This window comes from Bradyrhizobium lablabi (assembly GCF_001440475.1).
Lineage (GTDB): Bacteria > Pseudomonadota > Alphaproteobacteria > Rhizobiales > Xanthobacteraceae > Bradyrhizobium > Bradyrhizobium lablabi.
Genome location: NZ_LLYB01000134.1, coordinates 57,672 through 173,014 on the forward strand (window position 1 = coordinate 57,672; position 115,343 = coordinate 173,014).

104 protein-coding genes and 2 pseudogenes (2 of these 106 cut by a window edge) are annotated in these 115,343 nt (G+C 63.4%); 56 read left to right on the top strand and 50 right to left on the bottom strand.

Translation table 11 applies throughout. The annotated features are described in order from the left end of the window. The 3 genes from CQ14_RS39930 to CQ14_RS39940 form a co-directional block, all read right to left on the bottom strand. Positions 1-522, bottom strand: the 5' portion of a protein-coding gene (locus CQ14_RS39930; RefSeq protein ID WP_057863221.1) for a GMC family oxidoreductase. Its footprint begins 1,236 nt before the window's first position; 522 of the gene's 1,758 nt are visible here — the first part of the coding sequence; it begins with the start codon at positions 520-522; its stop codon lies off the left edge, out of view. Positions 523-532: 10 nt separating this feature from the next. Next, a complete protein-coding gene (locus CQ14_RS39935) occupies positions 533-1,303 on the bottom strand; it encodes a gluconate 2-dehydrogenase subunit 3 family protein (protein ID WP_082650252.1) in 771 nt (256 codons plus the stop codon). A gap of 282 nt (positions 1,304-1,585) precedes the next feature. Further along, on the bottom strand, positions 1,586-2,413 hold the full coding sequence (locus CQ14_RS39940; protein ID WP_057863223.1) for an MBL fold metallo-hydrolase: 828 nt from the start codon (positions 2,411-2,413) through the stop codon (positions 1,586-1,588). Between the two features lie 92 nt (positions 2,414-2,505). On the opposite strand from CQ14_RS39940, the gene CQ14_RS39945 reads away from it, so the two are divergent. Both CQ14_RS39945 and CQ14_RS39950 read left to right on the top strand, forming a co-directional pair. Beyond that, positions 2,506-3,357 (top strand): LysR family transcriptional regulator, encoded by an 852-nt coding sequence (locus CQ14_RS39945; protein ID WP_057863224.1) that lies wholly within the window; start codon positions 2,506-2,508, stop codon positions 3,355-3,357. A 315-nt stretch (positions 3,358-3,672) separates the two neighbouring features. Continuing rightward, positions 3,673-5,181, top strand: coding sequence for an amidohydrolase family protein (locus CQ14_RS39950; protein WP_057863225.1), 1,509 nt, complete (start codon positions 3,673-3,675; stop codon positions 5,179-5,181). A 140-nt stretch (positions 5,182-5,321) separates the two neighbouring features. On the opposite strand, the gene CQ14_RS39955 is transcribed toward CQ14_RS39950, so the two are convergent. Beyond that, a complete protein-coding gene (locus CQ14_RS39955; RefSeq protein ID WP_245320897.1) occupies positions 5,322-6,038 on the bottom strand; it encodes a hypothetical protein in 717 nt (238 codons plus the stop codon). Positions 6,039-6,111: 73 nt separating this feature from the next. Continuing rightward, complete coding sequence (locus CQ14_RS47415; RefSeq protein ID WP_082650253.1) at positions 6,112-6,312, bottom strand: hypothetical protein; 201 nt, start codon at positions 6,310-6,312, stop codon at positions 6,112-6,114. A gap of 247 nt (positions 6,313-6,559) precedes the next feature. On the opposite strand from CQ14_RS47415, the gene CQ14_RS39960 reads away from it, so the two are divergent. Continuing rightward, on the top strand, positions 6,560-7,537 hold the full coding sequence (locus CQ14_RS39960; protein WP_057863227.1) for a DUF2336 domain-containing protein: 978 nt from the start codon (positions 6,560-6,562) through the stop codon (positions 7,535-7,537). 152 nt (positions 7,538-7,689) lie between these two features. On the opposite strand, the gene CQ14_RS39965 is transcribed toward CQ14_RS39960, so the two are convergent. From CQ14_RS39965 to CQ14_RS39975, 3 genes are read right to left on the bottom strand one after another with little or no spacing between them, the layout of a single operon-like run. Further along, positions 7,690-8,034, bottom strand: coding sequence for a DUF1491 family protein (locus tag CQ14_RS39965; protein WP_057863228.1), 345 nt, complete (start codon positions 8,032-8,034; stop codon positions 7,690-7,692). Between the two features lie 33 nt (positions 8,035-8,067). Further along, entirely contained in the window at positions 8,068-8,805 is a 738-nt protein-coding gene (locus CQ14_RS39970; RefSeq protein WP_245320900.1) for a peptidoglycan-binding domain-containing protein, read from the bottom strand. Beyond that, complete coding sequence (locus tag CQ14_RS39975) at positions 8,798-10,600, bottom strand: ATP-binding protein (RefSeq protein WP_199805743.1); 1,803 nt, start codon at positions 10,598-10,600, stop codon at positions 8,798-8,800. The genes CQ14_RS39970 and CQ14_RS39975 overlap by 8 nt, the downstream gene beginning before the upstream one ends. A 431-nt stretch (positions 10,601-11,031) precedes the next feature. Between CQ14_RS39975 and CQ14_RS39980 the strand changes: the two genes are divergently transcribed. Both CQ14_RS39980 and CQ14_RS39985 read left to right on the top strand, forming a co-directional pair. Beyond that, positions 11,032-11,457 (top strand): DUF5330 domain-containing protein, encoded by a 426-nt coding sequence (locus CQ14_RS39980; RefSeq protein WP_057863230.1) that lies wholly within the window; start codon positions 11,032-11,034, stop codon positions 11,455-11,457. An 82-nt stretch (positions 11,458-11,539) separates the two neighbouring features. Then, on the top strand, positions 11,540-11,968 hold the full coding sequence (locus CQ14_RS39985; protein ID WP_057863231.1) for a SufE family protein: 429 nt from the start codon (positions 11,540-11,542) through the stop codon (positions 11,966-11,968). A 151-nt stretch (positions 11,969-12,119) separates the two neighbouring features. Here the strand turns inward: CQ14_RS39985 and CQ14_RS39990 are convergent, their stop codons facing one another. Together CQ14_RS39990 and CQ14_RS39995 are read right to left on the bottom strand one after the other, a co-directional pair. After that, on the bottom strand, positions 12,120-12,533 hold the full coding sequence (locus CQ14_RS39990; RefSeq protein ID WP_057863232.1) for a Ros/MucR family transcriptional regulator: 414 nt from the start codon (positions 12,531-12,533) through the stop codon (positions 12,120-12,122). A 180-nt stretch (positions 12,534-12,713) separates the two neighbouring features. Then, positions 12,714-13,592 (bottom strand): hypothetical protein, encoded by an 879-nt coding sequence (locus tag CQ14_RS39995; RefSeq protein ID WP_057863233.1) that lies wholly within the window; start codon positions 13,590-13,592, stop codon positions 12,714-12,716. A gap of 345 nt (positions 13,593-13,937) precedes the next feature. On the opposite strand from CQ14_RS39995, the gene CQ14_RS40000 reads away from it, so the two are divergent. From CQ14_RS40000 to CQ14_RS40010, 3 genes are all read left to right on the top strand, one after another. Continuing rightward, entirely contained in the window at positions 13,938-15,587 is a 1,650-nt protein-coding gene (locus CQ14_RS40000; protein ID WP_057863234.1) for a glycosyltransferase family 39 protein, read from the top strand. 108 nt (positions 15,588-15,695) lie between these two features. Beyond that, positions 15,696-16,475, top strand: coding sequence for a class II aldolase/adducin family protein (locus tag CQ14_RS40005; RefSeq protein ID WP_057863235.1), 780 nt, complete (start codon positions 15,696-15,698; stop codon positions 16,473-16,475). A gap of 129 nt (positions 16,476-16,604) precedes the next feature. Next, the gene (locus CQ14_RS40010) at positions 16,605-17,588 is read left to right on the top strand and encodes an NAD-dependent epimerase/dehydratase family protein (protein ID WP_057863236.1); all 984 of its coding nucleotides are present in this window, start codon (positions 16,605-16,607) and stop codon (positions 17,586-17,588) included. Positions 17,589-17,728: 140 nt separating this feature from the next. On the opposite strand, the gene CQ14_RS40015 is transcribed toward CQ14_RS40010, so the two are convergent. The 4 genes and pseudogenes from CQ14_RS40015 to CQ14_RS40025 all read right to left on the bottom strand — a co-directional run bounded on the left by CQ14_RS40015 (position 17,729) and on the right by CQ14_RS40025 (position 22,798). Further along, on the bottom strand, positions 17,729-18,934 hold the full coding sequence (locus CQ14_RS40015; RefSeq protein ID WP_283807335.1) for a PAS domain-containing sensor histidine kinase: 1,206 nt from the start codon (positions 18,932-18,934) through the stop codon (positions 17,729-17,731). Continuing rightward, a pseudogene (locus CQ14_RS47420) lies at positions 18,914-19,345 on the bottom strand (PAS domain-containing protein); the annotation flags it as partial. The pseudogene CQ14_RS47420 and the gene CQ14_RS40015, both read right to left, overlap by 21 nt. Positions 19,346-19,711: 366 nt before the next feature. Further along, positions 19,712-21,112 carry a M20/M25/M40 family metallo-hydrolase gene (locus CQ14_RS40020; RefSeq protein WP_057863238.1) on the bottom strand — a complete coding sequence of 467 codons (1,401 nt, stop codon included), beginning with the start codon at positions 21,110-21,112 and terminating at the stop codon, positions 19,712-19,714. 60 nt (positions 21,113-21,172) lie between these two features. Continuing rightward, positions 21,173-22,798 (bottom strand): helicase HerA-like domain-containing protein, encoded by a 1,626-nt coding sequence (locus CQ14_RS40025; RefSeq protein WP_057863239.1) that lies wholly within the window; start codon positions 22,796-22,798, stop codon positions 21,173-21,175. Positions 22,799-23,129: 331 nt separating this feature from the next. On the opposite strand from CQ14_RS40025, the gene CQ14_RS40030 reads away from it, so the two are divergent. From CQ14_RS40030 to CQ14_RS40070, 9 genes are all read left to right on the top strand, one after another. Continuing rightward, a complete protein-coding gene (locus tag CQ14_RS40030) occupies positions 23,130-23,495 on the top strand; it encodes a hypothetical protein (protein WP_057863240.1) in 366 nt (121 codons plus the stop codon). A gap of 55 nt (positions 23,496-23,550) precedes the next feature. Further along, the gene (locus CQ14_RS40035) at positions 23,551-23,958 is read left to right on the top strand and encodes a DUF4332 domain-containing protein (RefSeq protein ID WP_057863241.1); all 408 of its coding nucleotides are present in this window, start codon (positions 23,551-23,553) and stop codon (positions 23,956-23,958) included. 73 nt (positions 23,959-24,031) lie between these two features. Beyond that, positions 24,032-24,889, top strand: a complete 858-nt coding sequence (folP, locus tag CQ14_RS40040; protein ID WP_057863242.1) for a dihydropteroate synthase — start codon at positions 24,032-24,034, stop codon at positions 24,887-24,889. Next, entirely contained in the window at positions 24,886-25,257 is a 372-nt protein-coding gene (folB, locus tag CQ14_RS40045) for a dihydroneopterin aldolase (RefSeq protein WP_057863243.1), read from the top strand. The genes folP and folB overlap by 4 nt, the downstream gene beginning before the upstream one ends. Position 25,258: 1 nt before the next feature. Continuing rightward, on the top strand, positions 25,259-25,750 hold the full coding sequence (folK, locus tag CQ14_RS40050; RefSeq protein ID WP_057863244.1) for a 2-amino-4-hydroxy-6-hydroxymethyldihydropteridine diphosphokinase: 492 nt from the start codon (positions 25,259-25,261) through the stop codon (positions 25,748-25,750). 82 nt (positions 25,751-25,832) lie between these two features. Beyond that, the gene (locus CQ14_RS40055) at positions 25,833-27,698 is read left to right on the top strand and encodes a methylmalonyl-CoA mutase subunit beta (protein WP_057863245.1); all 1,866 of its coding nucleotides are present in this window, start codon (positions 25,833-25,835) and stop codon (positions 27,696-27,698) included. A 2-nt stretch (positions 27,699-27,700) separates the two neighbouring features. Then, complete coding sequence (locus CQ14_RS40060) at positions 27,701-28,168, top strand: GFA family protein (RefSeq protein ID WP_057863246.1); 468 nt, start codon at positions 27,701-27,703, stop codon at positions 28,166-28,168. 42 nt (positions 28,169-28,210) lie between these two features. Further along, on the top strand, positions 28,211-30,370 hold the full coding sequence (gene scpA, locus CQ14_RS40065; RefSeq protein ID WP_057863438.1) for a methylmalonyl-CoA mutase: 2,160 nt from the start codon (positions 28,211-28,213) through the stop codon (positions 30,368-30,370). Between the two features lie 37 nt (positions 30,371-30,407). Beyond that, complete coding sequence (locus CQ14_RS40070) at positions 30,408-31,199, top strand: DUF3298 and DUF4163 domain-containing protein (RefSeq protein ID WP_430650256.1); 792 nt, start codon at positions 30,408-30,410, stop codon at positions 31,197-31,199. A gap of 8 nt (positions 31,200-31,207) precedes the next feature. Here the strand turns inward: CQ14_RS40070 and CQ14_RS40075 are convergent, their stop codons facing one another. Then, complete coding sequence (locus tag CQ14_RS40075) at positions 31,208-31,678, bottom strand: SRPBCC family protein (RefSeq protein ID WP_057863247.1); 471 nt, start codon at positions 31,676-31,678, stop codon at positions 31,208-31,210. Positions 31,679-31,898: 220 nt separating this feature from the next. Here CQ14_RS40075 and CQ14_RS40080 point away from each other — a divergent pair, with 220 nt between their 5' ends. From CQ14_RS40080 to CQ14_RS40105, 6 genes are all read left to right on the top strand, one after another. Then, entirely contained in the window at positions 31,899-32,894 is a 996-nt protein-coding gene (locus CQ14_RS40080) for a tripartite tricarboxylate transporter substrate binding protein (protein ID WP_057863248.1), read from the top strand. 46 nt (positions 32,895-32,940) lie between these two features. After that, positions 32,941-33,426 (top strand): tripartite tricarboxylate transporter TctB family protein, encoded by a 486-nt coding sequence (locus CQ14_RS40085; protein WP_057863249.1) that lies wholly within the window; start codon positions 32,941-32,943, stop codon positions 33,424-33,426. A 3-nt stretch (positions 33,427-33,429) separates the two neighbouring features. Then, positions 33,430-34,941, top strand: coding sequence for a tripartite tricarboxylate transporter permease (locus tag CQ14_RS40090; RefSeq protein WP_057863250.1), 1,512 nt, complete (start codon positions 33,430-33,432; stop codon positions 34,939-34,941). A 48-nt stretch (positions 34,942-34,989) separates the two neighbouring features. Further along, positions 34,990-35,982, top strand: coding sequence for a methylmalonyl Co-A mutase-associated GTPase MeaB (meaB, locus tag CQ14_RS40095; protein ID WP_057863251.1), 993 nt, complete (start codon positions 34,990-34,992; stop codon positions 35,980-35,982). Next, positions 35,979-36,623 (top strand): pyroglutamyl-peptidase I, encoded by a 645-nt coding sequence (locus tag CQ14_RS40100; protein ID WP_057863252.1) that lies wholly within the window; start codon positions 35,979-35,981, stop codon positions 36,621-36,623. Before meaB ends, CQ14_RS40100 begins: the two co-directional genes overlap by 4 nt. A gap of 295 nt (positions 36,624-36,918) precedes the next feature. Next, complete coding sequence (locus tag CQ14_RS40105; RefSeq protein ID WP_057863440.1) at positions 36,919-38,289, top strand: TIGR03808 family TAT-translocated repetitive protein; 1,371 nt, start codon at positions 36,919-36,921, stop codon at positions 38,287-38,289. Positions 38,290-38,307: 18 nt separating this feature from the next. On the opposite strand, the gene CQ14_RS40110 is transcribed toward CQ14_RS40105, so the two are convergent. The 4 genes from CQ14_RS40110 to CQ14_RS40125 form a co-directional block, all read right to left on the bottom strand. Then, positions 38,308-38,868: a TIGR03809 family protein gene (locus tag CQ14_RS40110; RefSeq protein ID WP_057863253.1), complete on the bottom strand. Its 561-nt coding sequence runs from the start codon at positions 38,866-38,868 to the stop codon at positions 38,308-38,310. Positions 38,869-39,416: 548 nt separating this feature from the next. Beyond that, a complete protein-coding gene (locus tag CQ14_RS40115) occupies positions 39,417-41,159 on the bottom strand; it encodes a S8 family serine peptidase (protein WP_057863254.1) in 1,743 nt (580 codons plus the stop codon). A gap of 34 nt (positions 41,160-41,193) precedes the next feature. Next, the gene (locus tag CQ14_RS40120) at positions 41,194-41,904 is read right to left on the bottom strand and encodes a hypothetical protein (protein WP_057863255.1); all 711 of its coding nucleotides are present in this window, start codon (positions 41,902-41,904) and stop codon (positions 41,194-41,196) included. Beyond that, a complete protein-coding gene (locus tag CQ14_RS40125) occupies positions 41,901-42,470 on the bottom strand; it encodes a sigma-70 family RNA polymerase sigma factor (protein ID WP_057863256.1) in 570 nt (189 codons plus the stop codon). The genes CQ14_RS40120 and CQ14_RS40125 overlap by 4 nt, the downstream gene beginning before the upstream one ends. A 420-nt stretch (positions 42,471-42,890) precedes the next feature. Here CQ14_RS40125 and CQ14_RS40130 point away from each other — a divergent pair, with 420 nt between their 5' ends. Both CQ14_RS40130 and CQ14_RS40135 read left to right on the top strand, forming a co-directional pair. Next, positions 42,891-44,039, top strand: a complete 1,149-nt coding sequence (locus CQ14_RS40130) for a GGDEF domain-containing protein (RefSeq protein ID WP_057863257.1) — start codon at positions 42,891-42,893, stop codon at positions 44,037-44,039. Between the two features lie 66 nt (positions 44,040-44,105). Beyond that, positions 44,106-45,215 carry a DUF2336 domain-containing protein gene (locus CQ14_RS40135; RefSeq protein ID WP_057863258.1) on the top strand — a complete coding sequence of 370 codons (1,110 nt, stop codon included), beginning with the start codon at positions 44,106-44,108 and terminating at the stop codon, positions 45,213-45,215. A gap of 316 nt (positions 45,216-45,531) precedes the next feature. Here the strand turns inward: CQ14_RS40135 and CQ14_RS44320 are convergent, their stop codons facing one another. Next, a complete protein-coding gene (locus tag CQ14_RS44320; protein WP_156435863.1) occupies positions 45,532-45,858 on the bottom strand; it encodes a hypothetical protein in 327 nt (108 codons plus the stop codon). Positions 45,859-46,105: 247 nt separating this feature from the next. On the opposite strand from CQ14_RS44320, the gene CQ14_RS40140 reads away from it, so the two are divergent. Then, positions 46,106-46,318: a PRC-barrel domain-containing protein gene (locus tag CQ14_RS40140; protein WP_057863259.1), complete on the top strand. Its 213-nt coding sequence runs from the start codon at positions 46,106-46,108 to the stop codon at positions 46,316-46,318. 965 nt (positions 46,319-47,283) lie between these two features. On the opposite strand, the gene CQ14_RS40145 is transcribed toward CQ14_RS40140, so the two are convergent. Both CQ14_RS40145 and CQ14_RS40150 read right to left on the bottom strand, forming a co-directional pair. After that, entirely contained in the window at positions 47,284-47,922 is a 639-nt protein-coding gene (locus CQ14_RS40145) for an NrsF family protein (protein ID WP_057863260.1), read from the bottom strand. A gap of 2 nt (positions 47,923-47,924) precedes the next feature. Then, positions 47,925-48,470: a sigma-70 family RNA polymerase sigma factor gene (locus CQ14_RS40150; protein WP_057863261.1), complete on the bottom strand. Its 546-nt coding sequence runs from the start codon at positions 48,468-48,470 to the stop codon at positions 47,925-47,927. Between the two features lie 202 nt (positions 48,471-48,672). Here CQ14_RS40150 and CQ14_RS40155 point away from each other — a divergent pair, with 202 nt between their 5' ends. Continuing rightward, positions 48,673-49,506: a hypothetical protein gene (locus CQ14_RS40155; RefSeq protein ID WP_156435864.1), complete on the top strand. Its 834-nt coding sequence runs from the start codon at positions 48,673-48,675 to the stop codon at positions 49,504-49,506. A 115-nt stretch (positions 49,507-49,621) separates the two neighbouring features. Next, positions 49,622-50,401 carry an enoyl-CoA hydratase gene (locus tag CQ14_RS40160; protein ID WP_057863263.1) on the top strand — a complete coding sequence of 260 codons (780 nt, stop codon included), beginning with the start codon at positions 49,622-49,624 and terminating at the stop codon, positions 50,399-50,401. Between the two features lie 253 nt (positions 50,402-50,654). Here the strand turns inward: CQ14_RS40160 and CQ14_RS40165 are convergent, their stop codons facing one another. Further along, positions 50,655-52,502, bottom strand: coding sequence for an acetyl-CoA hydrolase/transferase C-terminal domain-containing protein (locus tag CQ14_RS40165; RefSeq protein ID WP_057863264.1), 1,848 nt, complete (start codon positions 52,500-52,502; stop codon positions 50,655-50,657). Positions 52,503-52,838: 336 nt separating this feature from the next. Between CQ14_RS40165 and CQ14_RS40170 the strand changes: the two genes are divergently transcribed. The 6 genes from CQ14_RS40170 (at position 52,839) to CQ14_RS40195 (ending at position 57,524) form a co-directional block, all read left to right on the top strand. Continuing rightward, on the top strand, positions 52,839-54,254 hold the full coding sequence (locus CQ14_RS40170; protein ID WP_156435865.1) for a TolC family outer membrane protein: 1,416 nt from the start codon (positions 52,839-52,841) through the stop codon (positions 54,252-54,254). Positions 54,255-54,383: 129 nt separating this feature from the next. Continuing rightward, positions 54,384-55,355, top strand: a complete 972-nt coding sequence (locus CQ14_RS40175) for an alpha/beta fold hydrolase (protein ID WP_057863265.1) — start codon at positions 54,384-54,386, stop codon at positions 55,353-55,355. A 34-nt stretch (positions 55,356-55,389) separates the two neighbouring features. After that, positions 55,390-55,812, top strand: a complete 423-nt coding sequence (locus CQ14_RS40180) for a hypothetical protein (protein ID WP_057863266.1) — start codon at positions 55,390-55,392, stop codon at positions 55,810-55,812. Further along, positions 55,805-56,905, top strand: a complete 1,101-nt coding sequence (locus CQ14_RS40185) for a hypothetical protein (RefSeq protein ID WP_057863267.1) — start codon at positions 55,805-55,807, stop codon at positions 56,903-56,905. Before CQ14_RS40180 ends, CQ14_RS40185 begins: the two co-directional genes overlap by 8 nt. Next, complete coding sequence (locus CQ14_RS40190; RefSeq protein WP_057863268.1) at positions 56,895-57,236, top strand: hypothetical protein; 342 nt, start codon at positions 56,895-56,897, stop codon at positions 57,234-57,236. Before CQ14_RS40185 ends, CQ14_RS40190 begins: the two co-directional genes overlap by 11 nt. 18 nt (positions 57,237-57,254) lie before the next feature. Next, positions 57,255-57,524, top strand: a complete 270-nt coding sequence (locus CQ14_RS40195; protein ID WP_057863269.1) for a hypothetical protein — start codon at positions 57,255-57,257, stop codon at positions 57,522-57,524. Positions 57,525-57,559: 35 nt separating this feature from the next. Here CQ14_RS40195 and CQ14_RS40200 read toward each other — a convergent pair whose 3' ends face one another. After that, complete coding sequence (locus CQ14_RS40200; protein ID WP_057863270.1) at positions 57,560-59,161, bottom strand: FAD-binding oxidoreductase; 1,602 nt, start codon at positions 59,159-59,161, stop codon at positions 57,560-57,562. Between the two features lie 272 nt (positions 59,162-59,433). Here CQ14_RS40200 and CQ14_RS40205 point away from each other — a divergent pair, with 272 nt between their 5' ends. Further along, the gene (locus CQ14_RS40205; protein ID WP_057863271.1) at positions 59,434-60,399 is read left to right on the top strand and encodes an amidohydrolase family protein; all 966 of its coding nucleotides are present in this window, start codon (positions 59,434-59,436) and stop codon (positions 60,397-60,399) included. Here CQ14_RS40205 and CQ14_RS40210 read toward each other — a convergent pair. The 5 genes from CQ14_RS40210 to CQ14_RS40230 all read right to left on the bottom strand — a co-directional run bounded on the left by CQ14_RS40210 (position 60,387) and on the right by CQ14_RS40230 (position 68,809). Further along, positions 60,387-61,298 (bottom strand): methylenetetrahydrofolate reductase, encoded by a 912-nt coding sequence (locus tag CQ14_RS40210; RefSeq protein ID WP_057863272.1) that lies wholly within the window; start codon positions 61,296-61,298, stop codon positions 60,387-60,389. The two genes, CQ14_RS40205 and CQ14_RS40210, sit on opposite strands and share 13 nt — an antisense overlap. A 15-nt stretch (positions 61,299-61,313) precedes the next feature. After that, positions 61,314-62,777 carry a hypothetical protein gene (locus CQ14_RS40215; protein ID WP_245320902.1) on the bottom strand — a complete coding sequence of 488 codons (1,464 nt, stop codon included), beginning with the start codon at positions 62,775-62,777 and terminating at the stop codon, positions 61,314-61,316. Positions 62,778-62,882: 105 nt separating this feature from the next. Continuing rightward, positions 62,883-66,002 (bottom strand): efflux RND transporter permease subunit, encoded by a 3,120-nt coding sequence (locus CQ14_RS40220; protein WP_057863273.1) that lies wholly within the window; start codon positions 66,000-66,002, stop codon positions 62,883-62,885. Positions 66,003-66,025: 23 nt separating this feature from the next. Further along, on the bottom strand, positions 66,026-67,270 hold the full coding sequence (locus tag CQ14_RS40225) for an efflux RND transporter periplasmic adaptor subunit (RefSeq protein ID WP_057863274.1): 1,245 nt from the start codon (positions 67,268-67,270) through the stop codon (positions 66,026-66,028). A gap of 144 nt (positions 67,271-67,414) precedes the next feature. Continuing rightward, a complete protein-coding gene (locus CQ14_RS40230) occupies positions 67,415-68,809 on the bottom strand; it encodes a CoA transferase (RefSeq protein WP_057863275.1) in 1,395 nt (464 codons plus the stop codon). A 162-nt stretch (positions 68,810-68,971) separates the two neighbouring features. Here CQ14_RS40230 and CQ14_RS40235 point away from each other — a divergent pair, with 162 nt between their 5' ends. Together CQ14_RS40235 and CQ14_RS40240 are read left to right on the top strand one after the other, a co-directional pair. Further along, the gene (locus CQ14_RS40235) at positions 68,972-69,259 is read left to right on the top strand and encodes a hypothetical protein (RefSeq protein WP_057863276.1); all 288 of its coding nucleotides are present in this window, start codon (positions 68,972-68,974) and stop codon (positions 69,257-69,259) included. Between the two features lie 185 nt (positions 69,260-69,444). Next, the gene (locus tag CQ14_RS40240) at positions 69,445-70,215 is read left to right on the top strand and encodes an SDR family NAD(P)-dependent oxidoreductase (RefSeq protein ID WP_057863277.1); all 771 of its coding nucleotides are present in this window, start codon (positions 69,445-69,447) and stop codon (positions 70,213-70,215) included. 119 nt (positions 70,216-70,334) lie between these two features. On the opposite strand, the gene CQ14_RS40245 is transcribed toward CQ14_RS40240, so the two are convergent. Then, a complete protein-coding gene (locus CQ14_RS40245) occupies positions 70,335-70,901 on the bottom strand; it encodes a GlcG/HbpS family heme-binding protein (RefSeq protein WP_063800491.1) in 567 nt (188 codons plus the stop codon). A 304-nt stretch (positions 70,902-71,205) separates the two neighbouring features. Between CQ14_RS40245 and CQ14_RS40250 the strand changes: the two genes are divergently transcribed. The 3 genes from CQ14_RS40250 to CQ14_RS40260 all read left to right on the top strand — a co-directional run bounded on the left by CQ14_RS40250 (position 71,206) and on the right by CQ14_RS40260 (position 73,282). After that, entirely contained in the window at positions 71,206-71,478 is a 273-nt protein-coding gene (locus tag CQ14_RS40250) for a PilZ domain-containing protein (RefSeq protein WP_063800499.1), read from the top strand. A 329-nt stretch (positions 71,479-71,807) separates the two neighbouring features. Beyond that, positions 71,808-72,725 carry a hypothetical protein gene (locus tag CQ14_RS40255; protein WP_057863279.1) on the top strand — a complete coding sequence of 306 codons (918 nt, stop codon included), beginning with the start codon at positions 71,808-71,810 and terminating at the stop codon, positions 72,723-72,725. Between the two features lie 89 nt (positions 72,726-72,814). Further along, positions 72,815-73,282, top strand: coding sequence for an MgtC/SapB family protein (locus CQ14_RS40260; RefSeq protein WP_057863280.1), 468 nt, complete (start codon positions 72,815-72,817; stop codon positions 73,280-73,282). A gap of 666 nt (positions 73,283-73,948) precedes the next feature. Here CQ14_RS40260 and CQ14_RS40270 read toward each other — a convergent pair. Continuing rightward, positions 73,949-75,001 carry an AraC family transcriptional regulator gene (locus tag CQ14_RS40270; RefSeq protein ID WP_347337187.1) on the bottom strand — a complete coding sequence of 351 codons (1,053 nt, stop codon included), beginning with the start codon at positions 74,999-75,001 and terminating at the stop codon, positions 73,949-73,951. Between the two features lie 160 nt (positions 75,002-75,161). On the opposite strand from CQ14_RS40270, the gene CQ14_RS40275 reads away from it, so the two are divergent. Continuing rightward, positions 75,162-75,866, top strand: a complete 705-nt coding sequence (locus CQ14_RS40275; protein WP_057863283.1) for an NAD(P)/FAD-dependent oxidoreductase — start codon at positions 75,162-75,164, stop codon at positions 75,864-75,866. A 421-nt stretch (positions 75,867-76,287) separates the two neighbouring features. Here CQ14_RS40275 and CQ14_RS40280 read toward each other — a convergent pair whose 3' ends face one another. From CQ14_RS40280 to CQ14_RS40290, 3 genes are read right to left on the bottom strand one after another with little or no spacing between them, the layout of a single operon-like run. Continuing rightward, complete coding sequence (locus CQ14_RS40280; RefSeq protein WP_057863284.1) at positions 76,288-79,779, bottom strand: error-prone DNA polymerase; 3,492 nt, start codon at positions 79,777-79,779, stop codon at positions 76,288-76,290. Beyond that, on the bottom strand, positions 79,776-81,572 hold the full coding sequence (locus tag CQ14_RS40285; protein WP_430650257.1) for a Y-family DNA polymerase: 1,797 nt from the start codon (positions 81,570-81,572) through the stop codon (positions 79,776-79,778). Before CQ14_RS40285 ends, CQ14_RS40280 begins: the two co-directional genes overlap by 4 nt. Continuing rightward, the gene (locus tag CQ14_RS40290) at positions 81,463-82,257 is read right to left on the bottom strand and encodes an ImuA family protein (RefSeq protein ID WP_057863285.1); all 795 of its coding nucleotides are present in this window, start codon (positions 82,255-82,257) and stop codon (positions 81,463-81,465) included. Before CQ14_RS40290 ends, CQ14_RS40285 begins: the two co-directional genes overlap by 110 nt. A 164-nt stretch (positions 82,258-82,421) precedes the next feature. Between CQ14_RS40290 and CQ14_RS40295 the strand changes: the two genes are divergently transcribed. Continuing rightward, positions 82,422-83,660 (top strand): putative DNA modification/repair radical SAM protein, encoded by a 1,239-nt coding sequence (locus CQ14_RS40295; RefSeq protein WP_057863286.1) that lies wholly within the window; start codon positions 82,422-82,424, stop codon positions 83,658-83,660. 141 nt (positions 83,661-83,801) lie between these two features. After that, entirely contained in the window at positions 83,802-85,247 is a 1,446-nt protein-coding gene (locus CQ14_RS40300) for a UdgX family uracil-DNA binding protein (protein WP_057863287.1), read from the top strand. 277 nt (positions 85,248-85,524) lie between these two features. Here the strand turns inward: CQ14_RS40300 and CQ14_RS40305 are convergent, their stop codons facing one another. Continuing rightward, a complete protein-coding gene (locus CQ14_RS40305; RefSeq protein WP_057863288.1) occupies positions 85,525-85,995 on the bottom strand; it encodes a VOC family protein in 471 nt (156 codons plus the stop codon). A gap of 331 nt (positions 85,996-86,326) precedes the next feature. Between CQ14_RS40305 and CQ14_RS40310 the strand changes: the two genes are divergently transcribed. The 4 genes from CQ14_RS40310 (at position 86,327) to CQ14_RS40325 (ending at position 91,691) form a co-directional block, all read left to right on the top strand. After that, complete coding sequence (locus CQ14_RS40310; protein WP_057863289.1) at positions 86,327-87,955, top strand: inorganic phosphate transporter; 1,629 nt, start codon at positions 86,327-86,329, stop codon at positions 87,953-87,955. A 177-nt stretch (positions 87,956-88,132) separates the two neighbouring features. Next, a complete protein-coding gene (gene ppk2 / locus CQ14_RS40315; protein WP_057863444.1) occupies positions 88,133-89,053 on the top strand; it encodes a polyphosphate kinase 2 in 921 nt (306 codons plus the stop codon). A 184-nt stretch (positions 89,054-89,237) separates the two neighbouring features. Then, entirely contained in the window at positions 89,238-90,281 is a 1,044-nt protein-coding gene (locus CQ14_RS40320) for a transporter (protein WP_057863290.1), read from the top strand. 69 nt (positions 90,282-90,350) lie between these two features. Further along, entirely contained in the window at positions 90,351-91,691 is a 1,341-nt protein-coding gene (locus CQ14_RS40325; protein ID WP_245320904.1) for a carbohydrate porin, read from the top strand. Positions 91,692-91,812: 121 nt separating this feature from the next. On the opposite strand, the gene CQ14_RS40330 is transcribed toward CQ14_RS40325, so the two are convergent. Next, positions 91,813-92,985 carry a M20 aminoacylase family protein gene (locus CQ14_RS40330; RefSeq protein ID WP_057863292.1) on the bottom strand — a complete coding sequence of 391 codons (1,173 nt, stop codon included), beginning with the start codon at positions 92,983-92,985 and terminating at the stop codon, positions 91,813-91,815. A 103-nt stretch (positions 92,986-93,088) separates the two neighbouring features. Beyond that, positions 93,089-94,258 (bottom strand): M20 aminoacylase family protein, encoded by a 1,170-nt coding sequence (locus tag CQ14_RS40335; RefSeq protein ID WP_057863293.1) that lies wholly within the window; start codon positions 94,256-94,258, stop codon positions 93,089-93,091. A gap of 200 nt (positions 94,259-94,458) precedes the next feature. Between CQ14_RS40335 and CQ14_RS40340 the strand changes: the two genes are divergently transcribed. The 5 genes from CQ14_RS40340 (at position 94,459) to CQ14_RS40360 (ending at position 98,957) form a co-directional block, all read left to right on the top strand. Continuing rightward, a complete protein-coding gene (locus CQ14_RS40340; RefSeq protein ID WP_057863294.1) occupies positions 94,459-96,078 on the top strand; it encodes a GMC family oxidoreductase in 1,620 nt (539 codons plus the stop codon). Between the two features lie 196 nt (positions 96,079-96,274). Continuing rightward, positions 96,275-97,213 carry a metallophosphoesterase family protein gene (locus CQ14_RS40345; protein WP_057863295.1) on the top strand — a complete coding sequence of 313 codons (939 nt, stop codon included), beginning with the start codon at positions 96,275-96,277 and terminating at the stop codon, positions 97,211-97,213. Positions 97,214-97,226: 13 nt separating this feature from the next. Continuing rightward, positions 97,227-97,550 carry a cupredoxin domain-containing protein gene (locus CQ14_RS40350; RefSeq protein WP_057863296.1) on the top strand — a complete coding sequence of 108 codons (324 nt, stop codon included), beginning with the start codon at positions 97,227-97,229 and terminating at the stop codon, positions 97,548-97,550. A gap of 91 nt (positions 97,551-97,641) precedes the next feature. Then, on the top strand, positions 97,642-98,202 hold the full coding sequence (locus tag CQ14_RS40355) for a sigma-70 family RNA polymerase sigma factor (protein ID WP_057863297.1): 561 nt from the start codon (positions 97,642-97,644) through the stop codon (positions 98,200-98,202). Continuing rightward, positions 98,199-98,957, top strand: coding sequence for an anti-sigma factor family protein (locus CQ14_RS40360; RefSeq protein ID WP_057863298.1), 759 nt, complete (start codon positions 98,199-98,201; stop codon positions 98,955-98,957). The genes CQ14_RS40355 and CQ14_RS40360 overlap by 4 nt, the downstream gene beginning before the upstream one ends. 106 nt (positions 98,958-99,063) lie before the next feature. Here CQ14_RS40360 and CQ14_RS40365 read toward each other — a convergent pair whose 3' ends face one another. The 4 genes from CQ14_RS40365 to hpnO all read right to left on the bottom strand — a co-directional run bounded on the left by CQ14_RS40365 (position 99,064) and on the right by hpnO (position 102,303). Then, positions 99,064-99,336 carry a hypothetical protein gene (locus CQ14_RS40365; RefSeq protein WP_057863299.1) on the bottom strand — a complete coding sequence of 91 codons (273 nt, stop codon included), beginning with the start codon at positions 99,334-99,336 and terminating at the stop codon, positions 99,064-99,066. 285 nt (positions 99,337-99,621) lie between these two features. Then, positions 99,622-100,029 (bottom strand): GFA family protein, encoded by a 408-nt coding sequence (locus tag CQ14_RS40370; protein WP_057863300.1) that lies wholly within the window; start codon positions 100,027-100,029, stop codon positions 99,622-99,624. 98 nt (positions 100,030-100,127) lie between these two features. After that, on the bottom strand, positions 100,128-100,796 hold the full coding sequence (locus tag CQ14_RS40375) for a DUF1444 domain-containing protein (protein ID WP_156435867.1): 669 nt from the start codon (positions 100,794-100,796) through the stop codon (positions 100,128-100,130). 115 nt (positions 100,797-100,911) lie between these two features. Continuing rightward, a complete protein-coding gene (hpnO, locus tag CQ14_RS40380; protein WP_057863302.1) occupies positions 100,912-102,303 on the bottom strand; it encodes an aminobacteriohopanetriol synthase HpnO in 1,392 nt (463 codons plus the stop codon). Between the two features lie 106 nt (positions 102,304-102,409). On the opposite strand from hpnO, the gene CQ14_RS40385 reads away from it, so the two are divergent. Continuing rightward, positions 102,410-103,105, top strand: a complete 696-nt coding sequence (locus tag CQ14_RS40385) for a DUF2147 domain-containing protein (protein ID WP_057863303.1) — start codon at positions 102,410-102,412, stop codon at positions 103,103-103,105. Here the strand turns inward: CQ14_RS40385 and CQ14_RS47425 are convergent. After that, a partial coding sequence (locus CQ14_RS47425; RefSeq protein ID WP_245320907.1) for an MMPL family transporter occupies positions 103,073-104,064 on the bottom strand: 992 nt, incomplete at its 5' end. The genes CQ14_RS40385 and CQ14_RS47425 overlap by 33 nt on opposite strands. A 1-nt stretch (position 104,065) precedes the next feature. Further along, positions 104,066-105,662 (bottom strand): annotated as a pseudogene (locus CQ14_RS47430) (MMPL family transporter); the annotation flags it as partial. A 444-nt stretch (positions 105,663-106,106) separates the two neighbouring features. On the opposite strand from CQ14_RS47430, the gene ispH reads away from it, so the two are divergent. Both ispH and hpnH read left to right on the top strand, forming a co-directional pair. Further along, positions 106,107-107,033, top strand: a complete 927-nt coding sequence (gene ispH, locus CQ14_RS40395; RefSeq protein WP_057863304.1) for a 4-hydroxy-3-methylbut-2-enyl diphosphate reductase — start codon at positions 106,107-106,109, stop codon at positions 107,031-107,033. 67 nt (positions 107,034-107,100) lie between these two features. Next, positions 107,101-108,261, top strand: coding sequence for an adenosyl-hopene transferase HpnH (gene hpnH, locus CQ14_RS40400; protein ID WP_057863305.1), 1,161 nt, complete (start codon positions 107,101-107,103; stop codon positions 108,259-108,261). A 108-nt stretch (positions 108,262-108,369) separates the two neighbouring features. Here the strand turns inward: hpnH and CQ14_RS40405 are convergent, their stop codons facing one another. The 7 genes from CQ14_RS40405 to CQ14_RS44325 all read right to left on the bottom strand — a co-directional run bounded on the left by CQ14_RS40405 (position 108,370) and on the right by CQ14_RS44325 (position 114,851). Then, positions 108,370-109,116, bottom strand: a complete 747-nt coding sequence (locus CQ14_RS40405; RefSeq protein WP_430650261.1) for a phosphorylase — start codon at positions 109,114-109,116, stop codon at positions 108,370-108,372. Beyond that, complete coding sequence (gene shc, locus CQ14_RS40410) at positions 109,113-111,092, bottom strand: squalene--hopene cyclase (protein WP_057863446.1); 1,980 nt, start codon at positions 111,090-111,092, stop codon at positions 109,113-109,115. The genes CQ14_RS40405 and shc overlap by 4 nt, the downstream gene beginning before the upstream one ends. Positions 111,093-111,156: 64 nt before the next feature. Continuing rightward, positions 111,157-112,410, bottom strand: coding sequence for a hydroxysqualene dehydroxylase HpnE (gene hpnE, locus CQ14_RS40415; RefSeq protein WP_057863306.1), 1,254 nt, complete (start codon positions 112,408-112,410; stop codon positions 111,157-111,159). Next, the gene (gene hpnD, locus CQ14_RS40420; protein WP_057863307.1) at positions 112,410-113,249 is read right to left on the bottom strand and encodes a presqualene diphosphate synthase HpnD; all 840 of its coding nucleotides are present in this window, start codon (positions 113,247-113,249) and stop codon (positions 112,410-112,412) included. The genes hpnE and hpnD overlap by 1 nt, the downstream gene beginning before the upstream one ends. Then, on the bottom strand, positions 113,246-114,124 hold the full coding sequence (gene hpnC, locus CQ14_RS40425) for a squalene synthase HpnC (RefSeq protein ID WP_057863308.1): 879 nt from the start codon (positions 114,122-114,124) through the stop codon (positions 113,246-113,248). Before hpnC ends, hpnD begins: the two co-directional genes overlap by 4 nt. 193 nt (positions 114,125-114,317) lie before the next feature. Further along, entirely contained in the window at positions 114,318-114,557 is a 240-nt protein-coding gene (locus CQ14_RS40430; protein WP_057863309.1) for a hypothetical protein, read from the bottom strand. Positions 114,558-114,707: 150 nt separating this feature from the next. Then, a complete protein-coding gene (locus CQ14_RS44325) occupies positions 114,708-114,851 on the bottom strand; it encodes a hypothetical protein (RefSeq protein WP_156435868.1) in 144 nt (47 codons plus the stop codon). Between the two features lie 143 nt (positions 114,852-114,994). On the opposite strand from CQ14_RS44325, the gene CQ14_RS40435 reads away from it, so the two are divergent. Further along, positions 114,995-115,343 carry the 5' portion of a hypothetical protein gene (locus tag CQ14_RS40435; RefSeq protein WP_057863447.1) on the top strand. The gene runs 155 nt beyond the window's last position, so 349 of the gene's 504 nt are visible here — the first part of the coding sequence; its start codon is at positions 114,995-114,997; its stop codon lies beyond the right edge, outside the window.

Here is a 115,343-nt window from a genome sequence, read left to right on the forward strand (position 1 = left end):
TTCCTGCTTTACCCCCTTGATGTTGCCGGCCTTGCCCGAGATGCCGAACAGTTTCTCAAACAGAGTGTAGTAGGGCTCGAGGTCTTCGTAGCGGATGCCCCAATCCTGCACAGTCATGTCGCTCGGAATCGCAGCCTTTCCGTACCGTTGTTCGAGATGTGAGCGCAGAATGTAGTCCGTCGTCTGAAAACGCCAAGTCTGGCCGTTCCAGTGCGAGGCCCCTCCGCCGACGCCGAAGCCTGGAAGGAACGATAGCAGGCGCCGCATCGGGAGAGCGGTCTCCTCTGGCGTGTGGCGCAGTGTGTAGGTCTCGACGTTCTCACGTTGCACGAGGCCGCGCTGGATTCCCCAGCGCAGCTCGTCGCGCTGCGAAGGGAGTTGGCTTTCTGATCCACTTCGCGGCGCACCACGCTCCAGAACAAGTACATCCCGACCGAGCGGCACCAACTTGCGCGCGATCAGACCGGCCGAGAGACCGCCGCCAACGATTACGACTTCGCGCTCTTTGAGGGTCGTTGCCATGACGCGCCCCCTAGCTAAAATCCTGGATCGATTGCGGGTTGGCAGAGCGCGGGTGCGCCTTGCCTCGAAACCGCACCACGTCTTGGTTGTAGACCGCCGGCAGACCGGGATAGCCGATCATCTTCCACGCCGCTTTGTCGCGATTTCCTCCATAAACTGGATCGGCGAATGCCCCCTGCACGAACAGAGGATATGCAAGCCCATTAAACCATGCTGCTAGATCCAGCGGTCCCTCTTTGACCTTTCCGCTGGCGAGCTCTTGCAGGAATTGCTCACGGTCGGCTGCCGCAAGCCGTTCGAAGCTCCGGCCAAATCGCTTTTGGCATGCCGTGGCGATCGCAGATGCGCCAGCTCGGTAATATTGTGCCGGCGTCAGCGGAAGCTGGTAGCCATGCTGCGGCTTGCCCATTCGGAACGGGCCCTGCGCGTACAGCCGATCACCCTGCCCGAAAGCGCCTGCGAGCTGGCGATCGATAAAGGTGGCGATTCCGAGTTCCGTACCTGACGGCGACAGCTGATCCTTCGGCCACATGTGGTCAACGAGCGCTTCCGTGAAGGCAACTTCGTCCAGGCTGAGGAACTGGTGTCCCGTTGCTGCGCCGGGTGCAGCCGCAGACGAGGGTGCGGCGGCCGCAGGCGGTTGCGCCTGTGCAATCTGAGGCTTGGGTTCTGCGGCCTCGGCGCGGCTGGCTGCGCCAATCGTCGGCAGGACCACAGTTGCGATCCCTGCACTTTTGAGAATTGCTCGCCGGTCAATCGGCGGTAATGACTGCTCGGACATGAGTATTCGCCCTCCGCGTTTCCAACGTTAGGCGACGTATCCCGTCGTTCTTGCCTAGAGTAATGGTCGTAACGGCAGATGGCCACATCAGCCATGGATGCCTCGAAAGGTTCAAGGTAACGCGCGGGAAGCGCGTCCGCAATGATCCCAATTTGCTGCGCTGGCAGGTCCGTTCGTGGCCCATCGCGCCATACTGCGCTGCCGCACGAATTTGGTCGCTATAGGAGCAAAGCGGACGTAGTTACCAGTCACATGACGTCGCCGGGTTTATAGGTACAAGGCCTAATGCTGACCGCAACGGCAGTTGTCATAGTCCACTGGATCATGGCTGTTGAAGATCGTCACGGCGTCACCGTGATTGGCCTTGAGCGCCCGCAAGCGTTCCTGGTTTTCGATCCGCATGGCGCGGTCCATGTCGCCGCGGCGCTGAAACAGGCCGAGCACCAATGGCACCCGCGGCGAAGCCTGCATCTGACCATGGAAGAAATAGGCATCACCGGCGTGCAGCAGCCATTTGTCACCGCTCCGCACGGCGATGCCGCAATGACCGAGCGTATGGCCGTGTAGCGGGATCATCAGGACATCGGGCTCGCGGTCGCCAAGCGCGCGCACGCCCTTGAAGCCGAACCAGTCCTCACCGCCCTCCCCATAGAATGCCCATTGCGGACCATGCTTCCACTGGTCGGTGATGTAACGCCCCTTCGGCGCAGGCACGGTGCGCGCCACGGCCATGTCGTGCTCGCGGCGGTGGACGTGCACCTTGGCGTTCGGGAAATCCGGAATGCCGCCGGCATGATCGCGGTCGAGATGGGTCAGTAACAGATGCCGCACGTCGTCGCGCGAATAGCCGAGCGCCTCCACTTGCCGCACGGCGGTCTCGGCCGGGTCGAGCCGCGGCGTGGTCTGCCGGACCCATTTCGGTCCGAGCCGCGGCGGGTTGGCGATATCGTCGAGGCCGATACCGGTATCGACCAGCGCCAGTCCGTCATTGGTCTCAATCAGCAGGCAGTGACAGACCATGCGGGCGTGCTGAAAAATGCTGCCGGTGCCGTTCACCAGACGCCGGCCGATCGGGCACATCGTGCCGGTGTTGAGATGATGGACGCGCATGACGATGTCTCCTCCGGATCAGGCGTCTTGCTTGCCATGCGCTATACCATAGGTAAAATATTGATATCCGATAGTATCAATAGGACTGGACTATGGATATCCGCGAGCTCCGCTATTTCGCCGCCGTGTTCAGGGAGCGCAACCTCACGGCCGCGGCCAGGCGCTGCTTCATCTCGCAGCCCTCGATCTCGGCGGCGATCACCAATCTGGAGGCCGAACTCGGCACGGCCCTGTTCATCCGGCACAAGAAGGGCGTGGCGCCAACGGAAGCAGCCGAACAATTCCATGCCATCGCCCGCCGCATCATCGACGAAGCGGACGCCGCGAAAAACCTGTTCCGAAAACCGGCGAAACGGAATTCGCTGACGCTCGGCCTGATGCGCACGCTCGACCGTCCCCGAACCATCGCGCTGCTGAAGCCGCTGACCGGGACTTCCGACATCGCGCTCCGCCTCGTCGGCGTCGACGATAACGCGGACGCGCGGATCGTCTCCAAAAACCTGCTGCGCAAAGACGAACATTTCGTTCCGCTCTGGGTTGAGCGCTACGTTGCGGCACTGCCGCCCTCGCATCCGCTGACGCTGAAGGAACGGCTGCGCACCTCCGACCTTGCAGGCGTCGCCATGGTCGATCGCTGCCATTGCGAACAGAGCGAATTCTTCGGCCGTGCCGCATCTTCATCACGCCAGCCGGCGGCGATCGCGGAATCGGAAGATTGGGCGATGGCGCTGGTTGCCGCCGGTGTCGGGATTGCCATCGTCCCCGAAGGCGTGGCGCGCGCCAATCCCGATGTCGCCGTGCGCGAGATCGATGTCGACGTGAAGCGCGAAGTCGGCCTCGCCTACAGCGCGGCGCGGCCGCCGTCGGAGGTGCTGCAGAATTTCATCGCGAAGCTGCAGGGCCAGCGTCGCAAAGCGGGCCGCGCCAAATCGAAGGCTCGGTAAACCGCCTGGCCGCAATGAGCGCGTTGGGACAGGGTGACTGCCGGATAACTTGCTTGCGCCAATGGAAGTTTGAGCATTGAATTCGCCTTCGATGCCGCCACTACCGCAAGTAACTTTGCAAGTGTCCGTACTCTCGCAGCACGAAATGATGAAGAAACTCGCCTGGGCATGAGGCGCGTGTGATGGCCTCATGCGCAGTTGAACGGGAGAATACGGCTATTTCGTCCATCTAACTGACCGGCAGTGGCCAAGCGCGCGGGCCTCATGCGCGCACCGACCAGCATCGTCGGTGGCGCCCAAGGATGGAGAAGAACAATGAGCACCTGGCTTAGTGAGCGAGAGCAGCGTCTTGTCGCGGGCGCGGAGGCGGCATCGGCGGCAACGCCTATTCCCACCCAGATTGTTTCCAACGGCGAGTACCTGCCGCCCCCGCAGAGCGCCGTGCAAAAGAAGGTCGAGGCACGGATCAACGAGCTCGCCGACGTTAACGGCAAGCACCTCGGCTTAAGCCGCAGGCAGTTCCTGCACACGAGTTGCGGCATGGCGGCGGCATTCCTCGCCATGAACGACGTCTACGGCAATGTTTTCCAGGTCGCGCCCGCAGAGGCTCGAGAGCCTGAATTGATGCTGGCGCGCGCGCAGGGACTCTCCAGCCAGTTCATCTTCGACGTTCAGACCCATTTCGTGCGCGACGACTTCGATCACAAGGAGCTTTTGGGGCTGGCCGACTTTGCAAGCCAGCACTGGAATCCGAAGATGAAGGAAGAAGGCGTCTCCTCGCTCGGCCGCTACAAGTTCCAGAATTATGTAAAAGAGATCTACTACGACAGCGACACCAACGTGGCGCTCCTGAGCGGAGCGCCGTTCGACGATCCGAGCTGGTGGCTCCTGTCCAACGAGCAGATCGTCAAGGCCCGCGAACTCATCAACGACTTCGCCGGTTCGCGCCGCCTGCTGGCGCACAGTGTCATCACCCCAAAGCAGCCCGGCTGGATGGAGGAGGTCGACAAGGCGATCGAGGTCTACAAGCCGGATTCCTGGAAGTCCTACACGATCGGCGATCCGCTGGCGCCCTCCAAGTTTCCCTGGCGGCTCGACGACGAGCAGGTGATGTATCCGTTCTACGAGAAGGCCGTGAAGGCCGGCATCAACACGCTGTGCATCCACAAGGGGCTGCTGCCGCCCGATTACGAGAAGTCGTTCGCCGGCGTGTGGGAATACGCAACCGCGTGGGACATCGGAAAGGCGGCGAAGGACTGGCCGCAGATGAACTTCGTGATCTATCACTCGGCGCTGCGGGCATTCCTCGAGCTGCCGGACAAGGCGTGGGCGGAGTTCGAGCAGACCGGCCGCATCCAATGGGCCACGGATCTCGCGGAAATCCCGCAGAAGTTCGGCGTCACCAATGTCTATGCCGAGCTCGGCACGTCCTTTGCCAACTCGGCGGTGGCTCATCCCAAGTTCTGCGCCGCGCTGGTCGGCACCCTGATCAAGGGCATGGGCGTAGACCACGTGATGTGGGGTACTGACTCGGTCTGGTACGGCTCACCGCAGTGGCAGATCGAGGCGCTGCGCCGCCTCGAAATTCCGGAGGACATGCAGAAGAAGTACGGCTTTGCACCGCTCGGCGACGCCAATAGCGCCACCAAGCAGCAGATCTTCTCGGGCAACGCGCTCAGGTTTTACAAGATCAAGCTCAAGGCGGCCGAAAACACCAGGATGCCCACCTTTTCCGAGGACCGCCTTGCGGCGCTCAAGAACGAGTACGCTCAAGCTGCGATGCAGCCCTCGAACCTCCGCTACGGTTACGTTCGCGCCGCCTGAGCGCCAGCGGCGGCGTCGGCTCGCCAGAGCATGATCCGGAAAAGTGGGCACCGGTTTTCCGAAAAGATCATGCTCAAATCAAAGAGACGGAGCGGGATGACGATTCGAAGAAAAGTCATCACGCTCTAGTGAACCGCGCCCTAGCCTTTTACGGTCACGGCACGCCCGATCACGGGCTGGGCCGCGACCGGCGGATTGGCGGTCTGCGCCGCGAGTTCGCCGATCAGGCGGTCGGCGTCGGCGGCGATGCCGTCTGGCGCGTGGATCACCAGCCGCTCCAGCGCCCAGCGGTATGAAGAGATGCGCCGCTCCAGGCATTGCTGGACCCATTGCACGATCAGCGTGTTCTCTTCCATGCGGGCGATCGCATCGGCCTGCTCGGCCGGCGACAGTTCCGATACCATCTTCAGACTGGCGCTGCGCTTGCGGTCGAGTTCGATGACGCGCAAGGCGGAGGCAAAGAACGGTTCGAACCGCGTGATGTCGTTGCGGACGTCCTCGATGATCTGCTGATAGCGCGAGGTATGCGAACGGTGCGGCTCGTCGATCAAGGCGCGCCCGTAGGTGGTGCGGTCGAACACGACCTTCTGCCGCCACGGCGAGGGCAGCGGCTGGTAGTCGCCGAACACGCTCTTCCATGCGGGCCGCGAATGCGGCGGCTCGATCAGGGGATAGGCGAGATCGCGAAGCTGGCGCTCGTTTTCGGTGAGCTGGAAGTGCGAAGGCTTGAGGCCGATGCTTGCAGTCGCCTCGGCGCCCAGCCAGCGGTGCATGTCGTCGTTGCGCATGTCGGCGCGGGTGCGGCCGAAATCGCCGCCGCTGCAGCCGCCAAGCACCGCGCCTGCCACGAGCAGCATGAGAGCCGGGAGTGACCGAAGCCCGGTGTTCCGGATCGGGAGGCACTGCTCCGGCATTTCAAAATTCCGTCGTTCAGGGGCGCCGACGGCGACGGCGACCGGGCGCAGTGCCCTCTTCCGGTCCGCGCCCATCGCCGGTCTCGCCGGCTTTACGCTCGATACGGACAACAGGAAGAATCAGCACGGTTCCCAGACCATCGCGTGGAGCGCCATCCATGGTTGAGCCCGGCCGTCGCGAAGCCGCATCCGCCGGAAATTCAATGATGGTGCCCATGTTCCGTTCTCTCTGGTTGCCGCGCGGACACGATTTGACCGGCGACATGCCATTATTCAGAACAGAACGTGGTTAACGGCATCTTAATTTGTGGAGACGGTACAGTTACGGGCCTCGCCGCTCAATCAGCGCACCGAAAGCTCAAATTTTATCGGATTTCTTCAGGGGCTGTTTTCCTTAACCAACTCTTAAAGCGCCCTGCGTAGGCTGCCGCGAAGGGAATTACCGAAGTCGCGTACAACCTCACATGACGGCAGCTCCATTGTTTCCGGGATTCGACGGGCTGATGACGCTCTCGCGCCGCGAGGGCGTCGATATCCGCCCGACCCTGCTGCGCGTGCTGACCGACCTTTATGTCCAGGCCAGCGCCCACTCTGCCGACGAGGAACGGCAGTTCGTCGAACTGACGTCCCGCCTGATCGACCAGGTCGACGACGCCACCCGCGCCGCGGTGCGGGCGCGGCTTGCGATCTATCCGGCAACACCGGCCGCGATCATGGTCAAGCTCGGCCTGCGGCGTTCGCAGCCCAGCGAAGCCCTGCCGGTTGCGGCTGCGATTGCCGCGGCTCCAGCCGATGCGCCGATGGTGAAGCCACTGAGCGACGCGCAGTTGCGGATGGCAGCCAGCCTGTCGATGCGGCCCAATGATGCCGCCGAAATTACCGACATGTTCTTCACGGCCGGCCCGAGCGAGCGCGCGCAGATTCTGCACAATCTCTACGACACGCCGCTGAAGGCCGCGCCGCGAATTTCCGCCGCGCGCGCCGCCCGCGCGCTTCATATCCTGGAGATGGCCGCCTTCGCCGAGGACGTCGAAAACTTCACACTCGAACTTGGCGACGCGCTGATCCTGCCGTCGCGGATCGCGGCGCAGGTCGTCAATGACCCCGGCGGCGAGCCGCTGGCCTGTGCGGCGCGCGCGCTTGACATGCCGAGCGCGGCCTTCCAGCGCGTGCTGTTGTTTCTCAATCCCGAGTTCGGCTCATCCGTGCACAACGTCTATCGCTTGTCGCGGCTCTATGATCGGCTGAGCGAACGATCCGCGCTGGTCATGCTGGCCGCGTGGCGCGGTTCGACCATGGCGGTCAGCCGCGCCAAATATCGCGCCGCGCTCTACGACGACGAACGCCATCGCGCCCGCATGCCGAATTCGCAAACGCGGCCGGCCGTGCAGCCGGGAACCGCGCCGGCGATTCGCACCGGCACCGACGGTTCGAAGCGGTAGGCGTGAGCTTCTGAACTAACAATGGCGCTTATCTCAAGTCGTCATCCTGAGGTGCGAGCGCAGCGAGCCTCGAAGGATGAGCGGCCCGGCTGTTGGCCGTCGTCCTTCGAGACGCGCGTTCCGCGCTCCTCAGGATGACGGATTTGGCACCTTTACGCTTTCGCCAGTTCCAGAAAATGCCGCCCTGCCCGGTCCTCGGTCTCGACGATCCAGGCGTCGGGATCGAAGCGGAGTTCCTTGGCAAGGCGTTCCTCCACCGATTGCTCCGGCACCGGCTGCGGCGAAGCCGGCGCAAACAGCCGCTCGGCGGGCCGGCTCTCGTCATAGACGGTCTGCGGCGCGGGCGCATACAGCATGGCGTTGCCGTCAAGCAACGCCACCTTGATAAACACCGCCCCCGCCTCCTCCGCGCCGCGCTTGCGCACGGCGCCAAAGATTCCCTCATTCTGGCAGCGGCGCAGGTAAGCGGCCACCCAGATGCTTGATTTCAATCGCATGGAATCGACGATAGGCCAGCGACCGGACGGACGCTAGTCGATCGGGTGCCCGATCATGGTGGTGAGCTCCTTCACCAGCCGATCGGACATCTGCCCGGTCACCGGGAGCTTGCGGTCGCGCTCGAATTTCGAGATCGCGGTCTGGGTGTCCGCACCGACCGCCCCGGTCGGCTTCAACTGGCCATAGCCATATTGGGTGAGCGCGCGCTGCACCGCCGCCACGCGGCGCGCACCGGCGCTTTGCGTAGTCGCCGGAATCGGCGCCGGCGGACGCGCCACATTGGCAGACGCTGCTGCAGGCGCGCCGGTCGACTTGACCACCAGATTGGCCATGGGATCGGCATTCCTGGGGTCAGCGTTCCTGGAATCGGAACTCTTGGGATCAGAACTTTTCTCAGAACTCTTGGGCTCAGCGCTCCTCACCTCGACCGGCCGGATTTCCGGCGGATCTGAATCGCCTTGCCTTCCGGTCAATTCGACCGGGCGCGGGCGCGGCAACGGGCTTACGACAGCGGCTTGCAGCGCCGGCAACGTCACGACCGAGCCGAACATCGGCGAGGGATGACGGCCGGCCTGCAGGAACAATGCATTGGCGACGATGGCGCAGATCGCAGCGGCCGCGAGCAGGCCCGCGATCATGTCCTTCGGGCTGTGCAGGAAGATGCGCATCACGAGGCCGCGCTGTTCCTCCGCTTCGATCGCAACCGCTTTCGCACCACGGCGGCGGCGGCGCGGTATCTCCTCTTCGTCGTCATCAATACGCCTAGGCACGCTTCTTCACCTGATGGGCTTCGTCCTGAGATTCGGGTCGCTGCGCCGGTATCAGCGTCGCGATGTTGCTTGAAGGCGCCAGCGACGGCGCAAAGTCAAGTGGCAAGGTAACGGTCACCGTGGTTCCCTCGCCGACGCTGCTCTGCACGTTCATCTCGCCACTATGCAATGCGACCAGTCCCTTCACGATCGACAGGCCGAGGCCGGTGCCTTCGTGCTTGCGCTGATAGGTCTTGCCGGCCTGGAAGAACGGATCGCCGATCCGCGCGAGGTCCTCGGCCGCGATACCGACCCCGGTGTCGGTGACACTGAGCATCAGTCGCGATCCCTCGACCGCGGCGGAAACCGTCACGCTGCCGCCGCGCTCGGTGAACTTGATGGCATTGGTGATGAGGTTCAGCGCGATCTGCTTGAATGCTCGGGGATCGCCGTTCATGACCGGCAGATCCTCCGCTGCGCGGGTGATCAGGTCGACGCCGTTGTCGCGCGCCTTCAGCGCCAGCAGATTACAGCAATGCAACAGCGCCGCGCGCGGCGCGAACGGCTCCGGCGAAATTTCGAAATTGCCGGTTTCCATCTTGGACATGTCGAGGATGCCGTTGACGACCGACAACAGATGCTGACCGGAATCGTTGATCAGTTGCGCATATTCCCTGCGGCGCGCGGTATCGAGCATCATCGCTTCTTCATGCACGATCATCTCGGAGAAGCCGATGATGGCGTTCAACGGCGTGCGCAGTTCGTGGCTCATGGTGGCGAGGAAGCGCGTCTTGGAGGCATCGGCCTGTTCGGCGGCGGCGCGCGCCGTTTCGAGGGCCTGCTCCTGGAGCTTGCGGTCGGTGATGTCGCGCATCACCGCGACGACCTCGGCCTCGGGCGAAGCCTGCTCGAGCGGCCGGCAGCGCATTTCGACCCAGATGAAATCGGCGGACGCGTTCTGGCCGCGCACCGCATCGCGGCGCAGGCGGAACTCGACGCTGCGCTGCTCGCTGCCGCCCGCGGCATCCGACAGCGCCGTGAGATAGGCCGGCCGATCGGCGACATGGACGCGATCGAACAGGCCATGGCCGGTGAGCCGGGCGCCGGGTGCGCCGAGCATGGCTTCCGCCGCCGGTGAAATGAACCCCACAGCGCCATTGCGGCTGTGACGCGAAATCACGTCGCTCATGTTCCGCGCCAGCAGGCGGTAACGATCCTCTTCGAGATAGAGCAGCGACACTGACGTGCGCGCCAGCGATTCGGCGCTGACGGCCAGTCCCGCCGCATAGAGGGTCGCCGAAGCAAGGCCCGCCCCCATCAGGACGGCGTGCAGCGTCGCGTTCGGCTCCGCCGCCGGCAGGAGGTGAAAATGTCCGAGTGTGATCAGCAAGGCGACGCATGACAGCGCCAGCGCGGAAGCGAACGCGACGACGCGGCGCGAGGCCGATAGCGCAGCTTCCAGCGGAACGACGATGAGCCAGACCGCGGCGAAGGATTCGATGCCGCCGGTGGTCACGGCGACCATCATGACGAGGCCCGCCAGCGCCAGCGCGGAAAGGATATGCGCGCCTTCGTAGCGGCCGGTGCGCGACAGGAACCAGGACAACAGAATCGGAGCGATCAGCCAGGCGAAGGCCGCAACCTCGAGCGCCGTGGGCGCCCCGCGCATCGCCAGATAGACCGGAAAAGCCGCAAGCGCCACCAGGCTGCCGAGCAGCCGCGGCGCCATGAACGCGCGATGACGCGCACGCGTCAGCGCATCATATCGTGCCGAGGGATGCAGCAACGCATCGAGACAATCGCGGATGATACTCAAAACAATCACGGCTCTCGCGCTTCGGCTTGTTCGTCAGACAGACGCGCCGGAACGCCCCCATTATCCTTGACGCCACCGTGTCAGAGCGAGCTTAAGCGAACGCTAAGGCGATGCGGATTGGCGCCGAGCACCGCGTCTTCGCAGGGATTTCGCGCCTTGCGCGAGCTCCATTCGACGCGGATGGTGAACGATAGGTTTCCGGCACTGAGGTTCTATGGTTTCGAAATGGTGGACGCGCTGCCGACGGCAGCCTTGCCGCGTACTCATCGCCATCAATCGAAAATTTACACCGAATCGCATCTTTCAAATTTTCTGCGAGTTTTCGCCGAATTTACTTCAATGCAAACACTTAGGATTTATCGACGACTGTTAATCAGAAACGAAGCTGCGGGTTAACCGCGGCACAACCAAAAGACGACCGGGATCGCGAGATGTTTTTTATGCTTCGCATGGCGTTCTGGCTCGGGCTCGTGCTCGTGCTGCTGCCCAGGGAAAAGACGCCTGAATCGGACAAGGTGCCGCAGATCAGCGCGTCCGAGGCTGTATCGGCTGCGACCGCCGCCGCCTCCGACATGGGGCAGTTCTGCAAGCGCCAGCCGGCGGCTTGCGAGGTCGGCGGCCAGGCCGCGACGGCGATCGGCCAGCGCGCCCAGGATGGCGCCCGCCAGTTGTACAAGATCATCACCGACAAGAAGTCCGAGCTTCCCGCCGTCCCCGACAAGAAGCCCGACCATACCAGTTCGGTCGGCACCGACGCCGAAGCCGTGGTCGCGAACACATCGCCCGCCGACGCCCTGACGGACGACGACATGGCGATCGAATGGCGGATGCCGCGGACGCCTCTGGCCGCAAAATAGGCCACGGAACCAGTTCCATTTCCGTCGCTTTCGTCCGATCCGCGTCCTATATAAGACTTTAAGGAAACGGACGCGGACCAAGATGACGATCGACGAAATCAGGGACAATTTCGAGCTGCTGGACGAGTGGGACGACCGCTACCGGTACGTCATCGAACTCGGCCGCACACTTGACCCGATGCCGGAAGCCGAGCATTCCGCCGAGAACAAGGTCAATGGCTGCGTCAGCCAGGTCTGGCTTTCGAGGCAGATCGACCGCAGCGGCAATAGCGAACCGCGGCTGAAATATCTGGGCGACAGCGACGCTCACATCGTGCGCGGCCTGATCGCAATCCTGCTGACGCTGTATTCCGGCCGCACGCCGCAGCAGATCCTTTCGACCGATGCGCTCGCAGTGTTCGACGAGTTTGGATTCCGGGAGCACTTGACGCCGCAGCGTTCCAACGGCCTGCGCTCCATGGTCGAGCGTATCCGCTCTGATGCGCGCGAGTCGCTGGCCGCCGCCTCTTAGACGCCGCCGTTGCGAGCGTAGCGACTTGTCCGCCGAAGCTCGAAGATAGATGGATTGCCTCGTCGCGGAGCCTGTCATCGGGCGCGCATTCGCGCGACCCGTTGGCACCCTTGCGCAAACGCTTTGCGTTTGTCGCAGCAATGACGAAAAACTACTTCCGCTTCCGCGCCTGCTGACCGAGGCCCATCTTCTTGGCGAGCTGCGAACGCGCCACCGCATAGTTCGGCGCCACCATCGGGTAATCCGGCGGCAGGCCCCATTTGTCGCGGTACTGTTCCGGCGTCATGTTGTACTGTGTGCGCAGATGGCGCTTGAGCGACTTGAAGCGCTTGCCGTCCTCCAGACACACCAGATATTCCGGAGTTATCGACTTCTTCATCGACACCGCCGGCTTGGCCGGTTCGAGCGGCGTCTCGGGGCGGCCGCTCGACACCCGCATCAGCGCAGCGTGGACCTGGCTGATCAGGTTCGGGATCTCAGAGGCTTGGGTCGGATTGTTGCTGAGATAGGCCGAAACGATATTGGCGGTCAGTTCGACGGGCGTTTTGCCGGAGGGATCAGTCATGGCTCAACCTTCTGGGTCACCAACGCATCTGTCGGCCACACGATTCGGACAGTATCCGACCGCGCCTATACATCAGCGAAAGCTCGTACAACTTGGCGCATATGACCGAAGTGCCGGGAAACTGACAAGAACGGCGGCGCTTTATTTTCAATCACCGTGTTCCCGGCAAGTATTGCCGGCTCAGAGCCGCTGATCGAGATGCGCGCGCAGTTCGTCGATCGAGGCGAAACGCATCATCCCTTCCGGCATCTGGGCCTCGATCGAACCATCGGAATAGAGCGAATAGGCCATGCCATCGACAATGCCGGACTTCAGCACTGTCACCGCCGGCTGATCCTCCGTGCGCATCGGTCCAGCATTGGCTTCCGCGAGCGTTGGAGACATGCGTCCACCGCGCCGCGGCGGCAGCGGCGGCAGCGGGGCTTCAGCAGCTTTCGCGCGCTCCGCTCTCGGCCAGGCATCATCGAATGACCCCCGCGGCGGTTCGGCCGGCCCGACCGGCGGTACGTCGGGCGGACTGGAGCGAAGGTCCGATGGCAACAGGTCCGGCGGCAGCGGCTCGCCGGCCCGCGATTGCGCGCGCTCGCGTTCCTTTCGCGATGTCGAGGAAAACAGCAAATTGCGCTTCGGTTTCGGAACTGACGGCGGCGGTTCGGGGTGCATCGGCTCCGGGATCGGGTGATCACGCAAGACAGTCTCGTTCTGCCACGGCGGCGGTGCCGTTGGCGAAAATGGTCCGGGACCGCCCGACTGTTCAGCAGTCTGAAAACTGGGGGCAACCGGGGCAACGTCGCGCGCCGCGGCGTCAGGAAGCACCGGCCGCATCGCGGCCTCACCGCGCGCTTCAGGGATGCCAGCGCCAAGCTGCCGCGCGATGTTCTTCAATTCCCGGACCGCCACCCACAGCGCAAACATGATTGCGCCGGTGCAAACGCCGATGACGCCGGCGATAATCAGCGTGTTGCCGGTACTGAATTCCTTGATCGGGATCCCGAAGCCGATCGCCAACAGGCCCGCCAAAACGAGGCCGATCCCGGCGACCAACACGACAAACATCATTGAACCAACCCCTCAGCCGCGCCCGAAACGCTCGCCAGCCGCCCCACGCCACGATACCGTCATCTTGTGTGCACCGCCAACCGCCAATTGCGTTCCCGGTTCCATAACGGCGTCGTCCGTTTGCCGGATTCCGATTTCGGACAAATGTTGCCATTCAGGTACCGTTCAGCCCGCCGGCCGTAGTTATACCGGCTACTAATTACTGCCCTTTTGTTGCATTGCATCAGGGCTTTAGGCCACAATTCCCAATTACTTGGAAATGGAACTAGGCTATATGGGTACCCGGGGAATGCGGCTCAACAATATCCTAGGTGGGCCATAGGGGACTCTGGGTTACCAATCGCCATGTCATCCATCACGACTTCTGCCTTCGATACGCCCATGCGGCGCTCGGTGGAGCGGACCTGTGACGATCTTGCCATCTTTGTGCTGGCCGTGGTCGCGCTGGTCGCGGGCCTGACTTTCCGCGACTACGGGCTGGGCTGGGACGACTACACGCACGCCGAATATGCCGACCTGCTGTTGCGGATGTACGGTTCCGGCTTCAAGGATACCGGCGCGCTGTCGTTTGCCAATCTCTACATGTATGGCGGCGGCTTCGACATGGCGGCCGCCCTGCTGCACAAGATCATCCCGCTCGAACTGTTTGAAACGCGCCGCCTGCTCGGCGCCGTCGTCGGCCTGATAGGCCTTGGCGTAACCTGGCGGCTGGCACGGCGCGTCGGCGGTCCGCTGGCGGGGCTCGCGACGCTGCTGCTGCTCTCGCTGTGCCCGACGTTCTACGGCCACATGTTCATGAACCCGAAGGACGCGCCGTTTGCCGTCTCGATGGTGATCCTGATCCTGGGCCTGGTGCGCCTCGCCGAGGAGTATCCCGCGCCCTCGCCGCGAACCATTTTGATCGTCGGCATCGGCGCCGGCCTCTCCATCGGCTGCCGGATTCTCGGCGGGCTGGCGCTGGTCTATGCGATGGTCGGCTTCATCCCGCTGCTGATCGAGGAAGTTCGCAAGCAGGGCGCACGCGAAGCCACCCGCCGCTTCGCCCATGTCGTCTACGTGCTGCTGCCCGGCCTCGTGCTCGGATACCTGATCATGGGCCTGGTGTGGCCGTGGTCGATCATGGAGGCGGACCATCCCTTCAAGGCGCTGACCTATTTCTCGCACTTCTTCGAGAAGCCCTGGAAGGAAATGTTCGACGGCGCGCTGGTGTCGGTGCCTGACATGCCGTGGTCCTACCTGCCGACGCTGTTCGCGCTGCAGCTTCCCGAAATAATGCTCGCGCTCCTGGTCGCCGGCGTCGTCGGCACCTTCATGTCGCTGTCGCGCAAGGATGTGCCGGCCCGCCGCAAGACCATCTTCCTGATGCTGACGCTGGCAGCCAGCCTGCCGCTGGTGATCGCGATGGTGAAGCGGCCGGCGCTCTACAACGGTATCCGGCATTTCGTTTTCGTCATCCCGCCGATGGCGGTGCTCGCCGGCGCATCGTTCGCCTGGGGCATGAACTGGCTCAAGAATAATCACCGCCGCTGGCAACCCGCCGCGCTGGCGGTGTTCACGTTCGGCCTGCTGTTGCCGCTGAGCGAGATGATCCGCCTGCACCCGTACGAATACACCCATTTCAACCACATCGCCGGCACGGTGCGCACCGCCGACAATTACTTCATGCTGGACTATTGGGGGCTGGCGCTGAAGCAGGCGTCCGACGGCCTGCGCGAAGAGTTGGTCGAGCGCCAGGAAGTGGCTCCGGCGGGTCGCAAGTGGAAGGTCGCGGTATGCGGTCCGCAGCGTCCGGCGCAGGTCGCGCTCGGCCCCGACTTCACGATCGGCTGGGACAGCCAGTCCGCCGACTTCGCGATGACGCTGGGCGAGTTCTACTGCAAGGGCCTCACCGCGCCCGTCATGGTGGAGATCAAGCGCGACGACGTCGTGTTCGCGCGTGTCTATGACATCCGCGGCCGTCCCATTCCGACGCTGCTCGCCATTCCGGCCCCGTAACGGCGCATCACTGCGACGGCATGACTGCCACGCAGGATGGCCGCCTTGCTGGCTGTCCGGCGCAGGACTAGGCTCGCTCCCGAAATCGCAACACGCGGGAGAAGCGCCATGTCGCCAGCCGAAGCACGCCTTAAGCAAGCCCCGTCCGGCATGACGGACGCTGAGTGGAACCAGCGTGTCAATCTCGCCGCCTGCTATCGCCTCGTCGCGCTCTATGGCTGGGACGATCTGGTCGACACCCATATCTCGGCGCGCGTGCCCGGCCCCGACCACCATTTCCTGATCAACCCATACGGATTGATGTTCGAGGAGATCACGGCGTCGAGCCTGGTGAAGGTCGATCTCCACGGCAATCAGCTCAGCGAGAGCGAATACAGCATCAACCCCGCAGGCTTCACCATCCATTCGGCAATCCACGAGGTGCGTGAGGATGCCGGCTGCGTGCTTCATCTGCACACGCCCGACGGAACGGCGGTGGCGAGCTGCATGGAGGGTCTGCTGCCGATGAACCAGACCGCGCAGTTCGTCACCCACGACCTCGCCTATCACGATTACGAAGGTGTGGCGCTGGACCATGACGAACGCCCGCGGCTGCAGAAGGACCTCGGCAACAAGAACCACATGCTGTTGCGCAATCACGGCACGCTGACGGTGGGCCGTTCGGTCGCTTCCGCCTTCGAGCGCATGTACCATCTGGAGCGGGCCTGCACGATGCAGGTGCGCACCCGCATGCTCGGACCGACCGCCTACCCGGTCGAACAGGCCGTGATCGACAAGAACGAACAGCTGTTCAGCAATCCCGATTTCGCGGAACGGCGCTCGACCAATCTGGTGTGGCCGCCGCTGTTGCGAAAACTCGATCGGATCGATCCGAGCTACAAGAGCTGAACCTGGCTAGAGTCCGGTTCTGACTGAATCAGAGCCGGGCTCTAGATTCTTCCTTTGACGCGTTTTCTTGACACGAACCGGTGTCCACTTCGCTCGAAAACGCTATAGCACGCGAAAGGTCGTAGCCTCGTGACGGTACTGGTGACCGGCAGTTCCGGCCATTTGGGCGAGGCGCTGATGCGTACCCTGCGGGCGCAGCCACGCGATGCCATCGGCATCGACATTCTGCCCGGCCCATTCACGCATCATGTCGGCTCGATCGCTGACCGGGCCTTCGTGCGCCGCTGCATGCGAGGCGTCACGACGGTGCTGCACGCCGCGACGCTGCACAAGCCGCATGTGGCAACGCATAGCCGCCAGGACTTCGTCGACGTCAACATCACGGGCACGCTCAACCTGCTCGAAGAGGCCGCCGCAGGCGACGTCTCGGCGTTCGTCTATACCAGCACCACCAGCGTCTTCGGCGATGCGCTGGTGCCGCCGCCGGGCGAGCCGGCGGCCTGGATCACCGAAGACGTCACCGCGGTGCCGAAAAATATCTATGGCGTCACTAAGGCTGCCGCGGAGGATCTGTGCCAGCTGTTCGCGCGCAATCATGCGCTTCGCGCGATCGTGCTGCGCACCTCGCGCTTCTTTCCCGAAGAGGACGACAATCGCGCGACGCGCGAGGCGTTTAGCGACGCCAACGCCAAGGCCAACGAGTTCCTGTATCGCCGCGTCGACATCGAGGACGTGGTCAGCGCGCATCTGTTGGCGGCACAGCACGCGCCATCGGCCGGCTTCGCGAAATACATCATCAGCGCCACCACCCCGTTCGCGTGCCACGACGCGGCGGAATTGCGCAACAACGCGCCGCGCGTGGTCCGCCGCTGCGTGCCGGACCATGAGGCCGAATTTGCACGGCGTGGCTGGACGATGATTCCGGGCATCGATCGTGTCTATGTCAACGACCGCGCACGCGCCGAACTCGGCTGGCAGCCGCGCCATGATTTCCGCGCGCTGATGGCGCGGCTAAAGGCCGACGATGACATCCGCAGCCCCCTCGCGCGCGAAGTGGGAAGCAAGGGCTATCACGACCGCATTTTTGACGAGGGGCCCTACCCGGTGGAGTGAGGGCACGGGAATATCTGGTGGACGAACCGCGCAGATGCGCTAAACTGCCGGCCACATACCTCTACACGACCGGAATCAAAACGCTGCCCAATCCCGGGCGGCGTTTTTATTTGGGGACGGCGGTGTGGCTGGCGTAACGCTCACGTCCTGTCCGGGATCTGTCTTGGGAGTATGATCCTTACGTCAGTCCCCTCCCCGGGTTCGCTACTCAAGCGAAGCTGGCCGCCCAGGCGATCCGTCACCACGCTATAGACGATATGCAGGCCGAGACCAGTGCCGCCCTGGTGGCGGCGGGTGGTAAAGAACGGATCGAACGCCTGCCGCCTGACGTCCGGGCTCATGCCGCAGCCGTCATCACTAAAGATGATCTCGACATCACTGTTGCCGCATGCACTCACCTTGATCGCAATTTTTCCCTGCCGGCCGTCCGGAAACGCATGTGCGATCGAGTTGAGGAAAAGGTTGGTCAGCACCTGCCCGTAGGAGCCGGGATAGCTGCTGATCGAAAGGTCCTGCTCGCACTCGACGTTCAGCGTCACGCCGTGCTTTGGCAGAGCCGGTCGTAAGCCCGTGGCGACCTGCTCGGTGAGATCGCCGAGGTCGAACGACCGAAGCTCCGAATTGTTGCGGTCGGAGGCCACCTGCTTGAACGACTGGATCAATTCGGCCGCACGGTTCAGGCTCTCCTGAAGCTGCGCAGAGCCGTTGCGCACTGCGTCCACAAACTCGTTGAGGCTCGATCGCTTGAGCGTTCCCTGCGCCGTTTCCGCGGCAAACAACCGGCTTTTGCGCTCCAGCGATGACGCGACCGTGAGACTGGTGCCGAGCGGATTGTTGATTTCGTGCGCGACGCCGGCGACCAGCCGGCCGAGCGCTGCAAGCTTTTCCGCCTCGATCAGCCAGTTCTGAGTCTCGCGCAGATTTTGCAACGCGGCTTCGGCCGCATCCCTGGCCCGACGCACTTCCCGCTCGCTGCGCTGGCGTTCGCTGATGTCGATATGGGTGCCGATCCAGCCATAGACCACGCCGTGGGGATCGCGCAGCGGAACGACGCGCGTCAGAAACGGACGATACTCGCCGTCCTTGCCGAGCAGCGACAGCTCCGACTCCAGGGCGGTGCCGGTTGCCAATGCCTCGGTCCAGCGATTGCCAAGCACCGTGTGCCAGGCATGCGGATCGATCTCGCCGGCGGGCCTGCCCGTGTATTCATACCAATGACTGTTGAGCCAGTAGATCGCGCCATCGGCGTGCGTCATCCACACCAGTTGCGGAATCGAATCCGCCAGCGTGTGGAACTGGCGTTCGCTGGCCCTCAGCGCGGCCTCGGCGCGCTTGCGCTCGGTGATCTCCTCGGCGGCGACGTTGACGCCGACGATCTCACCGTCCGCGTTGCGATGCGGATGCCAATAGGTGACCCAGAACCGCTCATCGGTCTGGTCGGCGCGTTGGCCGGCCACCTCGATGCCGGTGACGGGATCGCCGGTGCGCATGATTGACTGCACGATGCCTTCGACCGCGTCCGCCAGCGCCGGTACGCAATCCCGCACATAGCGGCCAAGATGATCCTCAACTGATATGCCGCAGATATCGGTCAGGCGCTGGTTGATCTGTAGGTAGCGGCAGTCAGGCGACAGGAACGCAAGGCCGATTGGCGCAGCGTCGTAGATCGATTGCAGGGTCGGCTGCCGCTGATCGAACACCTCGTCTGAAAAGCGCGGCGGTACGCCGGTCGTGATTGAGGATTGATATGGTGTCATCGGCTGCTATCGGCTTCCATCGCCAATCCTCCCGCGCACGACACAACTAAATCCGGTACGTTTGTAGAGGTATTGATCGCTTCGGCATGTGTGCCGCCGGGGATCCGGATCAAGTCGCCGACCGTCTCGTCTGCCGGCGGTAGATCGAACCGGTCCGTATCGGGCGACGAGACGGTTATCTGCGGGATTGAACGCGTCAAAAAAGTGGCGTGCAATACACAGTAACCCGGACTTGCGTGGAATCGGTCCGGAACCACTACATGTTGGGTGCCGGCAGGCCCGGTGTGGTGCCCACCGCGGTCGCCGCAATGACGGTGTCGAGCGCGGCAGGGAGCGCAAAGCCAGCGGGTCTACCCATCGCGCGCGCTACTTCGCTTCTGCGAGTGCTCCCAAAATCCGCGCCCAGGAGCGGATGCCCTTGTGGAAGCTCTTGAGGTCATACTTCTCGTTCGGCGAATGGATGTTGTCGTCGTCGAGGCCGAAGCCGATCAGCAGGCTGTCGAGGCCGAGCGTGCGCTTGAAATCCGCGACGATCGGGATCGAGGCGCCGGAGCCGACCAAGAGCGCCTCCTTGCCCCATTCCTCGGTCAACGCGCGCTTGGCAGCTGCCAGCGGCTTCATGTTCCAGTCGAGCGCGATGGCCGCCCCACTGGAGTGCTCGGTGAAGACGGCCTTGCAGTCACCCGGAAGCCGCGCGGTGACATAGTCGCGGAACGCTTTCTTGATCTTCTGCGGATCCTGGCCTTCGACCAGACGGAAGGAGATCTTTGCGGAAGCTTCCGCCGGGATCACGGTTTTCGAGCCCTCGCCGGTATAGCCGCCGATGATGCCGTTGATGTCGCAGGTCGGGCGCGAGGACACCTGCTCGATCAGCAGCCGATCCTTTTCGCCGGCAGGGATCGAGAGGCCGATTGGCTTCAGGAACGACTCCGGCGTGAGGTTCAGGTTCTTCCACTGCGCCAGGATATCCGACGGCAGATCCTTCACGCCATCATAGAAGCCGGGAATGGTGATGCGGCCGTTGTCGTCAAACAGGCCGCCGAGGATGTTGGTCAGCACGCGGATCGGATTGCGCGCGCCGCCGCCGAACACTCCGGAATGCAGGTCGCGGTTGGCGGCCTTGATGGTGACCTCGTCATACATCAAGCCGCGCAGCGAGGTTGTGATGGCGGGCGTGTTCGGGTCCCACATGCTGGTGTCGCAGACCAGCGCGAAGTCGGCCTTCAACTCATCCTTGATCGCCTCCATGAACGGCACGAAATTCTTCGAACCGACTTCTTCTTCGCCTTCGATCAGGATCGTGACATCGACCGGCAACGATCCCGTCACCTTCTTCCAGGCCCGGCAAGCCTCGACGAAGGTCATCAACTGGCCCTTGTCGTCCTCCGCGCCGCGCGCCACGATGACCTTGCGGCCGTCGGCGTGATCGGTGACGACAGGCTCGAACGGCGGACGGTGCCACAGATTGAGCGGATCGACCGGCTGCACGTCATAGTGGCCGTAGAACAGGACGTGCGGCCGGCCATCGGTGCTGCCATTGGCCTTAGCTACGATCGCGGGATGCCCCGCCGTCGGCCTCACCTCGGCGTTGAAGCCGAGCGTGGCAATATCCTTCGCAAGATGATCGGCCGCCGCCTTGCAATCGCCGGCGAAGGCCGGATCGGCCGAGATCGACTTGATCCGCAGCAGCGCGAACAACCGCTCGAGGCTGTTGTCGAAATCGGCGTCGATATGATCGAGAACCGGCTGGATCTTGGCGTTGGACATGGCTGATTATCCCTGGCTGTGAGCCTTGTTATTGACGTCAAGTTGTAGCTTGCCGTGGCCTTACCGCCGCAGCAATCCGCCCAGCGCGCCGCGCACCAGCGCGCGTCCGACTGAACTGCCGAGCGATCCGCCCACCGATTTGCCGAGATCGGCGACGATGCCGCCGACCACCTTGTTGGTAACCGAACGCGTGACATCGCGCGCGATGACCTGGCCGGTCGAGAGCCGGCCACGCTTGACATTGGTACCGAAGATCGTGCCGACGATCGAGCCGATCTGTCCGAGAACGCCGCCGCCCTGGCCATCCGCAGGCGCCGCCGTGTCGGCCACGCGCTTTTGCAGCATCTCATAGGCGGATTCGGCGTCGATCGCGGTGTCGTATTTGCCCTTGAACGGGCTCTTGCTCATGATCGCCTTGCGCTCTTCCGGTGTTATCGGCCCGATCCGTGCGGTCGGCGGCCGGATCATCACGCGCTCGACCATGGTCGGCGTGCCGCCGCCTTCGAGGAACGACACCAGCGCCTCGCCCTTGCCGAGTTCCATGATGACGCGGGCGGTATCGAGCTTCGGGTTCGGCCGAAATGTCTCCGCCGCCGCTTTCACCGCTTTCTGATCGCGAGGCGTAAAGGCGCGCAACGCGTGCTGCACGCGGCCGCCCAACTGGGCCAGCACCTTGTCCGGCACGTCGATCGGATTCTGCGTGACGAAGTAGACGCCAACGCCCTTGGAACGGATCAGGCGCACCACCTGCTCGATCTTGTCCATCAGCGCATCCGGCGCATCGTCGAACAACAGATGCGCCTCGTCGAAGAAGAACACCAGTTTCGGCTTCGCCAGATCACCGGCTTCCGGCAATTCCTCGAACAGCTCCGACAGCATCCACAGCAGGAAGGTGGCATATAGCTTCGGGCTCTGCATCAATTTGTCGGCGACCAGGATGTTGACCACGCCGCGGCCGTCGCTGTCGGTCTTCATGAAGTCCTTCAGCGTCAGCGCCGGCTCGCCAAAGAATTTCGTTGCGCCCTGGTTTTCCAGCACCAGGAGCTGACGCTGAATGGTTCCGACCGTTGCCTTGCTGACATTGCCGTAGCTCTGCGCGGCCTTTCGAAGCGCGGCCTTGAGCTCCTCGTTGTCGTCAGGATCGTCGTCCGCAGCGGCTGCCTTCTTGGCGACCGGCGCGATCGCATCCAACAGCGACCGCAGATCCTTCATGTCGATCAGCGTCAGGCCGTTTTCATCCGCCACACGGAATGCGACGTTGAGAACGCCTTCCTGCACGTCGTTCAGGTCGAGCATCCGCGACAGCAATAGCGGCCCCATTTCCGTGACCGTGGCGCGAACCGGATGGCCCTGCTCGCCGAACACGTCCCAGAACACGGTCGAGAACTGATCGGGCTGGAAATTGAGGCCCATCTCTCCGGCGCGCTTGAGGATGAAGTCCTTTGCTTCGCCGACTTCGGCAATTCCGGACAGGTCGCCCTTTATATCGGCGGCGAAAACGGGAACACCGGCGCGGGCAAAACCCTCCGCCATCACCTGCAGCGACACGGTCTTGCCGGTTCCGGTCGCTCCGGTGACAAGGCCGTGCCGATTGGCAAGCGCGAGCGTCAGCCAAGCCGTCTGTTCGCCCTTTCCGATAAAAATTTTCTCGTCGGTATCGGCGGTCTTGTTATCGGAGGTTACCATCGCATCGCCTCTTCGCGCATCGGGAAGGTTTGGTTGGCAATCATATCGCATCCTGCCCGCCGATTGAAACCGTCGGGCGCCGCATACGTTGCGCGTTCGCCTGCCTCGTCGCTCGGATCTCTCATACTTTTTTCCTGTCTCCGGCGGAGAAAACGGGAACGCAGCGCAGCAAGCTCGCGTGAATCCAGCCTTTACTCTTGCATTGCTGCAACACTCAGCGAATCAAAATCATCTCGATGGGCGCGGTTGCTTGTATTTCAGATCGCAGGCGCTCAAGATCAAAAGACGAGCAGCAACCGGCAAAAGCCGGTTGTTGGGGACGGGGCAAATTATGGACGAACTGATTGGGCGGCTGGCCTCGAAGGCCGGCATCGATAGTGTTGTCGCTGAAAAAACCATCGGCATCGTTCTGGGTTTTCTCCGCAATGAGGGGCCCTCCGACAAGGTTCAGGCTCTGATTGACCAAATTCCAGGCGCCGAAGCTGCAATTGCGGCTTCCAGCAGCAATGGCGGATTCGCGCGGCTGTTGGGCGGAGGCTTGATGGCGGTTGGCACCAGGCTGATGGCGCTGGGTCTGGGCATGAACGAGATTCAGAACGTGGCACGTGAACTTTTCAGGTTCGGTCGCGACAAAATCGGAGCGGATCAAATGAGCGAAATCATTTCAGGGACGCCGGGCCTCAGCCAGTTCGCATAGTCAGCAGCTTGGTGAGCATATTCAGCCCGGACATAGTCTTTTTTCATCTGGTATCATGACTTATCCTCTTTCCGAGATCGACGGCCTGACCGCCTACTCTGCCTCGAAACTGAAATCGTTGGGCATTCGCACCACCGATGCGCTGCTGGAAGCCGCCCGCACGATGAAGGGCCGCAAGGCACTGGCGGCGAAGACCGGCATCAGCGAACAGCAACTGCTGGAATGGGCCAATTTTTCCGACTACATGCGCATTCCCGGAATGGGCAAGGCCAAGGTTGGTCTGGTGCGCGCGGCCGGCGTCACCACCGTGCGTGAGCTCGCCCACCGCAATCCGGCGCGGCTGGCCCAGAACATGAAAGACGTCAACACAAAGCGTAAACTCGTCCGGGTTCTGCCTTCCGAACGATCGGTCGAGCAACTGATCGAGCAGGCGCGCAAGCTTGCGCCGAAGATCAGCTACTGAGCCCGCCCCGGCCGGCCCGCGGGCACAGCTCTCACACCTTGACTCCCCGGCGCGGACCGCGCAAAGCGACCGCATGACCGCAGCCAAGCCCAGATCAACCGCCGCAACCGGTCCGGCCGGTCATCCGGTGCTGCCCGCGCTGCTGTCCAGGCCCTATCCGGCGGTGATGGGCGTACTGAACGTAACGCCGGATTCATTCTCGGACGGCGGGCAATTCGCGGCCCCCGAGCAGGCGCTGGCCCAGGCCCGGCAGATGATCGCCGAGGGCGCCGACATCATCGACATCGGCGCGGAATCCACCCGGCCCTATGGATCGGAACCGATCCCGGCGGAAGAAGAATTGAAGCGCCTGCAGCCGGTGCTATCAGACGTCGTGGCGCTCGGCATTCCCGTGTCGATCGACAGCATGAAATCGGCCGTCGTCGCCTGGGCGCTCGATCAGGGCGCCGCCATCGCCAACGATGTCTGGGGCCTGCAGCGCGATTCCGGCATGGCGGGCCTCGTCGCCGAGCGCCGCGTGCCCGTCATCATCATGCACAACCGCGACAGCGCCGATCCCGCCATCGACATCATGCAGGATATCGCTGATTTCTTCGCGCGTTCGCTCGATATCGCCGCCAAACGCCGCATTTCGCCTGACAGAATCGTGCTCGACCCCGGCATCGGCTTCGGCAAGACACCAGAGCAGAGCATGACCGCGCTGGCGCGGCTCGGCGAGTTGCAATCGTTCGGGCTGCCGCTCTTGGTCGGCGCCTCGCGCAAACGTTTCATCAGCACGGTGACGCCGTCGGAGCCGTATCAGCGCCTCGGCGGTTCGATTGCCGCGCATCTGCTGGCGGCGCAGAACGGCGCGCGGATCATCCGGGCGCACGACGTCGCGGAAACGGTACAGGCGCTGCGGGTCGCGGCGGCAATCAGGGAACGGGCATGAGCGATACGATCTTCATCACCGGCCTCGTTACCCATGCCCGCCACGGCGTGATGGAGCACGAGACCAAAGTCGGGCAACGGTTCGTGATCGACCTCGAACTCTCCATCGACTTGTCGGAATCCTCGCACTCCGATCGGCTGTCCGACACCGTGTCCTATGCCAGCGTGGTCGAGACTGCGACCGCTGCATTCACGAATACCCATTACAAGCTTTTGGAGCGTGCGGCCGGTGCCGTTTCGGACGCGATCTTCGCGGCGTTCCCACGCGTCCATGCGGTCAAGGTCACGGTCCACAAGCCGCATGCGCCGATTGCCGAGATCTTCGAGGATGTCGGCGTCGTGCTCGTACGCAAGCGGCCATCGCCCTGACATGGCGGACGTGCTGATCGCGCTCGGCGGCAATGTCGGCGACGTCCGCACGACATTCAAGAAAGCCATCGCCAATATTTGCGGCATGACGCAGGCCGCCCTGCTCGCGCGCTCTTCCGATTACACAACCCCGCCCTGGGGCGAGGAAGACCAGGCGCCCTTCACCAACGCCGTCATCGAGATCGAGACCAGCCTCGATCCCCATGCGCTGCTGTTCACGCTGCACAAGATCGAGAAGAGGTTCGGCCGCGATCGCGCCCACGAGACGCGCTGGGGGCCGCGCACCCTCGACCTCGACCTGATCGCCTATGACGATGTCCGGCTCGACAAGCCGGAACTGACGCTGCCGCATCCGCGGGCTTTGGAGCGCGCTTTCGTGCTGGTGCCGCTCGCCGAAATCGCGCCCGACCGCGTCATCGCGGGACGCCGTGTCGCCGACGCGCTGGCGCGGCTTTCAACCGAGGGTATCCGGCGCCTGCCCGACCTCGATTGACCCAAAACATCGTTTGGCTTGGCGGCCGCCCCGTGGCAATTTCCGGCCAAACAGAAGAGACGACCGAGGAACAATAGTCCGGATGACCACCAAAACTGACGAACTGACCCTGGCCGCGGAATTTGTCCCGGCGACTTATGAGGACTGGCGCAAGCTGGTCGACGGGGTGCTGAAAGGCGCGCCGTTCGAGAAACTGGTCAGCAAGACATCCGATGGGTTGAAGATCGATCCGATCTATCGCCGTGCGCAGGGCGCCGCTCCGGTCGCCGGCCGTGCCGCCGCCGCGCCCTGGCAGATCATGCAGCGGATCGACCATCCCGACGCGAAAGCGGCCAATGCACAGGCGCTGCACGATCTGGAGAACGGTGCGACCGGGCTGACACTGGTGTTCTCGGGCGCCAATGGCGCCCATGGTTTCGGGCTCGATCCCTCGCCGGAGGCCGTCGCGCAGGTTCTCGACGGCATTTTTCTCGATGCCGGCATCGGCATCGAGCTGCAGATCGGCCCGCAGTCGCGCATGGCAGCCATTCACGTGGCCGAATACATCAAGCGCAGGGGTATCGATCCTGCTGCCTCCGACATCCGTTTCGGCCTCGACCCGCTGGGAGCCGGTGCGGTGTGGGGCTCCAGTCCCTATAGCTGGGACGAAATCGTGCCCGCGGTTACCAGCGCCATCAAGGGCCTCGCTGCGATGGGCTTCAAGGGCCCGCTCGCCGCTGCCGATGGACGGGTCATCCATGATGCCGGCGGATCGGAAGTCCAGGAATTGGCATTCGTGCTGGCGTGCGGCGTCGCCTTTCTGCGCGCGATCGAGCAGGCCGGGGTTTCGCTCGAGGACGCCCAACGCATGGTGTATGCGCGGCTCAGTGCCGACGCCGACCAGTTCCTGACACTGTCGAAATTCCGCGCGCTGCGGCTGTTGTGGGCGCGCGTCGAGCAGGCCTGCGGGCTGACACCCAAACCCTTATTCATTGCGGCCGATACCGCCTGGCGCATGCTGACGCAGCGCGATGCCTATGTGAACATGCTGCGCGCGACGATGGCGACCTTTTCGGCCGGTCTCGGCGGCGCCAATGCCATCACCGTCTTGCCGCACACGCTGGCGCTGGGATTGCCCGATCCGTTCGCGCGGCGCGTCGCACGCAACACCCAACTGGTGCTGCTGGAAGAATCCAACCTCGCCAAGGTCAGCGATCCCGCGGCCGGCTCCGGCGGCATCGAAACGCTGACAAAGCAGCTTTGCGAAGCTGCATGGTCGCTGTTTCAGGAAATCGAAAAAGCGGGCGGCATCTTTGCGGCGCTCGGAGAGAACCTGATCCAGAAGAAGGTCGCCGCCACCCGCGCCGCACGGGAAGTCAACATCGCCAAGCGGCGTGACGTGCTGACTGGCGCCAGCGAATTCCCGAACCTGCACGAGGACGAGATCGCCGTTCTCAACGCGACGCCGATCGTGCTGCCGCCCTATGGCGAGGCGAAATACAAATTCGATCCGCTGCCGCCGATGCGGCTCGCAGCGCCGTTCGAGGCGCTGCGGGACAAGTCAGACGAGAGGCTGAAAACATCGGGCGCACGGCCCAAAATCTTTCTCGCCAATCTCGGCACGGCAGCCGCCTTCACCGCGCGTGCCACCTTTGCCAAGAGTTTCTTCGAGACCGGCGGCATCGAGGCGATCGACACGCAAGGATTTGCCGACCCCGCCGCGCTGGCCTCCGCGTTCAAGACGTCCGGAGCGGCCATCGCCTGCCTGTGCTCGTCCGACAAGGTTTACGCGGAACACGCAGGCCCCGCCGCAAAGGCCCTTCAAGCGGCCGGCGCGAAGCATATCTATCTGGCAGGGCGGCCCGGCGAACAGGAGGCCGTGCTGCGCTCGGCCGGCGTCGGCGATTTCATCTTTGCCGGCGGCGACGCGCTGGCCATGCTGCAGGAAGCCTGGCGGCGGATGGAGTGAGCATGACGGAAAACAACCACAAGACGGTCCTGACCGGCGGCTGCCAGTGCGGCGCGGTTCGCTTTGCACTGTCGGTGCCGCCGCCCAAGGTCAGCATCTGCCATTGCCGGATGTGCCAGAAGGCATCGGGCGCGCCCTTCGCCTCCCTCGCCGATATCGAGCACGAGCACTTCACCTGGACCCGCGGCAAGCCGGCGACGTTTCAGTCCTCCTCCATCGCCGAGCGCGATTTCTGCTCGGCCTGCGGCACGCCGCTGACCTACCGGCTGATCGGCGGCCCTCGGATCGAAATCATGACCGGTACGTTCGACCGCCCCGACCGCGTGGTGCCGACCCGGCAATATGGAACCGAATCCCGGCTCGGCTGGGTAGTCGGAATCGCCAACCTGCCGAGCCAGACCACGATGCAGAATTACGGACCGGAGAAGATGGCGACCATCACCAGCCACCAGCATCCGGATCATGATTAGGGGTGACCTGCCCTCGACTTCACATATGCTATGATGGGTACCATGAGCCGCATCCCGAACTTCGCTGATATCGCCTTTGAAGCCTTCGCGCCCGAGGCACCCGCCGGCAGCGCCGAGCCGTGGCTGACGCCCGAGGGCATTCCGGTAAAGCCGGCCTACAGCGAGGCCGATCTCGAAGGCATCGATTTCCTCGACACCTGGCCGGGCGTCGCGCCCTATCTGCGCGGCCCCTACCCGACCATGTATGTCAACCAGCCCTGGACGATCAGGCAGTATGCCGGCTTCTCCACGGCGGAAGATTCCAACGCGTTCTATCGCCGCAATCTTGCAGCGGGGCAAAAGGGTCTCTCGGTCGCGTTCGACCTCGCCACCCACCGCGGCTACGATTCCGATCATCCGCGCGTCTCGGGCGACGTCGGCATGGCGGGCGTCGCGATCGATTCCATCTACGACATGCGCACGCTGTTTGCGGGCATTCCGCTCGACCAGATGAGCGTGTCAATGACCATGAACGGCGCGGTACTGCCGATCCTCGCGCTGTTCGTCGCAGCCGCCGAGGAACAGGGCGTTCCGCCGGAAAAACTCTCGGGCACCATTCAGAACGACATTCTGAAAGAGTTCATGGTGCGCAATACCTACATCTATCCGCCCGCGCCCTCGATGCGGATCATCTCCGACATCTTTGCGTACACCTCGCAACGGATGCCCAAGTACAATTCAATCTCGATCTCCGGCTATCACATGCAGGAAGCCGGCGCGACGCAGGACCTCGAGCTGGCCTATACGCTGGCTGACGGCGTCGAATACCTGCGCGCCGGCCTTGCCGCCGGCCTCGACGTCGACCGTTTTGCACCGCGGCTGTCGTTCTTCTGGGCGATCGGCATGAATTTCTTCATGGAAGTCGCCAAGATGCGCGCGGCGCGGCTACTCTGGGCGAAACTGCTGAAGCAGTTCAACCCGAAGGACCCGCGCTCGCTGTCGCTGCGCACCCATTGCCAGACTTCCGGCTGGTCGCTGACCGCGCAGGACGTCTTCAACAATGTGATGCGCACCACGATCGAAGCGATGGCGGCCACCCAAGGCCACACCCAATCCCTGCACACCAATGCGCTTGACGAGGCGCTGGCGCTGCCGACAGATTTCTCGGCCCGCATCGCCCGCAACACGCAGCTTTTCCTGCAGCAGGAAAGCGGCACCAACCGCATCATCGATCCCTGGGGCGGCTCCTATTACGTCGAGCGGCTGACGCGCGACCTTGCGGAGAAAGCCTGGGGGCACATCCAGGAAGTCGAGGCGCTCGGCGGCATGGCCAAGGCCATCGAGGCCGGCGTGCCCAAGCTGCGCATCGAGGAAGCCTCCGCCAAGACCCAGGCCCGGATCGATGCCGGTCGGCAGGCAGTGATCGGCGTCAACAAGTACAAGCCGGTCAACGAGGCCGCGATCGACGTGCTCAAGGTGGAGAATTCCACCGTGCGGCGGCTGCAGATCGACAAGCTGAAGCGGCTGCGCACCGAGCGCGACCAGAAGGAAGTCGAGCAGGCGCTGGCGGCGCTGACGCGCAGCGCCGGCGAAGGCAACGGCAATCTGCTCGCGCTCGCCATCGACGCGGCGCGCGCAAAGGCGACTGTCGGCGAAATTTCGGACGCGATGGAAAAGGTGTTCGGGCGTCACCGCGCCGAGATCAAGTCCATCACCGGCGTCTACAAGCGGGAGGCGTCGGCCATGTCCAACCGGGTCGAAAAGGTGCAGGAACTGATCGATGCGTTCGAGACTGCCGAGGGCCGCCGGCCCCGCATCCTCGTCGCCAAGATCGGCCAGGACGGTCACGACCGCGGCCAGAAGGTGATCGCATCAGCCTTCGCCGATGTCGGCTTCGACGTCGATATCGGGCCGCTGTTTGCCACCGCCGATGAGGCGGCGCGGCAGGCGGTGGAGAACGACGTGCACATCCTCGGCGTCTCGTCGCTGGCGGCCGCCCATCTCACCGCGGTGCCGGAACTGAAGGCGGCGCTGAAGAAGCACGGCCGCGAGGACATCATGATCATCATCGGCGGCGTCGTGCCGCCGCAGGATTATGACGCACTCTATGCGGCCGGCGCCGAAGCGATCTTCCCGCCGGGCACCGTGATCTCGGACGCCGCCGAAGAGCTGATCCGTAAGCTCAACGCCCGGCTCGGCCACAGCAGCGAGGCGGCGGAGTAATTCTTCGCCCGCGCTCACTTCTTCCAAAGGATCGCCCTTGCGCAGCATTGCATTCGTCACGTTCGCCCGCACAATTGCCTTTGCGGGCGCAATCGCATGCACTGCGACGCTGGCGTTTGCCGCCGACCCCAAGCCGGATTTTTCCATCAAGACCAAATGGGTCGAAGCCAGCATCTTCCTCGACGCCGGGATCAAGGCCGAGCCGGCGCTAGCGGCGAACTGCCTCGCCGAGGGCAAGGCATGGGCGACAAAGAACAAGGCCGATGCCGACAAGGAGCGCAAGCAGGACCCGGACCTGTTCCGCAATGCGTGGTCGTATGAGCGGAAATACGAGACGCGGTCGGTGGTCGACGGCCGCTATATCAGCATCATCAGGGCAGACTACGAATATACTGGAGGCGCGCACCCCAACAGCTCCTCTGATACCATCCTGTGGGACAAGTCAGCCGGCAAGCGCATCAGCATCCGTCCGTTCTTTAACGAGACAGCCGACAACGGCCCGACGATGAAAGCGATGCGGCAAGGCGTCATTGCTTCGCTCGAGGCCGAGAAGAAGAAACGCGGCGCTGATGGCACCGATGCCAGCGCCATCGAAGGCATCGAGCCGAAGCTTCTCAAGATCGGCCCAGTCGCGCTGGCGCCATCGACCGAACAAGGCAAGAGCTCCGGCCTGAACTTCTACTACGCACCTTACGCGGTCGGCTCCTATGCCGAAGGCGAATATATCGCCTTCGTACCCTGGGAAACGTTGAAGCCGTATCTAACGCCGGAAGGCGCCAGAATTTTCGGCGGCGCGCAACCGAAGGAAGACGAAGACCGGCCGCAGTGACGGCCGCCTCAGGCGGCAAGGCGGCCGAGCGACCGTTCGAGCGAATGCGTCCAACCCGGAATCCATGACTGGAACAGCTCATGCCAGCGATCCGCGTCCTGCGGCGCGGTGTCGAGCTTCACGGACCATTCGATGAAGGTCCGGTTGCCCTCGACGATCGGCAGCAGATGCATCGTTCCTAAATAGCGTGTCGGGGCGGTCGCCTCCGGCGAAAGCCCGGCTGGAAACGGAAACGGTTCTATGCCCGCATAGGTCAGCGAGTGCGCTTGGTCGGAATGACCGGCGAGCCGCTGGCGAACCCAGTTGCCGAGATAGCAGAAGCGCCTCACCGCGCCGACCTCATCGCCGCCTCTGTCGTCCTCGATCACGCTTTCGCTGACGCCGTCGATATAGGCCGGGTAGTTGTTGAAATCGCGGATCAGGGCCCACACGGTTTCCAGGGGATGGTCCAGCACGGTGCTGTAATAGGCTGTCGTCATGGTTCTCTCCGCAATTCGATCGCGGCTCGATGACCGGGCCGCACATGGATACCTATTTCGCGTAGCCCTGTTGCCGCCACCCGATTTCCGGATGTGGCGAGATGCCCACCGGCGACGATCCTCCTCGTGAGCCAATGCCTTGCGACCACAACGCAAAGCCGCCTAGAATGTCTCATCACAAGAGCGTCCGGCTTCACGGACGCCGCAGGGAGATCGCCCAATGTCCAAAATGATCACGCGCCGCGCCTTTGCGGCTTCATCCGCTGCTGCCGCGGCCGTCGCGGGCTTTGGTTTCAAGCCGGCCTTGGCGCAGGCCTATCCGGCGCGGCCGGTGACCGTGATCGTGCCCTGGGGCGCCGGCGGCGGCACCGACGCGACCGCGCGCATTGTCGCGGCGCTCCTGGAAAAGGATCTCGGCCAGCCGTTCAACGTGGTCAACCGCACCGGCGGCTCGGGCGTGGTCGGCCATACCGCGATCGCGACCGCACCGGCGGACGGCTACACCATCGGCATGCTGACGGTGGAAATCTCGATGATGCACTGGCAGGGCCTCACCGAACTCGCACCGAAGAGCTACACGCCGCTGGCGCTGATGAACGAGGATCCGCCGGGAATCCAGGTCAGTTCCACCTCGCCCTACAAGACCGTGAAGGAACTCGCCGACGCCATCAAGGCCGCGCCCGCCGGCAAGTTCAAGGCCTCCGGCACTGGCCAAGGCGGCATCTGGCATCTGGCGCTGGTCGGCTGGCTGCAGGCGATGGGACTGGCGCCGAACCATGTCGCCTGGGTGCCGTCGAACGGCGCCGCACCCGCGATGCAGGATCTCGCGGCGGGCGGGCTCGACCTCACCACCTGCTCGGTGCCGGAAGCCCGCGCGATCATCGAGGCCGGCAAGGCGCGCAGCCTTGCCGTCATGGCGACGGCGCGCAACCCTGTATTCGCCGATGTTCCGACGCTGAAGGAGGCCATGGGCATCGACTATTCGACCGGCGCGTGGCGCGGCATTGCCGGCCCCAAGGGCATGCCCGCCGACATCGCCACCAAGCTCACCGCGTCGCTGAAGAAAGTCTATGACTCCAAGGAATTCAAGGAGTTCATGAGCAATCGCGGCTTCGGCACGGTGTGGGGCGATGCGACCGAATTCGCAGCCTTCATGGACAAGGGCGACGCCCAGATGGGCGTGGCGATGAAGGCCGCCGGTCTGTCGAAGGCCTGATCGGTCTTCGCCGGCTGACATCGTCCGAAATCCGCGGAGTTGGTTCATGCGTCTACCCGATCGCGTCACGGGCTTGTTTCTCGTTGGCCTCGGCGCGGCTGCCGCCTATGGCGGCTGGCAGTTGCCGCCGGTGCCCGGCCAGCCGGTCGGGCCGAACGTCTTTCCGCTGGTGATCGGAACGGGCCTTGCACTGTGCGGCCTTGCGATTGCGCTCGGGATCGGCCGCAGTTTTGAAGAGGAAGAAGAACTCATTCCGGTCGAGGGCGGCCAGCCACAGCCCCCGACCGGAAAGCTCTACGGCTTGCGCGCCTTGCTTCCGCCGGCGCTCCTGCTGTTCTATGTGGCGGTTGCCGACCAGCTCGGCTTCATCATCACCGCAGCGCTGATCGTGTTCGTGACGTCGACCGCGCTCGGCGCCCGCTGGAAGCTTTCGCTGCCGCTCGCCGTGCTGGCGCCGATCGGCATTCATCTGATTTTCTCAAAATTGCTGCGCGTGCCGCTGCCGGCCGGGCTGCTGCCGATGCCCTGGTGATCGATGCTCAACACCCTCGCCCAAGCGTTTGCGCTCATCTCCACCTGGGAAGTCATCGTCGCGATGCTCGCGGCATCGGTCTATGGCCTTGTCATCGGATCGCTGCCCGGTCTCTCGGCGACGATGGCGACCGCGCTGCTGGTCCCCGTCACGTTCTATCTGTCGCCGATCGCGGCCATCGCCACCATCGTGGCGGCATCCTCGATGGCAATCTTTTCCGGTGACATTCCAGGCGCCCTGCTGCGCATTCCCGGCACGCCCGCTTCGGCGGCTTACGCGGACGAAGCCTATGCGATGACGCGCAAGGGCGAGGCCGAACTCGCGCTCGGCGCCGGCGTCTGGTTCTCCGCCGTCGGCGGCATCGCGGGCACGCTGTCGCTGATGATCCTGGCGCCGCCGCTTGCCGAAATCGCGCTGTCGTTTTCGACCTTCGAATATTTCTGGCTCGCCTTCCTCGGCCTGATGTGCGCCACGCTGGTCGCGCGCTCCTCCCCGGTAAAGGCGATCGCCAGCATGTTCATCGGCCTGCTGGTCTCCTGCATCGGCATCGAGAACCCCGGCGGCGTCCCCCGCTTTACATTCGGCGTCACCAACCTGCTCGGCGGCATCGAGCCGATCCCGGCGCTGGTCGGCGTCTTTGCGGTGGCGCAGGTGATGCGCGCGATGCTCACCCCGGAGCCGCCGCCGATTCCGCGGCGCAAGTTCGGGAGCATCATGGCGGGCCAGTGGCTGCTCACCAAAAAATATCACTGGCAGATGACGCGCGGGAACATCATCGGCATCATCATCGGCGTGCTGCCGGGCGCCGGCGCCGACATGGCCGCCTGGGTCAGCTACGCCATGTCAAAGCGGTTTTCGAAAGAACCCGAGAAATTCGGTACCGGCCATGTCGAGGGCCTGGTCGAAGCCGGCGCCAGCAACAATGCCAGCATCGCCTCGGGCTGGGTGCCCTCGCTGCTGTTCGGCATTCCCGGCGACACCATCGCGGCGATTGCGATCGGCGTGCTCTACATGAAGGGGCTCAATCCCGGCCCGACGCTGTTCACCGAAAAAGCGTCGAGCATGTATGCGATCTACCTGATGTTCATCATCGCCAACATCATCATGATCCCGTTCGGCATCGTCATGATCCGGCTCGCAAGCCATGTGCTGCGCGCGCCGCGCTCCACCGTGATGCCCGTCATCATGCTATGCTGCGCGGTCGGTTCCTTTGCCATCGGCAACAACATGTTCGGCGTCGTCACCGTCGCGACCTTCGGCATCATCGGCTATGTCATGGAAGAAAACGGCTACCCGGTCGCCGCGATGGTGCTCGGAATCGTCATGGGCACCATGATCGAGCAGAGTTTCGTCACCTCGCTGATCAAGTCCGATGGCAGCGTGCTGCCGTTCTTCGAGCGGCCGATCGCGGCGATCCTCGCCGCCATGGCGATCGGCGCACTGATCTGGCCGGTGCTGGTCTGGGTGTGGCGGAAGCTCAGGCGCGAGCCTGCCCCCGCTACGGCGTCCCGCTGATCCGTGCAGGCCCCTCGCCTGCACGGCGCGGCCGTTGTAAACCATGGCATGACCCTGCCGAAGACCGTTTCCCCCGATTTCAAGAAGCTTGCCAAGGACGTCCGCTCAGGCCAGCGCGCGGCGCTGGCCCGCGCGATTACCCTGATCGAAAGCAGGCGCGCCGATCATCAGGCCGCCGCGCGCGAACTGGTGCAGGCGCTGCTGCCCGACACCGGCAAGGCGGTTCGCGTCGGCATCACCGGTTCGCCCGGGGTCGGCAAATCCACCACCATCGACGCGCTCGGCATGTTCCTGATCGAGCGCGGCCACAAGGTCGCGGTGCTTGCGGTCGATCCCTCCTCGGCCCGCACTGGCGGCTCGATCCTCGGCGACAAGACGCGGATGGCGCGGCTGGCCAATTCGGACGGTGCTTTCGTCCGACCTTCGCCCTCGTCGGGCACGCTTGGCGGCGTCGCCGCAAAGACCCGCGAGGCGATGCTGCTCTGCGAGGCCGCCGGCTTCGACGTGGTGCTGGTGGAGACCGTCGGCATTGGCCAGTCCGAGACCGCCGTCTGCGACATGACGGATTTCTTCCTCGCCCTGATGCTGCCCGGCGCCGGCGATGAGTTGCAGGGCATCAAGAAGGGCCTGGTCGAACTCGCCGACATGATCGCGATCAACAAGGCCGACGGCGACAATATCAAGCGCGCCAATCTGGCGGCGGCCGAATATCGCGGTGCGCTGCATATTCTTACCCCCCGCTCGGAACATTGGCACCCGCCGGTCGTGACCTATTCGGCGCTGACCGGCACGGGGATGGACACGCTGTGGCAGAAGATTCTAGATCACCGCACCGCCATGAACGCCTCGGGCGAGTTCGCCGCGCGGCGGCGCGAGCAGCAGGTGAAATGGATGTGGTCGATGCTGGAGCAGCGCATGATGGCCCGGCTGCGGTCTGACGCCGCGATCCGCGCCAAGGTGAAGAAGACCGAGGCCGAAGTCGCCGACGGCCGCATCACGCCGGCGGTCGCCGCCGAGCAGATCGCGGAGATGCTGCGGTGAGCGAAAAGCTACGCATTCTCGTCACCGGCTTCGGCCCGTTCCCCGGCGCGCCCTATAATCCGACGCAGCCGCTGGTGGCGCGGCTGACGCGGCTGCGCCGGCCGGCCTTCACCGACGTCGAACTCTCCAGCCATATCTTTCCCGTCACCTACACAGCAGTCGACCGCGAATTGCCGCTGGCGCTCGCGAAACACAAGCCGCACGCGCTGCTGATGTTCGGGCTGGCTTCACGAACACCTTATCTGCGGATCGAAACCCGCGCCCGCAATGCCGTCACCATGCTCTGGCCCGACGCTGCGCAAACCCGCGTCCGCAAGGGATCGATCGCTGACGGCGCCGACGCGCAACAGTTCGGTCCGCATACCGCGAAGCTGCTCCGTGCAGCCAGCAACACCGGGCTCGATGCCCGCGCCTCGCGCGACGCCGGTAGCTATCTCTGCAACTACTTAAGCTGGCGCGCGATCGAATCCGTCGATGCGGATAACCGCCTTCGCCTCGCCGCCTTCATCCACATCCCGCCGCTGGCGCGCAGCGGCGCAGTCAGACGCAAGGGTTTTCCGCGCATCACGCTGGAGGAACTGGTCGATGCCGGCGAAGCGATGCTGCTGGAAATGGTGAGGCTGGCGCGGCGGGCTTCGTAGGGTGGGCAAAGCGCAGCGTGCCCCACCAGCAGTGTCAGACCTCATCCTGAGGAGCGCGGAACGCGCGTCTCGAAGGATGAATGGCACGAGCCGGGCCACATGGTTCGAGACGGCGCCAAAGCGCCTCCTCACCATGAGGATTTAGCGTTGGCGGCTCAACGGCCCCACCCAACATTAACCCTACCCTCAACAATCGCCGCCGCTGTTGCCGGTCTTCACCATGCCCGGTCGCATTTTCGCGATACCTATGAAGCTGCGAATGCCGCGACCTGCATTGCGCGAGGGCTATTTCACCATGGACATGAACCGCCGCCATCTCATTGGAGCGTCCGCCGCCGGCGTCGCCGGCGCGCTGGCGATGTCGCCTGATGCTGCGCGTGCCGCTCCGCCCACTTCCACTCTCGGCCGCGATGTCACGCAATTCGGCGTCCGCCCCGGCAGTCCGGACGATCAGACCGCGAAACTGCAGCGCGCGATCGATGAAGCCGCGCGCGCGCAAGTGCCGCTGGCGCTGCCGCCCGGCGTCTACCGCACCGGCATGCTGCGCCTTGCGAACGGCACCCAGCTGGTCGGCGTGCGCGGCGCGACCAAACTCGTGTTCACCGGCGGCGCCTCGGTCCTGCAGAGCGAAGGCGCCAACAATATCGGCCTGACCGGCATCACCCTCGATGGCGGCCGCATTCCGCTGCCGACGCGGCGCGGCCTCGTCCATTGCCTTGGCGGCCGCGACGTTCGGATCGCAGATTGCGAAATCACGGGCAGCGGCGGCAACGGGATCTGGCTCGAGCAGGTCTCGGGCGACATTTCCGGCAACATCTTCTCGAAGATCGAGACCACCGCGGTCGTATCCTTCGATGCCCTCGGCCTGATCGTCTCGCGCAACACCATCACCGATACCAATGACAACGGCATCGAGATCTTGCGCACGGCGATCGGCGATGACGGCACGCTGGTGCTCGACAACCGGATCGAGGACATCAAGGCCGGCCCCGGCGGCTCCGGGCAATATGGCAACGCCATCAACGCCTTCCGCGCCGGCAACGTGATCGTGCGCGGCAACCGCATCCGGAATTGCGACTACTCGGCCGTACGCGGCAATTCGGCGTCGAATATTCACATCACCGACAACAGCGTCAGCAATGTCCGCGAGGTCGCGCTCTATTCGGAATTCGCGTTCGAAGGCGCCGTGATCGCCAACAACACGGTGGATGGCGCCGCCGTGGGCGTCTCCGTGTGCAATTTCAACGAGGGCGGCCGCATCGCGGTCGTGCAGGGCAACGTCATCCGCAACCTGCTGCCGAAGCGGCCGATCGGCACCGCGCCCGATGATGACGCCGGGATCGGCATCTATGTCGAGGCGGACTCGACGGTGACAGGCAACGTTGTCGAGAACGCACCCTCGTTCGGCATCATCGCCGGCTGGGGCAAATATCTTCGCGACGTCGCCATTACCGGCAATGTGATCCGCAAGGCCTTCGTCGGGGTCGGCGTGTCGGTAATGCCTGGCGCCGGGACGGCGCTGGTCAACAACAACATGATCTCGGAAACCCCGCGCGGCGCCGTGGTCGGGCTCGACCACGCCCGCACGATTACGACCGATCTGTCGGCCGAAGGCGCCCAGCGTTATGCGCAGGTAGTCGTGGGAGGCAACGCGGTGCGACGATAGCTCGCCCTGCCCGCCCGCCTACAGCGCGTTGCGCAGCAGCGGGTAGCGCTCCTTCATCGCGTCGAGATCGAGCGCCGGGAACGACATCTCGTCCAGCGCCAGCGGATCGGCCACGGGCGGCGCCTCATCCACAACAGCGAGCTGGCTTTCCAGCGCGAACAGCACCTCGGCGGGAACATCGCGTGGCGGCGCGGCGGCAACCGGCGCGGGCTGCGGCTCCACTACCGGCTGCGGCCGAAGCTGCACCACCGGCTGCGGCTGAAGATGCACGACCGGCTGACGATACCCCTCATCGCGCGGCAGCGGCGTCAGCGGCAGCGGCAACACTCGACGCCGGCCGAGCCAGGCCAAATCGATTTGCGTGTTGTCGAGCGCTGCCTCACGGCTCAGCAGGTCGCGCCAGGTCGCAACCGCAGCCTTGGCTTCCCGGATGTTTTCGAGAAATTCGCGTTCGGTGTGAAAGCGGCGCCAGCGCCCGGTCTCGAACAATTCAGTAAGGTATTCCAGCCGTTGCTCGGCAAGGTTGCACCAGCGCGCAACGATGTTGCGGCCACGTGCCACGTCTGCAGGATGTGCCATAAATCAGCCCGTAAGAGAGAGACGGACGCAGACGCAACCAGAGACGAATCAGTTTGGAGATCACAGGGATATTCTGTGGAAAACTTTTTGGTTGTCCAGTACGTGCAGCTACGGATTGCGCCAGCAATCAAAGAAACCCGCACAAATACGGAGTTGTCACCTCAATCCACCGTCAAGCCGCACAGCAGCATGGGCGCTTTGCGAAGCGCGCGCCGCCATTGCGCGTGAGAACACGCACGGGAAAATTGCACCTCGTGCCGACAAACGAGAAACTTGTACCCGGCAAGCAGGCGCGGCGGCGCATGCGATGCAACTTCTTCGAAAGCCTGGCCTGAAAATGAAAGACCCGTCCGGGGGGACAACCGGACGGGTCAAGCCATATGGGCGCTTGGGGTGGATGGGCGCTCGCGCCGAATATAGCCACTGGGGAGGGATTACCGCTCCCACATCATTTGGTCGCGGCACCCTCGCCAGACGTTCAAAACGCCGGGCGATTTTTTTAACGTTCTCTTTAGGGGGCGATTGCCGAAAATCACCGCGTAGCGGGCTTATTTCGCGGCGTTTGCGGCCGATTTGTCCGCTGCCATCGACGGCGGGGAGTCATTCAGCGCCCGGCTCACGGAAGCGTTATCGGCGGACGGGTCGAGCGCCGGCGCTTTTTCTCCCGTTGGCTTGCCTGAGGCCGAGGCAAGTGGAACCGCCGGCGCGGCGGCTGCGGCGGTAACCGCGGCAAAGGCGTCGGCTTCGCCCGCTCCGAACTGATCGTCGCGGCCGGGGGTGCCGAGATCGCGAGCGGTGTTCGTCAGGATCGCGCGAACGTCGCCAGGCTTCAGTGCCGGGTTGCGCTCCATGATCAGCGCCGCTACGCCGCTGACATAGGCCGCGGAGAACGAGGTACCTGACGTGATCTGATATTTGTCATCGGGCGCCGGCAGGAAGATATCCGCCCCTGGAGCGGCAACCGCGATGTGGTTGCCGCGGTTGGATGCCGCAAACAGTTTTTCCTGCGCGTCGGTGCCGCTCACCGCGATGACGTTCGGATTGGCGGCGGGATAGAGCGGCGGCGATTTCGCACCGGCATTGCCGGCCGCCGCGACCATCAGGATGCCGCGGGCCGCCGTCGCTGCGATGCCGCGCTCGATCAGCGGATCCTGCGGGCCTGCAAAACTCATGTTGATGATCTGCGCACCGTGCTCTGCCGCATAGTCCAGCCCCCGGAGGATCACATAGGACGTGCTCTCCGCGCCCTTCGATCCCGCGCCGAATGCGCGGATCGCAATCAACCTCGCTTCCGGCGCGCTACCCATCAGCCTGGCATGCGCGACGATCGCGCCTGCAATGCCGGTGCCATGGGTATGCGGGCCTTCCTTGCTGCCGAGCGCGTCAAAACTGTCGGCGACCGAGTTGGCGAGTTCGGGATGCCTGACGTCAACGCCTGAATCGATCACCGCAATGGTGACGTTCATGCCGCGGACAAGCTTGTGCGCCTGCGGCAGCCGAAGCTGGGCGACGGCGTATTGCGCGGCGTCGCCCTCGGTCGAAGCCTTCTGATCCTGCAGCAAGTAGCGGAAATTGAGCTGCACCGAACGCACGCTGCCGTCGGCTGCGAGTTCGCGGCGCACGGTATCCGCCGGACGGTTATCGACGATGCGGAACAGGCCGATGGTGCCGCCGAGCAGCGGGAAGCTCTGCGAGGAGATACGCTCCAGGCCGTGACGCCGCGCCAGTTCGTCAGCCTCGGCATTGGATAACGCGCCGTCGATTTCGGCGACGAGTTCATTCTTGACTGCGCGCAGATTGACCGCCGCCTGCGCGTTGTCGTTGCCTGATCCACCCTTGCCCTTCTTGGATGAGGTGCCGTTGCCGCCGCCGGCGGACATGACCGGGCGATCGAAGCATTCGCCGTCGGGACCGCGCATCGCATATTGGCAAGCCGGATAGAGGTTGGGCGAAAACCGCGCATAAGGCAGCGTCGACGGCACGCCGGCGCCCGGGCGCACCCGCAGGGTCGAACTCATGGTGCCGATCCTGGTCGGCGGCGTCCGCGCGGCGGTATCGACGCTCGGCCGGGCAGCGACAGTCGGGCGAGCAGCGATGGTGGGGTTGATGCGCGGCGTTATCGTCGGATTGATGGTCGGCGTCCGCACCCCGACATTGAGGTTGGGCGTGCGCATGATGCTTTGCGCATGAACCGGCGAAGCTGCAGCCGCGATCAAAGGCAAAAGCGCCGCCGGCACAATCAATGCCGCGCGGCGCGTCTTCATCAGCCAATTCGGGCCATCGTGAACCATGGGACCTCGGCTCTCCCGGGGCGCGCCGGAGACTCTACGGCGTTGCGACCGCCAGGCTGACGATCTTCTCGCGCTGCAGCCTGGCGAGCAGGCCGGCAACCTCGTCCTTGCTCATCGCCTTGCCGAACTGAAGGCTGAACATGCCGCCCTTGGCGCCATCGACGATCGAAGCCTGGTAATTGTCGAGCAGCGCGGTGATGTCGGCAATGCGGGCGTCGGGTGTAAACCGCACCAGCGCACGCGTCGGCGTGATGCTGCTGCCGAGATCACGCGTAAGCGGCGCGGCCGACTTCTCGTTCAGGCTCAGCGACGCGGTCTGGAACGAAGCGGTCTGGTTCTTCATCAGCACCGCGCCGATTACACCGGCCTGCAACAATAGCAGTACGGCGCCGAGGCTCGCCGACCAGGCCAACGTACGCGGCGACAGACTTGCAAAGAACCCCGATAACCGCGCAGACAGGCCAATCGAACGCGACGGCTCGCGCGCCGGCTCCGCGTCGATCGCCGCAAACAGCTTTTGCATGGCGCGCACGGACGGCGCACCCAGGCTCTCGTTGAGGCTGATCGTCTCGGCGTATTCTTCACGGATGACGGCGTACTGCCGGGCCAGTTCGGGATCGCCGGCGAGCGCTTCCTCGACACGGCGCGCGTCGCGCGCGTTCAGGGTACCGGCCGCGTGGAAGGGCAACAGCGTCTCGACTTCGCTGGGCTCGTGATCCAGCATTTTTTTGCTCGCTGCCATCATGGCCAACCTCGCTCTATGCCTGCTGCTTTGAGCAACTCGGCCAATTTCTTGCGCGCATAAAACAGGCGCGTCTTGACGGTGTTCTCCGGAATACCGACGATTTCGGCCACCTCTTCCACGGACTTCTCGTGGTAGTAGACGAGATCGACGATCTCCCGATGCTCTGGCGAAAGTGCTGTCAGGCACTTGCGCAACGCTTCACCCGTATCCTTCTTCTGAACCACCACTTCCGGATCGTCGGACGTGTCCTCGATCGCGTTCGCGGTTTCGTCGTCCAGTCCAACGTCCTTGCGGCGCCGAAGTGCCGAAAGGGCCTTGAACCGTGTAATCGCCAGGAGCCAGGTGGTAACGGCGGATCGGCCTTCGAACTTGCCAGCCTGACGCCACACATCGAGAAAAACCTCGCTGATGAGGTCTTCCGCAATCTGTTCGTCCCTTACGAGCCGAAGCCCGAAACGGAACACCCTGACATGGTGCCTTCCGTAAAGCACCTGCATGGCGAGCCGGTCGCCTTGAGCGATCCGAGCGATCAGAACTTCATCTGAAGCCGCCTGTGTCGCGCTCAATGGCCGTCTCGCAAGGTTGGTCGGACGGGAGTGGCCGGCGGTTCGATGGGAAGAGTGAGATTCTTCACATTACGGCAATGCCGGAATTGCATGTGTGACCTACCCCACAGACGGACATGGTCCGGCCATTTTCCCGGCAGAAACGAGCTGAGCCCCATTATTGGTACCATAATACGGAAACACTTTCCTAAAGACGCGCCACCCGCAACCTTATCAAGGCTTCGCCGGCAGAGCAGCATCTGCGTGACGCCGGCCACCCCTTTGGAGGCGGGTTCCACCCTATCGGAATTCGGCAGATTTCTGCTGCGAAAACAGTGCAATGGCAGGGTTTTAACGGACCCGATTCGGCTTCAAAAGATACCAAACCTAAAGGCTTTATTCCCTAAAGTTTCGTCCGACGCACACCAACAGCGACAGGACATGAGCAGCGCGGCTTCATTGCTTCAGGGGCAAGCCTCCCACAGTGCGACCGCATATCCGGTCCGCCTGTCGCCGGAAGTATTGAAGCGCCGGGTCGGCCAGCGCCGCCATATGCTCGCGGTCCAGGGCGTCAGCTATTCGCTGATCACCTCGGTCCTGCTGGTCTACTGCTACGCCGGCACCGTCCCGATCATCATCCCGTCGGCCTATTTCCTTTCCGGCATCGGATTGCTCTCGATCTTCGTCGTGTTGTCGGAAGCCCACTTCAACGACCGGTTCGAGGATCACTATCTCACGATCTTCCAGGTCGCCGGCCATGTCGTGATCCAGCTCGGCTTTCTGCTGGCGGCGCCCGGAATCGGATTTGTCTTCCTGAGCGTCGTATTCCTGATCTTCGGGTTCGGCGCGCTGCGAATGACGTCCAGGCAGGCGATCATCACCTGGACGCTGACCATGATCGGCCTGGCGCCGATCTTCCTCTTCACCAGCACCCCGATCGGCCTGCCGATCACCACCCAGACCGAGCGCGTCGCGGCCATGCTTTCCTTTGTCCTCACGATCGGGCAATGCGCCTTCGTGGGACTGTATGGCTCCACCATGCGCAAGATGCTCTACGACCGCAGCTTCGAACTGAAGGCGGCGTACAAGCGGATCGAGGAGCTTGCCGAGCTCGACGAACTGACCGGCTCGTCAAACCGCCGCAGCATCATGCGGATGCTGGAGGAAGAAATTGACCGCGCAGCCCGCGGCGGATCGCCCTGCTCCATCGCACTGATCGACCTCGACTGGTTCAAGCGCATCAACGACGCCTATGGCCATCCGACGGGCGACGAGGTGCTGCGGACATTCTCGATCACCACCTTCGCCAACATCCGCAGCGTCGACCGGTTCGGCCGATATGGCGGCGAGGAATTCTTGCTGGTGCTGCCCGGCATGGACGCCGGCCAGGCCATGCGGGCGCTCGATCGCCTGCGCGTTATTATCGCCGAGCTCGACTGGAGCGCATTCTCGCCGGGCATGAAGGTGACGATGTCGGCAGGCGTTGCAATGCTTAATCCGAACGAGTCCTCAGACACATTCCTCGCGCGCGCCGACAGCGCGCTTTATGCAGCCAAGGCGCAGGGACGCAACCGTATTACCCGCGCCTGATCCAACATTTTCAGCTCCCTCCGGCGGTGAAGAATCCGCCGCCGGCCTTTGCTCCAGGACAGAGTCATGATTTTGAAGACCGCCACGTCTCCCTCTCCGGCACATCTGCTCGACGAGCTGCAGTCCACGCTCGCGCACGGAACCGTCGCTCGCCGCGTGGAAACCCTGCGCCGGGTGACCGATCTCTTCATCAACGGCGCGGTGGATTATTCGGACGAGCAGATCGGGCTGTTCGACGACGTCTTCCAGTGCCTGATCGATCACATCGAAACCTCGGCCAAGATGCTGCTGGCCAACCGTCTCGCTCCGATCGACACCGCGCCGCCGCTCACCATCCGCGCACTCGCGTTCGATGACATCATCGAGGTCGCGGGTCCGGTGCTGTCGCAGTCGATGCGGCTGGACGACAAGACCCTGATCGAGAACGCGCGCAGCAAGAGCCAGGCGCATTTGATGGCGATCTCGACCCGCAAGACCCTGAGCGGCGCGGTCACCGACGTGCTGGTCCAGCGCGGCAACGATCAGGTAGTTCAGTCGACCGTGAACAATCCCGGCGCGGAATTCACCGAGCGCGGTTTTACCCGCCTCGTCAGCCGCGCCGAAGGCGACGACGATCTCACGGCCTCGATCGGCCTGCGCCCGTCGGTGCCGCGGCATCTCTATCTGAAACTGCTCGCCAAGGCCTCCGACACGGTGCGGCAGCGGCTGGAGGCCGCCAATCCCAAGCAGGCGGCCGAGGTGCCGACCGTGGTCAAGGAGGCAACGCGGCGCGCGCGCTCGGCGACCTCGACGATCACCAGGGACACTGCGATTGCGCACGCGCTGGTCAAGTCGCTGTACGAGGACGGCCGGCTCGACGAATCGGAGGTCGCGTCGTTTGCCAAGGCCGGGAAATTCGACGAAGCCAACGCCTCGATCGCGGCGCTCGCCAACGTATCGGTTGCGATCGCCGAGAACATGATGATCGAAAGCCGGGCCGAAGGCGTGATGATCCTGGCGAAGGTCGCCGGACTGTCATGGCCGACGGTCAGGACCCTCATCAGGATGCGCGACGAGCTGTCCGGCGCGGAGCCGACCGATCTCGTCGTCAGCCAGGACACCTATGAGCGGTTGCGGCCGTCGACGGCGCAGCAGGTGCTGCGTTTCCACCGCATGCAGCAGAACGTGCCAGCGTGAGCTACTTACCCTCCCCTGGAGGGGGAGATGCCGGGATTGACGCCGTAGTCATCGTGGGCAAGATCAGCAAGACTGAACGCGTGCGGGACCGCTCGCTCCAATCGCGTTGACCAGTAGCGGGTCAGCTCGTCGCGCCCTTGATAAAGACCCTCGCACGCACATCGGAACGATGCTTTTGCGTCATAGAGATCCAAGAGATCGTCGAGACAACGCGCTCTGCAAGCGTCAAGCCAATCGAAGGTGCAATTCGGCATCGGCGTTTCACTCCAACACCGCCTTCCGGCGGAGCGAGCAAAATAAGAATAGCTGCGCCAGGTCATCGACGCAGGTCAGGTTCATCAACCTGCTCTAGTACCAGCACTGACTCTGCGCGCAAGGTCTGATGAGCGCGTGCGTTCCAATGATGGAATCGAGATTGCATGAAAAAAGCCTCAAGCCGGCGGCGGCTGGCTGAGGCATTTTCAAAGCGCCCGTTCTTGTTGATTCTTGTTTTTTGCTTCGTAATTGAAGGTGGGGCACAGTGGATTTCCATCTTTTCCCGACAAGATGCAACGCCATAATTTGCAATGCTGGACAACGTTATCGCGATATCTGACATCGCCAGCGTTGCTTGCAGTTTTTTCCCGAGATCTAAACTGTCCACTTTTGTACTTATACAAACTTATGTCCCACTTTCGTCCTTAAAAAGTCGGCCAAGGGGAGTGGAACAGTGGCCGAGAGATCCAAAGAGTTGCCAGAGCCGCAGCATACTCAGTATGAGCAGCGGCGCTGCCCAAAGTGCGCGGCCTTCGCCCGTGTCCCTCGTCGTTTCTGTCCATCTGTATGAGTGCGTTTGCGGTGAACTCATTTGGGACGATTAAGGCACATCGGTAATCGAGACGCCGGATGCAATGCCCCAAGCCAAACATCAGCACGCTTCTGCAATTCTGCGAGAATATCAGAGAGCTGAGGCGGAACTAATCGGCAAGGCCGTTGTGCTCTCCGACGGCAAGGCGGGTACCGTAGAGGCAGTGTTCTTGGACGAGATGCACGGTTTGCGGCTCTCGATCGCGGGCCATCCCGGCAAGTGGCCGGTTTCCACGATCAAGCTGTTGCAGGCGTAACTGTCCAGATTAACGCCGTTTCCTTCACAGAATCTTCGTGGTGCGACGTCAGCATGTGCCCTGCCAAAAGCCGGAGCGTACGTCCGCATCGTCATGCGGGGAGCAGATGCAGTCGGCGCAAGGCGACGTGAATGAGATCAGGACCTTGCGCGATCAATGTAGAAGCCGCGGTGGAGCCGGGTCCAATGAGTCGTCAGCGAAACTCCGAAATCGTCTCCGCCAAGGTCCGTCACGGTAGAGTCGTAGGCCTGGAGTGCCCGAAGTGCAGTGCCACGTCGCGACAAATACTTGAGATACATTCTCACCGTCAGTGTGCTGCGAAATTTGGTAGAGAGCGAGGCCCGGTTCTACTGTGCACGTAGCGACGAGAAATTCGTCGGTAGCGAAGCAGCGGGTGGCTTCATCGTCCACGTCAATGTTTTGGCCGTACTGCCGGAGAAGGTTGTCGGTGAGTCTAATAAGTTCCGTGACGGCTTCCCGGTCGAACGCCGTCCTGCCAGCAGAGCGCGGTCTAACCAGCCTTCTCGACCGCTCGATCACTGCGGACCTAGCGTAGCCCAACAGGGCCGCGACCCGACGCGCGACGTACTTTGTCCCCTGCACTCAAGGCTCCCCGCGAGTGATGACAAGGCGCCCTACAACGTAGAACTGCTTCTTTGGTTCCATCAACCCGCGACGCCCCGCGCCGGCTTCTTGCCATGGTTGTAGACGGAATATTGTCCTGAAAGCTCCAATGAGGGGCGCAGGACCTCAAAGAGCCTCAAGGGGCGCAGGGGGGATGGTCGGAAAAATCCCGGCGGCAGCAATTCCGGGCGCGGCGGCGGTCCTGCCCCCGTGCAAGCCCGAGCACCACCCTGCCGCCGCTGCGTCGGCGGCTTACGCGGCCGCTTCTTCGGCTTCGCTTTTGGCCGGCTTTCTTCGGCATCGCGCCGCTCGTTGATCTTGGTGAGGGTGAAGGGGCTGCTTCAATATTTCAGCAGCTTCGCCCCCGCGAGCGCGCCGATCGCCGTCACCAGCGCGGTCGCGATCGTGTACCATGCCGCCACGAACAGCGGTGAATCATCCGTGCAGTGTGACGCGTAGAGCGTCGCGGCCAATCCCGCCGACAACAGTCCGGCGATGGCGCCGGCAACCGCCGGCCGCGACGGCGCTCCGTGACGCAATCCGACCAGCGCGCCAGCGAGGAGCGGCAGCGACATCAGCGGGATCGCGACCAGGCATGTCGACGAATTCTTGCCGACCATCCGCGTCATCATCGGCAATCGCTGCGGCATCATCATCTCGCCGCCGATCGCCGCGGCCAGGATCCCGACCGGGGCCAGCAGCAACAAGCCAAAGCCGCGCAGCGAGGCCTCGGGCCGCGACAAATGCAGGCTGACGGCGATCGCCGCGATCGCCAGCGCCAGCGTCACCGCGAATTTCAGGTTGAAGAACGGATTGTGCATCGCAACCATCACGTCGGGCCTGACGCCGAGCTCCGTGAAGAACATCAACAGCGAGACCGGCGCGGCAGCCAATAGCGCCAGCATCAGCGCGAAGCCAACGGGGCGCGCCCGGTGCGCGTTGTCGGCAGCCAACGTTCGAATGAGCTGATCGGTATCCATTCTCACCGTTCCCGTAGCTTCGCCGTCAGGCTGGCGAGCCCGCGGTGCAGCGCCACCCGCACCGCGCCCTCGCTCATCGAAAATTTCGCCGCCGTATCCTTGATCGAGGCGGCATCGACCGCGATCGCCTGCAGCACGTCGCGCTGCCGCGCCGGCAGCGTCTGAAGCTGGGCCGCGACCTCGCCTGGCGAGGCGGTCTCGGCCGGCGTTTCACCCGGCAGCGTCTCGGCGAAATCGTCGATGTCGACGAAGATGCGCCGGCCGCGGCGGCGCAGCGCATCGATCAGCTTGTTGCGGGCGATCGCAAACAGCCACGGGGCAAACGGGGCGCTGACGTCCCAGGTGTGCCGCTTCAGATGAACCGCCAACAGAATGTCCTGCACGATGTCCTCGGACTGATCGACCGGCTGCCCTGCCCGCGCCAGACCACGGCGCGCCGCGGCCCGGAGCACCGGCGTGACGGCCTTGAGCAGGCGATGATACGCCGCACTGTCGCCTGCGATGGCCGACCGCATCAGGCCGGTCCATTCGTCATCCCGTTCGCGCACCCGCGCTCCTACCGTGCAATTCGGTCGATCTTTCAATTTGTTACGTCAGGACACCGCAATCACGAAGTCGTGATCAGAGTCCGGTTCGGCGACTCGGCTGACTCCTGTCCGGGAATCGGAACGGCCGGCTGCACGACGGCAGGCTCATAACATCGATTGCGCGGGCCCGCATCCGGTCGGCCGCAACAGGATTGCCCAGCTTTTGCCGGGTGTTGCCCGAAGATTCCCTTTTTCTGCCGCGCTGTGGACATCCGCAGGGTCTCATTTCGCCGCTGGGCGGCGGCCAATGGGGAGATTCTACATGACGATCAAAGCCAGCGCGCGGTCGGCCATGATTATTGCGGCAGGCTTTTTGGTGGGTTTCGCAGCAGCACCGTTACCGGCGATGGCCGTGGGCGCAGATGCAGATACCGCCGCTGCCTCGAAATCGGAGAACGCGACGTCCGGCAAGTCCGTCAGGCAAGATTCCCGTTCCCTGAAGAAGCGCTACGCCCATCGCAATACGACGCACGCGGCTGCGAAATCCGACGACAGCAACTCGGCAGCGAAACCCGAGAGCAAGAAGGCGGAAGAAAAGCAGGTTGCCGACACAAGCGGCGGTACTCCGCCGGGAATCCCCGCATGGCTCGCCAATGCCAACGCCCAGATGACCGCGGCTGATGCGCCGTCCGATACCGCCAAGGGGATGTCGGCGGCGATGTCCGAGAAAGCTAATACCGTCCTGCAGGCGGCGGCGGAAAAGCCTGCAGATGCCGAGGCGTCGGCCGATGCCACCGTGGTTGCCTCCGACCAGCTCAACGAAGTCGATCGTGCGCTGCACGCTAACCCGTCCGAGGCCGCCTCCACGCAGACCGTTGAGGCCGCCTCCACGCAGACGGTCGCGATGGCTTCGGTCAAACCGGCGTCGGATGGCGCCGCGCAGGCCGCTACCAACGACAGTTCCACCTTGGACAAGACCTCGCTGATCGGAAAGATCTTCATCGCCTTCGGCGCCCTGCTGACGATGGCGTCGGCCGCGCGCATGTTCATGGCTTAAGGGGGGTCCGCGGCACCGGACGCAGACGAGCGCGTCCGGCGTCGTGTTTGCACCCACTTGAAGCCCACCCCGGCAGCGGGCACATTGCCCGCAAATCAGCTACCCGGGGTGGATCATGGCGACGTTCGAATACATCATTGTTCAGAGCAAGGGCGCGGTCGGCATCATCACGCTGAACCGGCCGAAAATGCTCAACGCGCTATCGTTCGGCGTGTTTCGCGAAATCGCGGCGGCTGTCGATGACCTCGAGGCCGACGACAAGATCGGGTGCATCCTGCTCACCGGCAGCGAAAAGGCGTTCGCCGCCGGCGCCGACATCAAGGAGATGCAGCCGAAAGGCTTCATCGACATGTTCTCCAGTGATTTCACCGCCATCGGCGGCGATCGCGTCGCCACCTGCCGGAAGCCGACCCTTGCCGCCGTCAGCGGCTATGCGCTCGGCGGCGGCTGCGAACTCGCCATGATGTGCGACATCATCATCGCATCCGACACCGCCAAATTCGGCCAGCCCGAAATCACGCTCGGCACCATCCCAGGGATCGGCGGCACCCAGCGGCTGACGCACGCGATCGGCAAGTCCAAGGCGATGGATCTCTGCCTCACCGGCCGCATGATGGATGCCGCGGAGGCCGAGCGCTCCGGCCTGGTCAGCCGCGTCGTGCCGGCGGACAAGTTGATGGAAGAGGCGCTGTCGGCCGCCGAGAAGATCGCCTCGATGTCGCGTCCCGCGGCCGCGATGGCCAAGGAGGCCATCAACCGCGCATTCGAAACGCCGCTGTCGGAGGGCATGAACGTCGAGCGCAACCTGTTCCACTCGACCTTTGCGCTGGAAGACCGCTCCGAGGGCATGGCGGCGTTCATCGAGAAGCGCAAGCCGGTGAACAAGAACAGGTAGGGCTGCGGTCGAATTTGCGTAGGGTGGGAAGGCGCCTAGTGCCGTGGCCACCTACCAGGTGTGAGACCTCATCCTGAGGAGCCGCGCAGCGGCGTCTCGAAGGATGAATGGCACTAGCGGGGCCGCATGGTTCGAGACGCGCTGCGCGCTCCTCACCATGAGGGTTAAGCAACTCCAATGGTGGGCACGCTTTGCCTTGCCCATCCTACAGCTACTTTGCATGGGGTTGTTTTCGATATTTTCGTTGTCGCCGCTATTTCGTCCGCGCCAACGCCGCATTGACCAGCGCGCGATAGCCGCGCTCGGCAAACGTCGTCGGGCGATCGAGGCCGAGCCGCTTCAGGCATTCGCGCTTGGCCGCATCCGGCGGCTGGGTCATTCCCTGCCATAGCAATCCCGGCAGGCGAAGCGGCGTCCGCTGAGCCTCGCGCAGCAACTGCAAGGCCGGGATCAGCCGTTGCTCGACCTCGGTAAAATCGCTGCCAAATGGAAATGACGGCAACAGCCCGGCCTCGCGCGCGGGCTTTAAGGCCTCCGCGACCCGTTCCGGAAAGTTCTCGCGATGAGCCCGTGGAATTTCATACGCCTTCGGCAGCTTGCCGGCATCCTTGGCAATCCCAGCCAGTTCGTCCTGGAAACGCGAATCCGTGACCGCCAGCATCGCCGCAATCGTCTCGGCATCCGATTTGCCCCTGACATCGGCTGCGCCATATTCGGTGACGAACACGTCGCGCAGATGCCGCGGGATGGTCTGGTGGCCGTAATTCCAGCGGATGTTGGAGAACGTCTTGCGACCAGCCTGCCGTGTCGAATCCAGTGCGAGAATCGATCGCGCGCCGTGCAGCGCGAACGCCTGCGCGACGAAATTGTACTGGCCGCCGACGCCGCTGACGACCTGACCGTCCTCGAGGCCGTCGGAGACCGCAGCTCCCATCAGCGTCGCCATCATCGCGGTGTTGATGAAGCGCGCGTCGATCCGCGCGCGGCGCTTGGCATCCTCGTCGCCATAGAGCTGGTTGGTGAAGGACACCGGCATCATCTGGATGCGCGCGAGTTGGTCGGGAGCCATCTCCCGCAACGCGCGATAGAGCGATTTCGGCCCGACGAAGAACGCGCCGTGCAGCACGACGCCCTCGACCTCGCGCTTGAGAATGCCCGCGTCGATCAGGCCGAGGAAGGCGTCGATCAGCATTTCGCTGACGCCATAAAGCCCCTTCGTGAACGGCCCACTCTCCACGGGCGCCGCGCCCGGCGTCAGCCGCTTCATGATGGCGTGGTACTGCGCGTTGTCGTGGTGGCGAACGATCAACCCCCGCGCCAGCGCATCGCCGACCTGTCCGATGCCGATCTGCAGCGTGCCGCCGTCAGGCACGAGGCCAGCGGCATGCAGCCCGATCGCATATTTGGTGTCGCTGACCGGCTCGGCCGGTGGCGCGAACAGCGGGAAATCCGTCGCGGGGCTGTCGAGCACGGCGGAGAATTCGTCTGCCGGCAGATCGCCGGCGCCCGGCATGAACGGCAGTTCGGAGTTGACCTGGCCGATCAGCTTGAATGACGCGCGCCCCTCGTTGCGGGCGCGCAGGATGTCGAGCGTCGTGTCGGTGTTGCAACTCAAACTGTAGCGCGCCACGCCGTCGACCACACGTTTCGCCACCAGTTGGGTGACGACGTTCAGCCCGCGCGTCAGCAGATAGGACGAGGCATGGGTGTAGTTCGCGGAGATGTAGTGCTGCTGCGCGTACGGCACGTGCAGCCATTTGCCGGCCAGGAAGAAGAACTCGATCACCTGGACGTTGGGCGGCAGTTCGCCGGCATGCAGCGAATCGGCATAGGCGAGGTCCGGGTAACCGCCGAACAGGCGATCGATCACCGGGCCGATGAAGCGCCGTTCGAGCAGGCTTGAGGGCCGCGGCTTTTCCAGCGTCAGCGCCGAAAACAGGGTGAGCTTGATCGAGCGGTCAGCCACGGCGCGCGCATACAGCGCGTTGACGACATGGTTGGCCTTGCCGAGCCCGAGCGGCAAACCGACCACAAGGTCGGTTCCGACATCGCGGATGATATCCTCCGCGATCGCTTGGGGGTCGGAAAACAGCTTTGGCATCGGTTGCGGACCCGGGCATAGCTTGGAAGCCAACCGCCCTGAGTCGGACGCCAGCGATCCGAGCATAGCGCATTTGCCACCGGACTGCGTCTGTGACGAACGGGCAACAGCCAAGCATGTATTTCAGTGAATTAATGTACTGATGTCGCGCGGCAGTTTGCCTGTGGCCACGGCGCCCCCTAAACAGGTAGACGAGCCGGGGTTGTCGGCGGGGGCGGACAAGCACCGGGAATGACGGGGGTAACCGCGATTCCTGAAGATCGTGCTCAAACAGGAAGATTGAGCGCGATGACTCGAAACCGGGTCATCACGCTCTCGTGTTCACTACGGGATCAAATGACAGGGCGTGCCGTCAGCATTGGCCACGTGACAAGGCGGTTGCTTCGATCGGGCATTTGCCTTGTGGCGGCTTGCGTGGCGTTGGCGGCGCCGGCCGCGCATGGCGAAGGCCTCCCCGAGGCGCTGGCCAAGGCCTATCAGACCAATCCCGCGCTCAATGCCGAACGGGCCCGCCAGCGCGCCACGGACGAGAATGTGCCGCAGGCGCTTTCCGGTTATCGGCCGCAGATCGTCGCCACTCTCTCCGCCGGCTTTCAGGCGGTGCGCAACCTGCTGCCCGACAACACCATCCAGTCCGCGAATCTGAAGCCCTGGACCATCGGGGTGACCGTGTCCCAGACGCTGTTCAACGGTTTCAAGACCGCCAACAGCGTCCGCGTGGCGGAATTGCAGGTGCAGTCCGGCCGCGAGGCGCTGCGCAATGTCGGCCAGGGCGTGCTGCTCGATGCGGTCACGGTCTATACCAACGTGCTCGCCAACCAGTCGCTGGTCGAAGCCCAGCGCGCCAACGTAGCCTTCCTGCAGGAAACGCTCGGCATCACCCAGAAACGTCTCAATGCCGGCGACGTGACGCCGACCGATACTGCGCAGGCCGAGGCACGCCTGAGCCGGGGGCGCGCCGATTTGAACGCCGCTGAGGTCAATCTGGCCGTCAGCCAGGCGACATATCTTCAGGTCATCGGCAACGCGCCCAACCTGCTCCGCCCGGCCGATACCGTGGACCGGCTGCTGCCGCGCAGCCGCGACGATGCCACCGGCCTTGCCTTCCGGGAGCATCCGGCTGTGATGGCGGCAAGCTTCGATTTCGATGTCGCCTCCACCTCGATCCGCGTCGCCGAAAGCAGCCTGATGCCGACCATCACGCTGCAAGGCAGCGCCAGCCGCAGCAGGCAGTCCGACCCTACCCTCAGCAGCGCAGGGACCGACCAGGCTTCCATTACCGGCCAGCTCAACCAGCCGATCTATGATGGCGGCATGGCGGCCTCGCAGACCCGACAGGCCAAGGAAGTCGCCGCTCAAAGCCGGCAGGTGCTGGATCAGGTCCGCAACCAGGCCCGCACCGCGGCGGTCGGCGCCTGGGTCGCCAACGAGGGGGCCAAGATTGCGGTCACGGCATCCGAAGCCGAAGTCCGCGCCGCCACCGTCGCGCTGCAGGGCGTGCAGCGGGAAGCCGCCGGTGGGCAGCGTACCACGGTCGACGTGCTGAACGCGCAGCAAGACCTGATCCTGGCCAAGGCGCGGCTAATCGGCGCGCAGCGCGACCGCGTCATCGCCTCCTATACGCTGCTCAGCGCCATCGGCCGGCTCGACGTCAAGAATCTCGGCCTCAACACGCCGGATTATCTGCCGGAAGTGCACTACCATCAGGTGCGCGACGCCTGGCACGGGCTGCGGACACCGTCCGGACAGTAGGTTGTATTTTCTCCCGGCGTTAACCGGACGCTGATTATGTCGTGTATTTTCAGTCGCCCGCAACCCGCGTTGGCCTAAAACGTAGGGGTTCCCGCCCCCGTTTTATTTCGATGGATTTTGCGAGGCCTCGTGGTTTCAAACATCCTGCGCTGGTCGGCCAACGGCCTGTTGGTCCTCGTGCTGTCGATCATCCTTCTGATCACCTCGTTCCGCATGGCGGCGTCGATACGCGAGACCGGCATGCGCGCCCAACTGGCGCCAAGGACCGGCCATCTGGTGCCGACACGTTCGGGCGGCGTCTTCGTGCAGGAGAAGGGCCCCGCGAACGGCATTCCCGTGGTCCTGTTTCACGGCACAGCGGCGTGGAGCGAGTTGTGGCGGCAGACCAGCGATGCGCTGGCATCCGCCGGCTTTCATGTGATCGCCCTTGACCTCCCGCCGTTCGGGTTCTCGGATCGTCCCGGCGGCTATACGCGGCAGGACCAGGCTGCCCGGATCAACGACGTGCTCGATACGCTGGAGGCCCCGCCCGCCATCATCGTCGGACACTCCTTCGGCGCCGGTGCTGCGACCGAACTGGTGATGCGATATCCGGATCGGGCGCGCGCATTGGTGCTGGTCGATGCGGCCCTCGGATTGACGGCCACGCCATCGGCCGCGCCCTGGGTGATCCAGCCGCAATGGATTCGCGAAATCCTAGTGTCGCTGACCATCACCAATCCGATCGCGACGCAAACGCTGCTGCAATCGATGATCGCGAAGAAGGAGCGCGCGCTGCCGGAATATGTCGCGATCCTGCAAAGGCCGCTGGCCCAGCGCGACAGCACGAGCGATATCGCCGACTGGCTCTATTATTTCCTCGGCACCGACACGAATGCGGCAAGCGCGGACCGCACGGCCTATGCGAAGCTGGAAGTCCCGGTCGCGATCCTCTGGGGCGACAAGGACACCATTACGCCGGTCGAGCAGGCCCGCGATCTCCAGACGCTGCTGCCGCCTGAAACGGACCTGACCTTGCTGCCGGGACTCGGCCACATTCCGCAGATCGAGGACCCCGGCATGTTCAACGATGCCCTGCTCAAGACACTCGGAAAACTCTAGACTGGACCGAGATTCGAACCCGGCCGGAGACATCATGGACATCATCAGATTGTGCGCCTGGGGCTATGCCGCCCTGCTCGGCTTCGTGATTCTCACCGGCTACATTCCGGCCTTCATCGACGCCAACGACATGATCTTCGGCCTGTTCCGCCGCACCTGGTACGCCGACGGACTGCATCTGGTCTCGGCGCTGTGGGCGGCAGCCGCGGCGATGACCTCGCGCCGCGCCTCCGAATTGTTCTTTCAACTGTTCGGCGTGTTCTATTTCGCCGACGGCGTACTCGGCCTCCTCACCGGCAGCGGCTATCTCGACTTCGGCATCCTGATTAACGGCGTCCTCAACCTGCCGCTCTCGACGCGGTTCTTCGCCAACGCTCCTCATCTTGGCCTCGGCGGCGTGGCGATCCTGATCGGATACCTTCTAGCGCCGCGGACGCGGACCGCCGTACATGCTTAAATGGCTGCGGCGCATCCTCGCGGTCGTCGCAATCCTGATTGCGCTGACGGTGCTTTTGCCGCTGGCCTATATCGAGGGCACGTGCCGTCCGTCGTCCGACGCAACGGCGGCTAGCGCACCCGTCGTTACCCTGCCCGCGATCGACGAGGCAGGCTACCGGCGCAAGCTGAACAACACGTTCTTCACCTTCCCCGAATGGTACATCGTCTATTCCTTCGAGGATTTCGGCCGCTTCCTCGACCGCTCCAGCGAAAGCCGTTTCGGCTATCTCGGTCACATCTTCGGATTCTGGCGGAGCTTTTGCACCATCAACCGCGTCGTACCCGCGACGGGCGAATCGCTCGCCGAGGTGAAGACGATGATCTACGTCATCGGCATCAGCTATTCCGTCGAATACGCCATCAAGGGATTCTACGAGAATACCGTCGGCCGCGTGTTCGAATGGATCAGGGGCGAGAAGCGCACGCCGCAGGACGAGTTCGGCCGCGCCGTGCTGCAGGACTATGCCGCCTTCCTCTATACCATCCCCTGGTACAAATATCCGTTCCGGGAAAAGCTCGACGGTCTGATGGCGATCTCCGCTCCGACGCCGAGCAACTTGCGCAGCTGGGAGCGCGACTTCGCGCTTGGCGCCGAATATTTCGTCAAGATCGGCTATGCCTCGCTGATCCAGAAGGCGCTCGACGCAGGTGGCGACAACGAGCCGCGCGACATCGTGTTTGCGGTCGCCACATTGCCGCCCGACGTGCTGGCGAAGGAGCCGCGCATCAAGCCGATCCGCGCGCTGACCCCGCAATGGCAATTGGTGCAGACGCCGCGCTACAAGGACTTTACCGACATCCTCATGGGCCTGCTGGATCAGGGTTATGGGGTTGTGGAGATCGCTGGCAATCACGATATCCTCATCACGGTGATTGCCCCCGATGCCGCTAAACTCGACATCAAGGGCACGACGGAGCTGTTTTCGCTGGAACTGGATGCACGGCCCGGCTTCCGCCGGGCGGGTCTGAAGGCGAGGATCGACCGTCTTGTCGATATCAACCGCGAGCTCAAGGCCAGGGGTGCGAGCATTGAGCACTTCTATGATTACTGACGGCCGGCAGCGTGGAGGTCGGCGATGGGGCCGGATTGCCGGCGCGATCGCCCTGGTCATCTGCGGCTGGCTCGCCGTGGTCGTTGCGCTGACCTTCGGATCGGCCCCCGGCAAGTCGATGGCGGTGATTGGCCCGCCGTCCCAGGCGCTGGCTGCGATCGCCAAAGCCAACGGCCGGATTGTTGCGTCGAACAACTACTTCACCATTGCGCGTTCCGACGACGCCAATTTCGTCGGCCGTCTGTACGCGGCAGGTGCGCTGTTTGTGCTGGACGCCGAACAGGCAGGCGGCTGCAGCGGCCTGCCACGGAGGCGGTTCACCGCGCTGTAACTGCGACCGCGATGCCTCATGGAGTATCCTGAAACGGATTTTTACGCGCCCGCTGTTCTGAAAAAATGGCCGTCGAAGAACAACGAGCGCGCCAAAGACGTTGCGTGGCCCATCCCATACTCGGTCTTTGACGGTACCTTGGACGCATGCCTGACGAAGTTATTGACGCAGCCGCTGGGCCAGCGTCATCTCTACCAAATTCATACTGCCCCTCAGGGCGAACTGATCCCTGCAGTAATCTCCGCCGAACTCGCCGTTGAACTTGCCAGGCTGCGAGATTTTCTGTGATGGACACAATGCCCATCCCATTCTGCCGGGCAGTGTCACGACGCGTATTTTTGGTAAAACGTATTGGTGAATAGCCCGCTCGGATCATACTTCCGCTTCGCCGCGAAGAAATCGTTGATCTGCGGATACGAGCGCTGCAGCTGATCCTTCGAATAATAGAGCTGGTAAGGCAGGAAGAACCGGCCCTTGTGGGCGATGGTGAGGTCGATCAGCTCCTCGGTCGCCTTCTTCATCCGCCGGTTGCCCTCGTCATCCGTGGTCTGGTTGATGTAGAGCACCAGCGAGAACGCCGGCTCCGGCGAATAGGTCAGGAAATTGTTCTCCTGATGCACGACGCGCACCGACGCGTTGAGGAGATTGGTCTTGTTGTCGGTCAGCACCTTGCGCATGCCGTCGACAAACGAGACGAACTGGCTGCGCGGGATGAAGTACTCGTGCAGGATGTCGGTATCGTTGGGCAGCGAATTGCGCAAATAAGGCACGGAATCGTGCATCGGGTCGTTGCGGTTGACGAGGCAGGCCTCCGCCGATCCGATCGCCTGCGCGCGCGTCACCGTGCAGCTCTCCATGCGGTGCTCGATGTGCTTTTCCGACAGCCACTTCATTTCCTGAAACAGCGCGCCCTGCTTGGACAGGTTGATGGTGAGCCGCCGCAATTTGGTGCCTGAGACCTCGCCGAGCGGCTGGCGCTTGAAATCGGTGCCGTCGACCTTGGTGTAGGTGTACAGCAGCAACTCCTTCAGGAACGAGCTTGGTGCGGTCGAGAGGTGGCCGTACATCAGGCCGATATTGCCGTCCCTCTCGATCTCGTTGGCGAACAGCGCCGGGAATTCCTTGTAGTCCATCATGCGGCGGCCGGTCTGGTAGACCAGGTTGTCGGCAATATCGAGTTCGGCCTCGACGATGACGCCGAACAGGCCGTAACCGCCGACCACGAGGTTGAACAGGTCCGGATTCTCGGTCGCCGACACCGTGCGCAGCGACCCGTCCGCCAGCATCACCTTCATCGACTTGATCGATTTCGCGAGCGCGCCGGCCTGGTGGTCCATGCCATGGGCATTGACCGAGATCGAACCGCCGACGGTGAAGATGTCGGTCGACTGCATGGCGCGAACCGCGAAGCGCGGGTGCAGCACGTTCTGGATGTCGTGCCAGGTCGCGCCCGGCTGCACCGTGACCGATCGCGAGCTCTCGTTGAGCACGATCTTGTTGAAGCCGCGCATGTCGAGCACGATGCCGCCCTTGCGGAAGGCCTGCCCGCCCATGCTGTGACGGACGCCGGCGGTAGTGACGGAGAGCTTGTTGTCGCGCGCAAAGGCCAGTGTCTTGGCAATATCGTCGACGCTGCGGACGTCGACGACGCCGTAGATCTCGGTTTTGCTGAGGCAGCTTGCGTCGTTGATGCTTCCGCCAAGCTGCGACCATTTCACATCCTTAAGCGGCGCAATCACCTTGATCCGCTCGAGGGGATCCATCTTGGCTTGCTCATCACCGCCGACCGCCGGCCCGCAATCCTTTTCTCCGGTGGGATCGGCGGCCAACGCGGCAAGCTTGCGATAGCTGTAAACGCCGAGCAGCACGACGACCACGGCGGCAACGGACACGCCGGTTTTGAACTTTTGTGAAAATTTTCGCATGAAGTGATTCCAGAGGGTTACAGGATATTCCGGGCGGGCGGATCATTAGTCAAATTTGGCGGCTTCCGGTTCGATACGCCGGCCACGTTACCGGACCGATAACTCTGCGTAGCCAGGCGACGGGCGCCCTTCCCGCGCCTCACTTCTCTCGATAATCTCCTCGCCACACCACGGGCGAAGCAACGCCCGGCGCCGGAGGAACGCTGGAATTGACGGGCATGACGCCCCGTCCGGACACCAACAATCAACAACAATATCCAGGGAGAACACCAATGCTGACGCGACGCAGTATGATGCTTGCCTCCATCGCCGCCGGAGTGATGATGAACGACAGAACCGCCTCTGCCAAAGCGGCACAGCCAGCAACACCGGTGAATTTCGACGTGCCCGCGGGCGCCTGCGACTGCCACACCCATATCCATCCTGATCCCCAGAAATTTCCGTTCTTCTCCGGCCGCGTCTATACGCCCGAACTGGCCTCGCCCGAGGAAATGAGCGCGCTGCACAAGGCGCTGCGCATGGAGCGCGTGGTGATCGTCACGCCCTCGATCTATGGCACCGACAATTCGGCGACGCTGTTCGGCATGGCGGCGCGCGGGCCGACCGCGCGCGGGGTCGCCGTGATCGACGACAAGACGTCCGAGAGCGATCTCGATCTCATGGGCAAGGCCGGCATTCGCGGCGTCCGCCTCAACCTCGCAACCGGCGGCGTCAACGATCCGAACGTCGCGCGGCCGCGATTCACGACGGCCGTCGAACGCATGAAGGCGCGCGGCTGGCACGTGCAGATCTATACCAATCTGCCGATGATATCAGCGGTCAAGGATCTGATCCTGGCTTCGCCGGTACCGGTCGTGTTCGACCATTTCGGCGGCGCCCAGGCGGCGCTTGGCGTCGAGCAGCCCGGGTTTGCTGACCTCGTCGATCTCGTCAAATCGGGCAAGGCCTATGTGAAGATTTCCGGCGCCTATCGCTCCTCGAAACTCGGCCCCGACTACGCCGACTGCACCCCGCTCGCCAAGGCGTTGATCGCGGCCAATCCCGACCGCATCATCTGGGGCACCGACTGGCCGCACCCGGACTCCGTTACCCCGGCCGGCAAGCAGGTCACCGACGTCACGCCACTATTCCAGATCGAGGACGGGAAGCTGTTGAATCAGCTTGCGGTGTGGGCGCCGGATGCGGCAATCCGCAAGAAGATCCTGGTCGACAACCCGGCCCAGCTCTACGGGTTCTGAAGCCCGGCATGTGAGACCACGACCCGCTCCGCTGACCGGAGCGGGTCGTGGTGGTTCTCGCGCAACCACGCACCGGCTTTGCGCAGGCCGCCGAACGGAAACAGGTGGAATCCCGTAATCGATGCGGTCGCGGTTGCCGGCGCCGACCACAATCCCCTGACGACGTCGTCCGGCCCGGTGTCGGTCAGCAGCCGGCCGAACCGGCCGATCTGGGCCCGCAGCGCGCGCATGGAATTGCCGATGCCGCAGCGGAGCGCAAATTTTGTCAGCGTCGCCGGCGTCGCCGGCCCGGCCAGGCCGATAATGACCGGAAGATCGATGCCGGCGCGATCGAGGGCACCGATCCATTGCAGGATCGGCGCGCTCTCGAAGCAGAACTGCGAGACGATATCGATCCGCACTCCCGTCCGCTGCCCCCAGTCCCGCCATGCCTTGAGACCGTTCAGGGCTTCCGGCAGTTCGAGATAGGGATGGCCCTCGGGATGACCGGCGAGGCTGACGTATGCAACGCCGCGTGCCTCGAGCAAACCGCTGCTGCAGACGTCCCACGTCGACTTGAACGGGCCCTTGGCCGCCGCGACATCGCCCGCAATGAGGACGACCCGCGACACACCGGCTTCGCCCCGCGCCCGCGCCAGGAAATCATCGAGCGCTTCCCGCGAGGCCATTTCGCGCGCGGCGACATGGGGCACCGGATTGTAGCCGGCGCGGCGCAGCGCGGCCGCCGTTTCGACGTTATGTCGGTAATTGTCGCCGGGCAGGAATGTGATCGTGACGTCGGTGCCTGCAGCGAAATTGTCGCGCAGTTCTGCGAGCTGATGCCCGCGCGAGGAGATTTCGACGGAGGCCGACGGCAGCAGCGCGGCAAGTCTGGGGGATGGCTGATCGGTGACGGTCACGGACGCCTCCCAAACTCAGGCCGGCGCGCGGCGGCGCGAGATCACATAGGTCTCGTCGTTGAACCACAGGCCGCCATGCTTCTTCAGGACGCGGTCGGTGGCTTCGAGATAGCGGCCGTCGCGAACGACTTCCGACAGCCTGTTATCCTCAATCTGCGCTACGTAGATCGCGGCGTTCCAAGCCGCGAACAGCGTTGAGGTGCCGATCGGCCCGCTGACTTCGTCCGGCAGGGTGTGCATCTGATAGCGGAAGATCGAGCGCGCATCCGAGGAGGCATTGAAATTGTAATGCCGCGCCGCCGCGCCGAGCTCGTGCTTGACCTGGCGCAGGATCGCATAGCGGTCGGTCTTGAACGGATCGTCGCCCGGCCAGACCTGGTCGATGATCTCGATGCCGGGATCCCGCCCGTGCGAATGGATGCCGATCAGCCGCCCTCCCGGCCGCAACGATTTGACCAGCGGAGTCACGACTTTCGATGCCTTGAACTCGACACTCGCCCGCGCCCGGTAGGGCTGCGAGGCAATGACGAGGTCATAATCGGCCATCACCCGGCCGGGCCGTGGCATGATCGGATCGAGCAGGAACGAATGATCCTCGCGCCGCAGCGTCAGGATCACCGGGCGCTGGTAGACCGGATTGCCCGTGGTCGGACTGATGCCGGCACGCCAGTTCTCGGCGAGGAAGCTTTCGAGCTCACCGATCTGTTCGGCGAAGCCGTGCGCGGTGTTGCCGGTCAGCGTGACATCCTTCCAGATCAGGCCTTGCGCTGACGTCACCGAGCGCGGCGTCAGCCACGGCGCCTCGGCATAATAGAGGTTTGTCACGACCAGCACCGTGGCGGGATGCTCGAACAGGCGGTCGGCCATTTTCTCCAGCATCAGGCGGACGTCTTCGTAGCTGATCTCCTTCGCCACGACATAGAGCGGCATGGTGGGGAAGCGCGCATGCACCGCGCGCATCACCCGCGACAGCACGGTGCCGTCGCCGACGCCGGCGTCGAAGATGCGCAGTGCCGGCGGCGCCGGCTGCAGATTGCCGAGTTCGAGCGAGATGCGGTTGCCGACCTCGCTCTTCTCGCTGCAGGTCGAGACGAACAGCAGATACTTTTGCCGGTTGTCGAAGAATCGGAATCCCGGCGGCGCAACCGCCGGGGCTGCGGCCGTGCCGTTCTGCGGCCTGGTCGCCGGGGAACTGGACGATGCGTCGGCTGAAGCTGGCTGGTGCTCGGCGAGATACGCGCGGACCTTGTCAAGCGTGCCGGTCGTGATCCTGGCGCCGTCGCGCAAGCGCGATACCAGCTTGCCGTCGTTGACCACCAGCCGCCCGAAGGTCGATTCGGCCGTGCGTGTCTGGCGGCAATAGTCACGGATTTCGCCGAGAATCTGCTCGGCCGTCGGCGCGGTCTTCGCAAGTGGTACGTGGCCGTTCGTTGGCCCTGCAGATAGCTGGCTAGTGCCCTGGCTTTCCTCGATCCGCATGGCTTGCTCCTGCGGTTGTCCCTGCCGGTATCAAGGGACGGCCGCAGGTTTGCGTCAACCACAAACCGAGTGGGCAGGAAACATGGGCATGTGCCCACACGGCTTCTAGCGTGCCCGGCGCGAGAACACCGAGATCAGGGCAGGCAACGTCACCAGGATCACGATCGGCGCCAGCATCATGCCGGTGACGACCACGACCGCCAGCGGCTTTTGCACCTGCGAACCGATCCCCTCCGAGAGTGCCGCCGGCAACAGTCCGACGCCCGCGACCACGCAGGTCATCAGCACCGGCCGCAACTGCAGTTCGCCAGTGCGGATCACCGCGCGGATCCGCTCATAGCCCTCGTCGATGAGCTGGTTGTACTGCGACAGGATGATGATGCCGTCCATCACGGCGATACCGAACAGCGCGATGAAGCCGATCGCCGCCGAGACGCTGAAGGGAATCCCCGTGATCAGCAATCCGAGCACACCGCCGAAGATCGCCATCGGGATTACGCTCATCGCGAGCAGCGTGTCGACCATCGAACCGAAATTGAAGAACAAGAGTACGCCGATCAGCGCGAGGCTGATCGGCACCACGATCGACAGTCTTCGGATGGCGTCCTTCAGGTTACCGAACTCGCCGACCCATTCGATCCGCGATCCCGGCGGAAGCTGGACCTGCTCGGCGACCTTGTCCTGCGCTTCATGGATCGCGCTGCCGAGGTCGCGGTTACGCACCGAGAACTTGATCGGCAGATAGCGTTCCTGCCCTTCGCGGTAAATATAGGCGGCGCCCGAGACCAGGTTGATCGAGGCGACCTCGCTGAGCGGGATCTGCGTAACGCCGCCCTGCCCGGCCACGCCGATCCGCAAGTTGTGGATCGCCTCCGCGCTCTTGCGGTACTCCGGCGCAAGACGAACGATGATCGGGAAATGCCGGTCGCTGCCGGGCTCGTAGAGATCGCCGGCGCTGTCGCCGCCGACCGCGACCTTGATGGTGGCGTTGATATCGCCGGGCGACAGGCCGTAGCGCGCCGCGCGGGCACGGTCGACGTCGATCTGAATGGTCGGCTGGCCGAGCGAGGTGAACACGGCGAGGTCGGTGACGCCCTGCACGGTGCCGAGCACGGATTTGATCTTGTTGGCGGTATCGGTCAGCGCCTGCAGGTCGTTGCCGAACAGCTTGATCGAGTTCTCGCCCTTGACGCCCGAGACCGCCTCCGAGACGTTGTCCTGCAGGTATTGCGAGAAGTTGAATTCGACGCCCGGGAATTTGTCCTGCAATTGCCCCAAGAGCTGCGCGGTCAACTCATCCTTGTCGCGGGTGCCGGGCCATTCGGTGTTGGGTTTGAGCGGCGCGAAGAATTCGGCGTTGAACAGGCCGGCGGCGTCGGTGCCGTCGTCCGGGCGTCCATGCTGCGACACCACCGATTCCACTTCGGGACGCGCGCGGATCATCCTGCGCATCTCGTTGACGTAGGCATTGCCTTCCTGCAGCGAGATGGTCGGCGGCAACGTGGCGCGGATCCAAAGATTTCCTTCTTCCAGCTTGGGCAGGAATTCCAGGCCCAGCAACCGCGCGAACGCAATCGTCATCAGGAAGAGCACGGCAGCACCGCCCAACACGATCTTGCGGTTCGCAATCGCCCACCGCAGGACCGGCATATAGAACCAATGCAGGAACGCCATGATGCGGGTCTCGGTTTCCTGCATGTGCGCGGGCAGGATGATCGCGCTCAGCGCGGGCGTTACGGTGAAAGTCGCGAGGAGTCCGCCCGCCAAAGCATAGGCATAGGTCCGCGCCATCGGCCCAAAGATATTGCCCTCGACGCCGCTCAGCGTGAACAGCGGCAGGAAGGCGGCGATGATGATAGCGGCTGCGAAGAAGATCGAGCGCGACACGTCGGCAGACGCCGACAGAATGGCGTGGCTCTTCATTCCCATCGTGGTTTCGAAGGAGATGTGGCTCTGCTCGGCCTCCGACAGCGCCGTCGTCTGGGTCAGCCGCCGGAAGATCGCCTCCACCATGATCACGGTGCCGTCGACGATCAGGCCGAAATCGATCGCGCCGACCGACAGCAGGTTGGCGGATTCGCCGCGCAGCACCAGGATGATGACGGCGAAAAACAGCGCGAACGGAATCGTTGCGCCGACGATCAGCGCGCTGCGGAGATCGCCGAGGAACATCCACTGCAGCAGCACGATCAGGAGGATCCCAACCACCATGTTGTGCAGCACCGTATGCGTGGTGATGTCGATGAGGTCCTTGCGGTCGTAGATCCGCTCGATTTTCACGCCGGGCGGCAGGATCGAGGAATGATTGATGTCGTGCACGAGCTTTTCGACGCGGGCAATCGTCGGCGAACTCTGCTCGCCGCGCCGCATCAGCACGATGCCCTGCACGATGTCGTCGTCCTGGTCGAGGCCGGCAATACCGAGCCGCGGCTTCTCCCCGATCGTGACATGGGCGATGTCGCGCACCAGCACTGGATTGCCGCCGGACTGCGACACCATAGTGTTGTTGAGGTCGTCGATCGAGCGGATCAGGCCGACGCCGCGCACCACGGCGGATTGCGCGCCGATATTGACGGTGTTGCCGCCGACATTGATGTTGGCGTTGCTTACGGCCTGAAGCACCTGCGGCAGCGTCAGCCCGTTGGCGACCAGCTTGTTGAAATCGACCTGCAGCTCGTAGGTCTTGGTCTTGCCGCCCCACCCCGTGACGTCGATGACGCCGGGCACGGCGCGGAAGCGGCGTTGCAGCACCCAGTCCTGCAGCGTCTTGAGATCGAGCACGCTGTAGTTCGGCGGGCCCTTCAGGCGGTAACGAAAAATCTCGCCGATCGGGCTGAGCGGCGAGATGGTCGGCTGCACATTGCCTGGCAGCGGCGGCAATTGCGCCAGGCGGTTCAGAACCTGCTGCAATGCCTCTTCATAAGTGTAGTCGAAGGAGAATTGCAGTTTGACGTCGGATAGGCCGTACAACGAGATGGTGCGGATCGTGCGCAGATTCTTGATGCCGGCGACCTGGGTCTCGATCGGAATCGTGATGTAGCGCTCGATCTCTTCCGACGACAGGCCAGGGCTCTGCGTCACGATGTCGACCATCGGCGGGGTCGGATCGGGATAGGCCTCGATGTTGAGGTGCTGGAACGCGATCAGTCCGCCGACCAGCACGGCGACGAACATGCCGACCATCAAATAGCGGCGGCTGACTGCTAGGGCGACCAGGCGATCCACAGATCGAAGCTTTCAGTGAGAGGTCAGCTGCCGGACGCGGCGCGGTCGATGAAGAGTGCGCCCTTGGTGACGATCTGCTCACCAGGCTTCAAATTGCCGACCACCTCGACGAGATCGCCATTGATGAGGCCGGGCTTGATCTGACGCAGTTCGATGGTCTTGTCCGGATGCGCGACCCAGATCCGGACCTGGTCGCCTTCATAGATCAGCGCCTGCTTCGGCACGCCGACTGCGGGACGGTCGCCCGCCGAATAGATCGTGACATTGGCGAACATCTCCGGCTTCAGCGTGCCGTTCTTGTTGTCGATGGTGGCGCGGACGAGTAGCCGCCGCGTCGCCGGATCGATTGCGGTGGCGACATAGTTGATCCGCGCCGACAGCGAACGGCCCGGCAGCGCCAGCACGTTGAAACTCACCTCCTGCCCGATCGCGACGTTGGCGCAGTCGCTTTCGCGAACGAACGCCGTCATCCAAACGGTGGAGAGATCGCCGATCACATAGACGGGGTCGCTGGCGCCGGCGTTGACGTATTGCCCCGGGCCGATCTTGCGCTGGACCACGGTGCCGGCGATCGGTGCGAAGATGGTGATCTCGGGATTGATACGGCCCTTCTCCTGGAAGGTCGCGATGTCCTCGTCAGTGAGGCCGAGCAGGCGCAGCTTGTTGCGCGCCGCCTGCAGCGCCGTTTCCGACGAGCGCATGTCATTCTGCGCCTGGATCAGGGTCGCCTGACTCTGCTGATAATCCTTCAACGGGACGGCCTTGCCTTCGAACAGATCCTTGGCGCGCGTTCCCTGCAACTGCGCCAATTCGAGCGCGGACTTCGCCTTGTTCATGGCGGTCATGGCCGCGATAAAATCGTTTTGCGCCTGGACGTTGTCGGCGGCCTCGATCACGAACAGCGGCTGGCCCTTGACGACACTGTCGCCCGGCCTGGCCAGCAGCCTGGTGACACGGCCCGCATAGGGCGAGAACACCGGCGTCGAACGATCTTCATCGATCGCGATCTTGCCTTCGGTGACGTGCTCGGCGCGGAAGCCCCGCTCGGTGACGGGCTGAATGGTCAGGCTGGCCCATTCGGCGGGGCTCGGCGTATAGCGCTGCAAGCCCTTGCGCGACTGGCTCGAAATTTCCGAATGCCCGCGCTTTGCACCGCCGATCTGGGCGTAGCCATAGGCGCCCGCACTTGCGAGCGCCACGAACGCCACTGCCATAGCCCATCGCTTCCGACTAAGCGGCTGCCATTGCTTTGTTAATTGTTTCAGCATGCGGCCCGGATCACTCAGCGACGTTTTGCCTCACCTACCCGCTAATAGTGCCCAATTGGCATTTTACACAACCTAAAAAACGAAAATTGGTTTGGCGGAGAGGTTAAAGTTTGGAGAAGTGCATATGAACGCCTTATGACTGCCTCATTCGTGCCTAGGCCATTGCGGTTGATCGCTGCCGAGCGGCATTGCCGGACGGGCCCAAAACGCCGGGGTTTTCGCCAAAACCCCAGAATGCCTGACTGATCGCAGCGTACCAAAACCTGAGCCGGTCTCCTCCATAAATGGCGTCACCGCCTCCCCCGTAAAATCACGGGTATCCAGCCCGCCGGCGACCCGCCCGAGATTCCACAGCCACCGCCCGGTCTGCGCCAGCGACACCTGGACGTGCCAACTGCCGCCTTCGCGCGCCTGACGCGCTTTGGCTATCATCGCGCCGAACGCCATGAAGTAGCCGGTGGCGTGGTCGAGCATCTGCGCGGGCAATTCCTTTGGCCCCTCAATACCGGCCGCCTGACCCTCGGCATGGTTGAATCCGGTCGCGGTCTGCACCAACGAGTCGAAACCGCGCCGCCCGGCCCAAGGCCCGACGGCACCATAGGCGGACAACGTGACATAAATGATGCCGGGATTGATGCGCGCCGCTTCCTCCGGCGAAAAGCCGAGGCCGGCGATCGCATGCGGCCGGTAGCCTTGCGAAAAGATATCGGCGTCAGCCAGCAACTCCCGCAACACCGCCCGGCCCTGCTCCGTCCTGAGTTCGACGAAACTCGTCAGCTTCCCGCGGCCGGTATCGATCGTGAGCCACGGGATCGCCGGCAGATCCGGTCCTGAGATCAGCAGCACGTCGGCGCCATGGGCCGCGAGCGTCCGTCCCGCCACGGGACCTGCAATCACGCGCGACAGATCGAGCACCCGGAGCCCGGCGAGCGGCCGCTCGCCCGCGGGCCACGGCTTTGGCGCGGCCTCGCCGATTTTCGTGATCGAGATCAGTGGCAATCCGGCGAGTGCCCTGGCATGCGGCGTCGCCGACCATTGGTCATGGGAGCGCATGAAGGCAACGACGCCGCCGTTCGCATAGGCTGCGGTCTCGAACGCCTCGCCGTCCAATTGCATCAGCGCGGCCTGCACGGCGTCGCGCTCGGGCTTGCAGTTCAGTACCTTGCAGACGGCATCGCGGTGATGCGGAAAGTTGGTGTGCAGCCGCACAAAGCCGTCGCTGACCTTGTAGACACCGGCGATCGCGTCCCAGGCCGGCGGCGGCGGCTTGCCGTCGAGGCGGAGATAACGCTCGCTCCGGCATTCGACCACGGCATGGCGCATATCGACCGAAACGCCCTGCGCCTCTCCGCCGCGCATTTTCCAGATCTCGGCCGCGGCGAGCGCGCTGGCGGCGACGCTGACCTGCGCCGCCGCCGCAACGCGAAACGAGGACGGCAATTGCGGCTCGTCGCCGGTCAGCTTGAGCGCATCGAGTGCGGACGGATCGCCGCCGGCAGAGGTCCAGATGTCGGCGAGAATTTCTCTGGGGCTTTGCATCGGCGCGTCTCTTCCCTAACGTTCGTCTCGAATATTCCAGTCAACGTAGCCCGGATGGAGCGTCAGCGAAATCCAGGAACGATCTTGCCACGCGGATCGCTCTTACCCGGATTGCGCTTCGCTTCATCCGGGCTACGCGTCCTCAATCCGGAAGGAGTTGCAATGGCGGCCATCGACCCCCTGACGGCGGGAGCCGTTTTCCTTGCGACCGCAGGGACCGACGCGGTCTACGTGATGTTCACTTCGGCGGTGGTACACCGCAAGCGCGTGCCGGCAGCGACCTGGAGCAGCATCTGGTACGTGCTCTCGTCCTACGCCGTGATCAGCTACACCGACAATTGGGTCTATGTCGTGTTCGCCGCTATCGGCTCGTGGGTCGGCGCTTATCTGACTATTACCTTCCTGCATCGTCCGCCCGGCGGCCCGCCGGTTGGTGCTGCGCCGGAGTAAGTCCGGCATGCCCGCCCGTAGCCGGTAGGATGGGTAGAGCGAAGCGAAACCCATCAATGCCGTTCGTGAGGGTGATGGGTTTCGCTTCACTCTACCCACCCTACGCAGCCCTTTCACACTTTGAGCTTTCTCCCGCGTCACCTTCCTCGCTACAATGTGCTGCGGATCAATCAAGGAAAAACAAAATGGACTTGGGTTTGAAGGGTAGAAACGCCGTCGTGCTCGGCGGCACGCGGGGCATCGGGCGGGCGATTGCGGATACGCTGGCGGGCGAAGGCGCAGGCGTCGCGGTGTGCGCGCGCAATGTGGATCAGGTCGCGGCGACCGTTAGCGAGCTGAAGGCGCATGGCGGGCGCGCGACCGGGGTGCCGCTCGATGTTACCGACGCGGCGGCGCTGAAATCATGGATATCTGATACGGCCAACGAGCTCGGCAGCATCGACATGCTGTTTTCCAACGCCGGGGCGATGGCGCAAGGCGGCGATCCCGCCTCCTGGGAGCAGAACTTTCGGCTCGACGTGCTCGGCGCCGTCAACGCATTCGAGGCGGCGCGGCCGTTTCTCGAGGCCAGCGGCGAAAAAACCGGCGACGCAGCATTCATCATCATCTCGTCGATATCAGCCGCGCAGGCCGACGCCGCCAGCTCCTATGGCCCGATCAAGGCGGCGCTGATCCACATGGCCAAGGGACTGGCGCGGCAATACGCGGGCAAGAAAATCCGCGTCAACGTGGTGTCGCCGGGCACGGTCTATTTCAAGGGCGGCATCTGGAACATGGTCGAGCAGAACATGCCGAAGCGCTACCAGGATGCGCTGGCGCGCAACCCGACCGGCCGCATGGCGACGCCGCAGGAAATCGCCAATGCGGCGGTTTTCCTGGCGAGCCCGGCGTCTTCGTTCACGACCGGTTCGAACCTCGTGGTCGACGGCGCGATCTCGAACCGGGTGAATTTCTAACGACGGATTGTAGGGTGGGCAAAGCGCAGCGTGCCCACCTTTTGCAACAGCGATCCGGATTGAAGATGGTGGGCACGGCGCGATGCGCCTTTGCCCACCCTACGATTCCGGAATCTTTTCTACTTGATCGTTTCCGCGCCGGCCTTGCAGGCCACCGCATCCTGATCGCCGGTGGCGCCACTGCAACCGACGGCGCCGATGATCTTGCCGCCTTCGATCAGCGGGAAGCCGCCGGGAGACGCGGTCGGCGGGGGCGAATCCAGCGTGGCAAGATAGTTGCCGGCGGGAGTCTGCATCGCGTTGCTGAAGATCTGCGTCGGACGTCGAAGCCGCGCCGACGTCCGCGCCTTGTTCTGCGAGATCGTCACCGAGCCGTGCTGGGTGTTGTCCATCTTGTAGAAATAGACGAGGTCGCCATGGGTATCGACAACGGAAATGGCGAGCTTCCAGTTGCGCGGAGACTTGGTGGCCTCGGCAACGACCGCCTTCACGATGTCGGCGGCGCGATCGGCGGTGATCGAATTGCCATAAGGAATATCGAACGGCATCTGGTCGGGCACTGCCGCAGGGGCTGCTGGAGCGGCCGGGGCTGCCGGAGCCGCCGGTTGCTGAGCTTGAGCCGGGGCCTGTCCGCAGACCGCTGCGACGGCGCACGCCGCAAGAATCGCCAAAGTATTCCGACGCATGTCTTCTTCCTCCCAAGGGTATTGATTATGAAGCGTTGATGATGTGCGGCCGGGTCCTCCCCTGTGCTGCCCGGCCGCCGGCGACGATATGAGGTTTCGTTGCTGGTTAAAACTCAATTTGGGCGTGCGATTGCGCGTAACCCGTTGCATCCGGCCTACCGCAGTTGCGAGAGCCGGGCTTACAACTCGCGAACCAAACCGGGTCAATTTGAATCGATAAGCTAAGGGAACTTTACGAACTTGCATTCAATGTGGTCACCACTGCGAAGACCCAGCCGACTGGGTCCAATGACGGGTGGCCACGATGATTGTCGACGAGCAAAGGACAAAAGTGCAGCGCGAGCCGCGACGCCAGCTGCGCAAACGGCCGACATGGGTGACGACCGACGACGGGGTGACGAAGATCGAATGCATCGTCCTGGACGTCTCCCCGGGCGGCGCCAAGATCGTGACCGATGCTCCGTTCGACGTCAGGGACAGTTTTGAACTGGCGCTGGTGCCCGAACACACGACGCGCCAGTCGTGCGAAGTGGTGTGGCGCCGGGGCAAGACCTACGGCGTGAAGTTTCTGTCCTGAGGCACCTTCCGCCCCGACTTCAAGGATGTGGCTGCTAGCGTGGCCTTCATGGTTCGAGACGGCGCGTTGCGCCTCCTCACCATGAGGAGAGATAAATACTCCGCGGCGCGTACTAAATCTAAGCCCCAACGCCAGCCTAGAACCTCATCCTGAGGAGCGGCATCTTTGCCGCGTCTCGAAGGATGCAGGCCCGGCTGTCACAATCGCGGCCCTCCGACCCGAGCGCCGGCCGGCCGCCCTCGCGGACATACTCTCGTCGCGATTCGAGCTCGACATACGTGAATGTATTATTACATTCATATGTCAATTCGATTACGGCGGAGCAGCGAATGAGCTTGGAATGGCAGGCGCGGTCAGGTTCCCTGGCCTGGTCAAATCCCGTGTCCTGGTGGTGGGGCCTGCTGACGCTGGTGAGCGGCGTCAATATCGCCATCTGGTTCGTGCTGTATCGCGAGCTTCCGCTTCCGCCGGCCGGAAGTGTCGGCAGCCTATCCGGCGCCGGCGCCATGCTGCTGTTCTGCGCGGCCTATGTGTTCGGCTGCGCCTTCAGGTCGTTCCTGCCGCGTGCCGACGTGCAGCGCATCTGCCTGTTCGACACCTGGCTATCGAGCGTCATGGTCGGACGTTCGGTGGCGACGATCGCCGAGATCTGCTTCGTGGCGCAATGGGCCATCATCCTGCACCAGATCGGCACAATGACGGGCGCGGAAACCGTGACGAATGTCGCGTGGGTGATCGTGCCGCTGATCCTGATCGCGGAATGCCTGTCATGGTATGCGGTGCTGACCCGGAATTATCTCGGCAACGCCATCGAGAATTCGCTGTGGGCGGTGGCCTTCTTCGCCATTGGCGTCGCGCTCTGCCGCCTGCTGCCGGAATTCAACGGTGCGGTTCGCGCCGTCCTCGCCATCGCCGTCGCGGGCATTGCGGGCTTTCTGGCGTTTCTCATGACCATCGACGTTCCGATGTATCTGAAGCGCTGGCGGACTGGCGACGCCGATGGCGACAAGCGCCTGACGCCGCGCGAGGGCCTGCGCGACGTCAGCACGCGCTGGGTGGTGACGCACGACCTCAGGGAGTGGAAGGACGAGATTGCCTGGATGTCGCTTTATTTCAGCCTGGCGGTCTGGTCGAGCCTTGCGCTGTGCGTGTTCTATTCGCTGGAAAATCACCTGCCGCAGTATCGGACTACGGCAACGATCACGAGCGGGGCGCCAAGCACAACCGTCGCCGGCAGTCCCCGGTAAGACAACCCCCGCACTGAAACCTTGCGCCTCCCTGCCGCGTTACCCGTATGCGTCGCGGGTAGCGGGGCTTTGTTTCAGAAGGGCGTGTTTTGGACCGGTTTCAGATAGGTGTTCATTTTCTGACGCTGGCCGCGGCTTTCGTGCTGGCCATCCCGATCGGCTGGGACCGTGAAAAGCGGGCGCGGAGCGCGGGCCTGCGCACCTTTCCGCTGGTCGCGCTGGCAAGCTGCGGATTCGTTCAGGCCAGCGAACAGCTGATGGTGAATTCTCCCGATGGCATGTCGAAGGTCATCGAAGGCGTGATCACCGGCATCGGCTTCATCGGCGGCGGCGCGATCCTCAAGCAGGGCACCACCGTGCAGGGCACGGCGACCGCCGCGAGCCTGTGGGCCACCGGCGCGATCGGCGTCTCCGTCGGACTCGGCAGCTACGACGTCGCGGTGACGGTGGCGGTGTTAACATTCCTGACGCTGAGGCTGCTGACGCTGGTGAAGGAAGAAGACGACCTCAAGGACGGCGGGAAGAGCGAGCGCAAGGGCGAGGCCAAGTCGGATTGAGCCAAGGTTCGATTGTACCGGGACTGGTCGCGGAGAGATCCGCATGATGCACAACAGTCACCGCGCCGTGAGGCTATTTCGCCGCCCGCGGACAGCATGAAGTATTCCGCGCCTTGCGCGAAACCATTTTCCCGGCCGAGGAAGAAATCCTGAAACGATGATGTCTTAGTGTGATCGGATGATCAGACATGGAGTCGATCATGGGGACGCTCATCAACCTACTCTACCGGGAATATTGTCTGGCTCGGTTGCAGGAGACGCACAGGATCGCCCTCGCTCGCTGAAACTTGATGAAGCGCGAGCAATCTGTCGCAGCCGGCATTTGCCGACTTGCCGTGAACCGCAATCAGGAATCATCTTGTCGGACCGAGATCGAAGGAGAAGGTCATGCAGCCATCGACAGACGATCTGCTGATACGCCAAATCAGTGCGCTGATATCCGCGACCGCCGATGCGGCGTCCACCAGCCGGGAACATGCCCCCTTCATCGAGGCAAGGCTATACCAGGCCCTCGCGGCACATTGCGCCGAAAAGCAAAAGATCGCTGCAATGCTTGCGAGAAGCGGGTTAGGTGCGACACGAACGGGATTGATCTACTGGTAGATTGGAGCCAGCGGATCTGCGGATCGTCGGTGAAGCCATCGCTGGATACTTTTTTGATTCCTCTCACGCTGCGTCCGAGGGGATGCGCGGTGGCCCGTCCCCTCCAACCCGTCCCGCTCGGGCGCGCGATGCTCTGGATCGGCCCCGGAACTGGCTCCCGAATTGGCCTCTGAATTTTCCCGGCGGAATACCGAACTCGCGCTTGAACGCCCGATTGAACGCCGCCTCCGAGTCATACCCGACCTCGGACGCCACCTGTATCACCGGCTCCCGCGTGGTTTGCAGCATCCTGGCGGCGAGTTGCAGTCGCCAGCGGGCAAGATAAGCCAATGGCGGCTCGCCGAGAAAGCGGGAGAACCTCTCGGCCAGGACCGAGCGTGAGACCCCTGCAGCGGCAGCCAGATCCTCCACGGTCCAATGATGACAGGGCTTTCGGTGCAGCAGCGCCAGTGCACCGCCGACAATTGGATCTCGCGCACCCGCAAGCCAGCCGGTCTGCTCGGCCGGCAGCGCCTCCATATAGCGGCGGATGGTTTCGATGAAGAGCGCTTCCGCCATCTTGGAGAGCAAGACCGCTTGTCCCGGCCGCGGAGATTCAGCCTGGGAGACAAGATGGCGAACCGAGCTCTCCAGCCATTCGCCGGCCGGGTCGCCGCGGAGGTTGATCTTGATCATCAACGGCAGGCCGGCCAGGAAAAGCCGTTCGGCATGACGCTCGCAGCCGAAATAGCCGCAGACAAAGTGGGTCAGTTCGCCGCCGCCGCCCAATCGCATGGTCGTCAGATCGCCTGCGAGATACCTGCTGAGCGAGGCCCCGCTGTCGATGAAGGCCGATGGCGAGCCGTTCGAGACGGTATGCGCATCGCCGTGCGGGATGATCAGGATATCCCCCGCCGTGACGGGAATGTCCGCCTCGCCCGGAAAACACACGACCGCCTTGCCGTGGGTAACCAGGTGATAGCTGACCAGCCGCTCGGTTCCGGGCGCAAGCACGTGGGCGACGTCTTGCAGATGCGGCACCCGGAACCCCCAGGGAGCCGTGCACTCCGCGTGGTAGAAGATGGCGCCGGTCATGCGCACAGACGCCAGCGCCTCCGATAGAGCATCCATTTCCATGCTCCCTCGACCGTGGACCTGAACATGCAAAGAACCACGGAGTTTCGGCAAAGTTGCGGCTTCGGCTTGCCGCTAGGCTGGAGTGCATGGGCTCGACCGGCGCGACCAGTCAGTCCGGCTGCCCTGAATCGGCACGGAAGAATTTTGCAAGGAGGTTCCCATGGGCAAGGCATTCGACGTGATCGTCATCGGCGCGCGCTGCGCCGGTTCGCCAACCGCGATGCTCTTGGCGCGCAAGGGTTACCGGGTGCTGTCGGTCGACCGCGCGTCATTCCCGAGCGATACCGTCTCAACGCATCTCCTGCATCCGCGCACCGTGGATGCGATGGCCCGATGGGGGTTGCTCGACCGGCTGGTGGCGACCGGATGCCCGCCGATCCACACCTACTCCTTCGACTTCGGCCCCTTCACGATCGCCGGCGCCCCGGGGGTGGACAAGGATGCTGTTGCCTACTGCCCGCGGCGGACAATCCTCGACAAGCTGCTGGTTGATGCCGCCGCCGAATCCGGTGCGGAAATCAGTGAGGGTTTCGTCGTCGAGGAAATTATGATCAAGGACGAGCGCATCGTCGGCATCAAGGGGCGATCGAAACACGGCGGCACTGTTACGGAAACTGCCGAAGTGATCGTGGGCGCCGACGGCCGGCACTCCATGCTGAGCGAGGCGGTGCACCCCGAGCATTACCGCGAGAAGCCGCCGCTATGGGCGGCCTACTACAGTTATTGGCGAGGCATACCCACCGACGGCCGCCTTGAGAAGGTAGCGCTTATCAAGGATGCAAGCGTTCAATGTCCTTTCATAGTGCGCTTCAGCGCTTGGAATCAGACGCACCCATATTCGGTCAAGATTACGGGTGACTCGTAGATAGTTGAGCGGGTCGTGGCGTTTGAGCAGTTGAAGCGCATCCTCGACGCGACGCAAGCCCGGATAGGGCTCATCTTCCATGGTGCCCACCCAGAGCCCATCAACGTTTCTGTTCGTTGATAGCCAGAGTGCAATGTGATCGGCGTAGGAGGGATTTCGGTCCGGCTTTTTTGCCACGACGAGACCGCGGGATTTTCGCGGCAATTCCAAGTACTGCAAGCGTCACCCCGTTACATCAGGCCCGGCTGCGCGATGATCGTAAGCGATCTTCTCTTTCAGGTTGTTTATAACCTCAATTAAAATCTTAACGATTGTAGCGACGAAACACGTTCCGCAATAGCCCCGCTCTCACCCGCGGCCCATCCTTCGAGAGGCCGCTTCGCGACTCCTCGGGATGAGGATGAGTTTGTGGCGTTGCCGCTCAGTGAAAATCCCGGGACGGTGGCAGGATGCGGACATCGCGGGGGTGGCGGATTTTTTGCGCTGGGCTATCGACGTGGTCGCGGCGGTCGTCGTTGAGCGGTTCGACCAGCGCGGGCCCTGCGGGCACCGGATGCTTGCGGCTTAATGCGTCGTTGGCGAGGCCGATGAGATCGTGGGAGCGGTCGAACATCCGCTGCGCCACCAGATGCGTCACGTGTTCCGGGCTGCTCTGGATATAGCCTTCGACCAGGATGAGGCGGGCGCCCATCACTTCTTTCCGGTACTGCTCCATCACCTTGGGCCACACCACGATATTGGCGATGCCGGTCTCGTCCTCCAGCGTCATGAAGACGACGCCCTTGGCGCTGCCCGGCCGCTGGCGCACCAGCACCACGCCGGCGCAGCTGATACGGCGCCTGTCGTTCTTGTGGTTGACATCCTTGCAGGGAACGACGCGCTCCTTCGTGAACATCTCGCGCAAGAATTCCATCGGGTGGCCCTTCAGCGACAGCCGCACCGTCTGGTAATCGGCGACCACCTGCTCCGGCAGCGGCATCAGCGGCAATGGCCTGGCGTTCTCATCGGGCTGCTCGCGGGCGACCGCGGCCTGAAACAGCGGCAGCGGCACGTCGTCGGGCAGCCGCCGCACCGCCCATAGCGCGGCGCGGCGATCGAGCCCGAGGGAGCGGAAGGCATCGGCATCCGCCAGCAGGATCAGCGCGCGTTTCGGCAGGCCGGTGTCGCGGGCGAATTCCTCCAGCGAGGTGAAGGGGCGGCGCTTGCGGGCGGCGACGATGCGGTCGGCCCAGTCTTGCTCTTTCTTTACGTTGTCATTCCGGGGCGCTGCGATAGCAGCGAACTCTGATGTGCAATTGCACATCAGAGAATCTCGAGGTTCCACAATGCGCAATTGCGCATCGGGATTCGTCGCTTGCGCGACGCCCCGAAACGACGACTGCATTTGCTTCAACCTCTCCTCGTCCTCATCGAGCCAGTGAAAGCCGTCGATCTGGCGGAAGCCCAAGCGCACGGCGCAGTATTTGCCCTCGCCCTCCTCCAGCGTGTTCTGGGCAAAGCTGTGGGAGACGTCGATCTCGCGAACCTCGACGCCGTTCTTGCGGGCGTCGCCGACGATCTGGGCGGGAGCGTAAAAGCCCATCGGCTGCGAATTGAGCAGGCCGCAGCAGAAGGCGTCGGGGTGATAATGCTTCAGCCATGACGAGACATAGACGAGCTGGGCGAAGCTCGCCGCGTGGCTTTCCGGAAAGCCGTAGGAACCAAAACCCTTGATCTGGTCAAAACAGCTTTTGGCGAATTCGGGATCGTAGCCGCGCGCGATCATGTTGCCGATCAGCTTGTCTTCGAATTTGCCGATGGTGCCGACATTGCGGAAGGTCGCCATCGCGCGGCGCAGGCCATTGGCTTCCTCGGACGTGAATTGGGCGGCCTCGATCGCGATCCGCATCGCCTGCTCCTGGAACAGGGGCACGCCGAGCGTCTTGTGCAGCACGCGGTACAATTCATCCGCCTTGCCGTGATCGGGCGACGGTGACGGATAGCTCACCTTTTCCTTGCCGTTCCGCCGCCGCAGATACGGATGCACCATGTCGCCCTGGATCGGGCCGGGCCGCACGATCGCGACCTCGATGACGAGATCGTAAAACGTCTTCGGCTTCAGCCGCGGCAACATGTTCATCTGCGCGCGGCTCTCGACCTGGAACACGCCGAGCGACTCTCCTCTCTGCAGCATTTTAAAAACATCATCGTTGTCGATCGCCTTGATGTCAGCCAGTTCGTATCGCTCGCCCTTGTGGTCGGCAATCAGATCAAAACATTTGCGAATGCAGGTCAGCATGCCCAAAGCCAGCACGTCGACCTTCATCATGCTCAGCGCGTCGACGTCGTCCTTGTCCCATTCGATGAAGGTGCGGTCGTCCATCGCGGCATTGCCGATCGGCACATAGGTGTCGAGCCGATCCTGCGTCAGCACATAGCCGCCGACATGTTGCGACAGATGGCGGGGGAATTCGATCAGCTCGGTGGCAAGTTCAACCGCGAGCTCGACCATCGCATTCGCAGGGTCCAGCCCGGCCTGGCGGACCTGCATCTCGTTGAGGCCCTTGCCCCAGCTTCCCCACACGGTATCGGCCAGCGCCGCGGTGACGTCCTCGGTCAGCCCCAGCGCCTTGCCGACGTCGCGGATCGCGCTGCGCGGGCGATAATGGATAACGGTGGCGATGATCGCGGCGCGGTGGCGGCCGTAGCGGCGGTAGACATATTGCATCACCTCCTCGCGCCGCGAATGCTCGAAATCGACGTCGATGTCGGGCGGCTCCAGCCGCTCCTTGGAGATGAAGCGCTCGAACAGCAGATCGACCTTGGTCGGGTCGACCGAGGTGACGCCGAGCACGTAGCAGACGGCGGAGTTCGCTGCCGAGCCCCGGCCCTGGCACAGGATGTTCTGGCTGCGCGCGTAGTGCACGATGTCGTGCACCGTGAGGAAATAATGCGCGTATTTCAGCTCCGCGATCAGGTCGAGTTCTTTCCGCAAGGTGGCGCGCAGCGTGTCGTCGATCACCCCGCCGAAATATTTGTCGACACCGGCCCAGGTCAGGTCTTCGAGATGCTGTTGCGCGGTCTTGCCCGGCGGCACCGGCTCGTCCGGATACTGGTATTTGAGCTGGTCGAGCGAGAAGCTGATACGGGAGGCGAAGCGTATGGTTTCGGCGATCGCCTCCGGCAGATCGCGAAACAGCCGCGCCATTTCGTGCGCCGGCTTGAGATAACGCTCGGCATTGGCTTCCAGCCGCCGGCCGATGGCATCGATGGTGGTCTTCTCGCGGATGCAGGTCAGCACGTCCTGCAGCCGGCGGCGGGCGGGATGGTGGTACAGCACCTCGTTGGTCGCGAGCAGCGGCACTTTGGCGGTGCGCGCGATGCGATGCAGCCCCGCCAGCCGGCGCTTGTCGTCGCCACGATAGAGCAGGCTCGCGGCGAGCCAGACGCCATCGGCGCGGCTTGCTTTCAGGCGCTGCAAAATTTCCTGCGCGCTCCCCGGCTCGAAGCGATGCGGCAGCGCCAACACCAGAAGCTGGCCCTCGGCGAAGTCCAGGAGGTCCTCGAATCGCAGATGGCACTCGCCCTTCTCGATCCGCGTGATGTCGTCGCCGCGCTTGCCGCGGGTGAGCAATTGGCACAGCCGGCCGTAAGCTGCACGGTCGCGCGGATAGACCAGGATGTCGGGCGTGCCGTCGATGAAGACGATCCGCGCGCCGATCAGCAATTTGGGCTTGTGCGTGACCTCGGAATTATCGAGCTCCTTATACGCGCGGACCACGCCGGCCAGCGTGTTGTGGTCGGCGATGCCGATGACGGGAATGCCGAGTTCGCTCGCCTGATGCACATAGGCGCGCGGATCCGAGCCGCCGCGCAGGAACGAGAAATTGGTGGTGATGCCGATCTCGGCATAACTGGCGAGAGGGTTCTTCATGCGAACAGCCCGTGCACGTACCATCTGACCGAACCGGGCTCGACTTCCTCATCCGGCGGTTCGCTTTCATAGAGCCCGTCGCGAAAGATCCAGAAACGCAGGCCCGCCTCGTCCTCGATGCGAAAGTAATCCCGCGTCGGGCCGTCGCCGTTTTGCTTCCACCATTCCATCGCGATGCGCTCCGGCCCCTCCACCCGCGCCACCGTGTGCGTCACGCGCCGCCAGGTGAATTGATGCGGCGGGCCGTCGGGCACGGTCGCAAACGGCACCTTGATGGGCTCGGGTTTGTCGAACAGCCGCAACGGGCGCAGCGGCGGCTCGCTTTCGATCCGCTCCGGCCAGGCGGCCTGGGCGGCTGCCGCCAGATGATGCTGCGCTGCTACTGCCAGCACGGCGCGCTCGGGGATGTGGGTATCCTCAGGCAGATGTACGACGACGCGTTTTCCCCCGATGCGCGCGGCGATGCGGTCGATCAGCGCGGACAGTTCGTCATTGTCATGGACGTTGGCGTCGAGGTCACGCTGCTGCTGCACCACGATTTCGGTGCGGCTGGCGGAGAGCCTGATGAGATCGAAGCCGAAGCCGGGATCGAGGGGATCGTTGAGCGCATCGAGCCGCTCGCGAAACAGGCGGTCGATTACTTCCGCTCTCGTCACGGGACGCCCGGTGTCGACCGAGATCGTGCGCACCGCACCGTCGGTGCGGAAAAAACTCGCGTCCAGCCGCCGCGCGCCCTTGCCCTGCTTGTCCATCGCCGTGACCAGCATGGCGGCGAGCGCGGACAAATTCATCGCGATCACGGTGTCGGTCGCGACCGGATCGGGAAAGCGTTTTTCGACGATGTAATCCGGCAGCGGCTTTCGGGGACTGATCGGCGCATCGCCCTGCCCGAGCGCGTGCGCCAGCAGCGTCGTGAAGGAAGCGCCAAACCGGGCGGTGATTTCGTGAGGGGCACGCAAGGCGACATCACCGATGGTCTTCAGGCCGGCGCGGCGCAGGCCGGCAGTGATGGCATCACCCGCGCCGAGTGCGGATATGGGCAGCGGAGCGACGGCCTCGGCCTCTTCGCCATCGGCCACGATCTTTCCCGACGCGTGCCGCGTCAGCGTGCGGGCGCAGATCGAGGTGCTCGCAATCGCGGCGCTGACGGCAAAACCGCGACGGCTCAACGCACCGCAGACGATCTGCAGCAGCGCCCGCTCGCCGCCGAACAGATGGGCGCAGCCGGTGATGTCGAGATAGAGCCCATACGGCGGATCGAGCGCCACCAGCGGCGTGAAGCGATCGCACCAGTCGGCGATATCATCAAGCGTTTTGCGGTCGGCGATCTCGTCGGCGTCGAACACCGTCAGTTCGGGGCAGATGGCGCGGGCATTGGCCAGCGGCAGGCCGATCGAGAGGCCGGCGCGGACGGCTGTTTCGTCGAGGGAATGGATCAGGATGGCGTTGTGCTGCTTGGCGACGACGACGCAGGGGAAGGTTTGCGCACTGGTCGTGTGGTTGGAGGTATCAACCGGCGCACCGCTGTCGTTCCCTCCCCCCTTGCGGGGGAGGGTTAGGGAGAGGGGTAAGCCACAAGCACTGCCGTTGCCGCCACCCCTCTCCCCAGCCCTCCCCCGCAAGGGGGGAGGGAGCGCACCGTTCGTGTCGTGAGCAGTGTTGCTCGAAGCCGCTTGAGAATTTTCAGCTTGCGCGGCGCTGGCCTGCATAAGCCGCCGCTGGATGCGGTCGATGGGCAGGCGTGGCAGCCAGAGGCTGAGGATACGCCGACGGTTCTCTGAACAGGCACTCATCACAATTCCATTCCATGATCCAGCGGCCGACCGGGCCATGACGGTTACGAACGAGCTGCGCGTCGAACATCGGCGCGCCCCAGGCGTGCCACGGCGATCCCGGCGGTGAATGCGCGGCGCGCACGATCCATCTGGTCTCCGCCGTCGAGGGCCTCGGCTCGGCCGCCACCCGCAACAGCAATGCGGTGACGCCGGAGGCTGCCGCGGCCAAAGTGAGTTTTCGGCTGGCGACGAGATCGAGCTGGCGCGCCTGCCCCCAGACTTCCAGCACGACTACGCCGAGCGCATCGCAGGCCAGCGCGTCGGCGGCGGTCCGTAGCGCGGCATCGGTATCGGGCGCGCGCACGGTCACGAGCAGCCGTGGATCGAGCCCGAGCTCGGAGAGCCCGCTTATCGACAGCGCGCCGGATTCAATTTCCGAAAAATCCTGCCGCACCCAGACCAGCGGCCGACGCGGCGATACCCGTCCTGCCAGCCCCGCGATGAAGCCGGTGGCCGTGGCGCTCTGATGCCCTTCGGCAAACACTTCATGCACCGCTGATAGCGCCAACCCGCCCTGCAGCATCGCATCCGCAGCCTTGTGGCCAAGCGCGATCCTGGCGAGGTCATGCGCATCGCCATGCGTCTCCAGGCGCTCGATGCTGCCGCGCAAACTTGCAAGCGTGCCGGTACGTGCGGTGCTCATGCGCCGCTCCTTCGGAAAATTGAGCCCTTACCGCTTCTTCCCGAGTGAACCCTCGGCTGGCCCATTTGTTCATGATATGTTCTAATATAAAGCTAACAGGCCCGGTGGAGTCAATCGGGATCGACACCCGGGCGATTCATGAGCGGAATCAAAGGGATTCGACGATGGACCTGCAACGTAAGCTGGAAATCCTGGCGGATGCTGCGAAATACGATGCTTCCTGCGCCTCCTCGGGCACCGAGCAGCGGGATTCCAGCGACGGCAAGGGCCTCGGCTCGACCGCGCCGGGCATGGGTATCTGCCATTCCTACGCGCCGGATGGACGCTGCATCTCGCTGTTGAAGGTGCTGCTCACCAACGCCTGCAATTACGATTGCCTCTATTGCGTCAACCGCACCTCCTCCAACGTGCCGCGCGCCCGCTTCACGGTGGACGAGGTGGTGAAACTCACGATCGACTTCTACCGGCGCAACTACATCGAGGGCTTGTTTCTCTCCTCCGGCATCATCCGCAGCCCTGACTACACCATGGAGCAGGTGGTGAGCGTCGCGCGCAAACTGCGCGAGGAGCATCGCTTCCGCGGCTACATTCATCTCAAGACCATTCCCGAAGCGGACGACGCCCTGATCGTGGAGGCCGGGAAATATGCCGACCGTCTTTCCATCAATATCGAGATGCCGCTGGAAAACAGCCTCGCCAAATTCGCGCCGGAAAAGGATGTGCGCGCGATCCGCCGCACCATGGGCCGGCTGCGCCTGAAGCTCGATGAAGCCAGGGAGAACGGCAAGGCCGCGACGAAAGCAAAGCCGCCGCGCTTTGCGCCGGCCGGCCAGAGCACGCAGATGATCATCGGCGCCGATGCGGCCGACGACAAAACCATTCTCGACACCAGCGCCAACCTCTACGGCTCCTACCGCCTCAAGCGCGTCTATTATTCGGCCTTCAGCCCGATCCCGGACGCCAGCCGCGCGCTGCCGCTTGTCCCGCCACCGCTCCTTCGCGAGCACCGGCTGTACCAGGCCGACTGGCTGATCCGGTTCTACGGTTTTGACGCGAACGAGATCGTCGACGAAACCGCCGGCATGCTGCCGCTCGACATCGATCCAAAACTCGCCTGGGCGCTGCGCCACCGCGACCGCTTCCCGCTCGATGTCGCCACCGCCAGCCGCGAAGAGCTGTTGCGGGTGCCGGGCTTCGGCACCAGGGCGGTCGACCGCATCATTGCGACGCGCCGCCTGACCTCGATCCGCCTGGCCGATCTGGCGCGGCTGCATATCCCCCAGAAAAAGGCGCTGCCGTTCATCGTGCTCAGCGACCACCGCCCCTCGCCGCGTCTGCTCGACGGCGCGGGGCTGAAGCAGAGGTTCAAGCCGAAAGCTATGCAATTGGGATTTGGGTTTTGACCACTGGCGTCATTGCCTGCGACAAACGCGAAGCGTTTGCGCAAGGGAGCGAAGCGACNGCCTCAGCAAGTGGAGAAATGGATTGCTTCGCTTCGCTCGCAATGACGGCAGGAAAAATCGCAATGACGGGGAGGAAGCACCATGCACCATATGATCCTCGATAGCGAAACCGATTTCGATGGCTGGCGCAAAGCGGCGCGCGCGCTGGCGTTGAACGATGTCAAACCGTCCGACGTGACTTGGCGCGTGGCTGATGATGCGCCCGAACTGTTCGAGCCATCTGCACCGCCGCTCGAGCCGCCCCACGGCACCTTCAACGTCCCGGCCAGATTTGTCGAACTCGCTGAAATGGCGATCCTGCACCGCAATCCCGAACGGTTCGCCTTGCTCTATCGCCTGCTGTGGCGGCTGCGCGGCAATCACGATCTGCTCGAGATCGTGACCGATCCCGATGTGGCCGAGGTCGCCGCGATGGCGAAAGCCGTGCACCGCGACGAGCACAAGATGCATGCCTTTGTCCGCTTCCGCGAAATCGGCCGCGAGCAGAAATCGCATTTCGTCGCCTGGTTCGAGCCGGAGCACCATATCGTCGAACTGGCCGCGCCGTTCTTTGCGCGCCGCTTCGCCGACATGCCCTGGTCGATCCTCACCCCCGACGTCTGCGCGCATTGGGACGGCCATGCCGTCTCGATCACGCCGGGGGTTGCCAAAAGCGAGGCCCCGACCGCTGACAGGCTGGAGGAAACCTGGCGCAGCTACTACGCCAGCATTTTCAATCCCGCCCGGCTGAAAGTGCAGGCGATGCAGAAGGAGATGCCTCGGAAATACTGGCGGAACCTGCCGGAGGCTTCGTTGATTAAGCCCCTGATCGAAGATGCCGGGCGCACCGCCAGCGCGATGATCGCGAAAGCGGCGAGCGAACCGCACAAGCCGCAGAAGCGGCTGGAACCGCCAAAGGCAGACGACATGCCTCGCAAAGGTGCCGACGATATCGAGACGCTGCGCGAAGAAGCCGCCGATTGCCGCGCCTGCCCCCTCTACAAGAATGCCACCCAGACGGTGTTCGGCGAAGGGGCGCAAACGGCGCGGATCATGCTGGTCGGCGAGCAGCCCGGCGACAAGGAAGACCTCGCCGGCAAGCCGTTCGTCGGGCCCGCCGGCCAAATGCTCGACCGCGCGCTGGACGAGGCCGGCATCGATCGCCGCAAGGTCTACGTCACCAATGCGGTGAAGCACTTCAAGTTCGTGCCGCGCGGAAAAGTCCGCCTGCACCAGAAGCCGAACACGCCGGAAATCAGGGCATGCCGGCAATGGTACGAACGCGAACTGGCCGCGATCAAACCCGAACTGGTGGTGGCGATGGGCGCCACCGCGGCGCAAAGCGTGTTCGGGAAAATTACCCCGATCAACAAGAACCGCGGCCGCCCGATCGATCTGGACGACGGCACCAGGGTCTTGGTGACGGTGCACCCGTCCTATCTGCTGCGGCTGCCGGACGCCGAAGCCAGGGCGAGCGAATACCGGCGCTTCGTTCAGGACCTCAAAATTGCCGCCGGCGCGCTGCGAAAATCAGCACATGCGGCCTGAATTCCGCCAAGCCGGCAGCCGCAATATCTGGTGAAAAATAACGGGAAAAATTGACAATTCCATCTGCAACCATTAATTGATGGAAGACACAATCGCATTCTCAAGGGAATGTGGGACGTTTTGGTTCACGCCATGACGCTCCTACATGGTCGACGCGCTGCGCGGTCCTCCTCCAGCCCCGGCGCCGTGCAGCGCTCGACCCTCTTTTTTTCTCGTGGCGCCACCGCCGCCCCTCGGCGGTTCCATCGACTAAACACACCCCGCGTAGCGAGGCATCCTAGCCCCTCGCCGCGGCCTCGAGTTCTGCGATATCGAACTTGACCATCTTCAGCATGGCTTCCGCCACGCGCTTGGCCGTCGCAGGGTCGGGATCATTCATCAACTCGCCCAGCCGTCTTGGCGCAATCTGCCAGGACAGGCCCCAGCGGTCCTGCAGCCAGCCGCATTGCTCGATCTTGCCGCCCTCTTTCAAGGCGTCCCACAAGCGGTCGATCTCGGCCTGCGTGTCGCATTCGACCATGATCGAGAAGCTGTGGTTGAACGGATCGAGCGGGCCCGCCTCGATCGCCATGTAGCGCTGGTCGCCCAGCGTAAAGCCCGCGATCTTGACGCTGCCGGCGGGACCGCTCGGGCTCTCGGCCGGCAGGGCCGAAACCCACTGCACCGACGAACCGCGGATGAGCGAGGTGTAGAAACCGATCGCGGCCTCCATATCCTTCGCGAACCAGAGGTGCTGTGTGACCTTCATCGGGGCTCCTTCCTCCAAATGGCCAGCGTACGCACGGCCGCTTTCGTTCCAAGGACGGATGAAATGAACGTCTGCCGACAGGGACGATGAGATTTTCTCGTGCAGACCATCGGCCAAGCCCTGAACCGATAAGCAATTCAGGAGCGCCTTGTCGGATCCACACATCATAAATCGGTTCAAAGGAAAATAATGAAGACCTGCACTGGAGATACCAGCTTTCCTTGATGTGCGATCAAACTTCAGCGGCGCTGCCGGCCGCCCCTGTCATCTAACCTTCAAGGGCCTCGGTCAAAGATGCCCGCCTCTCAGCCTATTCCGACGGGGGGTCAGAATGACCGATCTTGCACTCAATTCATCGATGGGCGACGCAACGCCTGTCCAGCCGGCTTCGCGGCCGAACCTCGACAAGGGGTTCAATCCACTGACCCTGATCCTGTTCTGCGGCATCCTTGCCGCCGGGCTGCTGTACGTCGCCTACAGCATCTATGACGACATAGACGCGACCGGCATGCGGGTCACGACCTACCTGCCCTATATCATGCTGTTCGTCGCGCTTCTGATCGCGCTCGGCTTCGAGTTCGTCAACGGCTTCCACGATACCGCCAACGCGGTCGCGACCGTGATCTACACCCATTCGCTGCCGGCGGAATTCGCCGTGATGTGGTCGGGCTTCTTCAATTTCCTCGGCGTGCTGCTCTCCTCCGGCGCGGTCGCCTTCGGCATCGTCTCGCTGCTGCCGGTGGAATTGATCCTCCAGGTCGGAAGCAGCGCGGGTTTCGCGATGGTGTTCGCGCTGCTCATTGCCGCGATCGTCTGGAACCTCGGCACCTGGTATTTCGGCCTGCCGGCATCCTCCTCGCACACCCTGATCGGCTCGATCATCGGCGTCGGCATCGCCAACGCGCTGATGCACGGCCGCGACGGCACCTCGGGCGTCGACTGGACCAAGGCGACCGAGATCGGTTACGCGCTGCTGCTCTCGCCGCTGTTCGGCTTCTGCATGGCCGCGATCCTGCTGCTGGTGCTGAAGTTCGTCGTCCGCAATCCCGCGCTGTATGCCGCCCCCGAAGGCAACAAGCCGCCGCCGCTGTGGATCCGCAGCGTCCTGATCGCGACCTGCACCGGCGTCAGCTTCGCCCATGGCTCCAATGACGGCCAGAAGGGCATGGGCCTGATCATGCTGATCCTGATCGGCACGGTGCCGACCGCCTACGCGCTGAACCGCACCCTCCCGGAATCCCAGGTGGCGCAATTCCAGAAGACCTCGGAGGCCGCCTCCAGGGTGATCGCCGCCAAGGGCGCCGGCCACAGCATCATCGGCGATCCCAGGCCCGCGGTGACGCAATACGTCTCCGCCCGCAAGATCAGCGAAGGCACCTACCCCTCGCTGGCCGTGCTGGTGAAGGACGTCGGCGACCAGGTCCCGAAGTACGGCTCGCTGAACAAGGTGCCCGCGGAAGCCGTCGGCAACACCCGTAACGACATGTACCTGACGTCGGAGGCGATCCGCTTCCTGATGAAGGACAAGGAAAACGACCTGAACAAGGAAGAGGTCGATACCCTCAAGGCCTACAAGGGCTCGCTCGACTCGGCCACCAAGTTCATCCCGCTCTGGGTCAAGATCGCGGTCGCGATCGCGCTGGGCCTCGGCACCATGATCGGCTGGAAGCGCATCGTCGTCACCGTCGGCGAGAAGATCGGTAAGTCGCATCTGACCTACGCGCAAGGCGCGTCCGCCGAGCTGGTCGCCGCCTCCACGATCGGTGTCGCCGACGTGTTCGGCCTGCCGGTTTCCACCACCCACGTGCTGTCATCCGGCGTCGCCGGCACGATGGCAGCCAACGGGTCGGGCCTGCAGATGGCGACCGTGCGCAATCTCCTGATGGCATGGGTGCTGACGCTGCCGGCTGCGATCTGCCTGTCGGCAAGTCTCTACGTACTGTTCGCGAATCTGTTCTGAGTATCGGGCCGGTACGGTAGAATCGCTGCCACACAGGCAGCAGCCTCGACGGGTAGCGGAAGGCCGGAACCAAACTCCGGCCTTTTGCTTTCCGCAAAGGGCCCTGACCGATGATACGGCAGGACATCGACGTTCACACACCACGCGAACCCAACAGCTCTGCAGATGGAGCCCGCCATGACCAAAAAGCCCCCGGATGGCACCATCCACGACCGCATTCAGGCGGAAATGCTGGATAGTTTCGATGAGGAACTGGAACTTGAAATCGACGACGATCGTCTCGATGCGCTGACCAATGAATTTGCCGACCATACGGAAGAAGAGACGATCGATCGGCGCGTCTACTTCAAGGAATTATTCCGTCTGCAGGGTGAACTGGTAAAACTGCAGACTTGGGTGCAGCACCACAAGCTCAAGGTGGTGGTGATTTTCGAGGGACGCGATTCCGCCGGCAAGGGCGGCGTCATCAAGCGCATCACCCAGAGGCTCAATCCGCGGGTCTGCCGCGTCGCGGCGCTTCCGGCGCCGAACGAGCGCGAGCGCACGCAATGGTATTTCCAGCGTTACGTTTCGCACCTGCCGGCTGGCGGCGAAATCGTGCTGTTCGACCGTAGCTGGTACAACCGCGCCGGCGTCGAGCGCGTGATGGGCTTCTGCACCGAAGACGACGTCGAAGAATTCTTCCGGTCGGTGCCGGAATTCGAGCGCATGCTCGTGCGTTCCGGCATCACCCTGATCAAGTACTGGTTTTCCATCACCGACGAACAGCAGCATTTGCGCTTCACGATGCGGATCCACGATCCGCTCAAGCAGTGGAAGCTCAGCCCGATGGATGTGGAATCGCGCAGCCGCTGGGAGCAATACACCAAGGCCAAGGAAGCGATGCTGGAGCGTACCCACATTTCGGAAGCTCCCTGGTACCTGGTCGAAGCCGACGACAAGAAGAAAGCACGGCTGAACTGCATCGCGCATCTGCTCGAACAAATTCCCTACCAGGAAATTAAGCAGGACCGGGTGGTTCTGCCGGCGCGGGTTCGCCATCCGGAATATAGCCGCGGGCCGATCCCACCCGAAATGTACGTGCCAGCGCGCTATTGAGCGCCGGACCGCAGACCGTGCTCGGTACGAACGACCGGCTTCCGCGTGACACACGGCTGTAACAGACGTGTCTTTCTATGAGATTTCATTGAGGAACAGGCCGGCGTCGAAACGCCGATCCGCGCCTGATCTTTTTCTCTGGTGGGCGTACCCTGCGATTGCGGGCAGGCCACGGCGGTGTGCGATGCGAGCTGATACGTCAGTTGCCGATGCCATCACCGAGAGCGGTCACTCGCCCCCACCCCCTGTGTCAGCCCTCGTTCCGGGATTGGTCTGGGCGTTTTACGTTCATTCGGACGGCACGGCGGAATCGCTCCCGGTCGATCAGCCGATGCCGTCTTCCCATGGCGGACTGCTCTGGCTGCATTTCAATCTGGCCGATGCCCGGGCGCTGCTGTGGCTGACGACGGCCGACCTCGGGGTTCCGACCGCGGCGCGCACGCTGCTGCTGTCAAAGGACACCTACCAGCAGCTTCACACCGTCGATGACTGCGTCTACGGCGTGATCTCGGATCTGTTGCGCGACGTCGGCGAGGCGACCGAGGATACCGGCTATCTGCGCTTCGTCATGACCGAGCGGATCCTGGTCAGCGGCCGGCATCATGCGCTGTGCGCGGTCGACGCCACCCGCCGTGCGCTCGAGGCCGGTCATCGGATCGAAAGCTCAGCCGCGCTCCTGGAGACGATCGTCGAACATGTCGCCGACACCATGGACGGCATCGCCGATCGCGTGGCGCAGGCCCTCGACGATCTCGAGGAAAAGGTGCTGTCGGACGGGCCGACGGACCTGCGCCAGAGCCTCGGCCGCCTGCGGCGCACCTGCGCCCGCCTGCACCGGCAATTGTCCGGCCTGCGCATCGTCTTCCACCGATTCGAGCAAAAGCATCTCGATGATTTGAAGCCGGCGTTGCGGCTTCGCGCCGGCAAACTCGCCCAGCGGCTCGACGGTCTCGATCACACCATCGTCGAGATGCGGGAGCGCAGCCGGCTGCTGCAGGAAGAGCTTCATCTGAAGATCGAGGAGCAGGGCAACGACAATATCAGGGTGCTCTCGGTCCTGACGGCTTTGCTGATGCCGCCAACGCTCGTGACCGGCATCTTCGGCATGAACACCAAGGGGCTGCCGTTCACGGACCTCGAAACCGCCTTCCTCTGGGCCGCATCGCTCTTGGTCCTGTCGTCACTGGCCGCCTACCTCATCATGAAACGCATCGGGATCATCAGGTAGCGGGCAGGATCACCGCGGATGTTCGCGTTGCGTAGATGGGCGAAAACGGCGGCGTATCTTGCGGGCGCGATGACAAGCACCGACGCGTCCGCCGGCGCCAAGGACGAATCGGCCGCCGAATGGCTGGCCCCGAAATGGTTCAACGAGTGGCATGACGGGCTTGCGGCCAAGGGACTGAACTTTGGCGCGATCTGGATCGGCGACAACATCGCCAATGTTTCCGGAGGATCGCGCCGCGGCGCCATCCATTTCGGCCGCTTCGATCTCTCTGTTGACGGCGATCTGGAGAAACTGGCCGGCTGGACCGGCGGCAGGTTCTACGCCAACATGCTCGGCATCTACGGCCGCGGATTGTCGCGCAACTATGTCCACAACCTCGCCACCATCAGCGAGATCGAGGCCCTGCCCGAGGCCCGCCTCTACAACGCCTATTTCGAGCAGAGCTTCTACAATAATGCGTTCAGCATCCGGATCGGGCAGCAGGCGGCCGACGTCGAGTTCTTCGACAGCCAGACCGACGATCTCTTCATCAACGGAACGTTCGGCTGGCCGGCCAACAAGGCCAACAATCTTCCCTCCGGTGGACCGGCGCCACCGATCGCAGTGCCGGGCATTCGCCTCAAGGCCACCCTGTCGGACCAGATCACCGTGTTCGGCGCGGTGTTCAACGGCAATGCCGCGCGGTCGGGCGACGGCGACCCGCAGCTTCGCGACAATCACGGCCTTGCGTTCCGCGTCAACGATCCGCCCTGGCTCATCGGCCAGGTGCGCGTAAGCTACGACCTCGATTTCGGCACGGGCAGGCTGCCGGGCAATTTCACGCCGGGAGCATGGCGCCATACCGGGCAATTCGACGATCAGCGTTTCACCGCGCAGGGCCTGTCGATCGCCGATCCCAGTGGCTCCGGCATCGCCGCCAAACTTCGCGGCAATTTCGGCATCTTCGCCGTCGTCGAGCAGACGCTCTACCGCTCGCCCGGGGCGACCGAGAAGGCCGCGTCGGCCTCCGTACCGGGAGTGACGGCTTTTGCGCGGATTGCGTACAGCCCGCCGGACCGAAACCTGATCGATCTCTATATCGACGGAGGCATCGGCGTCAGCGGCCTGGTCCGCGGCCGCCCGCTCGACCGGTTCGGGGTCGCGATGGCCTATATGCGGATTTCAGATTCGGCGCGAAATCTCGACCGCGACGTCAGGTTCTTTTCCGGGCTGCCAAGCCCGGTGCGCAGCAACGAGACGCTGCTCGAAATGATTTACGAGGCGCATCTCAAGCCTGGCTGGCTGCTGGCGCCGTATTTCCAATATGTGTTCCGTCCGTCCGGCGGCATCCCGAACCCGAACGATCCGGCCGGCGTGTCGCGGATCGGCGACGCCGCCGTGTTCGGCGTGACCACCACGCTCAGATATTAAGCGCGGCGCACCGCGCCCCTCACGTTACGGCTGAGCGGCAAATAAAGAAGGCCTGCACTGGAGATACGGGCCTTCCTTGACGTGAAGTTGAGCTTCACATGCGATTCAAGTTGAAGAACCTCTACGCAGCCGCCAGCTTGTTCTCGACCAGCTTGATCCAGTACGAGGTGCCGTACACGATGGCCTCGTCGTTGAAATCATAGGCGGGATGATGCAGCCCTGCGCTGTCGCCATTGCCGCAGAAGATGAACGCGCCGGGACGCGCTTCCAGCATGTAGGAGAAATCTTCCGCGCCCATCAAGGGCGGCATGTCGTGGACGTTCTGGGCGCCGGCCACTTCCTTGGCCACCTGCGTCGCGAATTCGGTCTGCTCGTCGTGATTTTTGGTGACGGGATAGCCACGCTCGTAAGTGAGATCGATCTTGGCGCCGGTCATTCTGGCCACGCCCTCGCACACCTCGCGGACCCGCTTCTCGACCGTCTCGCGCACTTCCGCCGTCAGCGTCCGCACGGTGCCGCGGAGTTCGGCGGTGTGCGGAATGACGTTGCGCGCGTTGCCGGCATGGAACTCGCAGATCGAGATCACCGCCGATTCCAGGGGATCGATGGTCCGCGAGACGATCGACTGCAGGGCGGTGATGAGCTGCGAGCCGACCAGGACGGAATCGATGCATTTGTTCGGGCGCGCGGCATGGCCGCCGAGGCCCTCGATCTTGATGTCGATCGAGTCGGTCGCCGCCATCACCGGGCCGGGCCGGATGGCGAAGGAACCGATCGGAATCCCGGGTCCATTATGCATGCCATAGACCTGCTCGATGCCAAAACGGTCCATCAGCCCGTCCTGGATCATGGCGGCGGCGCCCGCCCCGCCCTCCTCGGCCGGCTGGAAGATCACGACCGCATCGCCGGCGAAATTCCGGGTCTCGGCGAGATAGCGGGCTGCACCCAAAAGCATCGCGGTGTGGCCGTCATGGCCGCAGGCGTGCATCTTGCCCGGCGTCTTGGAGGCATGGGGAAGATTGGTCGCCTCCTCGATCGGCAGCGCGTCCATGTCGGCGCGGAGCCCGATCACGTTGATTTCACCCTTGCCGGGTTGCTTGCCCTTGATCACGCCGACGACGCCGGTGCGGCCGAGGCCGGTCGCCACCTCGTCGCAGCCGAATTCGCGCAGGCGGTCCGCCACGAATGCTGCAGTGCGGTGGACGTCGTAGAGCAATTCGGGATTTTCATGGATATCGCGGCGCCAGGCCTGAATATCGGGTTGCAGATCGGCGACGCGGTTGACGATAGGCATGGGATTTCTCGAACCTCAGTTTGGAACGCGTAAGGCTTTTGTAGCATGCAAGCCGCGGTCCACCCAACCGCCTGTTGCAGAGCCCCCATCCCCACCTAGGCGGTCACGCGGCCAGCGTGTTCTCGACCAGCCTGATCCAGTAAGAGGTGCCGAACACGAGCGCCTCGTCGTTGAAATTGTAGGCGGGGTGATGGAGCCCTGCGCTGTCGCCATTGCCGCAGAAGATCAGCGCCCCCGGCCGCTGCTCCAGCATGTAGGCGAAATCTTCGCCAGCCATCAGCGGCGGCATCTCCTGCACATTGGCATCGCCGGCGATTTCTCGGGCTGCCCGCGTCGCGATATCCGTCTGCCTGAGATGGTTGACCGTTACCGGATAGCCGCGATCGTAGGTCAGATCGATGCTGGCGCCGGTGATCTGCGCCACGCCGGCGACGACCTCGCGGACCCGCCTTTCCACCAGATCCCGCACTTCGCCGTTCAGGGTACGGACGGTGCCCTTCAGCTCGGCGGTGTGTGGAATCACGTTGCGGGCGTGGCCGGCGTGAAATTCGCACATCGAAATGACAGCCGATTCCAGCGGATCCACGCTGCGCGACACGATCGACTGCAGCGCCGTGATCAACTGCGCGCCGACAAGCACGGAATCGATGCTTTTGTGCGGCTGCGCGGCGTGTCCGCCGCGCCCTTCGATCTTGATGAGGACGGCATCGCCACCGGCCATGATCGGACCAGGCCGAAGCGCGAACGAGCCGACCGGAATGCCCGGACCGTTATGCATCCCGTAGACCTGCTCGATGCCGAAACGGTCCATCAGCCCGTCCTTGATCATGGCGACGGCGCCCGCACCGCCCTCCTCGGCGGGCTGGAAGATCACGACCGCATCGCCTGCGAAATTGCGGGTCTCGGCGAGATAGCGCGCGGCACCCAACAACATGGCGGTGTGGCCGTCATGGCCGCAGGCGTGCATCTTGCCGGGTGTCTTGGAAGCGTAAGGCAGATTGGTCGCCTCCTCGATCGGCAGCGCGTCCATATCCGCCCGCAGCCCGATGACCTTCACGTCGCCATTGCCGGGCCGGTTGCCCTTGATGACGCCGACGACGCCGGTGCGGCCGATACCGGTAACAACCTCGTCGCAGCCGAATTCCCGCAACCGGTCCGCCACCAATGCCGCAGTGCGATGCACGTCGTAGAGCAGTTCCGGGTGTTCATGAATATCCCGGCGCCAGGCCTGGATGTCGGGTTGAAACTCGGCGACGCGGTTGACGATGGGCATGGGGTAACGGGCTTTCCGGGTTGAACCTTCTGCCCTGTAGCATGCAAGCGGCGGTCCAACCATCGGTATGGGCGCAGGGACTCCATCCCGTCATGGCCGGGCTTGTCTGGGCCATCCACGTCTGACTAATAGGCGAAAAGACGTGGATGCCCGGAACAAGCCCGGGCATGACGGTGTCGACGACGGGTGGAAACTAAGGGATGCCGAAACGGCTTGAAGGCGATTTCGACTATATCGTAGTGGGCGCCGGCACGGCCGGCTGCATCATGGCCAACCGGCTGTCGGCCGATCCGAACAACCGCGTGTTGATCCTGGAGGCCGGCGGCAACGACAACTGGATCTGGTTTCACATCCCGGTCGGCTATCTCTTCGCGATCGGCAATCCGCGTTCGGACTGGATGTTCCGGACCGAGGCAGAGCCCGGGCTCAACGGCCGCTCGCTTGCCTATCCCCGCGGCAAGGTGATCGGCGGCTGCTCCGCCATCAACGCCATGATCTCGATGCGGGGACAGGCCGCCGATTACGATCACTGGCGGCAACTCGGGCTGACCGGCTGGGGCTACGACGACGTGCTGCCGCTGTTCAAGCGGCTGGAGGACCATTTCCTCGGGGAAAGTGAACATCACGGCACAGGCGGCGGCTGGCGCATCGAGGCGCCGCGGCTGTCCTGGGACGTGCTCGACGCGGTCGGCGAGGCCGCCGAGGAAATGGGCATCAGGCGCATTGCCGATTTCAACACCGGCGACAATGAGGGCGTCAGTTATTTCCACGTCAACCAGAAGCGCGGCCGGCGCTGGTCGTCCGCGCGTGGCTTCCTCAAGCCGGTGGTGAACCGCGCCAATCTGCGGCTGGAAAAGCATGTGCTGGTCGACCGGCTGATCGTCGAGAACGGCCGTGCGGTCGGCGTGCGCTTCATGCAGGGCGATGAGGTGATCGAGGCCCGCACCAAGGGCGAAGTCATCTTGTGCGCGGGAGCGATCGGCTCGACGCAGGTGCTGCATCGCTCCGGCATCGGCCCCGCCGACTGGCTGTCGCCGCTCGGCATCGACGTGACGCTCGACAGACCGGGTGTCGGACGCAATCTGCAGGACCATCTGCAGCAGCGCGCGATCTACAAGGTCGAGGGCGTGCGCACGCTGAACGAAACCTATTACAACCTGATCCGGCGCGGGATGATGGGGCTCGATTACGCCTTCCGCCGCCGCGGCCCGCTGACCATGGCGCCCTCGCAGCTCGGCATCTTCACCCGCTCCGATCCCCGCCGCGCGCGCGCCAACATCCAGTTTCACGTGCAGCCGCTGTCCCTCGACAAGTTCGGCGATCCCCTGCACCGCTTCCCCGCCATCACGGTGAGCGCCTGCAACCTGCAGCCGACCTCGCGCGGCACCGTGCGCATCAAATCGGCAACGCCGGACGAAGCGCCGTCGATCGCGCCGAATTATCTCTCGACCGACGACGACCGCCAGGTGGCGGCGGATGCCATCCGCACCACGCGGCGGCTGATGAAGCAGAAGCGGCTCGAACGCTACCGGCCGCAGGAGTATCTGCCCGGCCCCAGCGTCGGCGATGACGAGGCGTCACTGGCAAAGGCCGCCGGCGATATCGGCACCACGATCTTCCATCCCGTCGGGACTGCGAAGATGGGCACCGCGAACGACCCGATGGCGGTAGTCGATGAGCGGCTGCGCTTCTACGGCATCGGCGGCCTGCGCGTGGTGGACGCGTCGGTGATGCCGACGATCACGTCGGGGAATACCAATACGCCGACGGCGATGATTGCGGAGAAAGGCGCGGCGATGATTTTGGAGGATGGGCGGTAGTCCCGATGGAGCAAAGCGAAATCCGGGATCCGCCGAGCGAGTGGTCCCGGATTTCGCTTCGCTCATCCTGGCTACAATCCCAATCTCACGAAAACGTCATCCCTCGCGACCGCTGACGCCGGACTTCCGGGAATAAACCCCGCCCCAGCCCGATCACGTCCCTGAAAGCCCAATCACGGGTTCAGGGAGATTTGTCATGAGCGATCACGATCACCATGGTGACGGTGTCAGCCGCCGCCGCGTGCTGGAATGCATGACCTGGGCGGGCACCGGCGTGCTCTGGACCGTTACGGGCGGCGTGCCGCGCTCGTTGGGGCTGGTTGGATCCGCGGCGGCGGCCGAAGCCGCAGGCATGACCTTCCTGCAGATCAGCGACAGCCATATCGGCTTCGACAAGCCGGCCAACCCGAACGCAAAGGGCACGCTGGAAGAAGCCATCGAGAAGATCAGGGCGATGCCGGCAAAGCCGTCTTTCATGATCCATACCGGCGACATCACGCATTTGTCGAAGGCCTCCGAATTCGACGACGCCGACCGCATCATCTCGCAAGCCAAGCTCGACGTGCACTACGTACCGGGCGAGCACGACATCATCGACGAAGAGGTCAAGCTCTACAAAGAGCGCTATGGGCGCGGCACCAAGGGCCCCGGCTATTATTCTTTCGATGCCGGCGGCGTGCATTTCGTCGGCCTCGTCAACGTCGTCGATCTCAAGGGCGGCGGCCTCGGCAATCTCGGCAACGAGCAGCTCGAATGGCTGGAGGACGACCTCAAGGGCCGCTCGAAGTCGACGCCGATCGTGCTGTTCGCCCATATCCCGCTATGGACGGTGTATCCGCAATGGGGTTGGGGCACCGAGGACGGCGCCCGCGCGCTCGACTACGTGAAGGGTTTTGGCTCGGTTACAGTGCTGAACGGCCACATCCATCAGGTGATGCAGAAGGTCGAGGGCAACGTCACCTTCCATACCGCACGCTCGACGGCTTTCCCGCAGCCGGCGCCGGGATCAGCCCCCTCACCTGGCCCGATGAAGGTCGAGGACAGCAGGCTGCGCAGCCTGCTCGGCGTCGCCAGCATCAACTTCAAGCAGGGCGACCAGCGCCTTGCGATCATCGACACGCCACTGCAGGGCTGAAGGGGACAGTGCGATGAGTTCGATCAATCGCCGCGACTTCGGTATCGCCGTGGTCGCGACCATGCTCCTGTCCGCCCGCGCTGCCCGCGCCGAAGACATCGCCGTGCACATCGACAATTTCGTTTTCGAGCCGGCGCAACTCACGGTGAAGGTCGGCCAGACCGTCACCTGGACCAACCGCGACGACATTCCCCACACGGTGGTATGCGCGGGGAAATTCAGATCGAAGACGATGGATACCGACGGCACCTTCTCGTTCACGTTCACGGCACCGGGCGACTACAAGTATTTTTGTTCGCTGCATCCGCATATGACAGGGATGGTGAAGGTTGAGTAGCGTGCCGAACCGAGGCATCACCATCCTGCCCGGCCGGAGGTTCGAATCCGGCCGGGTGGACTCGTGTTCTGCAGCAGCCGGACGAGAGGCGATGCCATCAAAAGCATCCGACCACGATCCCGAAAAGGCGCGACGGTTTCGCGAGGCCGCGCTGCCCTATCTGGACGACGCCTACACGCTGGCGCGCTACCTGCTGCGCGACGCCACTGACGCCGAAGACGCGGTGCAGGAATGCTACCTGCGCGCATTCCGGCATTTCGACAGCTATCGCGGACCAGCGATGAAGCCGTGGTTGTTCGCGATCCTGCGCAACGTCTGCCGCGCCGAATACGCTCGCCGCGCGACCGCGCTAACCAGCCCGATCGAGGACGTGCCGGAACGCGCCGAACAGACACCGCTGTGGCATGAGGCCCAGGAGACGCCGGAAGGACAGATCATCCGTGCAAAGGATTCGCACGCCATCCGCCGCCTTATTGCAACGCTGGCCGAACCGTTCCGGGAAGCCTTCGTGCTGCGTGAAATACAGAATCTGTCGTACCGCGAGATTGCCGATGTCGCCGAAGTGCCTGTCGGCACCGTGATGTCCCGTCTCGCACGCGCCCGCGCCATGCTGCGATCGGCATGGCTGGCGGAACAGGAGCAATCGAAATGACCTGCGACGAGGCTGAAGTGCTGCTTCACGCACTGATCGACGGCGAACTCGACGCCGGGCACACCCGCGACGTCGAAAACCATGTCGCCGGCTGTTCGCGTTGCGCGGCCGCCCTTCGGGATTATCGCGAGCTGAGCAGGATGGTTGCTGAAACTGGCGCGCGCTACACCGCACCGGTGGCGTTGCGTCAGCGCATCGAAGCGGCACTGCCGCAACCCAAGGCCGTGCCGAACCGCCGCGCCGTATTGCGCGGCTTTGCGATGGGCTCGGCGGTGTCGGCGTTGGCCGCGACCGGCCTGGTCGCGATCGTGCTGCGCAACGATGACGTGGACCGAATCCAGTCCGAGGTGGTCTCCGCGCATCTGCGCTCGCTGCAGGCCGGACATCTCACCGACGTGGTTTCCACCGACCAGCACACGGTAAAACCGTGGTTCAACGGCAAGCTCGACGTCTCGCCGCCGGTGGTCGATCTGACCGCGCAAGGCTTTACCCTGATCGGGGGCCGGCTCGATTATGTCGATGCCCGCGCCATCGGCGCCGTGGTCTATCGCCGCCGCCAGCACATCATCAACCTGTTCGTGGCACAGACGGCGAATACCGAACGGCGCTCGGCCAGGATCGATACGGTTCAGGGATTCAACATCCGGCACTGGAGCGACCGCGGCCTGAACTATTGGGCGGTGAGCGACCTCGCCAAGGACGAACTCTCGGATTTCGGCGAAAAATTCGAGAGCGCGATGCGAAGCCCACGCTAGCGGCACGCTCCGGCTTGAATGCGGCCCGTGACTGGGGTTCGCGTTAGCCGAACAGCGAGCGTTTATTGCGCCAACTCCATTGGCGGATCAGCGCCATACGATTGCGCTATTGTGTCCTGCGATGATGCCGCGGCGCGACCGGCCTCCGCCGCAGTTGCGGTTCGGGCGTGATCACTCCCTCGTCGTAATAGGCATTGGAATTGTAATACGCGTTCGATTGATCGAACGACCGGTAGGACGGTCGGCCACCGAGCACGTCGGCGTTGGGGTGATAGAAGGCATAGGCACCGGGCTCCTGGATCGCGGCTTGCGCGAACACGGGCGTTGCGATCGCGGTCATCAGAAACGCGGCGGCGAGGATTGGGATCGACTTGGTCATGGTGGGATCCTCTTGTTATGAAGTCTCACCACCCAATTGGGTATCGCAGCGCAAAAACGGAGTGCTGCGCGAGGGCTCTCACCGCGATTTGAAAAGTCGTGCTTGAGGATGCGCGATGGCGTGAACGCGAGGACACCTGTTCTATCGGCAAGCGCGCAGAATATTTGCCTACAAACGAACCGATTGGCGCAACGTTTCCGCTATTGCACTTATGCCCGGGAGCACAACGCTAGACGCTCCCGGATATCGCTTCGCTTATCCGGGCTACAGCATCTGAGCTTGTCGCTACTCCTGCGGCGGATAACGCTCGAAGGTCGGCAATTCGTGCGCGCGCTCCATCCAGCGCAGCCGTTCTGCGGTCTGGATGTGCATCATCGCCGGGACGGCGTCGGGGTCGTCGTAGGTCCCACTCTGAATGTCGACGATGCCGGGCATGATGTTCGCATTGGTGTAGAACAGACCCGTGCCGCAGTCGGCACAGAATTGCCGCCGGCCATGTTCGGAGGACTTGTAGAGCTTGGGCGTCCCCTTCGTCACCTTGAGCGCGTCTTCCGCGTACATCGTCCAGCCGACTACCGGCGCGCCGGCATGACGCCTGCAGTCAGTACAGTGGCACAGCGCATGAACGATAAGTTCGCCCGCAATCTCATAACGGATGGCGCCACAATGACAGCCGCCGGTGATGGTGGTCATGCTTCTCTCCCCGATCGATGCAGCCCTGCCCGCTAGATACTTCGGAGATTGGCGGCTTCAACGCAATGGATCGCCATTGCGTCCTACTGTCGCTTCGTTCAAGGTCCGCGCGTCTGGGGTTGCGGCGGCTGAAAGACAGTCCACTGATCGTCTTTGAACAGATAAAGCGCAGATGAAACGCGCAGTTGCCCGCTGCTTGAATAGAGATAAGAGACACCCTTGCGTAGACCGTCCACAGCTTTGCTGTCACTCAAGGGCGCGAACACCAGGCCGCCGCGCTTGGGCACAGCGACCAAAATTCCTTCAGGGTGCCGCTGGAGAATACCTCGCCAGAAACCTCGGTCGAGAAAGTAGCTGCTATCGAGGTCCGGCGACTTGCCCTGGACCTGCATCAATCCTCCGGTGAACGGCCTTGCGGCGGGATCACCGTAGACGCGCTTCATATTGCGAACCGAAAGCTCGAGGGCTTGCGCCGGGTTCACTTGCAATCGAGCAAGATCCTGGGGCGTCGCATTGCGCATCGAGGTCGGTCCGTCAAAGACAAACCGAACATGCATGTCCCCGAGGAACGCGAACGCAGCAAGCTCGAACTCCACCTCGGCGCCATCAGGACCGCGGGCTCGGAGCTTGCCCAACGGTTTCAGAGCCTCGTCTTGCTTGTTGGTACCGGCCGACTCCCTGAGAACGACCATCAGGTTCTGAGCACTTGTATCGACGGCTTGCCCGCCCTGAGCCATCGCGTACTGCCACGCAAGCGAAATGCCCAATAGCGCGACACCGGCTAGGCGGGCACAGTCACGCCAGGCGTGACGCAGCTTTCGATGATTGGCCAACATGCCAGACAAGATGAACCCAGCATGAGGAAGATTTCAAGACGCGGCCCTACGCCGACTTCCTCACCGCGTTGTCGACGAGCGTCTTGCCGAGCGACCAGATCGCACCGGGGACCTTGTGGCTGGCGGCGATGACGTCGTCGAACGACTTTTCGATCCAGGCGCAGTCTTCTTCCGTGATCACGAGCGGCGGCAGCAGCTTGATGGTGTGGCTGCCGTGGCCGGAGACCTGGGTCAGGATCTTGTGATCCTTGAACAGCGGCACGGTGATGAGCTGGCAGAACAGGCCCTTGTTGGCGGTCTCCAGCAAATTCCACGAAGCCTTCAGCTTCAGCGATTTCGGCGGGCCGAACTCGATGCCGATCATCAGACCTTTGCCGCGCACTTCCTTCAGCAGTTCGTAGCCCGGCACCATGCGGGTCAGCGCGAGCCGAAGCTCGGCGCCGCGCTTGGCGGCCTGCTCGACCAGCTTTTCCTGCTTGATCACATCAAGCATCGCGATCCCGGCGGCCATCGCCATATCGTTCTTCGAAAACGTCGAGCCGTGCACAACGGCGCGGTCCATCTGGCTGAAGATCTTGTCGAAGATCGACTTGCGCGTGAGCAGCGCACCGACCGGCACGTGGCCGCCCGAAAGCGCCTTCGAGAGCAACACCATGTCTGGCTCGACATTCCAGTGCTCGACCGCGAGGAATTTTCCGGTGCGGCCGATTCCGGTCTGGATTTCGTCGGCGATGAAGATGGCGCCGTATTTCTTGCACAGCGCCGCGGCGCTGGGCAGGAATTCATCGGTGGGCAGGTTGACGCCCTTGCCCTGGATCGGCTCGACGATGAACGCCGCGACCTGGCGCGAGGACAACGCCCGCTCAAGTGCCTCAAGGTCGTTGAAGGGAATCTGCGTGCACCCGGGCAACAGCGGCTCGAATCCGCTGCGGAAGTTCGCATCGTCCATCAGCGACAGCGCACCGTAGGTCAATCCATGGTACGAGTGGGAACAGGACACGATGCCGGGGCGGCCGGTTGCGCCGCGCGCGAACTTGATCGCAGCCTCGACGGTTTCGGCGCCGGAATTGGCAAAGAACACCTTGTCCAGATATGGCACATGTTCGATCAGCCGTTCCGCGAGCACGCCGGCGAGCGTGGACACGTCGAGTTGCACCAGATTGGGAAAATCGGCATCTAGCACGCTTTTCAGCGCGTGACGCAGCGCCGGATGATTGCGGCCAATCGCAAAAACGCCAAATCCGCTGAGTAGATCGAGATAGCGGGCCCCGTCACGATCGAACAGGTATTGACCTTGACCCTTCTGAAAGCCCACATCGTAGCCGATGGTCTTCAGCACCCGAACGAGTTGCTCGTTGAGATGACGCGCATGCATGGAACTGCGCTGCGCCTGCCGGTCAGCAAACAGCTCGGAAACATCTAGATATGAGTGTGACATTGGCTACATACGTCGGTTGATGGCTGTTTCGTCAACTGAAAACGCCCAATGCGGCGTTTTGACCCCCGCTCCCGCTGGATCATCTACTTAAACATAGGTTTGGACCATGTTGCACTGCCCAAGAAGCGTCGCGCGTACAATAGTTTATTCGGGAATCTTTTTGGCCACAGGTCTTAATGCGGCGCTGGCCGCCGATCCCACCGGTGACTGGAAAGTAGCCGATGGCGTGGCCAATATTCGCGTCGCCCAATGTAGCGGCAACATGTGGGGTGTCGTGGCCTGGGAGAAGCAGCCGGGCGGCAAGGACAAGAACAATCCGGATACCGCCAAGCAGAGCCGGCCGACCCTGGGCATGCCTATCCTGATCGAGATGAAGAAGAAGCCCGGCGTCGACGCCTGGGAAGGCCAAGTCTACAACGCCAAGGACGGACAGCTCTACAGCTCGACGATCAAGCCTGTCGGCACCGACCAGCTCGAGATTCAGGGCTGCGTGCTGGGCTTCCTCTGCGGCGGCGAGACCTGGACGCGCGTCGGACCGCCGATTCCTTCAAGCCCCGCCAACAGCATGGCCAAGGGTGCACCTAAGGGAGCGCCCGGCACAGCGCCCAAGAGCGCGGCATCAGGCGCGGCACCGTCGACTGCGGCTCCTGCACCCACGGCGCCAAAGACCACTGGTGCGGCGAACCCGGCGCCGGCGAATCCTGCGCCGAAGGCCGCCCCCGGTCAGAAGCAGGCGGCCGCACAGCCCGCCGATATCGGCGATATCTGCCTACTCCCCGACATCGCGCGGTTTGCCCATTAGCGCCGGCTGGAACAGCAGCACCGCGGCCAGCGTGATGACGAACGACAGCGCCAGCAATTTACCCATGCTGGCGGTGCCGGGATGACTGGATAGCCACAGGCTTCCGAACGCGGTCGCGGTCGTCAGCGCCGAGAAGAAGATCGCGCGCGTCAGGCTGGACTGCAGCAGGTTGGTCCTGCCCTCGCGCCACGCCGTGACGTAGTAGATCTTGAAGGCGACGCCGACGCCGAGCAGCAGCGGCAGAGCTACGATGTTGGCGAAGTTGAGCGGCAGCTCGATCAGCACGCAGAGCTCCAGCGTCACCGCGCCCGCCACCAGCAGCGGCACCATCGTCATCAGCACGTCGGTGACTCGACGCAGCGCCAGCCACAGCAACAGGCTGATCACCAGCAATGCCCAGATACCGGCGTGAATGAACGCCTTCACGATGGTGTCGCCGGATTTGAGGATCGAGACCGGCCCGCCGATCGCGTTCGGCTCAGCGGCCAGAACCGCATCGGCAAAGCGGCGCAGATTGTCGTTGTCGTTGGGGTCGCCCTTCGGCAGCGCCTCGACGCGGATCAAGCCGTCCCTGGATTTCCAGCTATTGAGCAATTCCGGCGGCAGCGTCTTCAACGTCACCGGCCCGGCCTGCATCGTGTTGCGGAGCTGGTCGAACACGATCTTGAGCGGCGCGACGAAGACGTTCTGCGCCTTGTCGCGCGTCGCCTGGTCGCTGCCGGCAAGCTTCGACAGTGCATCCGCCAATCTGCGTGAGGCAACGGCGCCAGGGCCCTTGCCGTCGCCGGCGGTCCTGCGCAAGGCATCGGCCGAACTCTTCAGCGACTCGACATTCTCCTCATCGGTCGGCGCCGCATCGACCGAGTCGGGATTGAGTGCGGGGCCCACCACCCTCGCCGCCTTCCCGATCAACTGAAGCTTCGCCGGCTGGTCCTCAGGCACGAAACTGTCGATCGACANTCACGCGAAGAACTTCCGGCAGCTTTTCCAGCCGCGCTGCGATTTTTTTCGCTTCCGCGTCCGAGTTGGTCAGCACGTTGATGGCGTTCGCGCCGGTGTTGGGGTCCTTGCGCAGGTCAAGGAAGGTCGCGATCGATTCAGCGTGCGGATTGCGCAGGTTGATCGGGTTGAAGTCGAACTTCATGAAATAGAGCAGCGGCAGGCCGGCCACGACCAGAAGCAGCGTGCCGGCGACGATGATGACGCGGTGCCGTTCGAGGAATTCGTCCACCGGCGCCAGAAACGCGTAGCCGACCGGTTCGTTTTCGCCGGGCGGGTGCAGCAGCTTCAGCATCGCCGGCAGGGCCGTGATGCTGGTGAGGAACGCGATCAGCATGCCCGCACCGGCGATCTTGCCGAGTTCGGAAATGCCCTTGTAATCGGTCGGCAGGAAGCACAGGAAGCCGGCGGCAGTGGCCATCGCGGCGAGCGACAGCGGCACCGCGCAACGTCGGGCCGCGTTCTCCAGCGCCAGCGCTATATCGTCGTTCTTGAAACGCTCCGAACGGTAGCGGACGCTGAACTGAATGCCGAAATCGACGCCGAGGCCGACGAACAGCACGGCAAAGGCGATCGACAACAGGTTTAGTGATCCCACCATCATCAGGCCGACGGCGGTGGTGACCGCAAGTCCGATGAAGAGGTTCACGAACACCGCGAAGATGATCTTGCCCGAGTGCAGCGCCATCCAGAGGATCACGAGCACGATGAGGACGGTGGCGACGCCGTTGAGGATCGCGCCGTCCTGCACGGTCGAATATTCCTCATTCGCGATCGGAACCGGACCGGTCAGCCGCACGCGCGCGCTGTACTGGCCCGCAAAATTGAGATCGATCGCAGCCTGCCGGATCGCGTCGGTCGCGTCCTTGCCGGGCTCAAGCGCCTGGTAATCCAGCTTCGGCTTGAACTCGATGAAGGTGCGGCGGTCGGCATCGGTCAACGGCTTGTCGCTGACGAGCTCGCGCCAGGAGAACGTCGCCGGCTTCTTGTTGAGGACATCCTCGACCGTCTGGCTGATCAGGTTGAAGGGCCGATCGGCATTGTCGAGCTTGACCTGCCCGCGCTTGACGCCGGCAAGCCCGGTTTCCAGCGCGCCGGTCAGGCCGCGGATCGAGGGATCGCCGGCCATGATCTCGATCAGGGGGGCGGCGGCTTCGAGCTGGCCTGCGACCTTGCCGACTTCCTCCACGGGAAGGAACAGCAGCCCGTTCTTTTCGAAGAACTCGCCGGAGCCGAGCGGCTGCACCGATTCGAAATGCTTGGTGTCGCCGGTGAGCTTTGCAGCCAGCGCCCTGCTCGCCGCGCTGGCGAGTTCAGGCGTCGGCGCCTCGATCACGGCCAGGATCAGTTTTTCGCGGTCGAACGCGTGCTCGAACTGGTTGTCGCGCTTGCGCCAGTCGAGATCGGGCGAAATCAGCGTGTTGATGTCGGTGTTGATGGCGAAATGCCGGGCCGCATAGACGCTCGCTCCGACTGCCAGAAGCAGCGAGAGAATGACGACGAGAGTGGCAAACCGCGTACAGGTTCTGACAATCGAGACAACAATGCTGGTCAGCACTTCGCTTCTTTCTAAATCTCAAGGAGAGCTGGGCGAAAACGCCCGCTGTCTAACGGAGTTCCCGGAGCCGATCTAATGTTGTTTTGGTTACCTGTCTGGAGGTTCAAGGCAAGCCGCCAAAACAAACCGGAACAGGCGTTCAGGGCGCCGGTATAGCCCTTTCCGATGGGCGATAAAGTGACGAACCGGTGAGGAACTGGGCTTCACGAATGTGATTTATCGGTATTTAGTTACCAAACATTGGTAACCATTACGCGATCCACCCTTTTCTATCTGCACGATTTTTGACACATAGACCTGCACTTCCATCTAGTGGGTGGGGATGAACCTACGGTTCCGGCATGGTGCGGATATTGCAGATATCCGGATGTGACCGGCTGCACGGAGGCTTTCGGGTAAATTTGCGAATTCAGTCCTTGGTGCAACTTGTATAACGGACATCCCATGGAAGTGTATCTTGCGCAGCCCCGCGGATTTTGTGCGGGCGTCGTGCGTGCCATCGAAATCGTTGAGCGTGCGCTCGAGAAGTACGGTCCGCCGGTCTATGTCCGGCACGAGATCGTGCACAACAAGTACGTGGTCGAAAGCCTGAAGGCCAAGGGCGCGATCTTCGTCGAGGACCTGTCGGAGGTTCCGCCGCTGGCGGTAACCGTCTTCAGTGCCCATGGCGTCGCCCGGACGGTCGAGGAAGAGGCTGCCGCCCGCGGCCTGCCCGTCCTCAATGCCACCTGCCCGCTGGTCACCAAGGTCCATAATCAGGGTAAACGGTATATGTCCAAGGGCCGGACCCTGGTCCTGATCGGGCATGCCGGCCATCCCGAGGTCGAGGGAACCATGGGTCAGGTTCCCGGCCCGGTCCTCCTGGTCCAGAATGTCGATGACGTGGCGGCGCTGACGCTGCCGACCGACGCCCCGGTGGCCTATATTACCCAGACCACCCTCAGCGTGGACGACACAAAGGACATAATCGCGGCCCTTCAGGCCAAATTTACAGATATTCAAGGCCCCGACATCCGGGATATCTGCTATGCGACACAGAACCGCCAATCTGCGGTAAGGGATCTGAGCAAACTGGTGGACGTCATCTTGGTGGTGGGGGCCGCCAATAGTTCCAACTCAAACAGGCTCCGCGAAATCGGCACCGAGGTCGGGGTCGCGAGTTATCTTATTGCCGACGGGAGCGAGTTGAACCCCGATTGGCTGAAGGATGCTAAAGCGGTCGGCATTACGGCGGGCGCATCGGCGCCCGAAGTTTTGGTCGATGACGTGATCGAGGCTTTGAGGCGTATCGGACCCGTCAAGGTATCGGTGCTTCCCGGCCGGGAGGAGAACATCGAATTCCGGCTTCCGGCCGAACTGACTGCGGGTTGATCTGCTTCTCGAGTTCCAAGTCTGGGCCGCCCGGCCCAGACCCAAGTCCAGAAAGAAAATCCTCACAATGGCAATACCGTTCTTCAAGGAAATGCGGATCGGCGGCTATCTGATGAAGCAGAAGCTGCTTGGCCGGAAACGTTATCCGCTCGTGCTGATGCTGGAGCCGCTGTTCCGCTGCAACCTCGCCTGCGTCGGCTGCGGCAAGATCGACTATCCCGACGCGATCCTCAACCGCCGCATGACGGCGCAGGAATGCTGGGACGCGGCCGACGAATGCGGCGCGCCGATGGTGGCGATCCCTGGCGGCGAGCCGCTGATCCACAAGGAGATCGGCGAGATCGTGCGCGGCCTGGTCGAGCGCAAGAAGTTCGTCTCGCTGTGCACCAACGCGCTGCTTCTGGAAAAGAAGCTCGATCTGTTCGAGCCCTCGCCGTACCTGTTCTTCTCGGTGCATCTCGACGGCCTGAAGGATCACCACGACAAGGCAGTCTCGCAGAAGGGCGTGTTCGACCGCGCGGTGTCCGCGATCAAGGCCGCGAAGGCGCGCGGTTTCACCGTCAACGTCAACGCCACGATCTTCGACGGCCATCCGGCGGAAGAGATCGCCAAGTTCCTCGACCTCACCACCGAACTCGGTGTCGGCGTCTCGATGTCGCCGGGCTACGCCTATGAGCGTGCGCCGGACCAGGAGCACTTCCTTAATCGCACCAAGACCAAGAAGCTGTTCCGCGACGTCTTTGCGCTCGGCAAGGGCAAGAAGTGGAACTTTATGCATTCCGGCCTGTTCCTCGACTTCCTCGCCGGCAACCAGTCCTACGAATGCACCCCTTGGGGCATGCCGGCGCGCAACATCTTCGGCTGGCAGAAGCCCTGCTATCTGCTCGGCGAAGGCTATACCAAGACCTTCAAGGAGCTGATGGAGACCACGGACTGGGATTCCTACGGCACCGGCAAGTATGAGAAGTGCGCCGACTGCATGGCGCATTGCGGCTACGAGCCGACTGCGGCCACCGCGGCGCTCAACAACCCGTTCAAGGCGATGTGGGTGGCGCTGAAAGGCGTCCGCACCACCGGTCCGATGGCGCCCGAGATCGATCTCTCCAATCAGCGCCCGGCGCAGTACATCTTCTCCGAACAGGTGCAGAAGAAGCTGTCGGAAATCCGCCGCGACGAAGCGGCTGCCGCTGCCGCCAAGCAGCAGGCAAAGGCTTCGACCGCCGCCTGAGCGGAATGAGCGAAAAGATGAGGGCCTCGGTTCCTGAACGAACCGAGGCCCTTTCTTTTTGTTTGACGCCGTTCGGAAACTCTTGAAGCGGGATGCCGCCCAGGCCGATCAGGCCTCCGCAGGGGCGAGGCTCTCGCCATGCAGGAAGCCGCGGCAACCGCGCAGCGAGCGCAGTGCGCGGTTGAAATCCAGCCCCGTCGAGACCAGCGCGCGCAGCGAGGTCGGATTGCGCGCGACCCCGGTCAGCACCTTGCGCAAATCGATATCGCCATTCGGCTTGATCGCGTTCTTGGCAATCGCCGGAAGCGCCCGGCTGGCGGGATCGGAAATCACGCGCAGCGCTGCGAACGGCAAGCCGGCCTCGGCCGCATAGGCTGCGGCAATATGGCTTTCCATATCGACCGCCGCCGCGCCCGTCTCCGAATGCAGCGCCGCCTTGCACGCGGTCGCCGCAATCACCTGTTCCACGCCCGAAAGAACGCCGCGGACCACCCGACGGCGACGAAGTGCCGCACGGGCGATCATTTCCTCATTAAGCGCCAGACCGGCCAGAAAACGGGTGTCGCCGGCCAGAACCTCGGTCGCCACCACCACGTCGCCGGATTTCAGCGACGGGTCGAGCCCGCCGGCAACGCCGAATGAGATGACACCTCTGAAAGTGGAGGAATCGAGCGTTGCCAGCAATGCGCGCAATTGCTGCGGATCGCTGGAACTACAGATGACAATCATGCCGGGCCCGGCCGCGATGCGGGCTTCCTGCACCAATCCTGTAACAATCAAAACCGGCCGCGAATCGATCGAATCCCGATCAATCTGATTGTCCGCAATCGCGGCGGCCCCCGCCCCCCAAGTCACATCCCGACCCCTACCACCCTGCTGTTGGTGCTTCTCAAATTCCGGTACCGCGCCAGCGCCCAGAGCGGAAAGAATTTCGAGTAGCCATGATACCGCAAGTAAAACACCCGCGGAAAGCCTGTAGCCGTGTAACGCGCCTCGTTCCAAAGCCCTTTCTCGGTCTGTGTGGCTTTTAGGTACTCCACACCTCGGATGACCGCCGGATTCTCCACCTCTCCGGCCGCCATCAATCCAAGCAAGGCCCATGCCGTTTGCGAGGACGTCGATGGCGCATCCTCGAATCCCTTGTAGTCCAAGCGATAGCTGACGGCATCTTCACCCCAACCGCCATCCTTGTTCTGGATCGAAACCAGCCAGTCCACAGCCTTCCGCATCATCGGATCCTGGTGGTCGACACCTGCGGCATTCAGCGCACAGAGCACCGACCAGGTTCCGTAGATGTAGTTGAGGCCCCAGCGGCCGTACCACGACCCTTCCGCGAGCTGGGTGCGGCGCAAATAGGCGATTCCGTCCGCGACCGCCTTGTTGGTCTCGGCGGTCTCGCCGAGCTGCGCCAGCATCGAGATGCAGCGCGCGGTGACGTCCTCGGTCGGCGGATCGAGCAGCGCGCCGTGGTCGGAGAACGGGATGTTGTTGAGATAGTATTCGAGGTTGTTGACGTCGAAGGCAGCCCAGCCGCCATCGCGGCTCTGCAGGCCCTCGATCCACTCGCGGCCGCGCGCAATTGCCGCATCATAGTCCTTGCTGCCGGACTGCCGGCGCGCGCGGTCCATCGCCATCACGACCACGGCCGTATCGTCGAGGTCGGGATAATGGTCGTTGTTGTACTGGAACGCCCAGCCGCCGGGACGGACGTCTGGCGCCTTCACCGCCCAGTCGCCCTTGAGATCGAGCACCTGCCGCGGCTTCAGCCAGTCGAGGCCTTGCTCCATCTTCTTGAGCGTGTCTTCGCCGCCGGCCTCCGCCAGCGCGTGGCAGGTCAGCGCGGTGTCCCACACCGGCGAGACGCAGGGCTGGCAATAGGCTTCGTGCTCACCGATCACGAGCAGCTTGTCGATGCCCTTGCGGGTGATCGCGCGCGGCGGAAAGTCCGGTCCCTTGCCGAGCGCGTCGTACATCATGACGATGTTGGCCATCGGCGGATAGATCGCGCCCATGCCGTCCTCGCCGTTCAGCCGCTCCTCGGTGAAGGCAAGCGCGGCGTCGATCGCGCGCTGGCGCAGCTTTTTCGGGAACAGCGGCTCGACGACGCGCAGAATCTTGTCGAGCGTGCTGAACAGCGCGTACCAGCCAGCGCTCTGATGCGGCGCCTTCTTGTTCATGCCGACCGATTTGGGGTCCTGCAGGAACAGTTCGTCGATGCCGACGCCCTTCGGATTCCTCGCCACCGGCTTCAGCGCCGCCAGCACCATCAGCGGCACGATCGTGGTGCGCGCCCAATAGGAAATCTTGTTGATGTGGAACGGCGACCACATCGGCAGCAGCATGATCTCGACCGGCAGCACCGGCACCGCGCGCCAGCTCAACACGCCATAGAAGGCGAGCAGGAATCGCGTGAAGACGTTGCTGCCCGCGGCGCCGCCACGGCTGCGGATCGCTTCGCGCGCGCGCACCATATGCGGCGCATCGACGGAATCGCCGATCATCTTCAGCGCGAAATAGGATTTGACGCTGGCGCTCATGTCGAACGGGCCGTCCTGCACCAGCGGCCAGCCGCCATGATTGCCTTGCGTGCGGCGCAGATAGTTGGCGATCTTGGCCTCGAGCTCGGTGTCGACGGGCTCGGCGAGATAGTGGCGCAGCAGAATGTATTCGGAAGGAATGGTGCTGTCGGCTTCCAGCTCGAACACCCAGTGTCCGTCGGATTGCCGGTAGCCGAGCAGCGCCTCGGTCGCCGAAGAGATGCTCTTCTCCAGCGCGACGGGGTCGACCGGCGCGACGGAATCGGCTGCGATGGTTTTGTCGATGGCAAGCATTTCGCTATACATCCCTATCTTCGCGCCGGGCTCTGTGAAGCCGGTCACGCAACGTCCTTCAGGCTTATCGCCTTGCCAGGACCAGATCGGCGGCGCGGTCACCCGACCGCACCGATCCCTCGATGGTCGCCGGCAGTCCGGTATCGGTCCAGTCGCCGGCGAGAAACAGGTTTTTGAATGAGGTCACCGCCCCCGGCCGCAGCGCATTCTGCTCCGGCGTCGCCTCGAACGTAGCACGGCGCTCACGTACGATCTGCCAGGGCGGCAGCGGCAAGTCGCCCGGCAGGCCGGCGGCCTTGCAGACGTCGCGCCAGATCGCCAGCGCGAGCTCTTCGCGCGGCATGTCGACCAGACGATCGCCATTGCTGATAGTGACCGACAGCCGCTGCGGGAACGCAAACAGCCATTCCACGAGACCACCGACGACGCCGAGGATCGCTGCCGCATCCTTCGGCGGATCGTAGCGGAAATGCGCATTGACGATGGCGCGGAATTTTGTCGGCGTCTTCAGCCCCGGCAGCAGCGATGCCGCGGGGCGCGGCGGCACCGCGAGCACCACGACATCGTCGGGGCCGAGCGCAACCGTGTCACTGCCGAATTTCAGTTCGCCCACGGCGTTGCCCGCAAGCTCGAACTCACGCAGCTCATGGCCGAACTGGACCGAGGCGCCCTTGTCCTGCAGCAGCTTGATCGCGGGCTCGACCAGCACGGCGCTGAGGCCATCGCGCGCGATCAGCGGCCGGCACGCCTGCCCGCCCGCCAGCAGCGTTTCCCGCACGATCGCGCCGGCCAGGCCCGCCGAGCCCTCGGGCGGATCGACATTGAGCGCGGCCAGCAGCAGCGGCTGCACCAGCCGGTCATACAGCGTGCCCTTGCAGGGGATGGTGTCGCCGACCAGTTTGCCGGTGCCGGCCCAGATCAGCGGCATCAAGGCGAGATAGTCGCGCAGCCCGGTATCGGGAACGCGGCGCGCTTCGTCGAACACCCACAGCGGCAGTTTGCCCTCGCCGAGGTCGAGCAGCCAGCGCTGGCCTGTTGAGATATCGGCGAACGGAAACTGCGCCAGCTTCGGCCCGACCAGCCCCGCCTCGGTGCCGATCGACCTGGCATAGGCCAGTGCATGGCTATTGCCGGACAACAACAGATGGTTGCCGTTGTCGATGGTGAGATTGGTGGCCGCGTCGAAATAAGAACGGCAGCGGCCGCCGGCCTGCTGCGTGGCCTCGTGGACATGCACGCGGTAATTGGCATTGGCGAGCCGCACGGCCGCCGAAAGGCCGGAAATGCCGGCGCCGATGATATGAGCGTTTTTCTGCATCAGATGATCGCGTAACGGAGAAGGATGGCAATCTTCGCCCATTTGTGGACGCGGACCGGCTCGCGCGGGGCGGCGAAGCCCCGGGCCAGCAACAGGTCCAGAATCACGCGGTAATATTTCGACATGATCCGCGGAGCGCGCACGACGCGCCGCGAATTGCGCTTCATGATTTCGTCGGCTTTCTCGAAATGCTTTTTCGCGCGCTCGGCGAGCGCAAGGCAAACTTTCGGCAATGCGCGATCGACGATCACGCGCTGCGGATTGTCGGTGGTGATGCCGGCAAGCAGCAGGCTTTCGCGCGGCAAATACAGCCGGCCGAGGCCGGCGTCCTCATCGATGTCGCGCAGGATGTTGGTCAATTGCAGCGCGCGGCCGAGATGGTGGGCGAGCAGGATGCCGTCTTCCTCGGGCAGGCCGAACACGCGTACCGACAGGCGTCCGACGGCGCTGGCGACGCGATCGCAATAGAGATCGAGGGTGGCAAGATCAGGCGCGCGGATGTCCTGCGGCACGTCCATCTCCATGCCGTCGACGATCGCGATAAAATCCTCGCGCTTCAGCCCGAAGGTTTTGACTGACGCGGCGTAGTCCTGCAGGCGTGGCGGAGGATGGCCCTGATAGAGAGCGTCGATATCGTCGCGCCATTGCTGGAGCGCGGCGAGCCGCTCGGGCCGCGGCCCGTGGGAGTCGGCGATGTCGTCGACCTGCCGGCAGAAGCTGTAGATCTGGAACATCGCCTCGCGCTGGTCGCGCGGCAGGATGCGCATCGCGGCATAGAACGAGCTGCCGGACGCGGTGGTGCCATAATCTGCGTTGGCCGCCGCCGTCTGCACCGTCATGCGCCGGCCGCCGGTTTTGCCAGGGGGCGACGCCCGACCGCGCGCCTGATCATTTCGCTTGCGACGCCGCCGAAGGTGTGGCCGAGCAACTCCAGCTTGCTCAAATGCACGCGCTCGCTGAGCGGATCGCGCACCTTCAGCATGCGGACGATCTGGTCGGCAAATGCCTGGATCACGGAAATATCCAGCCCGAGCCGGAAATCCTTTACTTCGGCGCTCAACGATTTGCTTTCATTCAGCAGGGTTTCGGTGCGCACCGCGAGCGCATGAAGGCATTGCAATAGCGCCGGCTGCGACTTCGCCTCGCCCAGCATCTCGACGGTGGCGCCGCTGGCGGCCAGTGCGTCGCGCGGCAGGTAGACGCGGTTGAGATTCCGGTAGTCCTTGCCGCAGTCCTGCAAATGGTTGTTGATCTGCAGGCCCGCGCACAGCGCGTCGGATGCCGCCCAGGTCGAGGTGCTCTCGCCATGAACGTCGAGCATGAAGCGGCCGACTGGCATCGCTGAATAGCGGCAATAGTGAATGACGTCGTCCCAGTTCTCGTAGCGCAGCTTGGTGACGTCCATCCGGAACGCCACCAGCACGTCGAGCGCGTGCCGCGGCGCCATTGAACGCTCGGCAAGAGCCTGGCGCAGGATGACCGCTTCCTTCTGCGTATCGCCCTTGCCCAGGAGCTCGGCCTCGAACAGGTCGAGATAGCGCAGCTTCTCGTCCGCGCCGAGTTCGGCATGATCGGCGATATCATCCGCCGTCCGGACGAAATTATAGAATGCGAGAATCAGCGCCCGGTGACGCGGATGAATGATCCACGACGCGACCGGAAAATTCTCGTCGCGGTCGGTCTTTCCGGATCGCAGGTCGCTCGCGGTGGTCATCAGGAACTGGCTACATCAATCGGGATTGGCGGCATGCGCCGATGCTTCGGCGCATGCGGGGTGATCGCGGGCCCCATATAGGGGAATCCGCAGCCAAAACCAATGCTATATGGGCTGATTAGCCCCGCCCGTGACGCGCGTCATAGAGCCGAAAAATGGCTTTGTCGCGAGGGTTAACGGACGCTGAAGCGTCTTATTGGCCGTTGTTCTTGAGAACCTGGTTGCAGGCCTGGCTGATCTTGGACCGGTTTTCCTTGAGGCAGGCCAGGATCGTCAGATCGCCCTGATCGATGACCGGACGGCAGAACTTCTGCACATCCTTCGTACAGGCCTTCTGCTCCTCCGCCGTTCCGCTGCGCTGTTGCTGGGCGAAGGCGGCGTTCGACGAAACCGTGATCGACAACAAGGTGAGTGCCAGGAGAGATTTACGCATCGTATTCCTTCATTTCGGCAGCATGAAATCCTGTTCCCGATTTGCGTTTCGGCCTCGCCGGGACGGATTTGTTTGGGATGGCAGGCGCCGCGTAGCGCAGCAGCGTGCACAGGACAAGCATGGCAAATGCGGCCAAATTTGCGGCAACATCTACCACCACTTCAGCACGTTAAATAACCAACTGATATTTAACGTGTATTTTTGCAACAGCCGCCAAGCAATTGGATATTGCAGACGACGCGGCGCAAAGCTAGATGCTGCAGCGACGGCGCCGATGTGAGCGATCGATTCCATTCGGCCGCCTGTGCCCTTTCCTGCCGCGACCGGCGGAAAACAGCACGCCATCATTTGAACCTAAGATACTGCGGGAACACTAAATCTTCGATGCGGCGAGACGTATCTTGGCAAAGAGCGTCTATTTGATGGGAAAACTCACGATGAAACTATTTGGTTCCAGCTTGCTCGGTCAGGCTTTCGCAGCGGCCGGCGTCGGCGCCGCGCTCATGCTGTCGGTCACCGCGAGCCATGCCCAGGCGGGCGGCCCGTTTGCCGGCTTTGACGGAAACTGGAGCGGCACCGGCACGGTCGCCCTCTCCAACGGCACCACCGAGAACATCCGCTGCAAGGCCGACTACAAGGTCAACGCCAACGGACTCGGCCTGAAGCAGAATCTGCACTGCGCCAGCGACAGCTACAAATTCGACCTGTCGAGCGACGTCACCAGCCAGGGTGAGCGCATCTCCGGCAACTGGAGCGAAAAGAGCCGCAATATCTTCGGCAACCTGC

Bases quoted from the DNA above. Each gene is read 5' to 3' on its own strand.
- CQ14_RS40255 (WP_057863279.1), top strand. From the start codon at position 71,808: ATGAGCTTGGAATGGCAGGCGCGGTCAGGTTCCCTGGCCTGGTCAAAT.
- CQ14_RS40060 (WP_057863246.1), top strand. From the start codon at position 27,701: ATGACGGAAAACAACCACAAGACGGTCCTGACCGGCGGCTGCCAGTGC.
- hpnE (WP_057863306.1), bottom strand. From the start codon at position 112,410: ATGCAGAAAAACGCTCATATCATCGGCGCCGGCATTTCCGGCCTTTCG.
- CQ14_RS39945 (WP_057863224.1), top strand. From the start codon at position 2,506: ATGGATATCCGCGAGCTCCGCTATTTCGCCGCCGTGTTCAGGGAGCGC.
- CQ14_RS40275 (WP_057863283.1), top strand. From the start codon at position 75,162: ATGGGCAAGGCATTCGACGTGATCGTCATCGGCGCGCGCTGCGCCGGT.
- CQ14_RS40340 (WP_057863294.1), top strand. From the start codon at position 94,459: ATGCCGAAACGGCTTGAAGGCGATTTCGACTATATCGTAGTGGGCGCC.
- CQ14_RS40320 (WP_057863290.1), top strand. From the start codon at position 89,238: ATGCGAGCTGATACGTCAGTTGCCGATGCCATCACCGAGAGCGGTCAC.
- CQ14_RS39965 (WP_057863228.1), bottom strand. From the start codon at position 8,034: ATGCGATTGAAATCAAGCATCTGGGTGGCCGCTTACCTGCGCCGCTGC.
- CQ14_RS40325 (WP_245320904.1), top strand. From the start codon at position 90,351: ATGACAAGCACCGACGCGTCCGCCGGCGCCAAGGACGAATCGGCCGCC.
- CQ14_RS40130 (WP_057863257.1), top strand. From the start codon at position 42,891: ATGAGCAGCGCGGCTTCATTGCTTCAGGGGCAAGCCTCCCACAGTGCG.
- CQ14_RS39940 (WP_057863223.1), bottom strand. From the start codon at position 2,413: ATGCGCGTCCATCATCTCAACACCGGCACGATGTGCCCGATCGGCCGG.
- CQ14_RS40280 (WP_057863284.1), bottom strand. From the start codon at position 79,779: ATGAAGAACCCTCTCGCCAGTTATGCCGAGATCGGCATCACCACCAAT.
- scpA (WP_057863438.1), top strand. From the start codon at position 28,211: ATGAGCCGCATCCCGAACTTCGCTGATATCGCCTTTGAAGCCTTCGCG.
- CQ14_RS40305 (WP_057863288.1), bottom strand. From the start codon at position 85,995: ATGAAGGTCACACAGCACCTCTGGTTCGCGAAGGATATGGAGGCCGCG.
- hpnH (WP_057863305.1), top strand. From the start codon at position 107,101: ATGGCAATACCGTTCTTCAAGGAAATGCGGATCGGCGGCTATCTGATG.
- CQ14_RS40290 (WP_057863285.1), bottom strand. From the start codon at position 82,257: ATGAGCACCGCACGTACCGGCACGCTTGCAAGTTTGCGCGGCAGCATC.
- CQ14_RS40195 (WP_057863269.1), top strand. From the start codon at position 57,255: ATGGAGTATCCTGAAACGGATTTTTACGCGCCCGCTGTTCTGAAAAAA.
- CQ14_RS40030 (WP_057863240.1), top strand. From the start codon at position 23,130: ATGGACGAACTGATTGGGCGGCTGGCCTCGAAGGCCGGCATCGATAGT.
- hpnC (WP_057863308.1), bottom strand. From the start codon at position 114,124: ATGACCACCGCGAGCGACCTGCGATCCGGAAAGACCGACCGCGACGAG.
- CQ14_RS40365 (WP_057863299.1), bottom strand. From the start codon at position 99,336: ATGACCAAGTCGATCCCAATCCTCGCCGCCGCGTTTCTGATGACCGCG.
- CQ14_RS40180 (WP_057863266.1), top strand. From the start codon at position 55,390: ATGGACATCATCAGATTGTGCGCCTGGGGCTATGCCGCCCTGCTCGGC.
- folP (WP_057863242.1), top strand. From the start codon at position 24,032: ATGACCGCAGCCAAGCCCAGATCAACCGCCGCAACCGGTCCGGCCGGT.
- CQ14_RS40285 (WP_430650257.1), bottom strand. From the start codon at position 81,572: ATGAGTGCCTGTTCAGAGAACCGTCGGCGTATCCTCAGCCTCTGGCTG.
- CQ14_RS40300 (WP_057863287.1), top strand. From the start codon at position 83,802: ATGCACCATATGATCCTCGATAGCGAAACCGATTTCGATGGCTGGCGC.
- folB (WP_057863243.1), top strand. From the start codon at position 24,886: ATGAGCGATACGATCTTCATCACCGGCCTCGTTACCCATGCCCGCCAC.
- CQ14_RS40085 (WP_057863249.1), top strand. From the start codon at position 32,941: ATGCGTCTACCCGATCGCGTCACGGGCTTGTTTCTCGTTGGCCTCGGC.
- CQ14_RS39955 (WP_245320897.1), bottom strand. From the start codon at position 6,038: ATGCTGCTCGTGGCAGGCGCGGTGCTTGGCGGCTGCAGCGGCGGCGAT.
- CQ14_RS40245 (WP_063800491.1), bottom strand. From the start codon at position 70,901: ATGCGTCGGAATACTTTGGCGATTCTTGCGGCGTGCGCCGTCGCAGCG.
- CQ14_RS39995 (WP_057863233.1), bottom strand. From the start codon at position 13,592: ATGATGTTTGTCGTGTTGGTCGCCGGGATCGGCCTCGTTTTGGCGGGC.
- CQ14_RS39990 (WP_057863232.1), bottom strand. From the start codon at position 12,533: ATGACTGATCCCTCCGGCAAAACGCCCGTCGAACTGACCGCCAATATC.
- meaB (WP_057863251.1), top strand. From the start codon at position 34,990: ATGACCCTGCCGAAGACCGTTTCCCCCGATTTCAAGAAGCTTGCCAAG.
- CQ14_RS40215 (WP_245320902.1), bottom strand. From the start codon at position 62,777: ATGCGGATCGAGGAAAGCCAGGGCACTAGCCAGCTATCTGCAGGGCCA.
- ispH (WP_057863304.1), top strand. From the start codon at position 106,107: ATGGAAGTGTATCTTGCGCAGCCCCGCGGATTTTGTGCGGGCGTCGTG.
- hpnO (WP_057863302.1), bottom strand. From the start codon at position 102,303: ATGTCACACTCATATCTAGATGTTTCCGAGCTGTTTGCTGACCGGCAG.
- CQ14_RS40160 (WP_057863263.1), top strand. From the start codon at position 49,622: ATGGCGACGTTCGAATACATCATTGTTCAGAGCAAGGGCGCGGTCGGC.
- CQ14_RS39980 (WP_057863230.1), top strand. From the start codon at position 11,032: ATGTTTTTTATGCTTCGCATGGCGTTCTGGCTCGGGCTCGTGCTCGTG.
- CQ14_RS40190 (WP_057863268.1), top strand. From the start codon at position 56,895: ATGATTACTGACGGCCGGCAGCGTGGAGGTCGGCGATGGGGCCGGATT.
- CQ14_RS44325 (WP_156435868.1), bottom strand. From the start codon at position 114,851: ATGGAATCGATCGCTCACATCGGCGCCGTCGCTGCAGCATCTAGCTTT.
- ppk2 (WP_057863444.1), top strand. From the start codon at position 88,133: ATGACCAAAAAGCCCCCGGATGGCACCATCCACGACCGCATTCAGGCG.
- CQ14_RS39960 (WP_057863227.1), top strand. From the start codon at position 6,560: ATGACGGCAGCTCCATTGTTTCCGGGATTCGACGGGCTGATGACGCTC.
- CQ14_RS40035 (WP_057863241.1), top strand. From the start codon at position 23,551: ATGACTTATCCTCTTTCCGAGATCGACGGCCTGACCGCCTACTCTGCC.
- CQ14_RS40080 (WP_057863248.1), top strand. From the start codon at position 31,899: ATGTCCAAAATGATCACGCGCCGCGCCTTTGCGGCTTCATCCGCTGCT.
- CQ14_RS40235 (WP_057863276.1), top strand. From the start codon at position 68,972: ATGGCGGCCATCGACCCCCTGACGGCGGGAGCCGTTTTCCTTGCGACC.
- hpnD (WP_057863307.1), bottom strand. From the start codon at position 113,249: ATGACGGTGCAGACGGCGGCGGCCAACGCAGATTATGGCACCACCGCG.
- folK (WP_057863244.1), top strand. From the start codon at position 25,259: ATGGCGGACGTGCTGATCGCGCTCGGCGGCAATGTCGGCGACGTCCGC.
- CQ14_RS40055 (WP_057863245.1), top strand. From the start codon at position 25,833: ATGACCACCAAAACTGACGAACTGACCCTGGCCGCGGAATTTGTCCCG.
- CQ14_RS40230 (WP_057863275.1), bottom strand. From the start codon at position 68,809: ATGCAAAGCCCCAGAGAAATTCTCGCCGACATCTGGACCTCTGCCGGC.
- CQ14_RS40250 (WP_063800499.1), top strand. From the start codon at position 71,206: ATGATTGTCGACGAGCAAAGGACAAAAGTGCAGCGCGAGCCGCGACGC.
- CQ14_RS47415 (WP_082650253.1), bottom strand. From the start codon at position 6,312: ATGGGCACCATCATTGAATTTCCGGCGGATGCGGCTTCGCGACGGCCG.
- CQ14_RS40350 (WP_057863296.1), top strand. From the start codon at position 97,227: ATGAGTTCGATCAATCGCCGCGACTTCGGTATCGCCGTGGTCGCGACC.
- CQ14_RS40090 (WP_057863250.1), top strand. From the start codon at position 33,430: ATGCTCAACACCCTCGCCCAAGCGTTTGCGCTCATCTCCACCTGGGAA.
- CQ14_RS40170 (WP_156435865.1), top strand. From the start codon at position 52,839: ATGACAGGGCGTGCCGTCAGCATTGGCCACGTGACAAGGCGGTTGCTT.
- CQ14_RS40005 (WP_057863235.1), top strand. From the start codon at position 15,696: ATGTCGCCAGCCGAAGCACGCCTTAAGCAAGCCCCGTCCGGCATGACG.
- CQ14_RS40345 (WP_057863295.1), top strand. From the start codon at position 96,275: ATGAGCGATCACGATCACCATGGTGACGGTGTCAGCCGCCGCCGCGTG.
- CQ14_RS40205 (WP_057863271.1), top strand. From the start codon at position 59,434: ATGCTGACGCGACGCAGTATGATGCTTGCCTCCATCGCCGCCGGAGTG.
- CQ14_RS40020 (WP_057863238.1), bottom strand. From the start codon at position 21,112: ATGTCCAACGCCAAGATCCAGCCGGTTCTCGATCATATCGACGCCGAT.
- CQ14_RS40135 (WP_057863258.1), top strand. From the start codon at position 44,106: ATGATTTTGAAGACCGCCACGTCTCCCTCTCCGGCACATCTGCTCGAC.
- CQ14_RS39935 (WP_082650252.1), bottom strand. From the start codon at position 1,303: ATGTCCGAGCAGTCATTACCGCCGATTGACCGGCGAGCAATTCTCAAA.
- CQ14_RS40145 (WP_057863260.1), bottom strand. From the start codon at position 47,922: ATGGATACCGATCAGCTCATTCGAACGTTGGCTGCCGACAACGCGCAC.
- CQ14_RS40330 (WP_057863292.1), bottom strand. From the start codon at position 92,985: ATGCCTATCGTCAACCGCGTCGCCGATCTGCAACCCGATATTCAGGCC.
- CQ14_RS40240 (WP_057863277.1), top strand. From the start codon at position 69,445: ATGGACTTGGGTTTGAAGGGTAGAAACGCCGTCGTGCTCGGCGGCACG.
- CQ14_RS40335 (WP_057863293.1), bottom strand. From the start codon at position 94,258: ATGCCCATCGTCAACCGCGTCGCCGAGTTTCAACCCGACATCCAGGCC.
- CQ14_RS40360 (WP_057863298.1), top strand. From the start codon at position 98,199: ATGACCTGCGACGAGGCTGAAGTGCTGCTTCACGCACTGATCGACGGC.
- CQ14_RS40000 (WP_057863234.1), top strand. From the start codon at position 13,938: ATGTCATCCATCACGACTTCTGCCTTCGATACGCCCATGCGGCGCTCG.
- shc (WP_057863446.1), bottom strand. From the start codon at position 111,092: ATGCTTGCCATCGACAAAACCATCGCAGCCGATTCCGTCGCGCCGGTC.
- CQ14_RS40295 (WP_057863286.1), top strand. From the start codon at position 82,422: ATGGACCTGCAACGTAAGCTGGAAATCCTGGCGGATGCTGCGAAATAC.
- CQ14_RS40110 (WP_057863253.1), bottom strand. From the start codon at position 38,868: ATGGCACATCCTGCAGACGTGGCACGTGGCCGCAACATCGTTGCGCGC.
- CQ14_RS40385 (WP_057863303.1), top strand. From the start codon at position 102,410: ATGTTGCACTGCCCAAGAAGCGTCGCGCGTACAATAGTTTATTCGGGA.
- CQ14_RS40120 (WP_057863255.1), bottom strand. From the start codon at position 41,904: ATGATGGCAGCGAGCAAAAAAATGCTGGATCACGAGCCCAGCGAAGTC.
- CQ14_RS40430 (WP_057863309.1), bottom strand. From the start codon at position 114,557: ATGCGTAAATCTCTCCTGGCACTCACCTTGTTGTCGATCACGGTTTCG.
- CQ14_RS40270 (WP_347337187.1), bottom strand. From the start codon at position 75,001: ATGGAAATGGATGCTCTATCGGAGGCGCTGGCGTCTGTGCGCATGACC.
- CQ14_RS40310 (WP_057863289.1), top strand. From the start codon at position 86,327: ATGACCGATCTTGCACTCAATTCATCGATGGGCGACGCAACGCCTGTC.
- CQ14_RS40140 (WP_057863259.1), top strand. From the start codon at position 46,106: ATGCCCCAAGCCAAACATCAGCACGCTTCTGCAATTCTGCGAGAATAT.
- CQ14_RS40075 (WP_057863247.1), bottom strand. From the start codon at position 31,678: ATGACGACAGCCTATTACAGCACCGTGCTGGACCATCCCCTGGAAACC.
- CQ14_RS40225 (WP_057863274.1), bottom strand. From the start codon at position 67,270: ATGCTGAAACAATTAACAAAGCAATGGCAGCCGCTTAGTCGGAAGCGA.
- CQ14_RS40185 (WP_057863267.1), top strand. From the start codon at position 55,805: ATGCTTAAATGGCTGCGGCGCATCCTCGCGGTCGTCGCAATCCTGATT.
- CQ14_RS40025 (WP_057863239.1), bottom strand. From the start codon at position 22,798: ATGGTAACCTCCGATAACAAGACCGCCGATACCGACGAGAAAATTTTT.
- CQ14_RS40115 (WP_057863254.1), bottom strand. From the start codon at position 41,159: ATGGTTCACGATGGCCCGAATTGGCTGATGAAGACGCGCCGCGCGGCA.
- CQ14_RS40200 (WP_057863270.1), bottom strand. From the start codon at position 59,161: ATGCGAAAATTTTCACAAAAGTTCAAAACCGGCGTGTCCGTTGCCGCC.
- CQ14_RS40105 (WP_057863440.1), top strand. From the start codon at position 36,919: ATGGACATGAACCGCCGCCATCTCATTGGAGCGTCCGCCGCCGGCGTC.
- CQ14_RS39950 (WP_057863225.1), top strand. From the start codon at position 3,673: ATGAGCACCTGGCTTAGTGAGCGAGAGCAGCGTCTTGTCGCGGGCGCG.
- CQ14_RS40355 (WP_057863297.1), top strand. From the start codon at position 97,642: ATGCCATCAAAAGCATCCGACCACGATCCCGAAAAGGCGCGACGGTTT.
- CQ14_RS40370 (WP_057863300.1), bottom strand. From the start codon at position 100,029: ATGACCACCATCACCGGCGGCTGTCATTGTGGCGCCATCCGTTATGAG.
- CQ14_RS39985 (WP_057863231.1), top strand. From the start codon at position 11,540: ATGACGATCGACGAAATCAGGGACAATTTCGAGCTGCTGGACGAGTGG.
- CQ14_RS40165 (WP_057863264.1), bottom strand. From the start codon at position 52,502: ATGCCAAAGCTGTTTTCCGACCCCCAAGCGATCGCGGAGGATATCATC.